The organism is Mesorhizobium sp. IMUNJ 23033, assembly GCF_044778005.1.
Taxonomy (GTDB): domain Bacteria; phylum Pseudomonadota; class Alphaproteobacteria; order Rhizobiales; family Rhizobiaceae; genus Mesorhizobium; species Mesorhizobium amorphae_A.
Genome location: NZ_JBJACT010000012.1, coordinates 1 through 109,013, shown reverse-complemented (window position 1 = coordinate 109,013; position 109,013 = coordinate 1). Strand labels below are relative to the sequence as shown.

Sequence of the window (109,013 nt, the reverse complement as noted above, 5' to 3'; positions counted from 1 at the left end):
CGGTATCCAGACGGTGGTGGTGCATTCGACCGCCGACGCCGACGCCATGCATGTCAGGCTCGCCGACGAGAGCGTCTGCATCGGCCCGCCGCCGTCGCGCGACAGCTATCTCAACATCCACCAGATCGTCGCCGCCTGCGAGATCACCGGCGCCGACGCGGTGCATCCGGGCTATGGCTTCCTGTCGGAAAACGCCAAATTCGCGGACATCCTCGCTGCCCACAACATCACCTTCATCGGCCCGTCGGGCGATCATATCCGCATCATGGGCGACAAGATCGAAGCCAAGCGCACCGCCAAGCGCCTGGGCATTCCGGTCGTGCCCGGCTCGGACGGCGCGGTCACGGAAGAGAAGGAAGCCAAGCGCATTGCCGCCGGGATCGGCTATCCCGTGATCATCAAGGCCTCGGCCGGCGGCGGCGGGCGCGGCATGAAGGTGGCGCGCACGGAGGCCGATCTGGAAGTCGCGCTGCAGACGGCGCGCTCGGAAGCTGGCGCCGCCTTTGGCGACGACGCCGTCTACATCGAGAAATACCTGGAAAAGCCGCGCCATATCGAATTGCAGGTGTTCGGCGACGGCGCCGGCCGCGGCGTGCATTTCGGCGAGCGCGACTGTTCCTTGCAGCGCCGCCACCAGAAGGTCTGGGAAGAAGCCAACTCGCCGGCGCTCAATGCCGAGGAGCGCGCACGCATCGGCGGCATCTGCGCCAGCGCCGTCGCCGATCTCGGCTATTCCGGCGCCGGCACCATCGAATTCCTCTACGAGAACGGCGAATTCTACTTCATCGAGATGAACACCCGCCTGCAGGTCGAACATCCGGTGACCGAGGCGATCACCGGCATCGACCTTGTGCATGAGCAGATCCGCGTCGCCTCCGGCGGCGGGCTTTCGGTGCGCCAGGAGGACATCAAGTTCAACGGCCACGCCATCGAATGCCGCATCAATGCCGAGGACCCGCGCACCTTCACGCCCTCGCCCGGCACGATCACCCATTTCCACACGCCGGGTGGCCTCGGCATCCGTGTCGATTCCGGCGTCTACTCCGGCTACAAGATCCCGCCCTATTACGACAGCCTGATCGGCAAGCTGATCGTGCACGGCCGCAACCGCGTCGAATGCATGATGCGGTTGCGCCGCGCGCTCGACGAATTCGTCGTCGACGGCATCAAGACGACACTGCCGCTGTTCCGCGATCTGGTCGGCAATGCCGATATCGCCAATGGCGACTACGACATCCATTGGCTGGAGAAATACCTGGCCAAGGGTGATGAGGTCGCGAACTCGTAAAGCTATAATGCTGCGATGACCCGCCCCTACGCGCCCGGCTATCGCATCCCGACCGACCTTCTGCTGAAGGCCTATGCGTCCGGCGTGTTTCCGATGGCCGAAAGCGCCAGCGACCCCGAAGTGTTCTGGGTGCGGCCGGAGACGCGCGGCATCATTCCGCTCGACGGCTTCCACACGCCGAAGAGCCTGAAGAAGACGATCCGCAAGCACCCGTTCGACATCCGCTTCGACTTCGATTTCGAGGCGACGATCGACGGCTGCGCCGAAAAGCGGGAGGAACGCCGCTCGACCTGGATCAACGCACCGATCCGTGAAGCCTATGTCGCGTTGCATCGGCTGGGCCATTGCCATTCGGTCGAGGCATGGCGCGAGGAGCGGCTGGTCGGCGGCCTCTACGGCGTCTCGCTGGGCCGCGTGTTCTTCGGCGAGAGCATGTTCGCCCGGGAGACGGACGCGTCCAAGACCTGCCTTTTCTATCTCGTCGAGCGGTTGAAGGCGCGCGGTTTCGCGCTGCTCGACACGCAATTCACCACCGAGCACCTCAAGCGCTTCGGCGCCGTCGACGTGCCGCGCGGCAAGTATGAAAAGATGCTGGCCGACGCACTGAAGGGCGAGGCGATCTTTTTTCCGTAACGGGCTGTTTCGTCAGCCTTTCGCAGGTTCCATCGGAGTCTGCGAATGGAACATCATCTTCCAGCCATCGCTGCGATGCACGTAGCCGGTGCTGACCAGTGCCGCATAGGCTTCACCGTTCTCCCTTGTGGCGTGGGCCTCATAGGTCAGCATGACGATATCGCTGCCCGGCTCGACCATGCCCTTCACGTCGATGTCGAGATCGCGCCAGCGGTTTGGCTTGCTGGCGGTTTTGGCGAGATCGGCGTTGCTGATCGCCTGCGCCATCTCAGGAAAGGCCACGAGGCATTCGGTATCGGCATTGGCGGCATAGTAGTCCGCGTCGCCGGTCCAAAACCCCTTTTCAAGGTCGAGCAATTCCTTCTTGCTGGCCGTCATCTGCTTGATTGCTGACATCGCAAGATCCTCCATGCGCAATGTTGCGCGGTCGCTCGTTGCCAACGTGTGGCAGGCGAAGCGGTTCCTCCCGGATCAATTGGTATTGGGGGGATCAGTTGGTGCTGTCGGCGTCCGGCTCGGTCGGCGCCGGAGCGGCGGCGGCCTTGGGCTTGGCCGTATCGACCTGTGGTGCACCGCTCTTGGCCGCGTCGGGTGGCGGTACGTCCGACTTCTGCTTGCAGGCCTTCAGCCAGACGTCATAGACGGCGTGCTCCACGGCGTTCAGGCCGGGGCTTTCGGCGAACATCCAGCCGGTGAAGATGCGGCGGATCTTGCGGTCGAGCGTGATCTCGTCGACCTCGACGAAGGAATCGGTCTTCGGCTCTTCGGTCTCCGGCCGCGAATAGCAGATGCGCGGCGTCACCTGCAGAGCGCCGAACTGCACCGTCTCGTCGATATAGACGTCGAAGGTGATGATGCGGCCGGTGATCTTGTCGATGCCGGCGAATTCGGCGACCGGATTGGTGATGCGCTCGGCCACGGCCGGCGCTGCAGGCGCTGCCGGCGTCTGCGCCGAGGCAAACGTCGTCGTGCAGGCGACAAGAGCGGCTGCCGTCAGTCCGGCCATCGAAATTCGGCTGAAGATGCTCATGCAGGGATACCGGAGGTTGCGCCCGGGTGATTCTTTCAATCGCCAAGGCTAGTCGCCTTTTTCAGATCAGCAAGCAGCTAAACGTCAATTGTGGCGACAAAGGACCGATCGGCGCGGTGATGGCCGATTACGAACCGGGCGTCCAGGCGTCGTAGTCGCCGGTCACTTGCGGGCGATGCTGGTTGGTCAGCACCGAACCCTTCGGCCTGTAGGCCGCGGCACTTCCGGTGAGGTTCGGCTGATGCGGCTTCTGCCACTCGCGCGGCCGGTACTCCTCGCTCGGCGGCGCGGTATCGACGCGGTGGTGGATCCAGCCGTGCCAGCCTGGCGGGATGGCCGAAGCTTCCGAATAGTCGCGATAGATGACCCAGCGGCGGGTGCGGCCTTCCGAATCGACACCGCCCTCGTAATAGACGTTGCCGGCCTCGTCCTGGCCGACCTGCTTGCCGTGACGCCAGGTGTGGAAGCGGGTTCCCAGTGTCTGGCTGTTCCACCAGGTGAAAAACTGCAGAAGGAAAGTTTTCATCCAGATCCTCGCGGCGGCAGCGGCGGCGCCTGTTTCCTGCTTATGGCGTCAGGCCTTCGCGAAGGCAAGGGTTTTGCCGCGCGGGCGACGCAAATGGTCCGTGCGCTAAATCGATGCAGCAGCGCGGTTGGCGGAAGCCGGCTTGCCAAGCACTGCTTGTCTTTCTAAAGCTCGGCTCGCCCGGCAGCGGGCGTCCGGCCCGGTGCCGGCTGAGGGAGGTGAGGATTGGCCCCAGAAATGTCCGCCGATGTCCGGATCGGCCCTGACGACATTCGCCGCCGCAAGGGCGGCGTGCCGATCGTCTGCCTGACGGCCTATACCTACCCGGTAGCCCGCCTGCTCGACGACCATGTCGACCTGCTCCTGGTCGGCGACAGCGTCGCCATGGTGCTGCATGGCCACAAGACGACGCTCGGCGCCTCATTGGGAATGATGATCGCTCATGGGCAAGCCGTGATGCGCGGCTCGGCCAAAGCCTGCGTCGTCGTCGACATGCCGGCCGGCAGCTATGAGACCTCCACCGCCCAGGCCTTGGCCTCGGCACGACAGGTCGTCGACGAGACCGGCTGCCAGGCGGTCAAGCTGGAAGGCGGCATCGATGTCGCCGAACAGATCGCGGCAATTGTCGCGGCCGGCATTCCTGTCATGGGCCACATCGGCCTGCAGCCGCAATCGGTGGAAAAGGATGGCGGCTACAAGATCAAGGGTCGGACCGAGGAGAATGTGGCCGCGTTGTTTCGCGACGCCGAGGCGGTGGAAAGAGCCGGCGCGTTCTCTGTCGTCATCGAGGGCACGGTCGAGACCGTCGCCGCCGAACTCACACGGCGCCTCTCCATTCCAACCATCGGCATCGGCGCCAGCGCCGACTGCGACGGCCAGATCCTGGTCATCGACGACATGGTCGGGATGACCGTCGATCGGGTGCCGAAATTCGTCAAGGAATATGCCGCACTGCGCGGCGTGATCTCCGATGCGGCGGCACGCTATGCCGCCGAGGTGCGCAGCCGCACATTTCCCGGCCCCGACCACGTTTTTCCAGCTACGCCAAGCAAGGACAAGGCATGAGCCGACCAATCGTCGTCGACAGCGTTGCCACCTTGCGCGCGCAAATCCGCGCCTGGCGGCAGGACGGCCTGCGCATCGCCATGGTGCCGACCATGGGCGCGCTGCATGACGGCCATATCTCGCTGGTCAGGATCGCGCTCAAAAAGGCCGATCGTTGCCTCGTCTCGATCTTCGTCAATCCGACGCAGTTCGCCCCTACCGAAGACCTCGAAAAGTATCCGCGCCAGTTGGCCCACGATCTCGAGCGGCTGGCGGAAGCCGGTGCGCATCTGGCATTTACGCCTCATGTTATGGAGATGTACCCAGCCGGCTTCGCTACAAAAATCTCGGTCGGCGGCCCCTCCGCCGGTCTCGAATCGGACTTCAGGCCGACCTTCTTCGACGGCGTCGCCACGGTCGTGGCCAAGCTCTTCCTGCAAACCCTGCCCGACTATGCGATCTTCGGCGAAAAGGACTACCAGCAGCTTTGCGTCGTCAGGCAGCTTTGCCGCGACCTTGACCTGCCGGTCGAAATCATCGGTGCGCCGACGGTGCGCGACGCGCACGGTCTCGCCATGTCGTCGCGCAACGCCTATCTCGGCGAAGCCGAACTCGAGGTAGCGCGAAAACTCAACGCGATCCTGCGCCGGACAGCGAGTGCGCTGACGGGCAGCGCCGATGAAGCCGGCGCGACCGATGCGGCCGCCCGCGCCCTTGTCGAAGCGGGCTTCCAGCGGGTCGACTATGTCGCCGCGCGCGAAAGCCTGACGCTCGCTCCCTGGCGGCGCGGCCGCGATGGCCGCCTGCTCGCCGCCGCCTGGCTCGGCAAGACCAGGCTGATCGACAATGTGGAGATTCCCTCCGCGTAGTCCTGGAGCCTTCGCAATCAGCGCTTGCGGCCGTCCGTGCACCGTCGCGAAGCGCCTTGTTCCTCGCTCGGCACGTGCAGGCCGCAGGCGGACTATCCGATCGTCTTCTCGAAGATCAATGCCGGCAACCCCGACCGGCCGCCGCAATCGGCAGTCTTGCCGGTCGGCAAGAAACCATTCGAGCGGTAGAAGGCGATAGCCACAGTGTTAGCTTCCTCCACCTCGAGGCGCAGCGTATGCGCTTCGGGGAAGCTGACCTCGACCTCTTCCAGCAATGCCCGGCCGATCCCCTGCCGCTGGCAGGATGGATGCACGTAGAGCTGGTTCAGCAGGATGATCTTCGGCTCCGTGGTGGCAGCGGCGAAGGCCATGCCGCCGAGACGCTTGCCGTCATCGGCGACCAGGAATTCGGAGTTCGGCCGCGTCAGCCGCGTCCGGAGCGAAGCGATCGAGTGCCAATCGTCGGTGATTTCGGTGACCCGCTCGACGCCATAGATGGCGTCGTAGGTGGCATGCCAGGTTTCGACCAGCAAGGCCCGCACCGAGGCAAGATCGCGCTCGCTGGCGGTACGGACGAACATCGCCCTATTCGATTCCGAGCTTGGCCTTGACGAGGTCGTTGACGGCCTGCGGATTGGCCTTGCCACCGGTCGCCTTCATCACCTGGCCGACGAACCAGCCGGCCATGGTCGGCTTGGCCCGTGCCTGCTCGACCTTGTCCGGGTTGGCGGCGATGACGTCGTCCACGGCCTTCTCGATTGCGCCGGCGTCGGTCACCTGTTTCATGCCGCGGCTTTCGACCAGTTGGCGCGGATCGCCGCCCTCGTTCCAGACGATCTCGAACAGGTCCTTGGCGATCTTGCCGGAAATGGTGCCTTCCTTGATGAGATCGATGACCGCACCCAGCTGATCGGGCGAAACCGGAGCATTTTCAATATCTTTTCCGGCCTTGTTGAGAGCGCCGAGCAGGTCGTTGATGACCCAGTTGGCGGCGAGCTTGCCGTCGCGCCCCGAGGCCACCTTCTCGAAATAGTCGGCAATCGGCTTTTCCGACACCAGGATCGAGGCGTCGTAGGTCGATAGCCCCAGCGATGCGATCAGCCGCGCCTTTTTGTCGTCGGGCAGTTCCGGCAGGTCTTTCGCCAAGGCGTCGACATAGGCCTGGTCGAATTCCAGCGGCAAAAGGTCGGGATCCGGAAAATAGCGGTAGTCATGCGCTTCTTCCTTGGAGCGCATCGAGCGCGTCTCGCCCTTGTTGGGGTCGAACAGCCGCGTCTCCTGGTCGATCTTGCCGCCATCCTCGAGGATGGCGATCTGCCGGCGCGCCTCGTAGTCGATGGCCTGGCCGATGAACCGGATCGAGTTGACGTTCTTGATCTCGCAGCGCGTGCCGAATTCGCCGCCCGGCTTGCGCACCGAGACGTTGACGTCGGCGCGCATCGAACCCTCGTCCATGTTGCCGTCGCAGGTGCCGAGATAGCGCACGATGGTGCGCAGCTTGGTGACATAGGCTTTGGCCTCGTCGGCGGAGCGCATGTCAGGTTTGGAGACGATCTCCATAAGCGCCACGCCCGAGCGGTTGAGGTCGACATAGGACATGGTTGGATGCTGGTCATGCATCGACTTGCCGGCATCCTGCTCCAGATGCAGCCGCTCGATGCCGACCTCGATGTCCTCGAACTCGCCCTGCCGATCCGGACCGACCGAGACGATCACCTTGCCCTCACCGACGATCGGCTGCTTGAACTGCGAGATCTGGTAGCCCTGCGGCAGGTCCGGATAGAAGTAATTCTTCCGGTCGAAGACCGATTTGTGATTGATCTCGGCCTTCAGCCCAAGCCCGGTACGGATCGCCTGCTTGACGCATTCCTCGTTGATGACCGGCAGCATGCCCGGCATCGCCGCGTCGACCAGGCTGACATTGGCGTTGGGCGCCGCGCCGAACGCCGTCGAGGCGCCGGAAAACAGTTTTGCTTCCGAGGTCACCTGCGCATGCACCTCGAGGCCGATGATGATTTCCCAGTCGCCGGTGGCGCCGGGGATCAGGCGTTTGGCGTCGGGCGTGCGGGTATCGATGATGGTCATGGGAGCCTGCAATTGGAACTATGGAATATGCGCAAACGCATATTTTGATGTGCAACTTCGCTAGTGCAAACCGCCAAAAGAGACAAGCGCAAAGCCCGCAGGCTGGCCTTTTCAGCCGCTTTCGCCTATAGGCCACTCATCCCAATGGAGAGTGGATGTCCACTTACGCTCAGTCCCGGTAAGGCCCTGACCTCGTAGCGAGGCAGGGCAGAAAAACTGAAACCCCGTGCCGCGACATGCTCGCGGCGGCGGCTTTTTTGTTTTCCCGGGAACTCTCCGCATGGACATTTCGCGCAGCGCATGACCCCGAAAATCGGAAATCGATTTTCGGAAAGGATCATGCGCCAAATCAAAAGTGCCACAGCGTCCTTTGCGCGTCCAAGAGGACGCGCGGCGCTGTGGGACAGCGCATCCTGCACCTGCTCGCGCAGGGCGGGCGCATCGAAATCGAAAAGAACGAAAAGAAGCGGATCGCCTCCGTCAAATGCCTGACCCGCGACGGTTGGCATTATCCGGGCGTCGGTCTCGACCTGTTTCGAAAACTGAAACGGAAGAAGGCGGTTTCCTCGTCGGGCGGCGGCCCCTACCGCATCACTCGGCGCGGGCTCGAACTCGTCCGCGCCGAACTCGACAACAGGTAGCATAGGGCTCCGCCGGTCGGCTTCCGGCCGGCGGTTTCCCTTCACAGCTCAGGCGGTGGCGATATAGGCCCTGATTTCCTCGGCCTCGCGCTCGACATCCTCGATGCGCCGCTTGACCACGTCGCCGATCGACACGATGCCGTAGAGCAGGCCGTCTCTTTCCACCGGCAGATGACGGAAGCGGCCCTTGGTCATGATTTCCATGACCTCGTTGACGGTGTGGTTCTCGTTGCAGATCTTCACCTTGGGCGTCATCGCCGAGCGCACCGGGATTTCAAGTGCTGCCGCTCCTTCCCTGGCGATCACCCGTACGATGTCGCGTTCAGAAAGAATGCCGACGATCTTGTGATCGCCATTGGTGATGACCAGCGCGCCAATCCTGTGTTCGGTCAGGATACGAATAGCTTCGCTCAGCTTTTCGTTCGGCCCGAGCGTCAACACGTCATGGCCTTTCTTCTCGAGAATTGCCTTAACAGTCATGGCGTCCTCCTCAGCTTTTGCTTGCCGGTTCCTGCCCTGACCGGCATTCACGTTCCGGTGAACATCGTGCGCCGTGATTGGTTGCATTTCAAGTGCGGCGGTCATTGCTCGTCTGCGTGGACGTCCTGCTGGCGCCGATCGAAAAGGTGCACGCCGAAGAAGCCGGCGACAAAGCCGCCAGTATGGGCTTCCCAGGCGATCTGGCTGTCAACACCGGGTGCAAAGCCGATAAGGCCGGTGACGAGATTGATCACCATCCAGACGCCGAGAAAGGTCATGACGCCGCGCGAGCGCAGCACCTCCGCGATCGGCAGCGGCGCACCGGCAAAGGCGGCCTTGCCCGAAGAGCGGTCGATGCGGAACCCAAAGCGCGCCGCCGCCCCCATCATGCCTGAAATGGCGCCCGAAGCGCCGACCAGCGGCGCCTGGCCGAGCGGATGCACGGCCCAGAACAGCACCACCGCCGCCAGTCCGGTCGCGGCGAAGAACAGCGAGAACCAGAACGTGCCGAACCGGTTCGCCAGCGGCGAGCCGAAAGCCGCGAGCCACACCATGTTGATGGCCAGATGCGCGAAGCCGCCATGCAGGAAGGCATAGGTGAAGGGGCTGGTGAACGCGTAGACATCGAGATCGAACTGGCCGGAGTAGCGGATCGGCACGAAGGCGGTCCGCACCAGCAGGGCAAAATCCTGGTCGTCGGTGAGCCCGTAGACGCGGATCAGGTGGACGGCGACGCAGATGCCGATCACCGCCAGCACTACCGGCGGCAGGTTGAACACCGGCTCGCGGCGCGGCTCCGGGGCCTCATCCTGCTGTTCGGTTTCGGAAGGACTTGCCGGTTCACTCATTCACATTTGTTCCAGGGATTCGGATGTTGAGCATTTAGAGCAAAGCGGGTCTGAGCGGGAATTTTTCTCTCCGCCTCCGCCGGACGAGCGCTCCCTCTGGCGAGCGCCACGGGAACCCCCACTTCGCCATATGGCCGCGGGCAGCTTGTTTTCACGGCAGGCTTGAGCACCGCCAGGTTGCTCGATTGGCGACTACAATTGGCGCGATTTCGCCGCGTGTTCAAAAGAGGCTACCTGGAGCCCTAGCGCAACTCTCGCTTGACCGGTTTCGGCAAGATGTCGTCGACGACATTCGGCAATACTGTCTTGACCTCGGCGCTCTCGAGCATGGCGCCTATGGCGTCGGGATCTCCGCTCACGGATGCGGAGTTGGCCGAAGGACGGACCTTTCCCAATGTCACCGCGCCAGGCTTTCCGACGCTTTTTTCGGCCTGCTCGATCACGCGCGAAACGGTCTCGGGCAATGCTGCGCCGGCGACGTCGTCGTTGAAGAAAACCTGCGCACTCACCGGCTTGCCGGAGCGCGCCTGGCGCTCAAGCTCGTCTTTGATGGCCGCCGGGCTCCATTCCTGAGATGTCTTTTCATCGGCCATGTCGCAAGCCTCCGGTTTCCCTGCGGCAATATATAGGCCCGATCTTGCAAATGACAGGCGGCAGGTTTCGGCTTCGACGGCCTGGGTCCGAAATTCGCAGCCCTTTCGGGATGATGCGAATTTCGGATGCCACACTGCAGCACCGCGCATCCATTTGGGACGCGCAAAGGACTAGATTCTGGCAGCAGCAACTTTCTTGCCCGTCGATTTGGTCGCGCGTCTGGTGACCGGCTTTGCTTTCGAGACCTTCCGCCGCGAAGCCACTGCGACTGCCGGGCCTTTCACTGGCAAAGGCGAACCCGTCAGCAACTGGAAGGCGCGCCGCACGTCGGGCAGCCCGCGGTTGCCGCGTGCCTTCAGCATGCCCGCCGGCAATGTGCAGGAGCCGATGATCGCCTGCTCGATCTGGTCGATGCTCGCTGCCGGCTTTGCCTGCTTGAGCAGCACCGCCAGCCCCGCGACATGCGGCGTCGCCATGGACGTGCCGTCCATTTCGGCAAACTTTCCGCCTGGGATGCAGGAGAGGATCCCGACCCCAGGCGCCACCAGATCGGGCACCAGCGGATCCGCCGGCCGGTCGAATTTCTGACCGCTCGAGAACGACGCCACCGCGTCCGCCTGATCCATCGCCCCGACGGAAAGGACATTTTCATAATTGCCCGGGGAACGGCTGGTCAGCGGCCCTTCATTGCCGACCGCGAAAACCGGCAGCACGCCGCCAGCACGCAGCGCATTGATGATCTGCTGGAATGCGGGCGTAAAGCCCCGCAAGCCCAGCGACATGCTGAGAATGGGACACTTCTTTTCGATAATCCAATCCATCCCGGACAAAATCCGGTCGATCACCTGGCCGCCTTCGATCACCATGGCGCTGGCGATCTGCGCTCCCGGCGCAACGCCGAAGGCACCCTTCTCTCCCGCCCGTCCGACTATGGTGCCGGCCGTGTGGGTGCCGTGCTCGTCGCTGTCATGCGGCTTGGCGTCGGGGACCTTGTCGCCTGCCAGGTCGAACTCGGCGAAATCGAAGATGGCGCCCTTGAGCGATGGATGGTCGCCGTCGATGCCCGTATCGAGATGGCCAACGACGACACCCTTGCCGTCGAACCCGGCATTCCACATATCCTCCACGCCCAGCCGGCGCAGCCCCCAGCTCACCGTTTTCCTGGGCCGTGCCGGCCTGATGCTCGTCGGCCGGATGAGGCTCAATTCCGGCGCCTTGACGATGCTTCCCGCAGTCGGACTCGTCTCGAGGGCAGCCATGCCGGCTGCATCGACAAAGCCCGTGGCGAAGCCCAGATGAGGATAGACGCGCATGCGGCGCGTCGCCGGATCCACGGCCCGCCGGAAACTGCGGCTGGCGGAAGCTCGGGCGTCGAGCGCCAGGCTTTCCTGCTGTGCTTCGCTGGGGACGATAAAGTGATCCTGCAATTGCGCTTCAGCGTCGCGAGACGCTGAACTGTCGACGCCGCCTCGCGCCGCCGCAGCAAGACCGGCCCCGAGCCCAACCGGGGTCAGCGTTACGATGACCTTCGCGTAGCCGACCGACGCGATGGTTTCTGCGATGTCCTGATTGGCCATGATGTCCTCCCGTCTATGGTTTCAAGCTGCGTTGCACTGCTGCCCATGCGCCGACGCCATCCATGGCGGACCGGGTCGAAACCGGCCGCCCTGCCGAAGCAGATGCCGGGGACCGTGGTCGACGATTGTTTTGTGGAGGCGCCCACTTATTTCGATTTTGAAAATTCGGCGGCATTGCAAACATATTCGATGCTTGTCTTGCTTCGATGCTTGTCCTGCGCCATCGGCCATCTTAGTTTGTCGATCCCTCATGCTATGTGAAATTACTCACTTAGGAAAATATTTATCGAAGCAACGGTGACCCCACTTGTACATCAATGCTTTGGGGACATAACGTCGGGCAAATAATTCATCGGCCATGTTTGAGGGAGGCGATCATGCAGTACATGCGTAAGAACGTCTGGGAACTCGGCAATGACTGGGCCGCGCCGATCCTGTGGTACGCACGAGGCGTTGCAGCGATGAAGTCGCGAGCGCTCGCCAAGCGACGAGCTGGCGTTTCTATGGTGCCATCCACGGGATCGACCGGTCGCTCTGGAAACAGCTCGGTTATCTGAGTTCGTCCGACCCGCTGCCCAGCAGCGCCAACATCAAGCGTTTCTGGCAGCAGTGCCAGCACGGCAGCTGGTATTTCCTGCCATGGCATCGCGGCTATGCCGCAAGCTGGATGGTTGCGGGCGCCGTGCTGCTGTCCTTGGCCTTCGCGGTGCGGCTGACCGCTCCGGCATCTTGGCTGCCGCTCACGGCAGCGGCAATGCTCGCCCTTGTTTGGCAGATTTCACCCGCCAAGCAGATTTGTCTCAATCGATGCCACGTCCGGCCGGAGCTGGCCGCGTTCGGGCCGGCGGCCGATCTCGACGCGATCCATTTCGGCGCGACGCACGGCGCCCTTGCTGGTTCCGTATGGGCATATCGCCGCCATGGCCGCGGTCGCGCTGTGGCTTTTCGCCGAGCGTCTCGACCGGCCGATGACAGCGCGCTGGAGCTGGCGCGGCCCGGGCAAGGCCATCCGCATTGCGGTTGCGCAAATGGGGATGCGACCGCCGCGCAGCTAGAGCAATTCCAGGAAAGTGCGTAGCGGTTTTCCGTCCGGAATTGCATCAAAACAAAAGGATAGAGCGGTTCTGCGTTTCCGTGAAACGGTGAATCGCTCTAGCAGATCGCACGGCGGCGAATCGCCGGAACGAATCATCCGGCGCGAATCAAAAAAGAAGCCGTTCAAGGTCCCCCCTTGAACGGCTGGTCGAGTCCCCTGCTCCCCTGAACTCTTGACTGAAGTGCTGCCGATCGTTGCGAAACGACCGTTTTTGGAGTGGTTTTGGTGTGCCACAGCCGCCGCCGGACAGCAATGTAAACCACTTGTTAACCTTAACGTCCCCGACCCGTGAACAAGTGTTAACGATGCTGGCACGCATCCTGCAACGCAACGCATGTAGTCATCGGAGGGCGCCCTGTCTGTTCGCCGATGGGACATGAAAAGACAGATTGCGCGGAAGAGCACAAAATGAACCAGAACGGATCGATCACGCTGTTCCATTATTGGAACCGGCTGCGTGATGGGCGCTCCGCCCCGAAGCGTTCGGAAGTGGAGCCCGCCGATATCAAATCGCTGCTTGCCGACACGTTCATCCTCGAAAGGGATACGCGCGGCGAAGCGGTGTTCCGGCTTGCCGGCACCAGGCTTTGCGCCGGATATGGCCGTGAACTCAAGGGGTTCTCCTTTCCCTCCCTGTGGCGCGAGAAGGACCAGCGGCTCGTCGCGCGGCTGGTTCACGGCGTCTTCGACCAGAAGTCGGTGGTGCTCATCACCTATGAGGGTTTTAGCCGCAACGGCCGTTCCAACAAATTCGAACTGCTTGCCCTGCCGCTCGACGGCGGCGTCGAGAATCCGCGCTGCCTGGGCGTCATCAGCGCCGCCGAAAGGCCGTTCTGGCTAGGTGCCGATCCGATCACCGATGCGCTGATCGATTCGATCCGCGTCGTCGATCCGGACAAGGAGCCGATGTTCCTGAAGAACCGGCCGGCGATCAGCGTTCCCTCGCTTGTCCCCTCCGAATACGACCCGCCCGAAACGATTTCGGCGCTCGGCCGCGCGCGTCGCATCCGCCATCTCGTGGTGTTCGACGGCGGGCGTGGGGAATAGTTCAAATCTGAAGTCTTATCTTAAGGCTGACGGCGGACTTTTCTTCTTTGTTAACCTGCATGGCTGTACTTTTCCGGGTGAAATTCCTCGCATCGACGCGCGGGAATGCCAACGGGGTGTAGGCAGTCATGAGGTCAGCGGCGGTCGACTACGCGCCGTCCCGCGCCGAAAGGCGTAACTTTCAGCGCGTCCGGGTCAAGATCTATGGGCGCTTCATGCTGGAAGACCGCACCGAGCACCCGTGCCAGGTGATCGACATGTCGCCTGGTAATGTCGCGTTGCGTACCGAGCGCATCGGCATGCCCGGCGAAAAAGTCATCGCCTATATCGACCACATCGGCCGCATCGAAGGCGTCGTCACCCGCACCTCGCAGGACGGCTTCGCCATGACCGTCATTGCCTCGGAGCGCAAGAAGGACAAGCTCGCCGCGCAGCTGACCTGGCTCGCTAACAAGCATGAGCTCGACCTTCCGGAAGACCGCCGCCACGAGCGCGTCGCGCCGCGCAATCCGATGAGCGTGCTCCAGCTTACCGACGGACGCCAGTACCAGTGCCGCATCATCGACCTGTCGCTGTCGGGCGCGGCGATCGAGATCGACGTCAAGCCGGCCATCGGCATCCAGGTCATGCTGGGCACGATGCGCGGCCAGGTGGTGCGTCACTTCGAGGATGGCGTCGCCGTCGAATTCGCCGTCATCCAGCGCCCGGAAACCCTGGACTCCGAATTCAACGCGCCGCGCTCCTGACGAGCGGTAATCCGCCAGACGATTGAACCGGCCCATTGCGGCCGGTTTTTTTGTTGTTCTCACTGACGCCCGCGACCAAAATGACCCACGCTGAGACACGGGTTGCATACCGCCAAAAACCGGCTCCGAAGAAGGTCCAAGCAATTTTAGATCAAACTAATTCAAATTTTATGTTTATTCTATTGGCGTTTTACTCAATGTCTACTTCGCGTTTTTGCGTCAAATAAATCCGCCTGTGACAAGGTCTCCTCAAACGGGGAGACTAAAACAATGAAGAAGACGAGGGGCGAGCTGTTGCTCATGGCAATGGCGATGCAGCTTTCCGCTTTGGCTACAGCCTATGCAGGGCCGGTTTTCATGCACACGGGCGGCCGCACCACCCAGCCGGTCGGCCACTACGAATTCTGCCAGAAGCTTCAAGGAGAATGCACCGAAAGGACGCCGAAGCAGGCACCGATCGAACTGACCCGCAAGCTCTGGGCGAAGATCGTCAGCATCAACAATTCGGTCAACACCAGGATCACGCCGCGCACCGACATGGAAATGTGGGGCAAGGAAGAGGTCTGGTCCTATCCCGACAGCGGCTTTGGCGATTGCGAGGACTATGCGCTGGAAAAGCGCCGCGAGCTGATGAACATCGGCGTCCCGGCCGGCGACCTCCTGATGACGGTGGCGCGCCAGCCGAACGGCGACGGCCACGCGGTGCTCACCGTGCGCACCAGCCTCGGCGAGTTCATCCTCGACAATCTGCAGCTCAAGGTGCTGGCCTGGACCGACACCGACTACACCTACCTGAAGCGCCAATCGACGGAGAATTCGGGCGTTTGGGTGACGATCAACGATGGCCGCGAGGACGCGGTCGCCAGCGTCCGCTGAGGACGCCAATGCATGTCGCCCAAAAGTGCGCAGCGGTTTTGGGATAACGACAAGCATAGAGCAAGAGGTTAAGCGCATCGCATGAATGCGACGCGCCTAGGGAGAAAACCCGGTCGAGTCCCCACCCTCCCCGTCCCCAACGACCGGGTTTTAGGAGCCGGCCCCGTCCCCGGGCCGGCTCCGCCATTTCTGGAGTAAGCTGTTGAAATTCTGACCGAAGATACGGTTTCAATAGCTCAGATTTCTGTTTGCGGCCCGCCTCTGCTACAACAGCAAGTAGCGCGAACCGGGTCCGGCCGTGGTTTCTCCGGCCAGAGTTCGAAATCCGAGAGTGCGCCAGCCGCGAGAAGTCCTGCATGCCGACCGAACCCCGATCACCGCGCTTGGCGGTGCTTATCGACGCTGATAACGCTTCCGCCAAGATTGTCGACGGCCTGTTCGAGGAGATCGCCAAGATCGGCGAGGCCAGCGTCCGCCGCATCTATGGTGACTTCGCAAATGCCCGGTCGAAGGGATGGGCTGACGTTTTGTCGAAGCACGCGATCATTCCGCAGCAGCAGTTTGCTTACACCACTGGGAAGAACGCTTCCGATATCACACTCGTGATCGACGCGATGGACCTGCTTCACAGTGGTCGCTTCGACGGCTTCTGTCTGGTCTCTTCCGACAGTGACTTCACCCGGCTTGCCGCCCGCATACGTGAACAAGGCGTTGATGTGTTCGGGTTTGGGGAGCAGAAAACCCCGGAGAGTTTCCGGCAGGCATGTCGCCGTTTCGTCTATACCGAAAACCTTCTCCGCAGCGCTGAGGATAGTCAGGATGCTGCGCCGGCTAGAAAGCCACTTGAGGTGCCGAGCGCCGCGACGCCCATACTGCGGAAGGTCATCGGCCAGATGGAAAGCGAAGATGGCTGGGTGCTTCTAGGCACCTTCGGCAAGCAGCTTTTAAACCTCTTCTCCGACTTCGACCCTCGCACCTACGGCTTCAGCAAACTTAGCGACCTGGTGAGGAATACAGCCGCATTCGATATTGAAAATCCCAAAGGTGGGGCCATGCGAATACGGATCAAAGCTGCAGCGAAAAAAGGGAAAAGCAAATCCGAGTGACGCCGTCATGCTGGAAATCCCGGAAGACCGATGCGAGCGCCACAGGCTGTTCAAGGCCATCGACGATGCCTTCAAGGCCGGTGACTTCGAGGGCCTTGGCAAGGCCCTCGGCGGCTCGTCGCGCTGGTACGACGAGGCGATGCCATTCGAGCTCGGCCTCGGCCATCCGCTGGAATATGCGATCTACTGGAGCTCATCTCCCTTCATCTCGACCTTGCTCGATGCGGGTTCGAATCCGAACTACGGGGACCACGCCGGATTTCCTTCGATCATCGCGGCACTGTCCACCGAGCGGACGGACAAGCTCGAAATCATCCGCATCCTGATCGACCACGGCGCGGATCCTGATATGCGGGGCGTCAACGACTGGACACCGCTCCACTATGCGGTGGCCATTCGCGACGCCGAAGCGATCCGCCTGCTTCTGGCGGCGGGCGCCGATCCGTCGCTCAAAACCCGCATCGATGACTATACGACAGCCCTAGCGGAAGCCGATGCGGCCGGCTTCGAAGCCGGCGCTTCATTGCTGCGTGATCCGATGCGCAGGCGCGGTTCCGATTGATGCTCGATCGTGGTGCGCAACCATAGTGGAAGAGCCGAAGACCTATCCGGATTTTACCTCAGGCCTTCTTCAGCCCTGCCTTGAACCGCTTGCCGTTGGCGACATAGTGTGCGGCCGAGCCGCGCAACCTGGCGATCGCTGCTTCGTCCAGTTCCCTCACCACTTTCGCGGGCGAGCCGACGATCAGCGAATTGTCGGGGAACTCCTTGCCTTCTGTCACCAGGGCGCCGGCGCCGACCAGCGAATTCCTGCCGACCCTCGCGCCATTGAGCACGATTGCGCCCATGCCGATCAGGCTGTTGTCGCCGATCGTGCAGCCATGCAGCAGCGCGCGGTGGCCGATCGTGCAGCCCTCGCCGATGGTCAGCGGAAAGCCCGGATCGGTGTGCATTACCGTATGTTCCTGCACATTGGTCTCGGCGCCTATGACGATCGGCTCATTGTCGCCCCGGATGACGACGCCGAACCAGAAGCCGGCGTTGCGGCCGACCTTGATGTCGCCGATCAGCGTCGCGTCCGGCGCGATCCAGTTGCTGTCGGCGTCCTCGAAGCTGGGGGCTTTGCCATCGATCGCATAGGCCGGCATCTCGTCTCCGATTCGTCTCAAGCCACGTAGTCGATCGAGACTAGAGCAATTCCAGGAAAAGTGCCTAGCGGGCCAGCCCACGACGCAATGGCGATCAGCACGACGCCCAGCGCCAACGCCCAGGCGACGGCCGTGCAGCCGCAGGAGATCAGCGCCAAGGTCGAGATGCGGCCTTGCCTGCGGGCGTTCAAAGCATCGTTGACGAGCATGAACGGCCCGGCGCAAGCCGTCGCGGCCAGCGAGCGCAGGACATGCGTCGGTGAGACATAGGGTTCGGCAAAGGCAAGCCGGCGACCCGACATCAGCTCCATCGCCGATCCGGCCAGGCCGCATGCGGTCAGGCCGACCGCAAAAGCAAACAGAACGAGCTCCACGGGGCCCATCTTTACCTCCCGTTTACCATGAAACCGCACAGTCGGTTTCGAAACGGGCGCTGCAAGAGCCATGCCGCGCCATGTGTGCCGCCCCAGGACACCTGCGGGAGTTACGGGCGACGACATCGGGGATTGCGATGAAGCAGGCAGCGGCCGCTAACGGTCCGGAATTCGACATCGTCGATTCCACGCTGATGAAGCGGGTGTTCTATATCTTCGCGGCGCTGGCGCTGGTGTCGGTGGTGATCAGCCTGGGCGGCAAATGGCTTGGCCGCTCGATCGCCATGGCCGGCTACACCGACGACACGACGATCCATGAGGTGGTGATCGGCAACAATGTCATCGCCGTGCCGGCAAACATGATCCGGTTCGAGCAGGCGCGGCGCGACGGCATCGCTTCGCGGCTCGACCTCTATCTGCGTTATCCCGAGATGGACGGCTACAGCGCCGCCGCCCGCGACGACTTCAATCACACCGGATCGAGCAGGGACATCGTCTTCCTGTCGTTCGAGCAACAGATGATGTCGCGCGACATGAGCGGCCGCTTCACCCCGATCTACAGCGCCTTGATCGCCCAGCCGGGCATAGCAGGACCAGGCGGCACGACGCTTTATCGCTTCACCGAAAAATCAGGCTACCTCAACGAGCTGCTTGCGGTCGCCAACCGCCCAGGCAAGGACCCGTTCGTCGCGCGTTGCCTGAGCGGACCGACTGCCGAGGAATCGCTGGCGCCCTGCGAGCGCGACATCCATGTCGGCGACGGCCTCAGCCTCACCTATCGCTTTCCGCGGGAGTTTCTCGGCGACTGGCAGGCGCTTGATGCCGCGATTGCCGCCCAGACCGCGCATGCGCTGAAGACAGTGCGCTAAAGCCCTTCGTTGCCTATTCACAAATGCAAACGGCTGTCCGGGCCGCATCGCTGCAGCACCGGCCAGCCGCGAATTCAGGCTCAGGCCAGATCGATGTCGAGGATCGCCATCGAGAAATTGTAGTCGCCGTCATCCTCGTCCTTGAAGACGATGCCGAGGAATTCGTCGCCGACATAGACCTCGGCCGAATCCTCCTTGCGCGGACGTGCCTTCACCTGGAGCTTGGGATTTTGGAAGACACGCTTGAAATAGGCGTCCAGTTTTCTGATTTCGTCCGGCTTCAAAAGTCTTCTCCGAAATGTCGGGCTTGTTCGTTGGAACGCGCTTCTGACACGCAGACGATGGCGATGTAAAGGCAAGCCGTAGGGATATGACGCGGGAACTGAGCGGCCGAAGCAGGCACCCGGAATCCGGCTGCCCACTCGGACGCGAAAATCAGATGTCGAAGCTGACGACGTGGTCCATCGTCTGCGACGGCAGAAGCTGGTCCATCTGCCGCGAAGGCTGGTCGCAACCGGTCTCGCCGACGACGCGCGCCGGCACGCCGGCAACCGTCTTGTTGTGCGGCACTGGCGACAGCACCACCGAACCGGCCGCGATCTTCGAGCAATGGCCGACTTCGATGTTGCCGAGAATCTTGGCGCCGGCGCCGATGAGCACGCCACGGCGGATCTTCGGATGACGGTCGCCGCCGGCCTTGCCGGTACCGCCGAGCGTCACGCCGTGCAGGATCGACACGTCGTCCTCGATCACCGCGGTCTCGCCGACGACGAGGCCTGTGGCATGATCGATGAAGATGCCCTTGCCGATGCGGGCGGCCGGATTGATGTCGGTCTGGAACACCGAGGACGAGCGGCTCTGCAGATAGAGCGCGAAATCCCTGCGGCCCTGGTTCCACAGCCAATGCGCCAGCCTATGGGTCTGGATGGCATGAAAACCCTTGAAATAGAGCACCGGCATGATGAAGCGGTCGCAGGCCGGATCGCGATCGTAATAGGCCTGGATGTCGACGCGCACCGTCGTCGGCCAGTCCTTGTCGTCGGCCAGCATCGATTTGAAGGTCTGGCGAATGAGGTCTGAGCCGACGTCCTGATGGTCGAGGCGCTCGGCCAACCGGTGGATGACCGCTTCCTCCAGGCTTTCCTGATTGAGGATGGTGGAATAGAGGAACGCCGCCAGCAGCGGATCGCGGTTGACCGCTTCCATCGCCTCATCGCGGATCGAGCGCCAGATCGGATCGACCGGCTGCACCACACTGGGACGGGCAATTGTAATGCTGTTCATCGACGGTCTCCGGCCTGCCGGCTATTCTCCGGCCGCACATATAAGCCAGATCGTAGCAGGATTGAACTCAATTTTCCTTAGTGCTCTGTCAAATGGATTTGGTTCATGGAAAATCAAGCAGCCATGGAAAACGAACCCTTGATCGACGAGCCGTTGAAACGCGCGCTTTCCGCGCTCTATCAGGCGCTGGATCGGCACTACCACAACCTCGCCCATATCGAGGCGATGCTGGCGCTGGCCAGGCACTATCGCGCTTCGCTGCACGACCCTGGGGCCGTCGAAGCAGCGATCTGGTTCCACGACGCAATCTATGACAGCCGGACCAAGGACAACGAGGCCAGGAGTGCAGCGCTTGCCGAGGAAAAACTCGCCGGCCGCACCGATCCGGAACGTCTTGGCCGTGTCGCCACGATGATCGTCGCGACCGCCACGCACGAACTGCCCAGCCTTCAAAGGCTTGGCGACGAGCACTCCATCCGCGACGCGGCGTTGTTCCTCGACATGGACCTTTCGATCCTCGGTGCCGCACCGGAGGCGTTCGACGCCTATGAACAGGCGGTCCGCCGCGAATATGGCTGGGTCGAGGAACCGATGTGGCGAGCCGGTCGCAGCGCGATGCTGAAGACGTTCCTCGCCCGCCCGCATGTCTATCACAGCGAGGAATTCCGGCAGCGGTTCGAACCGCAAGCCCGGCGCAACATTGCGCGATCGATCGCGGCGCTCGAACCCTAATCCGGAAACGTCTCCATGCGTTGCGCATAGGGTTTGAAGCCGGCGCGCCTGTACACCTCTTGCGCTCCGGGATGGTCGTAAGTGTCGGTGTGCAGCCACAGCCTTTCGGGCCGATGCGACCAGGCGGCGCGAAGCGATCGGTCGAGCAGGAACGGACCGAGTTTGCGGCCTTGAAATCTGGGGATGAGCCCGAAATAGGTCAGCTCGACGTCCGCCTGGCCGACGCCGTTGAATTCGCACAGACCGGCGGCCTCGCCATCCACACGCAGGATATGCGTCGATGCAAGCGCGAGCAGTCGCTCGAGCTCGCCTGAACCCATGCGCAGCCGCTGGTCCCACTGCACGGGCTCACCGACGGCGCGGTAGAGGCTGACATAGCCGTCGATATCGAGCGTTTCGTGCGCGACCATCGCACCCGGCGCGGGAGCCGCAAAGGCGTCGCCGGACGGCGGCACGATCATCTCCATATAGGTGACGAGAAGGTCGACCATGGCAATTCGGGTTCGAGGCTGAAGGGTACGGCACCGGATGACATCGGGGCCGCCGCTGCTTCAAAGGGGGTTTTCGGCGTAAAACTCCAGCACGCGCTGTTTGAAGCTCTTGTCGCCGACCGCCAGCATATGGTCGCGGGCCTCGATGTGAAAAGCCCTGGCGTTCGGCATCAGCGCCGCCAGTTCGTCCGGTGAACCGCCAATGTCGTCCTTCGTTCCGACGGCGACCAGGGTCGGCTGGGCAATGCGCGCCATGTCGTCCTCGCTGAGCAATTCGCGTGACGTGGCGATGCAGGCGGCCAGTGCGCGGCGGTCGCTGCGCGTCTGGTCGGCGAAGGCGCGGAACGAGCGGCCACGCGGATGGGTCGTGGCATCGGGATCGTCCGCAAGCAATGCTGCGGCGATCGGATCCCAGTCGCCGACGCCGTCGACCATGCCGATGCCGAGCCCCCCGAACACCAGCGTCGCCACCTTGTCCGGCTCGGACAAGGCGAGGAAAGCCGAAATGCGCGCGCCCATCGAATAGCCCATCACATGCGCGCGCTCGATGCCGAGATGGTCGAGCAGCGCTGCCCCGTCCGAGGCCATTTTTGCGGGCGTATAATCGGCCTCGTTGTAGCTCTTCGACGACGAACCGTGACCGCGATTGTCGAAAGCGATGGCGCGGTAGCCGGCATCGTTCAGCGTCTTGAACCAGCCGGGCGACACCCAGTTGACATAATGGCTGGAGGCAAAGCCGTGGACCATCAGCACCGGATCGCCATGGCCCGACGCCGGCTGGCGATCGAGGAACGCAAGATCGAGGCCGTCATGGGAAAGAAACTGCATCGGCAATCCGAAATGCTCAGTTGGAATCGATGTTCGGCGTGTCGCCCTTGTCCGCCGGCGGCATCGCGGACCCGGGTTCGGTGCCGATTGCCGGGTGGCGCAGCAGGTCGCCATACGCGATGCCGTCCTTGGCGGCGGTGCCCGCCTTGAGTTCGAGCACGAAGCGCACCGGCAGACCGGACGAGATGACCGCCTCGGATTCCGGTTCGCCTCGCTTGATCGAGCGGACCTTGCCGTCCTGGCCGACAAAGATCAGGTCAAGCGGCATCGGTGTGTTCTTCATCCAGAAGGTCAGCGGCCCCGAACTCTCGAACACGAACAGCATGCCGTGGTCGTCGGCCATGTCCTTGCGGAACATCAGGCCGGCCTCGCGCTCGTCGGACGCATCGGCGATTTCAATGGAAAAGGAACGCTCGCCCGACTTCGTCACCGCGACCAGCGGCGTCGGATCGACGGGCAGGATCATTGCCTGGCCGTCCGCCGCAGTCGGCTGCTGCGAATAGAAATAAGCACTCGCTGCCGCGGCGAAAGCCAAGGCGGCGCACATCGCGCACGCTGTCAGCCAGTTCCTGGGAGCCATACATTTTCCTCGGCCGGAATTCGTCCCGGGCCATAATCCAGAACTTCGGTTCGGAAAAGGTGATGGTCAAGTAAAAGATAGACCCCCATCCCGATTCAACCGAGATGGATCAGGCTCCAAGGTGTGTTGAGATTCAGGTCAGGCCGAGCAGCCATTTGCAGGCCGGCTGAATATCAACACGCCTCAGTGCGAGACCGGCAACGTGCCCACATCGGGGTGGATTTCGGCGGCCATAAGGCCCTTGTCGCCGCGGCCGAAGCGGACCAGAACGACCTGACCGGGCCTGAGCTCGGTAATGCCGTAGCGGCGCAACGTCTCCATATGGACGAAAATGTCCTCAGTACCCTCGCCGCGGGTCAGGAAGCCGAATCCCTTGGTGCGGTTGAACCACTTCACCAGCGCCCGTTCGAGGCCGCTTTCGGGCGTCACCGTGATGTGGGTGCGCTGCTCCTGCATCTCCGCAGGATGGACGGCCGTGCTGGCATCCATGGACAGCACCCGGAAAGCCTGCAGGCCGCGCTCGCCCTGCTTGACGAGGCAGACGACGCGCGCGCCTTCCAGAGCGGTCTGGAACCCGTCCTTTCGAAGGCATGTCACATGGAGGAGGATGTCGCCGGATACACCATCGTCCGGAAGAATGAACCCGTAGCCCTTGGCCACGTCAAACCACTTGATGGCACCGGCGATTTCGACAAGATCGGCGGTGTCGCCGCCGCTGTCTCGCGTCAAGGCGTCGTCAAGGCTTCCGTCCCGCCCCGTGAAAGAGGCCTTTTCCCCCATAAGAACGCCCCCTTTTTTCAAGAACACCACAACTGATTCTTGACATCAGATTAACACCGGGGATTCCGGTCTGTGCAAGGCCTGACGTGCCTTTTTTCACGGTTCAATACAGGAAAACCGGATTTGTCGTTTGCCGGCGCGTCCGGATGCGGCAATTGCCCTTTGGCCGGGCGGCCCCTATGTTGCGCCGCACCCCAACATATCGAGGAAATCACATGCGCTATCTGCACACCATGGTTCGCGTCGCCGACGTCGATGCATCGCTCGATTTCTACTGCAACAAGCTCGGCATGAAGGAAGTGCGCCGCCACGAAAATGAGCAGGGGCGTTTCACGCTGATCTTCCTTGCCGCGTCCGAGGACGAGCAGAGCGGCATCGCAGACAAGGCGCCGCTGGTCGAACTGACCTACAATTGGGATCCGGAAGACTACAAGGGCGGCCGCAATTTCGGCCATCTCGCCTATGAGGTCGACGACATCTATGCCACCTGCCAGCATCTGATGGACAATGGCGTCACCATCAACCGGCCGCCGCGCGACGGCAACATGGCCTTCATCCGCTCGCCGGACGGCATCTCGATCGAGCTCCTGCAGAAAGGCCCGGCCAAGGCCAAGGCCGAGCCCTGGGCTTCGATGCCGAACACCGGAAGCTGGTAGCCGATCAATTTATCTTGAGCGGGTACCGCCGGACGGAGACGCCCGGCGTCCTTTGCCGTTTCGCACGACGGCACCTATGTACCCGGCTGTCGCGCCAGCTTAGCAAGGCTGGCACCCTGTCAAGCCATGGGCGCCTGCCCTCCCCCGGAGAACTCATACATGCCGACCAGCCGCGCCGACGTCGCCACCGAACATGCCAGCCGTTACCTGCAGCAGCTTTGCAAGCATTGGGCGCACAAATTCCCAGTCGAGTTCGACCCGACCCACGGCACCATCGACCTCTCTATGGGCCGCACCGTCATGGACGCCGATGCAACCGCCCTCCACATCGCGGTGACATCGGATGAGGCCGGTTCGCTCGAGCGCCTGGAAGCAGTCGTCGCCGACCACATCAAGCGCTTCGCCTTCCGCGAGGAACTGACCTTCGACTGGAAACAGGCTCCGGCGACCTAGGCTGCGCGTCAGCCGGAGCTGCCCGCCCCGCCGGCCAGTTCCAGCAGTGCCAGCACCGAACGCCAGTTGCGTGCGGTACCGGGCACTTTGAGGGTGCGTGGGATCAGTCCGGCAAACACCGATTTGCCGAGCCCGTCCGGTGCATGCAGGTAAAGCACGTCGCCCTTGACCTCGAAGCTTTCCGGGCCGGTGCATTTTTCAGCAAGCCGCGCGATCTCCTCGGCGGTCGGCTCGCGCTCCAGCACATAGGCATGGAGCTTGGTCGGGTCGCCGGCGACCTGCGGATAGGGGTTTTCCTTCACCAGCCGCTCGAACCGGCCGAGGTCGCGCACCATGATGCGCGAGTAAAAGCCCCATTTCTTCTCGAAGGCTGCTTCCAGCTGTTTGGTCAGGCTGGCCGCGTCGCTCTTCTTCGCCCGGAAGACGGCGTTGCCGCTCTGCACATAGGTGGCAACACCGGAAAAGCCGAGTTCCTCGAAGAAGGCTCGCAACTCCGCCATCTTGACGATGCGGTTGCCGCCGACATTGATGCCGGAAAACAGCGCGACGAACACCGTCTCTTTTTCGCTCATTCTGGCCCGCTCATATGATGAACCCGGCAAGCGTCTCGTTGTCGGTGATGTCCTGGTACTGGACGCCCTCGGCGTCGAAATTGGCCTTCAGCAAATCGAAATTGCGGCGGTCCTTGGTTTCGATGCCGATCAGCACCGAACCGAAATTGCGCGCCGATTTCTTCAGATATTCGAAGCGGGCGATGTCGTCGTCAGGCCCGAGCATTTCGAGGAAGTCGCGCAACGCGCCGGGCCGCTGCGGAAAGCGGATGATGAAGTACTTCTTCAGTCCTTCGAAGCGCAGCGCCCGCTCTTTCACATCGGGCAGCCGCTCGAAGTCGAAGTTGCCGCCCGACACCACCGCGACGATGGTCTTGCCCCTTATCTCCTTCTTCGAAAAATCCTTCAGCGCGTCGATCGCCAGCGCGCCGGCCGGCTCTAGCACCACGCCTTCGACGTTGAGCATCTCGATCATGGTCGCGCAGAGCCGGTTTTCCGGGATCAGCCGCACGGCATCGGCGGCAAACTCCTTGAGGTGGCGCAGTGGTTCGCGGCCGATCTCGGCGACCGCGGCACCGTCGACGAAATTGTCGACCTTGGCGAGCTTGATCCGCTTTCCGGTGGACAGGCTTTCGCTCAGGCTCGGCGCTCCGGCCGGCTCGCAGAACACGAAGCGCGTGTCGCGGTTCTGGTCGGCGAAGTAATGCGTCACGCCAGCGGCCAGGCCGCCGCCGCCGACCGGCAGCATGATGACGTCGGGCATGCGCGCGCCAGGCATCTGGTCGGCGATCTCATAGGCGACGGTCGCTTGCCCCTCTATGATGTCCTTGTGATCGAAAGGCGGCACCATATGCGCGCCCGCACTTTCGGTGAATTCGAAGGCGGCGCGGTAGCAATCGTCAAAGAAGTCGCCGACCAGCCTGATCTCGACGAAGTCACCGCCGAACAGACGCGTCTTGTCGATCTTCTGCTGCGGTGTCGTCACCGGCATGAACACGACACCCTTCTTGCCGAAATGGCGGCAGACGAAGGCAAAGCCCTGCGCATGATTGCCGGCCGAGGCGCAGACGAAAAGCTCGGCATCGTTGCCGGCGGCGAGGGCCTTGCGGAAAAAGGTGAAGGCGCCGCGGATCTTGTAGGAGCGCACCGGGGTCAGGTCCTCGCGCTTCAAGAGCACCCGCGCCCCGGTCTTCTTCGACAGATAGTCGTTTTCCTGCAGCGGCGTTTCCGGAAAGATCTGGCGGATCGCAGTGGCGGCGGCGGCGACGCGGGAGGAGAAACTGTTCATGGCGCCGTCACCTCTGGATCGAATGGTTCGAACGCGAAGCCTATTGCACAAATCGCTGTTTGCGGCCACCGATGCCGTGCGGCCGTCTTAACACGCCAGCAGAAATCCATTGGAGCCATCCATGTCCGTTTCGGCCGTCGCTTTAAAGACCATGTCATTGCCGGAATTCGGCGAGCCGACGGTGATGCCGCTCGTCCCACGAACCACCTACGAGGCACGCATCGAAGCACTGGCGGCGCGCGGCTCAAGGGCAGGCTTCGATGCCTTCGTCGTCTATGGCGACCGCGAGCATGCCGCCAATGTCGCCTATCTCTCAGGCTACGATCCCCGTTTCGAGGAGACGCTGCTGGTCATCCTTCCCGGCAGAGCGCCGAAGCTGCTGGTCGGCAATGAGGGCTGGGGCTACGCCGAGATCTGCGACGGGCCCTATGAACGTGTCCTCTACCAGACCTTCTCGCTGCCGGCGCAGCCGCGCGACCGCTCCGACGCGCTGCCCGACATCCTTGCCGGTTGCGGCCTGAAAGCCGGCCAGCGCATCGGCGCCATCGGCTGGAAACCATTCGGCGCCGGCGATGCCGGCTTCGGCGAGACGACACTCGACCTGCCCTCCTTCATCGCCGACACGCTGCGCGCGCTTTTCGGCGACAAGGGCGCGGTGTTGAACGCGGCGGATCTGCTGATGAACCCGGCGGACGGCCTGCGGGCGATCAACGAGGCCGACCAGCTGGCCGCCTTCGAATTCGCCGCGACCTTTTCCTCGCAAGGCCTGCGCAACGTCCTCAGGGGCATCGAACCCGGCATGAGCGAATTGCAGGCGACGCGGCTGATGGGCATCAACGGCCTGCCCCTGTGCTGCCATCCGATGCTGTCAGCCGGCAAGCGGGCGCCCTATGGCCTGCCGAGCCCCCGCCTCGACGTCATCAAGCGCGGTGACCCGATCACCATGGCCTATGGCATCCAGGGCTCGCTCAATGCCCGTGCCGGCTTTCTGGCCGAAAGCGCGGCCGATCTGCCGCCAGCCATCCGCGACTATGTCGAAAAAGTGGTCGCGCCGTATTTTTCCGCCGTCGTCGACTGGTACGACACGGTCGGCATCGGCGTTCCCGGCGGCGCCTTGTGGAAGGCGGTGCATGACCGCATCGGCGATCCGTTCTTCGGTGTCTCGCTCAATCCGGGCCATCTCGTCCATATCGACGAATGGATGCATTCGCCGGTGTTTTCCGGTTCGCAGGTCAAGCTGCAATCGGGCATGGCGCTGCAGATCGACATCATCCCGGCGACCGGGACGGACTATTTCACCACCAACATCGAGGACGGCATCGCGCTCGCCGACGAGGCGCTGCGCGAGGAGATCGCGGCGCGCTACCCGGAAGCCTGGCGCCGCATCGAGGCGCGCCGCGCCTTCATGGTGGATGTGCTCGGCATCCGGCTGAAGCCCGAGATACTGCCCTTCTCCAACATTCCGGCCTTCCTGCCGCCTTATTGGCTTTCGCGCAACACTGCGATGGCCGTCGCCCGGCGCTGACAACATTTCGGCTGGACACGACTTACTTCTGCCGCACTTCGCCTGTCCGGGAGGTGTCGCGGAGGTTGGGCCGGAGTGGAATTTCAAAAAGTGCGTTTGAAGACGATTTGCATCTTTGCCCTTGCCTTGCTGATTGCTGGCTGTGGCGGCCGCAAGACCGAGGAAATTCTCGGCAGCGCCGTCGTGTCCACGCCGGTGACGGAAATCGCCGGCAACCACTCGATCTTCATCGCCACCACCCGCAAGAAGTCCGACGACCCCAACAAGGTGTTCGACGGCGAGCGTTCGGCGACGCTGAACTATGCCCGCGTCAACGTCACCGTTCCGGGAATCCACGAGACCGGCCAGATCGAGCGGCGCTCACGCGGCAAGTCTAACGACCCGGCCAAATATTTCATGGCCTCCGAGGTTGTGGGCTACGACACCCAGCCAAAATTCTCCAGCGCGCTGAGCGCCGACATCGCCGCACGCGGCGGCCGCGTCATGGTCTTCGTCCATGGCTACAACACCGGCTTCGACGACGCCGTCTACCGGCTGACCCAGATCGTCCACGATTCCGGCTATCCGGGCACGCCGGTGCTGTTTTCCTGGGCGTCGGGTGCCAAGACCACCGACTATGTCTACGACAAGGAAAGCGCCAGTGCGGCCCGCGACCAGCTGGAAGTGACGCTGCGGATGCTGGCGCAGACCGGCGCCCGGCGCATCGATATCGTCGCGCATTCGCTCGGAACCTGGGTCACCATGGAGACATTGCGGCAGCTCGCCATCACCGGCGACCGTGATCTCGGCGGTAAGCTGGGCGATGTCGTGCTGGCCTCGCCCGATATCGACGTCGACGTGTTCAAGAGCCAGATGCGCCGCTACGGCAAGCCGGACAAGCCGTTCATCCTGCTGCTATCCGACGACGACCGGGCGCTAAGGCTGTCCGGCCTGATCGCCGGTGCGCGGCCACGCGTCGGCGATTACAAGGACGCTGCCGAACTCGCCACCTACGGCGTGACGGTCGTCGATCTCTCCAGCGTCAAGGGATCGGACAGGTTCAACCACACCAAATTCGCCGACAATCCCGAACTGGTGAAGATGATCGGGCAGCGGCTGCGCGCCGATGACGGCTTCGCCAGCGACCAGGAAGTGACCGACCGCATCAACCTGCTCGGGCAATGAGGTGGTTCTTCGGCTGCCGCCCCTTTAGCTCACTTTGAACTGGACCGGGCTGCACTCTGCCTTTATCGAATGGGCACAGACGTCGTGAGCATGGCGTCACCAGCGGGAGCCGGCGTGTGACCGTGCGTTCGAAGAGCTTCCTTGTCGTGGCGTTCGCGCTCGCTCTCGCAGGCTGCGCCGGCCCGAACACGCACGATTTGCTCAACAAGACGACGGTCGCCGCGCCTGCGTCCGACATTGCGGCCACGCATGAGATCTTCGTCGCCACCACCCGCCAGCAAGCCACCAAGGACCCGCAGCAGGTGTTCGACGGCGATCGCTCGCTGACCACCAGCTATGCCCGCGTCGACGTCACCGTCCCCAAGGTCCATCAGGTCGGCGCCATCGAACGGGCCAAGGGCTCCGCCAACAGCAACCCGGCCAAACAATTCACGGCGACCGGCGTCGTCCACTACGAGGACGCGTCGCAATTCGGCAAGGCGGTCGGCGCCGACATCGCCATGCGCGGCGACCGCGCCCTGGTTTTCGTGCACGGCTTCAACAACGGCTTCGACGACGGCATCTACCGGCTGACGCAGATCGCGCACGACACCAAATATCCGGGCACGCCGGTGCTGTTCTCATGGGCGTCGAGCGGCAAGACCACCGGCTATATCTACGACAAGGAAAGCGCCAACGCCGCGCGCGACGACCTCGAAGCGACGCTGCGTATGCTGGCGAAAACACGCGTCAAGAGCATCGACATCATCGCCCACTCGATGGGAACCTGGGTGACGATGGAGGCGCTGCGCCAGCTAGCCATCACCGACGACCGCGACCTCGACGGCAAGCTGGGCTATGTCATCCTGGCCTCGCCCGATATCGACGTCGACGTGTTCAAGAAGCAGATGATCCGCTACGGCAAACCTGACAAGCCTTTCGCCATCCTGCTTTCCGCCGACGACCGCGCGTTAAAACTGTCTTCCATCATTTCCGGCGACAAGCCGCGCGTCGGCGACTATGGCAATGCGGCCGACCTCGCCAGCTACGGCGTGTCCGTCGTCGACCTCAGCCAGACCAAGGGCGGCGACCGTCTGAACCACGCCAAATTCGCCGACAATCCGATGCTGGTGCAACTGCTGGGCGACCGGCTGCGCACGCCGGCCGGCCTGGCCTCGGACGAACCCGACCCAACGCAGCTCAACAATCTCGGCCAGGGCCTCGGCAAGGCCGTCGGATCGGTCGCCGAAATCGTCATCACCACACCGTTCAAGGTGCTGACTATCGCCACCGGCGGATAAAGCACGCCGCCTGGTTCTCAGATAAAAAGGTCGACCTTCTGGAAGGTCGTGACATCGACCAAGCCGACATCGGAGATTCTGAGTTCGGGGATCACCACCAGCGCCAGCAGCGAGTGCTGCATATAGGCGTTGTTCAGCGAACAGCCCATCTTGCGCATCGCCTCGGTGAGTTTCTCCGCCTTGGCCGCGACGATCTCCGCCCGCTCATCCGACATCAGGCCGGCGATCGGCATTTCGACCAGCGCCAGTTCCTTGCCCTTTGAGAACAATACGACGCCGCCGCCGACCTCGCCCAGCCGGTTTACGGCAAGCGCCATGTCTTGCTTGTTGGTGCCGACGACGATGATGTGGTGGCTGTCATGCGCGACGCTGGAGGCCATGGCGCAGTCACCCATATAGCCGAAACCGGAGACGAAGGCGTTGGTGACGCCGCCGGTGCCCCTGTGGCGCTCGACCAGCGCGATCTGGCAGACATCGTTGCGCCGGTCCATGGCAACGAGCCCGTCCTCGACCGGCAGATCGGCCTCCAGCGCGCGCGTCGGCGCCTGGTTCTCGATGACGCCGATGACCCGCACCCGCACCTCGTTGGCGCCCTTGGGAGCTGCGATGTCGAAATCCCTCGCCTTGAGCTTCTTGCCGAGCTTCACCGTGTTCTTCGCCGTCTTCGGATAGTCGTAGGCCGGGATATCGATATCGAGCTTGCCGCCCTTTGCCAGCCGAACGCCGCGGCCATAGACCTCGTCGATGGTCATCGCGGCAAGATCCGAGACGATCAGCAGGTCGGCGAGCCGTCCCGGTGCGATCGAGCCGATCTCGCGCTCCAATTTGAAATGCTGGGCGGTGTTGAGCGTCGCCATCTGGATCGCTGTCACCGGCTTCAACCCTTGCTGGATGGCGTGCCGCACCACGCGGTCCATATGGCCTTCCTGGACCAGCGTGCCGGAATGGCTGTCGTCGGTGCATAGGATGAAATTGCGCGGATCGATCCCGCTCTCCGTCACCGCCTTGATCTGCGAGGCGACGTCATACCAGGCAGAGCCCAGCCGCAGCATCGCCTTCATGCCCTGGCGCACGCGAGCGATGGCGTCCTCGGCGCGCGTGCCCTCGTGGTCGTCCTCCGGGCCGCCGGCGACATAGCCATGGAACGGCAGACCGAGGTCGCGCGAGGCATAGTGCCCGCCAACCGTCTTGCCCGCCTTCACCGTCGCCGCGATCTCGCCCGACATCACCGGATTATTGGCGGCGACGCCGGGAAAATTCATCACCTCGCCGAGTCCGATGATGTTTTCCCATGTCATGGCTTCAGCGACATCGGCGACCGTCAGTTCGGCGCCGGCATGCTCCAGCCCCGGCGCCGAGGGGACGCAGGACGGCATCTGCACATGCACGTTGATCGGCATGGCGACGGCCTCGTCATGCATCAGACGGACACCGGGAAGGCCGAGCACATTGGCGATCTCATGCGGATCGATGAACATCGAGGTGGTGCCGTGCGGGATCACGGCGCGGCAGAATTCCGTCACCGTCACCATGCCGCTCTCGACATGCATATGCGCGTCGCAAAGGCCGGGCACCAGATAGCGCCCGCTGGCGTCCACCACCTTGGTGCCCTGCCCGATGGCGTGGCCGGCGTTCGGCCCGCAATAGGCGAAGCGGCCGCCGGCAATGGCGATATCTGTGCCGGCGATGATCTCGCCGGAATGGACATTCACCCAGCGCCCGTTGCGGATGACGAGATCGGCCGGCTTGCGCCCCATGGCGACATCGACCAGATGCGTCGCCATCTCGGTCCAGGGCTTTGGTTTCGTGGTGTTCGCACTGCTCGCCATTGGGGACTCCTGTTTACCCACTGTGCCAATCCGGCGCGGTTTTGACCAGTTGGCAAAGCCAGATTGTGCTTGATGCAGGACCGTTTCATGATCCGCTCTTCCGGCAAGGCGAAATGCTCTAAATTAGGCTCACATCTGGCGACTGGGCGGATTGGCGAGGAAGATGGCACAGACGATCCGATTTGCAGTTTTCGTGCTGTCGGCATGCTTGGCCGGCCTCGCCTTCTTCACCCTGCATCCGTTCTGGAGGTGGCTGGCGCCGATCCTGATCTTCGTCGCCGGCTCCATGCTGGCCGAATACGCCTTCAACCGGCTGGCATCGCCTCTGGAGAAACAGCGCGACCTGGAGGATCGGACGCGCAACCCGCCGATATGAGCCGTTGCCAAGGCCGTTGGCGGCACTCGCCGCGCAGGCCCGAGCTTGTTGACTAATCTGGCTAAAACGCGATGCTGACCCGGACCGAACCGTAAGAGGGAACCATGACCCGTGTCTGGAAAGCGTTCGCCATCGTCATCCTGTTTACTGCGTCAACCGCTTTTGCAGCCGCCGAGGAACGCTGGCAAACCTTGCCGGAACCGGCGGCCATGCCCAAGCCTGATCAGAGCGGGTATGCGCCGGTCAATGGCATCCAGATGTACTACGCCGTTTTCGGTGCGGGCGACCCGGTGCTGCTGATCCATGGCGGCCTCGGCCACGCCGACATCTGGGCCAGCCAGGTGGCGACACTTTCCAAAACCCACAAGGTGATCATCGCCGACAGCCGTGGCCACGGCCGCTCGACCCGTACCGAACAGCCTTATGGCTACGATTTGATGGCGTCGGATTATCTGGCGCTGCTCGACTATCTGAAGATCGACAAGACCGCGCTTGTCGGCTGGAGCGATGGCGGCATCATCGGTATCGACATCGCGCTGCATCATCCGGAACGGCTGACGAGGCTATTTGCGCAAGCCGCCAACGTCACCACCGATGGCGTCGATCCGGGCGTCATGACCAACAAGACCTTTGCCGCCTACATCGACCGCTCCGGCCGCGACTACAAGAAGATGTCCAAGACCCCGGACCAGTATGACGCCTTCGTGGCGCAGATCAGCCACATGTGGGAGACGGAACCGGCGTGGACCAAGGAACAGCTCGGCAAGATAACCACGCCGACGGCGATCGTCGCCGGCGATCATGACGAGGCTATAAAGCGCGAACACACCGAATACATGGCCTCCGCCATTCCGGGCGCCAAGCTCATCATCGTGCCCAACGCCAGTCATTTCGCCATGCTGCAGGCGCCGGAATACAGCCAGGCGGCGCTGGATTTCATCGACGCCAAATAGGGCACTCTTGCGCCGCGACAGGCGGATTCGATTGTTGAGCAAGGGGATTCCGTTTTGCGGCGAATAGGGCTACCCTGCAACCTAGGGATTTTCTGAACCGCCATTTCGGAGAACTCGATGCGTCGTCTGACGCTTGCCAGTGCCGGCTTTCTTGCCCTCCTGTGCGGGTCGGCTTTCGCCGCGGACCTGGGCGCCGAACTGCCGATGACCGCGCCAGGCTTCGACTGGACGGGCTACTATGCCGGTCTGCAGGCCGGCTATGGCTGGGGCAGCTCCGACATATCTGGAACGGAAGGCGAGCCATTTAGCGCCTCGCCCGACCTCGGCGGCGGCTTCATTGGCGGTCATGTCGCCGGCCTCTGGCAGTTCGACCAGGCCGTGGTCGGCGCCGTGGCCGAACTCAACTACGCCTCCATTGACGGCTCGACTGAACTCGGCCCTGGAAACACATTCGGCACCGACATCAAGTGGCTCGGATCGGTGAACGCCAAGGCCGGCTTCGCCATGGACCGCTTCCTGCTCTACGGCATTGGCGGCATCGCCTTCGCCGGCATCGAAACGTCGCAGAACGCAGGCACGTCATTCGCCACGACGCGCACGAGTGTCGGCTGGACCGTTGGCGCCGGCGTCGACTACGCGCTGACCGACCAATTCGTCGTCGGCGCCCAGTATCGCTACTACGATTTCCGCTCCGAGCACTTTGACGCGCCGGACGCCTTTGTCGATCGCGACCAGAATGTGAAGCTGAACACGGTCGGCATCAACTTGAGCTACAAGTTCTGAGCATCCACCATCGCGAAAGATCTGACCTTGTGCCAGCTTTTCCTCGTCGCTGGGCGCGAGTAACGACCAATCTGATTGAGTGCTGCCTGAGCTGCGAAGTACGACAGCAGCGGCCCGACAGCCCGTTGGGGTGAGATTGACTGGCTGCCGGGCCTGACCGGCCTGGGGGGCAAGCCGGCTGGACCAAGCCTAATATTAGCAACTGCGCAACAAAACCCCGACGTGGCGTTTTCCCCTTGTTATGCGCGACTAGCCGCCAGGAATTGGTGCGGACGACGGGAATCGAACCCGTACGATCAGAGATCGAGGGATTTTAAGTCCCTTGCGTCTACCAATTCCGCCACGTCCGCAGGCCGCGATATCAAGCACTTAAGCGAACACAGGTCCAGCCAGGAGAGCCCAATTGACACCCAAAGGCCGGATTACTGTTCTGCGGCCGTTCTCATCGCAGCTTCGATCGCCGCCGCCGCGGGGGCGGCTCAACTGCCTGTGTGCCCGAACCACTACCGATCAACGCTGATGAATCGCGGGCAGCCGGTCACGGCATAGCTTGGCGTCGTGTACGTCCCTATTCCCGTGAAATAGTGGCAGGTGGATGCGCCCGTTGGGCTCTTTTCCTCGTGGTAGAGAACGCCTGTCGACGTCGCGAGCAGTGCACCAAGCGAAAGAACGATCAGCACAGGCCGGAGAGCGCTTTCAGCATTTCCTTATTCTTTCGGCCAGCCGCTCGTGTCGATCGGCATTAGGAACTCGAAGTTGTTGAGATCGTCCTCACAGTCGAGCCGATAGACGACAGCATCCTTTCCAACCCGGACAATCAGAGGCTGGAAATCTTCGGAGTGGATCGCCCACCAATAGCCCTCATGGACCGTAGCCGGATCGACCGCATAATCCGGATCGAGCAATTCCTCTTCCGTTAGCTTCCCCTTCTGCGGCCAGCCGCTGGTATCTACATGCTGGAGCATGTCGAATTCGCCGATATGGTAGGGCCAGTCGTCGCCCATACGTGCGGCCTCTTGGCCATGTACATCGATGATTTCGGGCAGGCCGTCGTCTTCTTGGTGAAGGCTGATCGCCCACCAGTATCCATTCTGCCTTTGCATTTCCCGCTGAACCTGCATGACTTCTCCATATCGTTTGGGACCGCACGCTCACCGCAGACGTGCATGAGCGTTCCGCGAGCCAGTTGATGTTCAAGGAGTTGTGTTGGGCAGCCGTGCTGCTCGTTGTCTACGACGTAAGGGCTCCCCCATCGTCGGTTATCATGCGGCGTTATTCAGAGGTTACCGGGCGCCGCTTTTCTCAAGGCACGCTGCAAAAGTATCTGAGCCGTTTGGGCAGTCAAGAAGGAATGGCTTGCAAACCATGTCCGGCAAAAGCCACAAGCAGCGCCAGAGCGCGCCAGACGCATCGGCGGTGTAGGACAGCGGCCGGCAGAAACGCGCGCTGGCAGGGCTCTCTGGTCACGCGCGCGGTTACCTCTGTCCCGGTTCGGGACCAAACTGCTGGCATCGGTTTTGCACTGAAGAAATTGCCGGTACTCCTCCACCGGTCCCGATCGGGGGTCGGGTTGTCAATCTCGCCGGGCCATGGGCTTGGGGTTTCATGCCCGGCGAGTTTTCTTTCAACGGTCCAACGATGCTGAAGCTCCGCCGAAAGCCGCAGAACAACTATCCGAACGCCGATCGCTTCGGCGATGATGGCCTGCGCCTCTATAGCGCCTACGAAGCGGCGAAGGTTCGACAACGATTGCAACAAGGTGGGATCAAGCGCATCCGGGTTGCCGCGATCGTCCTGGCTTCCATCGCTGCTGTGCTGCTCGTGATCGCCGCGCGGTAGCGTAGCCAAGGCCGATTCCAGCGGCCCGGCGGCCAAGGGCGGGGGGCTCGGGGTTTGACCGCCGGGCCTAACCGGCAAACGGGGTAGGTTGCCGGCTGGCAAATTATAGGCCGTTCATTGGAATATTCAATTTTGCTAAAATGCCTAGGAGCTAAAATTAGGCGCCACGAACACGGCGGCGACATACAGGACGAGCCGCACGACGACGACACCGACCGCGAGCCGTTCCTAGGAATGGGGCAACGCCACAGGACAGACCGGCGTTGGCGTCGAAGGCTGGACCGACACCGACAACGAGCAGGGCTCCGTCGTCCCGAGCCATCGCTGAAGGTGATCACGATCGTTGGGCCGTTCCCCGGTTTCGGGTTCGGTCGCTGAAAGAGGAAAACTTTTCCGCTTTGGCCCGCAGCCTCACGGTTGCGGGCCTTTTCATTGCTCAGCCCCTGCGTCTCGACGCCGATCTGCGGAACGCATACGTCGTGATGTCGTCACGGGAAATCCCGATGTCGCTGAGCATGTCGTCTGGTGCGTCACTCAGTTCGTCCATTGCCTTCAACTGCGCCTTCTGATCGGCTCGGCGATCGAGCCAATCGACAAGGGGACCAACTGCGACAAGAGGAAGATTCACAAGCATAGGAAGGTTCACAAGCATCGGAGCACTCCCTTCACCGCTGCAGGAAACTGCACGTAGCCTAGGCCGATACGTCGATGCGTCTGTGACAAACCTCACAGATCCCTACGGGCAAAACTGCCCGGCTGCCGATGGTGGCGGGCTTTCTCTATCTTGTGGCAGAAAAGTCACGCAGCTTGAATATGCAGAGCTTCAACCGGCGCGAGCTTATTATCCAACTAAGCGAGGCGTACCGTAGTTTCACGGGCAAAGGGGGACGCCCGACAACACTCCTCCCGAACTAGCGCCCGCTGCTTCTCCCTGGGTGGCGGGCCTTTTTTCATTGTCCCGGCTACCCCTACGGCCACCCAGACTCAGTTTTGCCAGGGTATCCAGTAAGTCAATAGAATGCAGATTATCGTTTGATTTCAACGTGGTGCGGACGACGGGAATCGAACCCGTACGATCAGAGATCGAGGGATTTTAAGTCCCTTGCGTCTACCAATTCCGCCACGTCCGCGCCCGTTGCTTTTCGGGGCTTCGCGCCAAAACGTCAACCGCCTCTGTGCAGGCACAAGAATGCGTCACCCCCTCAACATGGGCTCCGGAGGTTGCAACAGGCTGTGCGCGAGCCTCGGCATCCGAGAACCGAGCTGCCTCAAGCGCTCGATGTCTCGCGCACGCGGGCGCTGAAACAGGCAGTCGTTTCAGGCCGGAATTGGGTGTAATTTCAGGTGCTGGATGAGGATGATCGTCTTGGCGTCGATGATGCGGCCGTCGGCAATACCGGCCAGCGCGTCATCAAGGGTCATTTCCAGGACTTCGATGTCCTCGCCTTCCTCCGGTGCGCCGCCGCCGGCCGAAATGCGGTCGGCGGGCGAGTAGCGGGCGATGAAGAACCAGAGCCGTTCGGTCACGCTGCCGGGGCTCATATAGGGGGCAAACAGCCGCTCGACGTTCTTCAGACGATAGCCGAGTTCCTCCTCGGCTTCCTTGCGGATACAGGTTTCCGGGTCGTTTTCGTCGAGCAGGCCTGCGCAGGCCTCGATCAGCGGCTCGCGATGGCCGGTGACATAGGCCGGATAGCGGAACTGCCGCACAAGCAGCACCGTCGAGCGCTCGGGATCGAACGGCAGGATCACCGCGCCGTCGCCGCGATCGTAGGTCTGGCGGATCTGGGTCTCCCACTGCCCGTCACGGCGGCGATAGTCGAGCACGGTCTTCTTCAGGACCGCCCAGTCATCGGAAAGCACTTCCTCCGAACGGATGCGAATGCGATCTTCCATGATGAACTCCGATAACCTGCGTGCTCGCGCATGAGGCGTAGCCGTGAACCGCCATTCATGCAATCGGGCCAGCCATTGGTCCAGGACGGTCAATCACTGCCCCGTGTCTGGCGCCGGCCGCATCGCCTGACTAAATAGCGGATTGCGCCCTCCAGGAGCTTTCGATGACCACATCGCTTTTCCAGCCGATCACGCTTGGCGGCCTCAACTTTCCGAACCGCATCGCGGTGGCGCCGATGTGCCAGTATTCCGCCGAGGACGGCTCGGCCAGCGACTGGCACCTCCACCACTGGATGAACCTTGCAATGTCCGGCGCCGGCATGGTCACCGTCGAGATGACTGACATCGAACGGCGCGGCCGCATCTCGCATGGCTGCCTCGGGCTTTATTCCGACGACAACGAGGCCGCGGCCAGGCGCACGCTCGATGCGGCCAGGCGCGTCGCCCCACCCGGCACGAAATTCGGCACCCAGCTTGCCCACGCCGGCCGCAAGGCCTCCAACAGGAGGCCATGGGAAGGCGGCGGACCGCTCGCGGCCGACCAGGACCCCTGGCCGGTCGTCTCCGCCTCGGCCATCGCCTACGACACAGGCTGGCAAGTGCCGCATGCCCTGGAGGACGGAGAGATCCTGCAGCTCATCGAGCGTTTCGCCGAAGCGGCAAGGCGGGCCGAACGGGCCGGCTTCGATTTCATCGAACTGCACGCCGCGCACGGCTATCTGATCTTCCAGTTCCTGTCGCCGCTGTCCGCACCGACCGTTGGGGCGGCTCGCTGGAAAACCGCATGCGCTTTGTCGTCGAGATCGCCAAGGCGGTGCGGAAGGCCGTGCCCGAGCTGATGCTCGGCGCGCGCCTGTCGGTGAAGGAATGGGTCGATGGCGGCTTCGATGTCGAGGACGCGATCGAAGTGGCCAAGGCGCTGAAGGCTGAGGGCATCGCCTATCTCTGCTGTTCGAGCGGCGGCAATTCGCCATTGCAGCAGCTGCCGTCAGGCCCCGGCTATCAGGTGCATCTGGCGGAAGCCGTGCGCAAGGGAGCCGACATCCCGACGCGCGCCGTCGGCCTGATCGACGATCCGCAGCAGGCCGAGATGATCATCGCCGACGGCCGCGCCGATATGGTGGCGCTGGCGCGCGCCTTCCTTGCCGACCCGCGCTGGGGCTGGCGCGCGGCGGCCACCTTCGGCGAGGAAATCCACCCGGCGCCGCAGCTTGCCCGCTCGGTGACAACGATGCGGCATTGGATGAAGGCGGCGGGTTGATCACACCGGATTGTGGCTGCTGAGACGTTTGGGCGCACGCTGGCAGACACGATTGCAACCAAATTGGCTGCTTTGCGTTGGCGGCCATGATGGACAGCAAACCTTTTGAAACGCCGGTGGTGGTCGAACTCGGCCATGTCGGCAAATATCGCCAGATCCGCAGCACCCGGGAAGCCGCGGAGTGCCTGATGACAGTGTGGCCGCTCAACCGCGGCCCTCGGCATCGTGATGCGCTCGACACTTGCCTCAAAGTGCTGGAAGGGTATCGTTCGACCGCGGACGCGCGCCGGGCATTGATCGAAGCGGCCAAGGAATCGGAAGTGCTGGTTCCCAACGACAGGCTGCTCGACAGCAAGCGGCATTGAGCAACGAGCCTTTCACCAGGAGGACTTCATGGCGAAGCTGACTTACAAGATCGTCGAGCATGATGGCGGCTGGGCCTACAAGGTCGGCTCGACCTTCTCGGAAACGTTCCCCAGCCATCAGGATGCGCTGCGCGCCGCCGAGATCGCTTCGGCCGAGCAGCAGATTGCCGGCACCACGGACGGCATCCAGTACGAGGACGCCGACGGCAAATGGCATGACGAACTGGCCGATGGCCGGGATCGGCCGCAAACCGAAGTTTCCGATTAGCCCAGTGTTGGTGACTGCGGCGGCTGCGGATGCCCCCCGAGAGCATCCTGCCAGCCACTCGCAAGTGCGGTTGATTACTTGCCGCAGTAATGATCGTTGACGCTCAGCCCGGCATTGGCGTCGGGTCCAGCCGTGTTCGAGGCACAAGGGCCGACCGGACCGGAATTGCCCAGCGTGTTCAGGCCTGATGCATCGCTACCCGCGGCTATGCTGCCGGTGGTGTTTCGATCGACAGACCTCGTGTCCTCATTGCCGAATAGCCAATTGTGATGACTGTCGGACGTTGACTCGGCTGACTGGGCCAGTGCCGATGTAGCGAGGCCGATGGTCAAGGCCGACGCGGCAAGAATTTTCATGATCATTGATGTTTACTCCGTGTCTCTGCCGCAAAGGTGCGGCGCGGGTACAACCGGTAGTCAGCCCAAAGGTTCAGTGAAATTGTTGTGAGGCTGTGTTGATGTTCGGCCCGTGAACGCCCGCTCGGCAATGCGCTTGATGAAAGCGATGACGCGTTCCGGCTCGACGAATTGCGGCATATGTCCAAGCCCGTCGACAGCCTCGAAATCGAGCCCTTTGATCCTGTCCCGCATCGGCTCGCCATGGACAGCGATGCCAATGACGCGGTCGGCCGTGCCGAACAGGATGCCGGCCGGCATGGCGATCTCGCCATAGCGCTGCTCGATGCGGCCGAGATCCTGTTCCACCGCCACGACATCGGTCGAAGTCGCATGATAGTGGGCGGGCCGCAGTCCGAGCCAGCCACCGCCTGCGATCATGTAGTCGCCGGCAACTGGCTGCGGCGCGAAGATGAATTTCATCGTCGGCTCCGCGTATTTCAAGCTTACCGGTATCGCCACCGTATAGGCCATGATCCAGCGCAACAGGCGTGAAGGAACATAGAGCAGGTCGAATTTTTGGCGCACCCTGGTTTCCAGATGCGTCAACGGCGCGAGCAAGGCGATGCCCGAAATCGTCTCGGGATGTTCCACCGCCAAGGTCAGCACGATAGCGCCGCCAAGCGAATGGCCGACGACCAAAGGACGTTCCAGCCCAAGCGCCTCGATGAAGCGCCGCACCAGTTGCGCCTGCTCCGGCAGCCGGCCAGTCGCTCCGCTTGCCCGGAGCGAATGGCCCGAGCCCGGGCGGTCGAGCGCGATCAGTTGGTAGCCGGGGCCGAAACGGTCGAACAGCGTATGCCGGAAATGGTGAAGCTGCGCGCCAAGCCCATGCAGGAACACGATCGGCCTGCCCTCGCCGGTCTCGACGTAATGGATGCGGTTGCCGTCGATTTCGATGAACTTTCCGTTCGCCGGCACCAGCCTTTCGGCCTTCGCGGCGATCCACCATGTCGCCAGAACCAGGCCGGCGACCACGATCACCGCCAGCAGCAGCAGGCCGCCGAACAGCCACGACAACACGGACAGAAGCATTTTTCACCCGAAGCGAACGCCCCGCACCATACCTGCCGCCGGTGCCACCGCAAGGCCATCGACGCGCGATCCGTGGCGCATTGCCGCCGGCCGCCCGCCGCGCTATCTCAGGCGACCCAGTCTTCCCAAGGCGACATGTTGCCGGAGCCCCTCATGCCTGAAATCGTCACCGCCGCCATGCTTGTCATCGGCGACGAGATCCTGTCCGGCCGCACCAAGGACAGGAACATCGGCCACCTCGCCGACATCATGACGGCGATCGGCATCGACCTGAAGGAAGTGCGCATCGTTCCCGACGAGGAGGACGAGATCGTCGCCGCGGTGAATGCCGTGCGTGCCCGCTACACCTACGTCTTCACCACCGGCGGCATCGGCCCCACGCATGACGACATAACGGCGGATTCGATCTCCAAGGCCTTCGGCGTGCCGTGCGAGTACGACGCCAAGGCCTATGCCATGCTGGAAGCGAGCTACGCCGCGCGCGGCATCGAATACACCGAAGCACGCAAGCGCATGGCGCGCATGCCGCGCGGGGCCGACCATATCGACAATCCCGTCTCGATCGCGCCCGGCTTTCGCATCGGCAACGTCCATGTCATGGCCGGTGTGCCGTCGATCTTCCAGGCCATGCTCGACAATGTCGTGCCGACGCTGAAGGCGGGCACCAAAATGCTCTCGGCGACCGTGCATTGCCCGTTCGGCGAAGGCATGGTCGGCGGGCCGCTGGGCGACATCCAGAAAGCCCATCCGAACACGATAATCGGCTCCTATCCGAAATATGGCGACGGCAAGTTCTGGACCGAGCTCGTCGTCCGCGCCCGCAGCGAAGAGGCGTTGGAGGCGGCGCGCAAGGATGTCGAAGCCATGGTGGCCGGCATCGCCGCCGGCGCAACTGATCCGTGATCCCCGGGCCGCGAGCGGCCCGGAACCAAGCATGGCGTTCTGACGTTTCCCCCGGGCGCACCCAGCGCCAGCAGATTTTGAGGGATTCCCATGCGCTTCAAGACCATCGTCGCGATATTGCAGAACGAACAGGATGCCGAGCGCGTGCTCGACTGCGCCATCCCACTCGCCGAGCGCTTCCAGAGCCATCTCGTCGGCATCCATGCCGAGGCGCTTCCCGTCCCCTACACCTCCGCGACGGGCTTTCCCGACACAGAGTTCCTGCAGGTCTCCGCCGAAATGAACAAGGAGCGGGCCGAGAAATTGCAGGCGCTCTTCCTCAAGCGCATCGAGGAGTCCGGCCTGTCCTTCGAATGGCGCAGCCTCGAGAGTTTTTCCGGCGATAGCGCGCTGACCGGCATCTCCAACGTCCGCGCCGCCGATCTGGTCATCGCCGCGCAGCGCGACACCGGCGGCGACCCGAGCGCCGACGTCGACACGCTGGTCTACGATGCCGGGCGGCCCGTGCTCGTCGTGCCGCATGCCGGCCCTCTTGTCACCACCTTCAAGCACGTGCTGCTGGCCTGGAACGGCAGCAAGGAGGCAGCCCGCGCGGCCTTCGACGCCCTGCCCTTCATCATAGAGGCCGAGAAGACGGACATACTGGTCATCGATCCGCCGGAGACGCTGGACGATAGCCCGGACGCCGCCGGCGCCGAAATCGCCGCTGCACTTTCCAGGCATGGCGCGACCGTCAGCGTCTCGGTGCAGCAGTCGGGCGGCATCTCGGTCGATGACCTCATCCAGACCAGGATCACTGAGACCGGCGCCGACCTTTTGGTGCTCGGCGCCTACAGCCACTCCTGGCTGCGCCAGCTTCTGTTCGGCGGCGTGACGCGCACGGTGCTGCGCTCAGTGCAGGTTGCGGCCTTCCTCTCAAGGTAATGCATGTCGCCCAAAAGTGTGCGACGCGCTTCAAGTCCACAGGCATCGCTTGCCGCCACCTTGCCAAGACCAGCGCTTTCCGGCTAATTCCGCCCGCATTCCATCGTGACTGCGCGCGGCCAGCGCGCCTGCGGAGTGCGCGACCATGTCTCTTCCCGAAAAAGCCTTCCCGGTCTCCTGGGACCAGTTCCACCGCGACGCCCGCGCGCTTGCCTGGCGGCTTGCCGGCGCCAATAAAGGACAATGGAAGGCGATCGTCTGCATCACCCGCGGCGGTCTCGTGCCGGCCGCCATCATCTCGCGCGAACTCGGCATCCGGGTCATCGAGACCGTCTGCGTCGCCTCCTATCACGACTACACCTCGCAAGGGCAGTTGCAGGTGCTGAAGGAGATCACACCGGCGCTGCTCGCCGACGACGGCGCCGGCGTGCTGATCATCGACGACCTCACCGACACCGGCAAGACGGCGGGCATCGTGCGCGCGATGATGCCGAAGGCGCATTTCGCCACCGTCTACGCCAAGCCGAAAGGCCGCCCGCTGGTCGACACCTTCGTCACCGAGGTCAGCCAGGACACCTGGATCTATTTTCCGTGGGACATGGGTTTTACCTATCAGAAGCCGATCGCCGACGACCACGCCGGCTGATTCGTCGGAAAGCCATTTTTCTGTCTAGCCTGCCTCGGCGAGCACCCTTTGCTTCACAAGGAGGATTGCCGGGCACGATATTTCGTGGAACCGGCCCGCCTTGGTGGAATTTAACCAATCCGAGTGAAGTTTTTTACTTTTAATGCCCAAGATACGTCGTAAGATTCATCAGGCGGCAAATGATTCTGGAGGCTGGGGCAGCTTCTCCGATGTTGACGAGGCCAACGACGCACAATCACCTGGTCGAAAGAGTCCGGCGACTCTTCGGCACCGCGCCGTACCGCCTGCAGGTTGCCGCCCTGCCCTGGCGAGAGGCCGGGCAGGGCGTCGAAATCATGCTGATCACCAGCCGCGACACCGGCCGCTGGGTGCTGCCCAAGGGCTGGCCAGAGGCCAGGGAGCCGCTTTGCGAGGCGGCGGCGCGTGAGGCCGGCGAGGAAGCCGGATTGCGCGGCACGGTCTCGCATTTCGAGGCCGGTCGCTATTTCTACGCCAAGGCGCTGGCTTCCGGCGAGGAAGTGCCGTGCGAGGTGCTGGTCTTTCCGCTGCAGGTCGACCGCGTCGCCGAGCGCTGGAAGGAAAAGCGCGCGCGGACCCGCAAATGGGTAAGCTCGGCAGAGGCCGTGCGCATGATCAACGAGCCGGACCTCTGCCAGATCATCGCCCATTTCTGCGTCGATCCGCACGGATACGCCTGATCTGGAGCTGACCGGCCGAGGGGCGCCAGCCCGGCCAGACGTCGCCGGGCGCCGGGGACGAATGCTTTGCTATTGCGGCTATTGCGTCTAGAGTCGATTGGACTGCTCTGGCGTTTTACCGATGACGAACACTGCACGACCACTCGAAGAGAATTCCGGCGAACACAAACGCGCGCATCGCCAGCGTGTGCTCAAGGGCGGCACGATCATCACCGGCATCCAGAATTCCGAGGTCAGTTGCACCTTGCGCAATCAGCATGCTGGCGGCGCCGAGTTGAAGGTTGCCCCCGACTCGCGGGTTCCCGACAATTTCCTGCTCTATGTGCCGGTCGATGGAATTGCCTATCGCGCGGAAGTCCGCTGGCGCCGCACTGACCGCGTCGGCGTCCGCTTCACCGGCACCGCGCCGAAGCCGAAGCTGCATTACGGCTGACGCCATTCCATCGAAGGCACCCGGACCATTCGATCCGGGTGCTCTTTATCCGGGTGTCAGGATCCGGGTGTCAGGCGAAATCAGACCACCAGTCCTTTGGTCAGCTCGAGCGCCTGACGCTCGAACAGCCGGCGGTAGATGCCGCCGTTCAGCCGGATCAGCTCGTCATGCGAGCCCTCTTCGGTGATGCGGCCGCGATCGAACACCAGCAGCCTGTCCAGCGCCCGCACCGTCGACAGCCGGTGCGCGATGACCAGCGTCGTGCGGCCGACCATCAGCCGCTCCATCGCCTCCTGGATGAGCACTTCCGATTCCGAGTCGAGGCTCGACGTGGCCTCGTCGAGGATCAGGATGCGCGCATCGGCAAGGAACGCACGCGCGATCGCCACCCGCTGGCGCTCGCCGCCCGACAGCTTCACGCCGCGCTCGCCGACCAGCGTCCCGTAGCCCTTCGGCAGGTTGGCGATGAAGTCGTGCGCGCTGGCCAGCCGGGCCGCATGCTCGATCTCGGCCTGGCTGGCGTTCGGGCGGGCATAGGCGATGTTTTCCGCCAGCGACCGGTGGAACAGGATCGGCTCCTGCTGGACGATTGCGATCTGCCCGCGCAGCGACGCCTGCGCAACCTCGGAAATATCCTGGCCGTCGATCAGGATCCTTCCGGCGCTTACATCATAGAGGCGCTGGATCAGCTTGACGAAGGTCGTCTTGCCCGAGCCGGAATGACCGACCAGGCCGACGCGTTCGCCGGGCGCGATCTCCACCGAGAAGTCGCGATAAAGCGGCAGCCGATGGTTGCCATAATGGAAGGTGACCTTGTCGAAGGTGATGCGGCCGTCACCGATGCGGATCGGCCCGGCGCCGGGTCCGTCCTCGATGCCGAGCGGTTCGGACTGGAAATCGACCAGTTCCTCCATGTCGTTGATCGAGCGCTGCAGATTGCGGATATGCGTGCCGATGTCGCGCAGATAACCCTGCAGCACGAAGAACGAGGTCAGCACGAAGGCGACATCACCGGCGCTGGCCTCACCCCAAGCCCACAGCATCAGCGCCAGCCCGATCACCGCCGTCCTGAGCAGCAAAAGCATCGTGCCTTGCGTCGTGCCGTTGACGGTGCCGCGCACCCAGGTGCGGCGCGTACGCGCTCGCCACTTGGCGACCACCCTCGCGAGCCGCGTTTCCTCGCGCGCCTCGGCGCCAAATCCCTTGACCACGGCGTTGCAGCTCACCGCGTCGGCCAGCGAGCCGCCGAGGCGCGTGTCCCATGTGTTGGCGAGCCTTGCCGCTGGCGCGACATAGCCGAGCGACAGCATCGCCGTGACAGCGATGAACAGCACCGATCCGGCGGCGACCACCGCGCCCATCAGCGGCCAGAACCAGCCGAGCAGCAGCGTCGAGCCGACGAGCATGACGACCGACGGCAGCAACGCAATCAGGATCGTGTCGTTGAGCAGGTCAAGCGCCCACATGCCGCGCGTGACCTTGCGCACCGTCGATCCGGCAAAGCTGTTGGCGTGCCAGTCGGTGGAAAAGCGCTGGACGCGGTGGAAGGCATCGGCGGCGATATCCGCCATCATCTTCAGCGTCAGCTCGACGATGGCCATGAAAGCGGCGTTGCGCAGCACGACGCCGGCCAGCGCCAGCGCCACCAGCATCGAAAAGGCCGCGATGGCCGCATTCCAGGCGGCGTCGTCCGCAGCGGCGCTGCTGGCCACCGCGTCGACCAGCCGTCCCGAATAGAGCGGCGTCAGCACGTCGGCCAGCGTCGACAAAAGGAAGGCGCCCATGATCAGCGAAAGCCGCCACGGCTGGCGCCGCCAATGGATGAGCGTGAAGCCGAGAACGCTGCGGAAGGCGTCGGCGCGCAGGTCGAGTCGAAAACGAGCCATGATGTCATCCGGGCGCAAACGAGCCCGGTCCCGGTAAGGTCAAAATTGAAAAAACCGCGCTGGCGCCATTGGCGCCCGGAAATGCGGAGGTTCGGCATATTTGGCGGCTCGCCCATACAAGGGGCGGCGACCTGCAGCGGCAAATGCCTGTTCTCGGATCAGCTCTCGTCGCGAAGGCGAACCCTCGCGGCGTGCTGACCAGGACCTAGGCTTCGCGGCCTCGCATAACGATGTCAAATCGTGGCATTCGGTTCCTCCTGAAGGGGAAGCGCGGAGGAGTTCTTATAGAGATGCCCCGGCGCATCGCCAAGGCGGGCCGTGACCGAAAGCGCAACTGGTCCAAGCAGTGAGACGATTTTGCAACAACGGTCGGTTGCGCGCCGTTGCTGTTCGGGCTGCACCCAAGCCGGGATGACGATCTATCCGCGATCCCTGAATCTGTTGGTAATCGGATAGCGGCGATCGCGGCCGAAGTTCTTGCTAGTGATCTTCACGCCAGGTGCTGCCTGCCGGCGCTTGTACTCGGCGATGTAGAGCAGGTGCTCGATCCGCGTCACCGTCGCCCGCTCATGGCCGCGCGCGACGATCTCGTCGACGCCCATCTCGTGTTCGACCAGGCATTCCAGGATGTCATCCAGCACCGGATAGGGCGGCAGCGAATCCTGGTCGGTCTGGTTCTCGCGCAATTCCGCCGACGGCGCCTTGTCGATGATGTTCTTCGGGATCACCTCGCCGGAAGGTCCGAGAGCGCCCGGCGGCACATGGCTGTTGCGCCAGCGCGACAGCGCATAGACCTGCATCTTGTAGAGGTCCTTGATCGGATTGAAGCCGCCATTCATGTCGCCATAGAGCGTGGCGTAGCCGACCGACATCTCGCTCTTGTTGCCGGTGGTGACCACCATCGAGCCGAACTTGTTGGAGATCGCCATCAGGATCGTGCCGCGCGCGCGGCTCTGCAAATTCTCCTCGGTGATGCCTTCCTTGGTGCCTTCGAACATCTGCGTCAGCGCGTGCAGAAAACCTTCGACCGGCTCGAAGATCGGCACGATGTCGTAGCGGCAGCCGAGTGCGCGGGCGCAGTCCTCGGCGTCCTTCAGCGAATCCTTCGACGTGTAGCGGTAAGGCATCATCACCGCGCGCAGCCGTTCCTCGCCGAGCGCATCGACGGCAAGTGCCGCGCAGATCGCCGAATCGATGCCGCCGGAAAGGCCGAGCACGACGTTCTTGAAGCCGTTCTTGTTGACGTAGTCGCGCAGGCCGAGCATGCAGGCGCGGTAGTCCGCCTCCTCCCGTTCGGGAATCTTCGACATCGGCCCTTCGGAGCAGATCCAGCCGTCCGAAGTCCTTTTCCAGGTGCTGACGTCGACCGCCTCCTCGAACTGGCTCATCTGGAAGGCCAGCGTCTTGTCCGCGCCGATGGCGAACGATGCGCCGTCGAAGATCAGCTCGTCCTGGCCGCCAAGCTGGTTGGCATAGATCATCGGCAGGCCGCATTCGATGACCTGGCGGATGACGACCTGGTGGCGAACGTCCATCTTGGCGCGATAGTAGGGCGAGCCGTTTGGCACCAGCAGGATTTCGGCTCCGCTTTCGGCCAGCGTCTCGCAGACGGCAACCTCGCCCCAGATGTCCTCGCAGATCGGGATTCCGATGCGCACGCCGCGGAAATTGACCGGTCCCTGCAGCTCCGGCCCGGCCTGGAAGACGCGCTTCTCGTCGAACTCGCCGTAGTTTGGCAGGTCGAGCTTGTAGCGTTCGGCCAGGATCTTGCCGCCATCGGCGACGATGATCGAATTGTGCGTGCCGCTCTTGCGCTTCAGCGGCGTGCCGATAATGACGCCCGGCCCGCCATCGGCGGTGTCCTTGGCGAACTCTTCCGCCGCCCGTTCGCAGGACTTCAGGAACGCCGGCTTCAGCACCAGGTCCTCCGGCGGATACCCGGCGAGGAACAGCTCGGTGTAGAGCACGAGATCGGCGCCCTGGCGGGCGGCGTCCGCCCTCGCCTCGCGCGCCTTGGCGAGATTGCCGGCGACGTCGCCGACCGTCGGGTTAAGCTGGGCAACGGCGATGCGCAGTATGTCGGGCTTCTTGGTCATGTCTGAGGGTTTAGCGTGGCGGAATTGCCCGGGCAATGGCGTTCCTTTGGACCAAACCGGGCTGATCGATTGGGCGATTGCTGGATGTCGATCCTGTCGGGCCGATGCCAATCGTGTCGGACCGATCGTCGATCGTGTCCCTATTCGCCCATATATTCGCGCAGTGCTTCCGGCGAATGGTTCTCGCCGATCGACATCGCCAGGATGCGCGAAATGTGCCGACGCGGCAGGCCGGTTTGCGCGGCCCAGGCATTGATCTGAGCCTGGATCTTGTCGAGATCCCGCTTCGAGGTCGGGCTTTCGGCGATGTCGAGACCGGCGTCGCGCAATGCGGCTGCCATGTCAGCCGAAACGATAAAGGCGTCCCATTCCAGCCAGCGCAGGAAGTACTGGCCGGTATTGCCGCCGAGCCGGCTGCCATGCTTGCCGAGATAGGCCATCAGGCCGACCTGGTCGTCGGCCGGCCACTCGGCGAGGAACTTGCCGAAGCCGCCATGTTCCTTCGACACCCGCTCGACGAAAGCGGCGTTGTCGCGCACGGATTTGATCTTCTGCGGATTGCGCACGATGCGTTTGTCGGACGCCAGCTCGTGCCAGAAATCGTCGGGCTGGAACAACAGCCGCTTCGGCTCGAAGCCGAGGAACGCTTCCTCGAAACCAGGCCACTTCTGCTCGATGACTACCAATGAGTCAATTAAACATGATGTTGCGGCACGATGGACGCAGTTGCGACGAGCCGCTGGACGCCTTCTCAGCTAGGCTCTGCGGCGCTTAGAAAGAGCCCGCAACAGGTCCGCTTCATCCATGATCCCGCTTCGGAAAACCCCGACGATTTCCTCAGCGAGGTCTTCCCTCTGTTCCTTGTCTTTTTGCGCTAGACGGCGCTCGACACACAGTTGGTCGAACACCCGCTGGAGCAAGTCCAGATCGGCGGGATCAAACACACCGCTATAGCGATGCCATGGCATTTGCCGGCCCTCAAACACGGCCAATGCAGGATTGTCTCACAAAACGGGTTTGGTGCGAAGGCCCGATGCGGCAGCGGACTTTAATGTCACCTATCTCGCCACGACAGAATCAAACTTGAATTTATAGAACGGCCTGATTATCGCCGCTTCCTCCAACAGGTTAGTATCTACAATCCCGCCGTCATCCGTCGGGTAAAAATGCCCCGAAAAAACAATCGTTTGGCCAACTTCCAATCCCAATAGGGTTTGGTACAAAGTTGAACCGGTATCAACGAGACTCCCCTCCTCCGATTTTACCCTATCCGACGACCCGAGTGTTTCTGCGGTCTGGTTCAGAATACCGTCCACCATCAACTCTGGATTATCCAACAGGCCCCCTGAGCCAATTCTTATTTCGTCCCCAACCTCAACGGAAAGCGACGCCCAATGACCGCCTATCCGGTCAACTTTATACACCTTCCCAACCCAGTTCGAGACTGAACCGTCTTGGCTGAACGATTGGAGCTTTTTGCCCCTTTCCTGCACAAGTGTGGATTTTAGCAGGTCGTTCTGTGACCCTTTGTACCGTTCTCTGAACTCGCTATTGATTGCGACAAACCTTGCTTCTTGATCCGGAACAGCTGGGCCAGATTGTAGATTTTCAGTCGGGCTGGATTGGACGTTGGCAGGAGCGCTACCTTCGCTGTCGCCGGCTTTGACAACGATCCCGTTCCCCGCTGCAACCTTCGTGGAACTGCCATCAGGATTCTCATTGATAACGAAATGGAGCAGATACAGCCCGCCAATTACAACCACGAGCCGGACAAAAAATTTCCTGCCAAATTTGCCTTCAGCTACATTTGCGTTCGAACTCTTCGAATTCGACGGAAACAGCAACGCCGACACGGCCTTCTCAAATTCCTTCTTGGTCAGGGTTTTGTTTGACAGCAGCCCATACAGCTTGTCGATTTCCTCGGCGATTTTGAGGTGGTTGCCGCTAACGAGTTGCGACTTCGCACTTTCATACCCTTTGGCCGAGATGACCCCCCTCTCTCTCAGGGCCGAAAGGCGAGTCAATTCGTCCGCAATTTCTGCGCTCATTCTAATCACCCCACCCATCCTTCGCCCCTAAATCAATAGCCAAGACTGGGTTAGTATTCAACGAAGAACCCGTAATTTATTACGGGTTATAGACGACTTAGCCGGACATTGTTCGGTTCACGGTTTGACGCTGGCAGCGCAATGCTGCCCTATGTCAGCAACTAAAAATTTCGGCATGATTCTGAGGGAACTCCGCAAGTTGCGAGAGCTTACGCAGGACGATTTGGCGCTCCGGACGGACAGGTCAGTTGACGCCGTCTCCCAATGGGAAAGAGGGCTGAACTGGCCAAATTTTGAAACCCTTGTGCGCCTCGGCAAGGCTCTGGATGTCCCCGTGAGAGTTTTCTTTCAGGAGGGCGATCTGGCCCAATCAGAGCAACGAGCCATGCTTGAAATCCAAGCCGGCGTGATACTCTCTGGGCTGACTGACAGCGATTTGAAGGTTGCCATTGAGCAGCTAAAAGCTCTGGCAAAAAGAAACGTATCGGCGCTATGAGTGTGGCACTAGCGTGTCAGTTACCTCCAGACCAACTCTTTCGTTAATGCTGCACAGACCGCCGTGTCAGCGAGCACCAGCCGGCTGATGGTCCTAAGCAATGCAACTTATGGGCAATCTAAACCACCGACTCCCGCCTTAATGCAATTGCTTATTTCTGCTATAGTCCTAGTTTCCCTCCATTTCGAAGCACGGATATAGACTTCCTTGAATTGTGCATAAATTTTTTGTTGCATATTTTTATCAAAACCCAACACAGAAAACAAATTTTTGAATCGATTAGTCGTCGTGTCGGCTATCGTGGGGCTGTTTAGACTTCGACTCATAGCACTCGTTAATTCGAAATCTGCAACAAAGCACGCCATTATATTCCTCATTTGACCTGAATTCTTAGCAATAGCATAACATCGATCCAAAAACTTTGCTATTTTTGTGGGACCGCCTCGTTCATATGTCCTCTTATCGAAAATTAAGGCGTTGCCGGAAACAATACCGATACGGCCAAAAAATTCAGTGTCATTCGTCTGCTCCTTATCGCCCACAACTTCTAACAGTTGTCGCAACACAGGCACATCTTCGAAGGCGTGACTGCCGGCGGCAAATGCATGATGGCTGACCATTGTTATCGCAATCAAACCAGCAAACGCCGTCTGTGCCTTCATCTTAATCCCCCTTTCCCCGGCTTGGAGTGTATTTGCAACGACAAGCTCCGCAAGGGGCGCTGAAGGGGCGCTGAAATCGTCCAAGCTGACCGAACTGGTAGCCCGGCCCGCCCCAATAGACCCTGCTCTCGTGGGAAAGACCCTAGCGGTTTGATTCCGTCCCACAAGAGTTCCATTGACATTTTGAGAAAATTGTCCCACTATATCTTAGACTCATGTGGGACATTGACATGCTTGTTGCATACCGCCGCACTTCTCGCTTGGAACAGGTCGCCGGCTACGAGGCGCAGCTTCGGGACTTGCAGTCCCATGGTTGCGAGAAGGTATTCAGCGAACAGGTTTCTTCCATCAATGCACATCGCACGGAACTTGAACGGGCCATCGAGTTCGTGCGTGAAGGCGACATCCTTGTCGTAACCCGACTGGATCGCCTCGCCCGTTCGGTGGCCGACCTCTGCCAGATAGTCGCCCGGCTTGAAGCCAAGAAGGTCGGATTGAAAATCCTAGACATGGCAATAGACACGACCACACCGACCGGTCGCCTATTGCTGAACTTGGTCGGGTCAATCGCCCAGTTCGAACGTGAAATCATGCTGGCACGCCAGAGAGAGGGCATCGCCAAGGCCAAGGCTGAACGCAAGTTCAAGGGTCGGGCACCAACTGCCCGCCGAAAGTCGGATGCTATCTGGTCAATGCATCTGGCAGGCAAGAATCCAACCGAGATTGCCGTGGCGCTCGGCCTTGGCCGCTCGTCTGTGTATCGGATTTTGGCCAACGCTGCTTGATAGCAGGAGGCAGAATATGGCCGAAAGAGCGATTGATTCACTTTTGGAGCGGTTGCCAGACGACGCTAGGGCGTGGATCGGCCATCTATCCCCATCCGCTCGTACGGAGATCGATAGGCTGCTGAAAGAGACCGGAGTTGAAAACTTCAGCGACCACTGGCGAGAGCACAAGGCCTACCTTGAAGAATTGGAGAATAGCTTCGCCACCAAACTCTGACGCCGCTCAGCGCTGTTTCCGCAAGCGGTTCAATGTCGAAGGACTGCTCTTCGAATTCTCAGCGACAAACGGCGGTCCTGTCAGTTTCCGGGCAATTGGGGGCGCTACATCTTTAAAGGCCTTCACGGTCGACCACTGGGGCGTTTGGGATGACGAAATTCAGTTCACCGCAGGCGACTACTTTCGAAACGGATTTCCCGTTCTTCGCAATGTGCTGTCACTAATGAATGAGTGGATCGTGCGGGAAAAGCCTTACAGTTTCGATTTTGAGGCTACCGACGACAGAAAACAACGGATTTATGAATACCTCGTCGCACGGTACGGCAGGTCGATAGCTCACCGGTATACATATTATAGGAACGGCAGCCTGTTCTGCTTCGTGCGTAGGTCCGATCCATAGTTTCTGCCCTCAATCCGGGCAGCGGAACTTTATTGGCATTTGAAATCGTACTTACGCAGCCTATTCGGAAATGGCGGAATATTATTCCTGTTCTATGGATCAAAAAGCAATATTATTTCGCACAGAAATACCGAAATCTTTGCCTACATATGTTTAGCATAATGTAATACGTTTCAATATTCTTTTAATTCGCCAAGCGAATTTTCAGTTCGTATTCCATTTTGCTGTGTCGCCAAGCGATTTATTATGAAGATTTTTGAAAGGCATTGGGCCACCAACGTTATAATTGTATCTATTAGAAAGGAAAAAGATGGATATAGACGACCTACTCCAATCAATGGACAGAGAGAAGGCACCAAAATCAATACAGGCCATAATCGACAATTTTCGAGAAGATTATCGAGAAATATATATGGAATTTAGGACTTCAATTAGCGACGATAGATACCAAATTGCAAACTTCCAGCTATCGCAGCTCTTAGTCGAGATGAACCTCTCGATCCTATTTATCCTGCAATCTGCAAATCTGGACCCGAAACGTTATGTTTAGCGTCCGTCTCGATCAGCCAACACACGACGCTCTGGGCATCCTCGCAAAGCGATCCTCGCTCGATGCCAGTGCATTCGTTCGGCAGATCATCAACGACTACTTTGCTAAGAACGCCACGAAGGTAGCTAAGGAGTTAATCCTAAACGAGGTGCAAAAGCACGATCTGACCCAGTTCGTGACCGTTCCTTTTGTGCAGGCAAGCGATCCGGAGGCCGCATATCGACGGCTGTCCGGAAAGACCAAAAATGCCATCACGCCGGCAAAGCCATTTGCCCTTTTTGAAAGGGATCGCCCCACAGGAGAGCGACTGGTGAAAGCCTATTTCTCGGCTATGCGTAGGAAGTTTGGCTCAAAGGGAAATCTGCCCGCATTGGGTGTTTATGAGACGATAAAAAAGAACGGCATAGATGCCACCTTCTTGCACTATCACTGCTTGCTGGCCATCCCAGAGCCCGAGGAAGGCCATTTCGCCGAGGCGACCTCCGATTTCTGGACAAGCGTAGGAAACCGCCACTTTGGCGCTCCCATCGTATGCAAAGTTGAACGAGCGAATTCAAAGGAAGCCGTCGCTCGATATGCGTTGAAAAATGTCGATGACGATTATCCAATCGATTCCATCATCATGGTGGGCTTCGACCGGGCACCCGGCTAGTCTTTGCCGACATTTGGATGCCGTTGAAGCCCCCCACTTCTGTCGGAATGCCACAATTTGGCCGGCAATGCGGGGGCGGAAGCCACTTAAGCCATCATCGGCCCGACTTCCCTCGCCGGCAATCTGGTAGGTTTTAAGCGGAGACCAATTCGGCTATGTCGGTCAATGGACCAAGATTGAGGAAAACCGGGGTCGAAGGGCGAGTTGTTTTCGGAATCAGGGTAGCCCGAAACTCTCGCTGATAAGCGTATCGGAAATGTTTGAGAAAATGTATCTCGTTGGCGGTTTCGACATCAGCCAGTTTGCACGGGTCATAATATACAACAGGGGAAAAAACAGCTCTGGCAATCACGTCGTTTTCATTGTCTGAATTATGTTTATATATGCTCTGGACAACACGCCTTTTAAATTCAGAAGCATCTCGAATTACTAAACAGCTATCCGCATTGAACTCGGCATACATCCGCAATTCATAGACGCAGGAGAACGAACACACCCAAAATTCAGAATCGAGTTCGTAATAGCCTCCATTGCTGACATGGACTTGGTTTTCATTGTCAAACTGAGCAGGAAGAAGGGCGCCGTCGGCATACGCCAGCGAGGGACTGAAGCGAAGTTTACCACTATGTAGAAGCGAGCTGTTGAATTCCTTGGCAGAGAATCTGAATATTGTTTCCGGATTTCGATAGGCAGTAGAGAAGACTTTGTTTGATGTACGAAACTCTGGCCTGATAGCCCACATCTGGTCAATAAGAGTCTTCTCCGCATCGATCAATTTCCGCTTATTATTCGCTTTTGCTATCTCCTTACCCCTAAGTTCCCCTTCATATGCTACCTCTATCATCATTCTGAGAAAATCAAGATGAGGTAGAGAGTAATATATACCTTCATCTATGGTTACGCTCGGTTTGTATTTCCACGTATCCCAGTCAAGAACCATAATGTTGTCGAAAATATCAGACATCCTATTTTCGAGATAATCTACAGATTTCGTAGTTAAGTAGCGATTATTTAGATATTCACGCCGCCAAAACTGAGGCATTTCGGTGTTCAGTGACAAAGGCTTTGGAAATCGATGAATTTCTTGGGCGCCCGGATTAGAGGCCGATCCACGGGCGTCGTCGTGATCCTTCATATCGCTCTCACCGGGGATTGGTCCCTTTCGCCAATTCGCTGTCTCGTTTAGCAGCCATTTAGAGCCCGTATCTTGCTGATCAGGGTCTTGCCGTACTTGTACGTCGTCTGCACTTCTGCCTTGCCATTGCAGGCCGATCCGTCAGCTCGGGAATACGTGTAAGCGACGGCAACCTTATCCGCACCACGCCGTGCAACGGATTCAAGTTGCAACGGAGCGGAAAGCCCTCCGAAATATGAATGAATGGAAGCTTCGTTGAACGGACCGATACCACGTTTTTCCGGAATCACCAGTGCCGCAGCAGCAACACCATCCGCATTGGACAGCGCATTGTAGAAGGCGGCGGCGACCCTCATTGGGTCATATGGCTCGGGTGCAATTTGTGTCTCAACAGTGTTGGAGGGCACAGCGTTCGTTTGGTAGGAGGCGAACTGCAAACCCAACTCACTGGCCTTCGCTCCTGAGAGCCAAGCCATCCCTTCGGGCGGCGCAGAAGTGACAAAGACAATCGTGCTCTGGGAGAGGCCGAGTTGGTTCAAGTACGCCCCTATCAAGGCGTTGCCGACACCGGTCTCGCTGGCAGTCCCGTTGTTGACCACATACGATGCGTGGAAGCCGATATTTGCACTTTGGCCCGCTAGTCGTGGTGTGCCGGCGAGCCATGTCAGAGCACAGGCAGAGGCGCAGAGAGTGTCACTCGCCACGGCGGTAGCGAAACCCTTCAACCTAATTGCCCGGCCTATTTCGAGGGCAGGCAAGACCGATCCACCCTCGCTATTCAGCAGAACGACCGCTTGCCCGGTCGTCGCAGCGACTTGATTGAATTGGGTGTCGTCGTTGGGCTCGATGATGCCCGTTATTACGATCAGGTCCGGCGAACCACCAGCCTGAGGTATCTTTTCGAACGTCGCTGCGTCAGCGGCACCAGTGAATAGAAACACTCCCGCTAACCATACCGATTTGCGCATTTGCACCCCCCTACCAAAGCCCATTCTGCCTCCGAACTCCTAGCATCGCTGCTTGGCTCGTTTACCCAATTCGCTGTCTATCAATGCGATGTGGAAGTCGTCAGGCCTAAGCCCAACGTCAAGGAAGGTTTGTCGTGCATGCACCAAGCTGCCAGTGCTCTCTTCGCCACGATTGTCCATGCAGCGAATTTCAGCCTCTAGGCCGACAAGACGACCGGATGCATCAACAAATTTCTTCGGTTTCGAAGGCAGCTCTTCAAGTAAGGGCTGCTTGAAGACTGCGACAAGGCCCCCAACCAGAAGGGCGGCGGCGAGGATAAGGAACCCGGTCGTCGTTTCGATTCCTGCCAGTCGGAAAATGAAGAAGAATAGCAGGGCGATGGCCCCTATTGCGGAATAGCCACCCAATCCTCGCCGGAAAGCTGAAGCACCGAAAAGAAGAATGAGCACGGTGACTATGAGAAAGAATTCCATGAGGCCCCCGCCGCCGGATTCAAGAGGTTTCATAAGGCCACTGCCTGCCAACAATGACAAGCGGCGGCTTCCTAAGACGACACGAGCGAGGTGGGGCCATACCGCACATCCATCCCGTCTGTTGGGTCCCTGCGGCCCTTGTAGAGGGCTTTGGGCGATGGTCCGACCATAGCGAAATGGGTTTTGCACGACAGCGCATTCGAACTTCGCATGCCACTGCCGGCCTAGGGGCAAAAACTTCCCAATGGCCGAGGAGGCGGGCGGACATTGACCGGGTTAACGCATTCTTGCCAAGGACGTGCTTGCTTCGCTAGAGTAGCGTCCCGTGGTTATAGAAACGTGGGTCGTCTAATCTAAGATACCAACGTTTTTCGTTCTGCATCACCGATGTCATGAGCCAAGGAAATTCGACAATTATAGTACCCGAAAATCCGGAAGGGGACACCATTAGAGTCCCTGTTCTGAAAATATTTGACGGTGACGGATTTCTAACAAGAATTAAGGCCAGCGAACTCACGGGCGACCCAAGCGATCAATCAGAGTTTCACGTCGCAGTCCGATTTGCGTTCATCGACGCACCTGAATTGGAACAGCCCGGAGGGCGTGAGGCCAAAGATTTTCTTGCAACTTTGATTGGTGATAGATGGGTGGAACTCGAAGTTCGAATGAAGATGGATACGGGTCAGGTAGTGGACAGACATAAACGTATTGTCTGCGTGCCGTTTCTGACGCAGTAATACCTAGGTGCCGAATTCAGAACACCGTCTAACCACACCCATAACGCTGCGACATTTGGGGGATCGCTGCTCGTCACTAGGAACATTGAGCTAGAGATGGTTTTGAATGGATGGGCATGGGTTCTCGAACGATATGGACCCGGCGAACGGTATTTAGAGGCGTTGGACGATGCGCAACGTCACAAAAGAGGAATATGGGGCGCCACAGAGACCAACATTCCGCCATGGGAGTTTAAGAGACAGCAATACAGCGAAATGCGCCTCGCCAAGACAAGCACAAAATGTCCCGGATGTGGTGGCGATTTGGTTAAACGTAGTAGTAAGTTTGGGGCGTTCTTTGGTTGTTCAAATTTCCCTGACTGCAAATACAAATGCCGTGCTGCGGTCTGAAAATTCGCCCTACTGTACCACCAAGCTATACGTCTGAAAGTGAAAGTGCTGTCCTCCCCACCAAGAAGCTCCTCATTCTGCCAGAGCCGCTGCTTAGGGCAAGACAAGGGATAGGGGATTTGAGAAGTGGTCAGCGAAGCTATGGCAGTCTAGCCGCCTTCGGTATCTTCACCGCTATGCTTTTGCATTTCCACATGTAGAAACAGCAACTCGCCAAGCAGCTTGCCCAATTTGTCTTGATCAGGCGGCTTTCCGGCTGATTGCTTAAACAGCCACCATAGTTGCGCACGAACGGCATTAGTGGCGATTTGAAGCTGTGCCTTGGTTCTGATCATGTACCATCACCAGAAAACCAGCCAAAGCCCGAGTTTTGCGAGCTGATACAAGCCGGTAACAATCACAAAGAACACAGGAACGGCTACAAACCCGAAAAACGCTCTCATCCATGACATTGGAACATTCTGGCTTTCATCCGGCTTCTTGGGATCGTACTGAAAAATTTCAGACGCCATTTGGTCATACCATGGCGTTTGCGACCACAGGAAATAGCTGAGTGTGAAGGCGAAAAAGAAGCTGTAGACCAATCCAAGCACGATGAACGCTACAAGCGTGTAAATGGTTGGATGCTGTTGGATGAAAACACCAATAGCAATGTCCACATTCTCGGAACCGGTATGAGCCATCAGCGGTTCCGGCATCTTATCCCAAACACGGGTTTTCAGAGCCGCAAAGACCCACATTCCCATGCCAAGAATGAAGTTATCCTTGGTGGTTTCAGCAATCGTTGTGACCATAGAAAGCCCCTATTCCGGCTGAACCTGAACGACTGCTTTTCGTGCAGCTAGAAGCTTGTGTTCCTTCGCATATTTTGCGGCCATCGTCTCGATAACATCGAACCGTTCCGCATCTTCCCTTTGCAACCAATTCAACAACGCCAGATTACGACCGTGTTCCGTGTCACCTGTCCACTTTGCATAGTAGGTGGGAAAGAACTTTTGCGTGGTTCCGACAAAGGCCACCGCAATCCAAAACAGGACGCCACCAAGCCCTATACCCGCCACCAGAAGGAAACCAATGAAGGGATAGTTTCGGAAAAATTTGCCTGCGCCGGTCAACGGTTCGGCATCGTCAGTTTGTTGCGACCTAGTTGCTATCGGGTCTTGACCTACCGAGACTTGAATCCGTCCGTCACCAACCATCCCATAGCTGTAGGAGTAGCCATCAGATATCCCAAAAACTCGGATGCTCTCCCCCGGAACAATCGTGTAATCCTTGCCCTGATGATCGAATAGGACTTCCGTTTTTCCACCTTGCTCCAAAACAACTTTTTTGAATCCATCCGGTTTGATGTTCAGATTTGGATAGATTTTTGCGCCGTAGTTGCTGATGGTGAACTTTTGCACGATGTAGCCGGACGAATTTTTGGAATTCCCGTCATCAAGCAAGCTGCTACCAGCATCCAATGGAATGTCCAAGGTGGTCTGGTATACGTCAATGGATGGTGTCTCAGGACCAGTCGTGAGGAACAGGTAGCCGAACACGGCCACAATGATTCCGGAAGCAACGGAACTGATGATCACCAGCAAGAAGTTTTTCATTTCGAATCCCCGAACGCCATTTGTGGCCAATATATACCGAAACGCACTGCCTCGATGCGAGGGCGAAGCCAGTGGTGGGGCTATTTGGTCGACATCCCCACTGTTCACGGGTTCAAGATTTTTTCGGAGAGGGAAGTCATCCGCATTTCGCCACTCCGGATTTCCGATTCGAGAGCAGTCTCCATCTGCCCATGATCCCCAAAACAAAAAGGGCTAGCGCTTTGCTAGCCCTTCACAGAATCCCTAGCGGGGGTAGTGTTAGGCAGCAAGCACCTTCTGCACCGTGGCCTTAGAGAACCCCACCAACGCCGCTGTCTGTCTCACTGAAAGGCCATAGGCACGTGCCTGCTTGATCTGTGCCCGGACAGCATCAGTGACCATCGGTGGCCTTCCACCGGACCTGCCATCGGCCTTGGCTTTGGCTTGCCTTCCATCTGGCGTTCCTTGCGCACAGACTCATGTGGCGTTCTTCGTCAAAGAACGTGGCACCGATGGTGTGAACTGGCGCAATGTGTTCACTGGGCACCGTGGGGCATAGCCTATCAAGAGCTAATCTCTCCACCGCCAATCATTGCGATCTTGGAATCGGTAAATCTGTTCGGCTAAATGATGGACGCCGACATCAACAGATTTAGAACCTTTCCTTACGGCCATTGCCCGCACTGCCTGACGGGCTACTCTCCCGTCTTCGCTGCAATCTTCATAAAGTCTCTCTTTGATTCGTTCGATAACAACCCGCTTTGGCTCCTGCCAAATCCCGAAATCCATCATCAGGATATCAAACGAAGCATCCATGAACCGTATCGCTTCTTTGTCCGTCTTCTTTGCCATGATCCCAATCACCTTTCAGCACGTGCCTTGGCGAATTCCTCTGCCGTTCTGGTGGCCTTGGGCAGCTTGCTTGGGTCAGCTCCTTCAAACCCCAAGTTCAGCACAAAGAAGGCCTCCTTGCCCTCTTGGTCTCGATTGTCAGGGTAGATCGTGCGTGTGGCTCCGCCTTTGAATTTGATGATGTAGCGGGAATCGAAAGCCTCCTTCTTCGGTGCGCAACGTCTGGCTGCATCCAACCAAGTCTGCCTTGCAAGTTCGTTGTCGGCTTCCATGGCGGCTTTACGATACACTTTGCCCCAATGCTTCCTGTCCAGTTCGATGGACTCCACAATTGTCCTGATGTGGTCAGCCGCCTTTGCCCGTAGCTGGTACAGTTCTTCAATGTTCACTTGCCCTTTGCCGGTTCCTACCTTGGGAAAGCGAAACCTATTGCCGTCTATGGCTGCCTCACGTTCTAACTGGACTTTGTTCCGCTCGATCTCCAATGCCCCTATCTGTTCGTTGATCGCCTTGATCCGAGTGGCGTTCTTGACCATGGCCTCTCTCAACGAGTCTCGAAGGATTTCATCGGCTTCAATCATTTTCAAATGCCCCTGTTGGGATTTGAACAGCCCTAGCCGCTCACCTTCCAACTGCTGAATTTTTTGGGTGATGGTCTCTTGGACGGATGACGCTGTGCCGCCGTGGATGATTTCCTGTAGATCGAGTTCAGCGGCAAACGACAAAAACGACCCTTCGAAACGTTCATAGTTCCATGGAGCCGCTTCATGACATTTCCCGGTCAGTGAGCCTTTGCAATAAAACTGTATGGCCCTGCCCGGCTTAGGGTTCCTGATGGTCATGGGCTCTTTGCAGAACACACACTTGGCGATGCCACCAAACAGGTTGGAATAGGTCTTTCCCTTCCTTCCTTTGCCGGTGCGCTGCCGTTGTGCCATGCCTGCCTGTGCCCGGTTGTACTCTTCTATTGTGATGGCCGGTGGGAAGATCATGCACGGGTCGGACTTCGGCGGGTGATAAAGCCCATAGGTAGCCTTTGATTTCAGGATGTAATGGACGTTCGCAATCGTCCAATATTCTGCCCTGCCCTTCCTCCGCTTATCTATGGCGAATGGTCTGATACCATTCGCATTCAGGGTCTTGGCGATCATGGGCAAGCCACACCCGTTCAAGCACATGTCAAATATCCGTCTGACAATCTCCGCCTTGTCTTCGTTCAACTTCGCTTTGCCTGTCTCTGGGTCTTTGTAGAGCCATCCCGGTAGGTTGCCCGACACCACTTCGCCTGTCTTTTGGGCACGGGCATTGCGCTTGATATAGCTGTCTTTGACTCGCTTGCCCTTCGTGGCCGACTCTTCCTTTGCCCGCATGGCCACCAACACGATTGTCAATGCGTCCATGTCGTTGCAGTCGGGATGGTAGGCCTTGCCGTCCGAGAGTGTGACGATGACGATTCCAGCCTTCCAAAGCTCTTGGACGATGGCAGCAGTGGCGAACATGCCTTGACGGGATAGCCGGTCAATCGACTCCACCAAAAGGTAAGAGCCCCGGTTGATTTTGCCTGCCTCTGCGGCTTTCAGGAACGCACCAAGGGCACCGCTTTCGATGTTCCTGCCCTTGAATGCAGACACCCCGGCATCCGTCATTACCCGGTCATCGGCGAGCGGGATGGCGTTTTCAATGCTCCACTTTTCAGCCAAGGAATATTGTCGCCTATAGCTATCGCCTTGACCTTGAATAGCGGTGGACCAACGAATGTATGAGTACGCCACGGGTCCGGTGTAGGGCACCAGTGCCGTCTCGGTGGTCAACGCCTTCTCTAAACTTTCACCGCCTGCCTTTGTGGAATCAAAGTTCAGAGATTTGGCCACGATAGAATCAAAGTTTTGATCAGTGGCCACTATAGATTTGTCATTTGTTTTCATAGGGTTAGCTCCTTCTGGGCACCATATGGGGATGCCCAAAACGGTTACAAGAGCCTACCCAATGTCCAAACGTTTAGGACGTGACGCGCCAGACGAAACCGGCGGCAAAGACGCGCTCGGCCATGGTCGACAGGATGCGATCGTCTGTGATCTTCGCCACGGCAGCATTGTCGGGCATAGGCCCAAGCAGCGACGCCAAAGCCGCCTCACCGCCTTTGCGTTTTACCGCACGGGCGCGGATTTTCTGGAAATCGGCCATTTGGTCCCTCACAGGTCGCGTCAATCTACCACTTCCCGTTCGAACCGGCAGCCTCTACGTCTATCACAGACGCTGACGGAGGCGAGACATGAACAAGACTGTCGAAGATCTGGCAAGCCGCTGGCTGAAGCGAAGGCCGGATGCCTTGAGCAAACTTGAAAGCCGGGTACTGCAAGCGACGCTCGAACGCACCACCATATCCAAGGACACCAACAAGGCCGTCGCCTTCCATCAGACGCTCGGCGACCGCGTCGCCGACACCATCGCCCGCATCGGCGGCTCGTGGTCCTTCATACTCGGTTTCATCGCCTTTCTGATCCTGTGGACCGCAGGCAATGTCTGGCTGCTGACGCGCGATGCCTTCGACCCCTACCCCTTCATCTTCCTCAACCTGGTCCTCTCGATGGTCGCGGCGCTGCAGGCGCCGGTCATCATGATGTCGCAGAACCGCCAGACCGAGCGCGACCGTATCGACGCCGCCCACGACTATGAGGTCAATCTCAAGGCCGAGATCGAGATCATGGCGCTGCACGAGAAGCTGGACGAGCTGCGCCATAGCGAGATCATCGGCTTGCGCGACGAGATCCTGCGTCTGGCCGAGCAGGTCAAACGGATCGACGAGAAACTGTCGGCGCGGCAAGCCTCCTGATGACAGAGGCGATCCATCATCTCATCGAGCAGTATGGGCTGATCGCGGTTTTCCTGGGCTGCGTGGCCGAAGGCGAAAGTGCCGCCATCCTCGGCGGCTTCTTCGCCCACCAGCACGTTTTCGTCCTTTGGCAGGCCTTCCTGGTGGCCGCCTTCGGCGCCTTTGTCGGCGACACCTTCTTCTTCATCCTCGGCCGAAGCTTTGACGATCATCCCTATGTTCTCAAACTGAAGGCAAGGCCGGGTTTCAGCCACGCCTTTCGCCTCGTCTCCGCGCATCCCAACATCTTCGTGCTGTCGAACCGCTACATATACGGCATGCGCCTGGTCGGCGGCATCGCCGCCGGTTTTGCCAGCATCACGGCAACGCGTTTCGTCATCCTCAACGCCGTCTCGTCGCTGGTCTGGGCGGCATTGTTCGGCACTGTCGGCTATGTCTTCGGGCTTGGAGCCGAGCGCATCGTTGGCCAGGCGCTGCATCGCCACGAGCGGTTGCTGGTCGCCCTGTCCATTGGCGTCATCGTCGTCGTCCTGGCCTGGTTCGTCGCCCATTCCGTGGCCAAGAAGGAACGCGCCAAGGATGCCGGGGAAACGTGAACGTCAGTCGGGATCCAGCGCGCGATCACCCCGGTCGAGGATCAGGGGAATGATCAGGTCCTCTTCATCGGCCAGATGCCTTGTCAGCATGGCAATCAGCCGGCTGTTCTCGTCGGCATAGGCATCGGCGGCAAAGCGCTGCCTGTCCTCGCTCTCCTCCAGCGCCCGGATGAAGGCGTTCGCCGCCTCGGCGTTGCGCTCCAGCCCTTCGTGGATCGTGTGGTGATCGGCGTCGAGGATCTCGAAGCCGCGCTTCAGCCGCGTCTCTGCCTTGGCGAAGACCGGGAAATAGTGATGGTCCTCGACATTGTGGTGGCCGTCGAGATGCCCAAGAAAATGGTTGAGGCGCGGCGCGAACCAGCGCGCGAAATCCGGCGCCGTCAGCCTGCCCTCGCGATAGTCGCCAATGCCGCTGGTCAGCATGCCGCCGAGTTCGCGGAACATGTCGTGCCGCTCAAGCCACATGTTCGCCATGCCGTGGATGTTGGCGTGGCCCTGCCACATCTCGCGCGGATATTTTTCGACCAGCCAGCGCAAATCGTCCGGCAGCCCTGTCCGTTCAAGCAGCAGAAAATTGGCAACATCCGACATGGCGGTCTCCTGGACCATGATCCCGAAAAGTGGATACCGGTTTTCGGATCAGATCATGGTCGGGATCAGGTTGGGGTAACCGCCATGTAGTGTTGGCAAGATCAGATCGGTAGCCCCGTGAGGCGCTCGATGATGGCGATGCCCCAGACGCCGGCGACGATCACCACCGAAATCAGCACCGCCAGCGAGCCGCAATCCTTGGCCAGCTGGATGTCGACGTTGAATTCGCGGCTGAAGGCATCGCACGCCGCCTCGATGCCGGTGTTGAGCACTTCGACCATGATCAGCAGCAGCACCGCGCCGATCAGCAGTGCGTAGCCACGCCACGACGTCGACACGAACCAGCCGAGCGGCAAGGCCAGCACCAGCAGCATCAGCTCCTGCTGAAACGCCTTCTCGCTGGCGGCCAGCTTGCGAAACGCCCGCACCGAATTATAGAAAGCATCGATCAGCCGCTGCATGCCCAACGTCCCTTTCCGAGTCACCGGCAGGGGATATCGCAACCGCAGGATCAAGGGAATAAGGCAGAGCCTGCAAAAATCATTCGTCCGCGACCCTGAGCGTCGGCGTCGATTTCTCGAATTGCGGCAGCCCGTCGTCGATCGTGTAGTAGTCGCCCTTGTCGCCGACGAAGATGTGACTCTCACCTTGAAGCCCGGTCGGCGCATCGAACGATCCGGCCATGACCGAAACATAGGCATCCTGGTGAGGCTTCCAGAACAGCACCGAGCCGCATGTCTTGCAGAAGCCGCGCCTGGCAAACGACGACGCTTCGTACCAGCTGATGTTCTCGGCGCCCTCTATCGTGATGTTTTCGTCAGGGACATTGGTTGCGGCGTAGTAGTGGCCACTCTGATTGCGGCATTGCGAACAATGGCAGTAGATCACGCCGCGCAAGGCCCCCCGCGTCCTGAAGCGCACCGCCCCGCACAGGCATGATCCGCTGTGATCGTCGCTCATCTCGGCCTCCGTTTGATTTCGCTGCCAGATTCATTTCACCGGCAGGATTCCAGTTTTGCGCCGGCCAGGCACAGACAAAAGCGACACCGCAAGGACGCGTTCCGAAATCCTCGTCGCCTGGTCACTAAGAACCTCTTGCATCCTGAGGTAGAGGAAAATGCGTTGCAATGCAGCGCATTAAGGAAACTTTAGCGCGCCCGCATCTATTGTTCCTGCAAGCGGAGGTCGTGATTTGGGGACGCATCTCTTCGCATGTCTGGAATTTCGGTCGCACTCCCCGCATCGGCGACGTCCGGCACTCGCAGGTCTGCGGTGGCTCTTAGGGGTAGAGTGAACAGAACATGCAGCCGGCAGCCGCCCCGACCGACAGGAACACCGACATTGCTAGCACCGTCGTGGCAACCATGCGCCAGCTTGGCGTGCTGGGCCTGCCGCGCAACTACGAGATCTTCTACGAGGCGCTGAGCGGCAGCAACCATGAGCTCAGCCTCGCCGTGGTCTCGCTGAGCAACCGGCCGACGCAGGAAGATCTCGACCGCATCGGGCGCACCTTCTTTGCCCAGCATCACGGTCCGGGCATCGTCGAGCACGCCCGGGACGTCATCGCCAAGGAACTCGAGGACATCGCCTCACTGCTCAGAAGCGAACGCACCCATATCGAAAAATACGGCAGGATCCTCAACGAGACGTCGAGCGGACTGAGCAACCGCAGCCTGCTTTCCCAGGATTTGCTGCAGAAGATCGTCGGCGCCATGTCGGCGGCCACCAACTCGACGATCGACCATGGCAGGCAGGTGGCGAGCACGCTCAGCGACAAGACCGCCGAACTCGAGAGCGTCAAGTCGAAGCTCGAGGAGTACAAGCGCCTCGCCGACACCGATCCCCTGACCCATATCTGGAACCGCCGCGCCTTCGACAAGGAAATCACCAAGATCTACAACAGCAACAAGGGCATCCTGTTCAATGCCCTGATCCTTGCCGATATCGACCGCTTCAAGGACATCAACGACCGCTACGGACACCCGGTCGGCGACAGGATCATCCAGATCATCGCCGAGATCCTCCAGACCAGCCTCCGCGGCGACATGTTCGTGGCCCGCACCGGCGGCGAGGAGTTCGCGCTGATCGTCGAAGGCGCCAGCGAGGACACCACCTACGAGATCGCCGAGCGCATACGCTTGCTGATCGAGCAGACGCCGTTCACCAGCAGCCAGACCGGCACCAATTATGGCACCGTGACGGTGTCGATGGGCATCTGCATGGCATCCGAGGCTGAAAGCCCTGAGGATCTCTATACCAAAGCCGACCGGGCGCTCTATCGCTCGAAAGTAAGTGGGCGCAACCGCGTGACCCGCCATTCGGCGGTGGCCGGTCGCGCCGGCAAGAGCTGGCTGCTCTACAAGAAGGACTGAGGCGCCGCGGGCAGAAAAATTGTTGCCGCCACCTTTCCATGTGAATTTTTGTGACCTATGTTTTCCATAGAAATGGAAATACGCCCATGATACAGCCTCAAATCGCTGCTGGCGCAGCCGAGAACGCGGTCCTGACCAAGGCCACGCTGCGCGCCGCTGAATTGCTCGACGTCACCGCCAGGATACTGGCGTCGATCATCGGCGTCTCGGAAGCCACGGTTTCCCGCATGCGCAAACAGGAATTCCTGCTGGAGCGCGGCACCAAGCCATTCGAGCTTGCGGTGCTGTTCGTCCGCCTGTTCCGTTCGCTCGACGCCATTGTCGGCGGTGACGAGACGATCGCCCGGGCATGGCTGAAGAATGCCAACACGGCCTTCGACGGCGCGCCAGTCGAGAAAATCCAGACAATTTCAGGGCTCGTCGATGTCATCGCCTACCTGGACTCCCGCCGCGCTCTCGTCTGAGGCCATTCCACTCGACGGCAAGTACTGGCGCATGGTCGAGGCGCAGCACCGCGTCTCGACCTTGAAGGTCGTCGACACGCTTGACGAACAGACCCTGCTCGAGGACCTGATCGAGGAGACCAAGCCGCAGATCCCGCTGGAATGCCGGCATCTCCATTATCTGCTGGCGACGCCTTTCCGCTACGGTTCGGTCTACCCGCACGGCTCGCGCTTCCGCCGCTCCGGCAGGACCCTGGGCGTCTACTATGCCGCCGAGACGATGCTGACGGCGGTCGCCGAAATGGCGTTCTACCGGTTGCTGTTCTTCGCCGAATCCCCTGATACACCCTGGCCGCGCGACGCCGCCGACTACACCGCCTTCGCCGCCGCCATCAAATGTGCCAACGCCATCGACCTGACACGACCGCCGCTCGATCGCGACCAGGCCGTATGGACGCATCCGACCGACTACAGCGCTTGCCAGGCAATCGCCGATGTCGCGCGCGAGGCCGGGCTGCAGGCGATTCGCTACCGCTCGGCGCGCGACCCGAAAGGCGCCAACATCGCGCTTTTGACGTGCAAGGGTTTTGCCAAGGCAAAGCCGCTGGAGCCGCAGACCTGGCGCATCCGCCTCGGCGCCTTCGGCGTGCAGGCGATCTGCGAATTCCCGGAAAAGCGGATCGAGTTCTCCAGTACGGCTTTTTCCGACCCGAGGCTTGCCGGCCTGCGCTGGGAACGCGGAAGGCGCTAAGCCAGTATGTTGACGGCCCGCGCGGCGACCAGCGCGATCGTCAGCAGCGAGATCATCGCCTCCGCCATCATCAACAGCTTGGCACGCTGGGACAGCGGCAAAGTGTCGGTCGGCGAGAACGCCGTCGCATTGGTGAATGCCAGGAACACATAGTCGACGAAGCCGGGCAGCCAGCCACGGATTTCACGATCGGTCAGCGTCATTTGCGGAAACAGGAAGTCGGCCTGCGCGCGCTTGACCAGGCCGCAGGTCGGCGGACCGCCTCGGTCGGTGCTCCAGAACCACAGCGCAAAGACGATGACGTTGGTGACCCAGATGTTCAGCGCATCGACAAGCAGCGTCGTTCCGGAGCCGGCATGGCCTGCCAGCAGCGCGCGCACCAGGAAAACCAGCGCTCCGCAATTCATGATGCTGATGACGCCGGTCATGACCAGGGCCGTCCGGCGGATGAAAAGCCGAAACCGGCCGATCGTGTACCAGTGATCGTGCTCGACAGCCCTCTGGGTTGCCATTTGCGTCCAGGCCGTCGCGATCGAGAGAGGCACGAGGAGCGTCCCTTCGATCGAGGGCGCCAGCCACCGCGGGCCGAACGAAAGATCGTTGATGACCAGAAGCTGCAGACAGATGATGACGAGGACCGCGGCGCGCGCCGACCAGAAGTCGAGTGCGCGGTGGTGAATGATGGCATGCTCGTGGCGCATGGTGCTGGATCGCATCGAGAGGGCTCGGAGTTTGCCGTGCGTTCCGCCTCAATCTTGGTTTTGCGATGGTCGTGTGAGAACACATTTTCGTAAGCGCTGATGTGATCGCGGCCCGTCATACATCGCCGCGAAACAAAAAAGCGCCGGATTTCTCCAGCGCTTTTGATCAACCAACTCAGGTCGGAAATGGTTCAGCCGTTGGCGGCCTGCTTGTGCTGGACCGGATGGCTCTTCTTGAGCAGGTCCGAGACCAGGAAAGCCAACTCGATCGCTTGGTCGGCGTTGAGGCGCGGGTCGCAATGGGTGTGGTAGCGATCCTGCAATTCCTCGGCGGTGATGGCGCGGGCGCCACCCGTGCATTCGGTGACGTTCTTGCCGGTCATCTCGACATGGATGCCGCCCGGATGCGTGCCCTCGGCGCGGTGCACCTCGAAGAAAGTCTGCACCTCCTTGAGAATGCGGTCGAACGGCCGCGTCTTGTAGCCGGCGGCCTCGATGGTGTTGCCGTGCATCGGATCCGACGACCACACCACGCTGCGGCCTTCCTTCTGCACCGCCCGCACCAGCTTCGGCAGATGGTCGGCAACCTTGTCCGAGCCGAAGCGCGCGATCAGCGTCAGCCGGCCCGGCTCGTTCTCCGGATTGAGCAGGTCGATCAGTTCCAGCAATCCGTCCGGCGTCAACGACGGGCCGCATTTGAGGCCGAGCGGGTTCTTGATGCCGCGGCAGTATTCGACATGCGCATGGTCGGGCTGGCGGGTGCGGTCGCCGATCCAGATCATGTGGCCCGACGTGGCGTACCAGTCGCCCGAGGTCGAATCGACGCGGGTCAGCGCCTCCTCATAGCCGAGCAGCAGCGCCTCGTGGCTGGTGTAGAAATCCGTCTCGCGCAGCGCGAAATTGGTTTCGGAGGTGATGCCAACCGCGCGCATGAAATCCATCGTCTCGGTGATGCGGTTCGCCAGCGACTCGTACTTTTCGCCTTGCGGGCTGTCGGAGACGAAGCCCAGCATCCAGCTATGCACGTTCTCCAGGCTGGCATAGCCGCCCTGCGCGAAGGCGCGCAAAAGGTTGAGCGTCGCCGCCGACTGGCGGTACGCCATCTCCTGGCGAGCGGGATCGGGAATGCGCGACTTGGCGTCGAACTCGATGCCATTGATGATGTCGCCGCGGTAGCTGGGCAGCGTCACCTCGCCCTTGGTCTCGTTGTCGGACGAGCGCGGCTTGGCGAACTGGCCGGCAACGCGGCCGACCTTCACCACCGGCTGCGCGCCGGCGAAGGTCAGCACCACCGACATTTGCAGGAAGACACGGAAGAAGTCGCGGATATTGTCCGCGCCATGCTCGGCAAAACTCTCGGCGCAGTCGCCGCCCTGGAGAAGGAATGCGTCACCGGCTGCGACAGCTGCAAGCTGCTTCTTCAGCTTGCGCGCCTCACCGGCAAAAACCAGCGGCGGAAAGGTGGCGAGCTGGGCTTCCGTGTTCTTCAGCGCGGCAAGGTCCGGATAAGCAGGAACCTGCTTGATCGGCTTTGCCCTCCACGAATTCGGCGACCATTTCGTCATCGTTGCACCCAAACGCTCTTTCCAGCCGGCATCCTCGCCGCTCTTCCAGCCCCATAAGGGGGTGGCGGCTCCATACACGAAGCCGATTTCGTATTCTAGACTGGAATTTCAGCGCTGGCGAATGCGCCAGACGCCCCGAGCAGCCTTGCTACGCTGCCACCAGCCGCGCCAGCTGCGTCATCACCACCGCTGACCCGGCCAGCCGCTTTTCGGCGTTCGGCCAGTCGCGGATGAAGACGACGCTGTGGTCGGGCCGGATTTTGGCCAGCGAGCCCTGCTCGCCGATGAACTTGACCAATCCGACCGGGTTGGGGAATTCGCGCTTGCGGAAGTGAATGACGACGCCCTTGGGGCCCGCATCGAGCTTCTCGACATTGGCCTTGCGGCAGAGCGCCTTGATGAAGACGATCTTCAGGAGATGCTTCACCTCCTCGGGCAGCGGTCCGAAGCGGTCGATCAGTTCGGCGCCGAAGGCGCCGATCTCCTCGGTGTTTTCGAGGTCGCCGAGGCGGCGATAGAGCGCCAGCCTGAGCTGCAGGTCCGGCACATAGCCCTCCGGGATCATCACCGCCGTGCCGACGGCGATCTGCGGCGACCAGCCGCCATCCTGCACCTCGCCGGAATCCTTCACTTCGGCGACAGCCTCTTCCAGCATCTGCTGGTAGAGCTCGAAGCCGACCTCCTTGATGTGGCCGGATTGCTCTTCGCCGAGCAGATTGCCGGCGCCCCTGATATCGAGGTCGTGGCTGGCGAGCTGGAAACCGGCGCCCAGCGTATCCAGCGACTGCAGCACCTTCAGCCGGCGCTCGGCGGTGTCGGTCAGCTTGCGGTTGGCCGGCAGCGTGAACAGCGCGTAGGCGCGCACCTTGGAGCGGCCGACGCGGCCGCGCAGCTGGTAGAGCTGCGACAGGCCGAACATGTCGGCGCGATGGATGATCAGCGTGTTCGCGGTCGGGATGTCCAGACCGGACTCGATGATGGTGGTCGACAAAAGCACATCGTACTGGCCGTCGTAGAAGGCGTTCATGATGTCGTCGAGCTCGCCCGGCGGCATCTGGCCATGGGCCACCGCGACCTTCAGCTCGGGCACAGATTCACGCAGGAAATCATGGATTTCGGCGAGATCGCTGATGCGCGGAACAACATAGAAGGAATGGCCGCCGCGGTAGCGCTCGCGCAGCAGCGTCTCGCGGATGACCAGCGGGTCGAAAGGCGAGATGAAGGTGCGCACCGCCATGCGGTCGACCGGCGGCGTCGCGATCAGCGACAGTTCGCGCACGCCGGTCAGCGCCAATTGCAGCGTGCGCGGGATTGGCGTCGCCGACAGCGTCAGCACGTGCACATCGGTCTTGAGATCCTTCAGCCGCTCCTTGTGCTTGACGCCGAAGTGCTGCTCCTCGTCGATGATCAGCAGGCCGAGATTCTTGAACGAGATCGCGGACCCGAGCAGCGCATGCGTGCCGACGACGATATCGACCGTGCCCTCGGCGATACCCTTCTTGGTTTCGGCAAGTTCCTTGGCCACGACCAGCCGAGAGGCCTGGGCGACGCGGATCGGCAGGCCGGAGAAGCGCTGCGAGAAAGTTTTGAAATGCTGGCGTGATAGCAGCGTCGTCGGCACCACGACCGCGACCTGAAAACCCTCCATAGCCGCGATGAAGGCGGCGCGCAGCGCCACTTCCGTCTTGCCGAAACCGACATCGCCGCAGATCAGCCGGTCCATCGGCTTGCCGGCGCCGAGATCGTCCATGACGGAATCGATCGCCGTCTGCTGGTCGTCGGTTTCCTCATAGGGAAAGCGCGCGGAGAACTCGCCATAGAGGCCATCCGCCGGCACCAGCGACGGCGCCGAGCGCATCTGCCGCTCGGCGGCGATGCGGATCAACTGCCCGGCCATATCGAGCAGCCGCCGCTTCAGCCGCGCCTTGCGCGACTGCCAGGCGCCGCCACCGAGCTTGTCCAGCGTCGCCTCAGTCGAATCCGAGCCGTAGCGCGACAGAAGCTCGATGTTCTCCACTGGCAGGAACAGCCGGTCGTCGCCGGCATAGTGGATTTCGAGGCAGTCATGCGGCGCGCCGACGGCCTCGATGGTGCGCAGGCCGATGAAACGGCCAATGCCGTGATCGGTGTGGACGACGATGTCGCCGGCAGACAAGGACGAGGCCTCGGCGATGAAGTCGGAAGCACGCTTCTTGCGCTTCGAGCGCCGGATCAGGCGGTCGCCCAGAATGTCCTGCTCGGCGACGACGACCAGTTTTTCCGTCTCGAAGCCGGATTCCAGCGGCAGCACGGCAAGTGCTGCCTGCCCCGGCTCGAGCTTGTCCGCTTCGGCAAGCGTCGCCACCGGCACGAGACTGCCGAGATGATGTTCGGCCAGGATCTGGCCAAGCCGGTCGAGCGAGCCTTCGGTCCAGCCGGCAATGACGACGCGGCGGCGTGCGGCGCGCTCGTCGGCGATATGCTTCACGACGACGTCGAAGACATTGACGTTGGGGTCGGCGCGCTCCTCGACGAAGCTGCGGCCATGGCGCGAGCCGGCGTGGAAGACCTTTCTGGCCCCCGCATCCGGCGCGTCGAAGGCGGTGAAGTCGATGGCTTCGCGCGGACCCAGCGAGGCGACGAGGTTTTCCGGCGAGAGATAGAGCAGGTCCGGCGCCACCGGCTTGTAGGGCACGGCGTCCTTCAGCGCGCCGTCGGCCTGTTTCCTACGCGCCTCGTAATGGTCGAGGATCAGCGTGTGGCGTTCGGCGAGTGCCTCATGCGCCAGATGGTCGAAGACGATGGGAGTATCCGGCAGATAGTCGAACACCGTCTCCAGCCGCTCATAGAACAACGGCAGCCAATGTTCCATGCCGGCGAAGCGCCGGCCCTCGCTGACCGCCGCATAGAGCCCGTCATCGCGCTGCGGCGCGCCAAAGGCCTCGATATAGGCGCGTCGGAAACGGCTGATGGTCTCGGGCGTCAGCGCCACTTCGCTCATCGCCTGCAGCGCCATCGACTTGCGCTGGCCGGTGGTGCGCTGCGTGGCGGCGTCGAAGACGCGGATCGATTCCAGCGTGTCGCCGAAGAAATCGAGCCGCAGCGCTTCCGTCCAGCCGGGCGCGAAAAGGTCGAGAATGCCGCCGCGCACCGCGAACTCGCCGACGCCGCGCACCGTCGGCACCCGCTCGAAACCCGATGTCTCCAGCCGCGCGATCAGCGCGTTCATATCGATCTGGTTGCCCGGCTTGGCATGGAAGGTCTGCGCCTCGACCAGATCAGCCGGCGGAATGCGCTGCAGCAGCGCGTTGGCGGTGGTGAGAATGACAGCGCGGTGCGGTTGCCTCGCCAGCGCGATCATTGCCGTCAGCGCGTCGAGCCGCTTGGCGGCGGCATCGGAACCCGGCGAGACGCGGTCGTAAGGCAAACAATCCCAAGCCGGCAATTCCAGCACCGGCAGGCCGGGCGCGGCAAAGGCCAGCGCCTCGATGATCGCCGGCAGGCGCTGACCGTCGCGCGCCACGAACAGCACCGGCTTGTCGGGCGCGATCTCGTGCACTGTCTGCACCAGCGCGAAGGCCTCGTAGCCGTCGGCGACGCCGTCGACGATGAACTGGCCGGCGCGGCCTTTCGGCAGGCCGATTGTGGGAATGAGGCTCATGAAATCACGTCGTTCAGAATGTCATGGTCCGGCGCGACGCCAGGATCTTTTGCAGCACGGCACAATCGATATCGGGCGGAACCGCGCGTTCGCCGGTAATCAGAGGCAGGAATTCGGTGTCGGGGATGTCGAGGAGCCTCTCATATTGGTCGATTTCGTCGCCGGTCAAGGCGCCGATTTCGGCATCGGCGAAGGTGCCGAGGATAAGATCCATCTCGCGCATGCCGCGATGCCAGGAGCGGAACAGAAGCTTGCGGCGGCGGGCATCGAGCCCCTCGCTTGATCGTTTCGTTCCGGTCATCGTGCCGCATCCCTGTCTGAAGCGGCGCATATAGCGTGGATAGAGGGCGGTGTCAGCCTTGCGCAATGGCCGTCGCGACATAAGCTGACATCATGCGTCCTTCCCTCCTCGATCCGCTGTTCGTCCCAATCACCTCGCTTGCCGGTGTTGGGCCGAAAGTCGGCACACTGATCGAGAAGGTGGTCACTGCCGATCTCGGCGACCGCGCCGCCCGCGCCGGCGACCTCTTGTTCGTCTTGCCCCACACGGTGATCGACCGCCGCAACCGGCCGGGCATTGCGCTCGCACCGGCAGGCGCCATCGTCACGCTCGAAGTGCGCATCGACCGCCACCAGCCGCCACAGCGCGGCAACAGGTCGGTGCCCTACCGGGTCTATGCCCATGACGAGACCGGCGAAATCGGCCTGACGTTCTTCCATGCCCATGCCGCCTATCTCGAAAAGGCCATGCCCGTGGGCGAGCATGTCGTCGTCTCCGGCCGCATGGAATGGTTCAACGGCCGCCCGACCATGGTTCACCCCGATCATATCGCGCTCGCCAGTGACGCCGAAGCCCTGCCCCTGGTCGAGCCTGTCTATCCGTTGACCGCCGGCCTGTCGGGAAAGGTGCTGCGCCGCGCGATCGGCCAGGCTCTCGGCCGGCTGCCGGAGCTGCCGGAATGGCAGGACGGCGCCTTCATGCGCCGCCAGACTTTTCCGGCCTTCGGCGATGCGCTCACCCGCATCCACAATCCGGCCGACCCGATCGACGTCGCCATCGAGGGGGCAGCGTGGCGGCGGCTTGCCTATGATGAACTGCTGGCCGGCCAGGTGTCGCTGGCGCTGGTGCGGGCAAAGGTGCGCCGCCTGTCCGGCCGCCCGCTGATTGGCGACGGCCGTATCGTCGAAAAACTGCGCGCGGCCCTGCCCTATTCACTGACTGGTAGCCAAGAATTCGCGCTCGCCGAAATCAACGCCGATCTCGCCGACCCAGAACGCATGCTGCGTCTGCTGCAAGGCGACGTCGGCTCCGGCAAGACGGTGGTCGCGCTGCTCGCCATGGCGCGCGCCGTCGAGGCCGGCGGCCAGGCGGCGCTGATGGCGCCGACCGAAATCCTGGCCCGCCAGCATCTTGCGACGATCACGCCTTTGGCGGAAAAGGCCGGCCTACGCATCGCCATCCTCACCGGCCGCGAAAAGGGCCGCGAGCGCACCGACACGCTCGCCGGTCTTGCAAACGGAGAAATCGACATCGTTGTCGGCACCCATGCGCTGTTCCAGGAAACCGTGACTTTCCATGACCTCGTCTTCGCCGTGGTCGACGAGCAGCACCGTTTCGGTGTCCACCAGCGGCTTGCCATCACCGCCAAGGGCGATGCGCCCGACATGCTGGTGATGACGGCGACGCCGATCCCGCGCACTTTGGTGCTGACCGCCTTCGGCGACATGGATGTCTCGAAACTGACCGAAAAGCCGGTCGGCCGCCAGCCGATCCGCACCGTGACCTTGCCGCTCGAAAGGCTGGACGAACTGGTTGGCCGTATGCTCGATGCCGTCACCGACGGTCAGAAAATCTACTGGATCTGTCCGCTGGTCGAGGAATCCGAAGAGATCAAGCTGATGTCGGCCGAGGATCGTTTCGCTTCGCTGAAGCCGCTATTCGGCGACAGGATCGGGCTGGTGCACGGACGTATGAAGGGCACAGAGAAGGACGAGGCGATGCGTGCCTTCAAGCAGGGCGAGACGCGCATCCTGATCGCCACCACAGTCATCGAGGTCGGCGTCGACGTGCCGGACGCGACGATCATGGTCATCGAGCATGCCGAGCGCTTCGGCCTTGCGCAACTGCACCAGCTGCGCGGCCGGGTCGGGCGCGGCGGCAAGCCGTCATCCTGCGTGCTGCTCTACAAGGATCCGCTGGGCGAGACGGCAAAACGCCGGCTGTCGGTGATGCGCGAGACCGAGGACGGGTTCCGCATCGCAGAGGAGGATCTGAAGCTGCGCGGCGAAGGCGAGTTGCTGGGCACCCGCCAGTCCGGCACGCCGGGCTTCCAGGTGGCGCGCATCGAGGCGCATGCCGATCTGCTCGAAGCCGCACGCGACGACGCAAGGCTGGTCCTGTCGCGCGATCCGGAATTGCAGTCCGAGCGCGGTTCGGCGCTTCGGCTATTGCTCTATCTGTTCGGCCGCGACGAGGCCGTGCGTCTGCTCCGCGCCGGCTGAGGCCCGGCGCCGACAGGCGGATTGGCAAGCGGGCCATCGATCCGCTCTCCATTGACGGTCACGATCTTGGCCTTCACCTCAGGTGCCACAAGCCCGGCCGACACGATCAGCTTGGCGCCGTCTTCGATCGTCATGTCGAGCAGCACGATGTCGGATTTCAGCACATACATCAGGAAGCCGGTGGTCGGGTTCGGCGTGCACGGCATGAACACCGCGATCAGCGGGTCGCCTTCCTGGTCGAGCTTCTGGTTGATCTCGGTTTCCTTCTCGCTGGCGACGAACACCAGCGACCAGACCCCCTTGCGCGGATATTCGACCAGCCCGACCTGGTGGAACATGTCGCCCTTGTTCGACAGCACCGTTTGGAAAATCTGCTTCAGCGAACCGTAGATGCCGCGCACCAGGGGCATGCGACCGAGCAAGCGCTCGCCGAAGTTGACGATGGCGCGGCCGACGATGTTGGCCGTCATGAAGCCGATCAGCGTGATCAGGATCAAGGCAACGATCAGGCCAAAGCCCGGAACCGGGACCGGCAGATAGGTGTCCGGGCTGTAGCGTGCCGGAATATAGGGTTTCACCCAGGAATCGACCCAGCCGATGAACGACCAGGCGATATAGGCGGTGATGGCCAGAGGTGCGCAGACGATGAAGCCGGTCAGGAAATAATTCCGCAGCCGGGTCATGCCTGAGGTCTTGGGAGCGTTCATGGGTTCACCGCAGCGCGCTGATTGCAACGCGACATTAGTGAACCGCAAGGCGGTTTGGAATTGCGAAGTTTTTAAAAGGCTGTTTACGCAGCTGCGTCCAGAGGCGCGATCTTCTCAAGCTCCGGCGCGAGTTTTTTCGCCTCGGTTTCAAGTTCATAGGCCTGCTGAAAATTCATCCAGAATTCGGGCGTGGTGTTGAAGAATCTGGCAAGGCGAAGCGCCGAATCGGGAGTCAGGCCAACCTCCTCCTTGACGATACGCTCGATGCGGGTGCGGGGAAGGTTGAGCCTCCTCGCGAGCGCACCGGGACTCATGCCGAGCGGGACGAGATATTCCTCGCGCAGATATTCTCCCGGATGAATCGGACGTGCAAACTTGAGCATAGTTCAAGGACCTCCAGGGTCGGGGCAAGCGCCCACTCAATGGTAGTCAACGATCTCCACATCTTCAGCCCCGGCGGCCGTCCACCTGAAGCAGATGCGCCATTGATCGTTGATGCGAATAGAATGTTGCCCGGTCCTGCTTCCTTTCAGGGCTTCGAGATGATTTCCAGGTGGCGATCGAAGGTCATTCAGTTGAGCTGCATTGTCGATTGCCCTGAGGCGGCGTTCACCACGAGCAACCAAATCTGGTGGAAAGCCTTTCGGCGCCTTGCCTTCGGCAACAGCCTCGACCGCTTTGCCCCTAAACGAAACGATCAATGCCATCCCCCAAGATTTGTATCATAGATTGATACAATGCACCATGCAAGGGGAAACGTATCAACAACTGATACAAACCAAGCTGTTTGGGACCATTCGGGCGGCAGTCAAGACTTGACCCCGGCCTATTCCACCGTCACCGATTTCGCCAGATTGCGCGGCTGGTCGACGTCGGTACCCATGAACACGGCGGTGAAGTAGGCGAGCATCTGGATCGGCAGCGCGTAGATGATCGGCGAGATGATTTCCGGCACGTCGGGCAGGATGATCGTCTCCATCGTCTTAACGCTGGCCTGCGCCGCGCCCTTGCTGTCGGTGATCAGGATGATCTTGCCGCCGCGCGCCGCCACTTCCTGCATGTTCGACACGGTCTTTTCGAAGATGCGGTCATGCGGCGCGATGACGATGACCGGCATGTTCTCGTCGATCAGCGCGATCGGCCCATGCTTCAGCTCGCCGGCGGCATAGCCCTCGGCGTGGATATAGGAGATTTCCTTGAGCTTCAGCGCGCCTTCCATAGCCAGCGGAAAATTGGTGTCGCGGCCGAGATAAAGCACGTCCTTGTAGCGCGAGAGTTCGCGCGCGATTCGTTCGATCTGCCCGTCGAGCTTCAGCACCTGGTTGGCGTAGCGCGGCGCTTCCGACAGCTCGCGCACCAGCGTCTTTTCCTGCTCACGCGAAATCGTTCCGCGCGCCACGCCGGCGCGTACCGCAAGTGAAGCCAGCACCGAAAGCTGGCAAGTGAACGCCTTGGTCGAGGCGACGCCAATCTCGGGGCCGGCCAGCGTCGGCAGCACCACGTCGGATTCGCGCGCCATGGTCGATTCGCGCACATTGACGACAGCACCGATCTTCATGCCGGCCTTGCGGCAGTAGCGCAGCGACGCCAGCGTGTCGGCGGTCTCGCCCGACTGCGAGATGAAGAAAGCGGCGTCGTTGGCCGACAGCGGCATCTCGCGGTAGCGGAATTCCGAGGCGACATCGATGTCGACCGGCAGCCGCGCATAACGCTCGAACCAGTATTTGCTGATCAAGCCGGCGAGATAGGCGGTGCCGCAGGCCGAGATCGCCAGCCGGCCGATCTTGGCGAAATCGAAGGGCAGCTCGAGCGGCTTGGAGACGCCGGAGACGAAATCCACATAATGCGCCAGCGTGTGCGAGATCACTTCCGGCTGCTCATGGATTTCCTTTTCCATGAAGTGCCGGCGGTTGCCCTTGTCGACCATGAAGCTGGTCGACAGCGACTGCTGGCGCTTGCGGTCGACCTTGTTGCCGTCCATGTCGAAAATGGCGACCTCATTGCGGCGCACGACAGCCCAGTCGCCGTCTTCCAGATAGGTGATCGAATTGGTGAAGGGCGCCAGCGCGATGGCGTCGGAGCCCAAAAACATCTCGCCGTCGCCATGGCCGACGGCCAAGGGCGGGCCGTTGCGGGCGCCGACGATGAGGTCCTCGTCACCCCTGAACATGATCGCCAGCGCGAAGGCGCCGTCCAGCCGCTTCAGCGCCTGGTGCGCGGCCTCGACCGGCTTCAGCCCCTTGGCCAGTTCGCGCGCCACCAGGTGCGCGACGACCTCGGTGTCGGTCTGCGACGAGAAAGAATAGCCGTCGCGGATCAGTTCGTCGCGCAATTCGGCGAAGTTCTCGATGATGCCGTTGTGGACGATGGCGACGCCGTCGGAAAAATGCGGATGCGCGTTGGTCTCATTCGGCACGCCATGCGTCGCCCAGCGCGTGTGGCCGATGCCGATCGTACCGTCGAGCGGCTCGCTCTTCAGCAGGCGTTCGAGATTGACCAGCTTGCCTTCGGCGCGCCTGCGGCCAAGCTCGCCATGTTCGATGGTGGCGACGCCGGCCGAGTCATAGCCGCGGTATTCGAGCCGTTTCAGCGCATCGACGATGAGCGGCGCGACCTGCTGTTGGCCGACAATTCCGACGATACCGCACATGGCGCTTGCCCCCGATTCCTTGCAGAAACCCAGCGCTATCTAGGGATTGCCGGCCTGCCGTAAAAGTCACTTTGCGTTTCGTTCCGTGTCAGCGGAACGGTCCTGCTCGCAATGCACCATGCCAGACCGCTCTTGCAATCCGGTTACTGCAATCGTTCGGTTTTTCAGGCGCTTGGCCTGCCAATATTCACTTTTTCTTCGCCGCAGCCGCCGAAGCAAAACGCTCGCGCAATTCCTTGCCCTTGCCTGGAATCGTTTTCTGACGGGCGCGGCCGAAGGCCAGCGCGTCATCCGGCACGCTTTCGGTAATCACACTGCCCGAGGCGATGTAGCCGCCGTTGCCGATCGTGACCGGCGCCACCAGCGAGGAGTTCGAACCGATGAAGGCGCCCTCGCCGATGTCGGTGAAGAATTTCGAATAGCCGTCATAATTGCAGGTGATGGTGCCGGCGCCGATATTGGCGCCCGCTCCAACCCTCGCATCGCCGATATAGGTCAGATGGTTGACCTTGGCGCCCTCCTCGATGACAGCCTGCTTGACCTCGCAGAAATTGCCGACCTTGGCCTTCTGCTTGAGATCGGCACCCGGCCGCAGCCGCGCGAACGGCCCGACATCGCAGTTCGAGGCGACGGTGGCGCCCTCGATATGGCTGAAGGCATGGATCTTGGCGCCCGTGGCGATCTTCACGCCTAGCCCGAACCAGACATTGGGTTCGACGACCGTGTCGGCGCCGATCTCGGTATCGTGCGAGAAGAAAACTGTCTCGGGCGATATCAGCGTCACTCCCGACAGCATCGTCTCGCGCCGCCGGCGCCGCTGCCAGATGCCTTCGGCTTCGGCAAGTTCGGCGCGGTTGTTGATGCCGAGCGCGTTCTCGAAACTGGCCTCAGTGGCGATGACATCGAGCCCTTGGCCGCTGGCGATCTCGACGATATCGGTCAGGTAGTATTCGCCCTTGGCGTTCTTGTTGCCAACCGCTTCGAGCAGCTTCAGCGCCTGGCTGCCGGCCACCGCCATCAGCCCGCCATTGCAGAAGGTAATCTTTTTCTCCTCGTCGGAGCAGTCCTTCTCCTCGCGGATTGCGACCAGCTTGCCGCCCTTTTCGATCAGGCGGCCATAGCCGGTCGGGTTGGCCGTGCGGAAACCGATCACAACGACGCCAGCACCTTCGGCCAGTTTCAACCGTCCCACGGTGAGCGCGTCCGGATCGATCAACGGCGTGTCGCCGAACATTACGAGGACATCGTCGTAACCCCTTGATATCGCGTCGCGCGCAGCCAGCACGGCATGCGCGGTGCCCAAGCGCTTTTCCTGCACAAAAGTCTCTGCCTTCGGCGCAAACTTGGTCGCCGCCTTCCGCATCTCGTCCGCGCCATGGCCGATCACCAGCGCCTGATCCCCAGCGCCGGCGGCTTCGGCCGCCTTCACCACATGGGCAACCATCGGCAGGCCGGCGATCTGATGCAGCACCTTCGGCAGCGCGCTCTTCATGCGCGTGCCTTCGCCGGCGGCGAGGATGACGGACAGGCAGGATCTCTGGCTCATGAATGGGCAACCGTATGAAAAGGGATCAGGAATCGAAACTATCTAGCATTGGCGCCATGCTGCACCAATGCGGTTAAATTCCGGTGAGATGGCGGAGCAGCTGACTCTTAATCAGCGGGCCTAAAGTTCTGTACGACAGCCCGGGCTTGTATCGGGACGCCTATCCCAATTGCCCCAGGGCTGGGAAGTTCTCCAGGAGCCAATACGACGCGCTCTGTACCCCGCCGGTCAGGAAAAACACCCCCGCGACAACCAGTAGTGCGCCGATCGCCTTTTCGACGCGGCCGAGATGGACGCGGAATTTGCCAAGGAAGCGCATGAAGGCCGAGGAAAACAGGGCTGCGATCAGGAACGGGATGCCCAGCCCGAGCGAATAGGCAGCGAGCAGCAGCGCGCCCTCACCGACCGTCTCGCGGCCGCCGGCCAGCGTCAGGATCGGTCCCAGCACCGGACCGATGCAGGGTGTCCAGCCGAAAGCGAAGGCCAGCCCCATGACATAGGCGGCAATCAGGCTGGCCGGCTTGCCTTGCGACTGGAAGCGCGCCTCGCGCGACAGAAGCGGGATGCGCAATATGCCGAGGAAATTCAGCCCCATCAGGATGATCAGCACGCCGGCGGCCATCGCCAGCTGCTCCTGCCAGATGCGTAGCCAATGACCGATGGTCGAGGCGCCGGCGCCGAGCGCGACGAACACGGTGGAGAAGCCGAGCACGAAGGCGATCGAGGACGCAATCAACGCACCACGCGCGCCGGCCCTGGCCGTGGCGCCGGCATCGCCGCGAAAGTCGTCGACCGACACGCCGGCCATGTAGCAGAGATAGGGCGGCACCAGCGGCAGCACGCAAGGCGACAGGAACGAGATCGCCCCCGCCCCAACCGCGCTGACATAGCCGATGTCCAATGCCATTCCGTAGCTCCAACAATGCTGGCGCGCATATAGCGACGCACCGCCTTGTCCACCAATCACCATTTTGTGGCAAGCCGCACTGCCTGCAGCGACAGACGGGGAAGAAACGGGCAGCCGGACACGTTGAACAGACAAGGCCGCGATTTCCCGCGCGCCTTTTCGGATCACTCAGGGAGATTTCCATGAAAACGATCACAGCCGGGCTGGCCGCGCTTTTGCTCAGCACCGCCGCATCCTTCGCTGCCGAGGCGTGGAAGGAAGCCGATGTCGGTGGCACCAAGATCTACACCGATGCCAACGGCATGACGCTTTATACCTACGACAAGGACGAGAAGGGCAAGACCAACTGCTACGACAAATGCGCCACCAACTGGCCGCCGCTGAAGGCCGAGGCCGACGCGAAAGCCGACGGTGAATGGACAGTCGTCGACCGCACCGACGGCACCAAGATGTGGGCCTATGAGGGCAAGCCGGTCTACACCTTCATCAAGGACAAGAAAGCCGGCGACATGACCGGTGACGGCGTCGGCGAAGTCTGGCACGTCGTCAAGGCCGACTGACGTTCCCAATGCAGCGTCCTGCCTGCTGGCGGACAGTGTGCTGCCGCTAGCGGGACGTCGACTGGTCGCCGGGCACCCTCCATTCGCCTGGCGGCCGGTTTCACAATGCAGGCCATTGCGCCTGCTCAGATGCGGCACTGGGCCGGATTTGCATGGTCGCTGGCGACGTATCTCCGAGTCGTTTCGGGTCGCTCGAAGCATGAACGGCCTTCCCCGAAATTCTGTGATGTTCCCCATACACTCTAAGAGTGTATTGCTGCGGACGTCCTCGCAATTTGGCCACTTCCCCTTGACCGATTGCAAAAGCGCGGCCATGTGAGCGACGAAAAGAACGCGTCGCGCAGCGGAATTCTTCTGCCGCCCCACAGCTGATATGAGACCTCATGGACGTCGTCGTCGTCGAATCGCCGGCCAAGGCAAAGACAATCAACAAATACCTCGGCAAGAACTACAAGGTTCTGGCCTCGTTCGGCCATGTCCGCGATCTGCCGGCCAAGGACGGCTCGGTGCGCCCGGACGAGGATTTCGCCATGTCCTGGGCCGTCGATACCGCATCGGGCAAGCGCTTGGCCGACATCGCCAAGGCGGTCAAGGATGCCGACGGCCTGATCCTCGCCACCGACCCGGACCGCGAAGGCGAAGCGATCTCCTGGCATGTGCTGGAAGTGCTGAAGCAGAAGCGCGCGCTGAAGGACAAGCCGGTCAGCCGCGTCGTCTTCAACGCCATCACCAAGTCCTCGGTGCTGGAAGCCATGGCCAATCCGCGCCAGATCGACGCGCCACTGGTCGATGCCTATCTCGCCCGCCGGGCGCTGGACTATCTCGTCGGCTTCACGCTGTCGCCGGTGCTGTGGCGCAAGCTGCCCGGCGCCCGCTCGGCCGGCCGCGTCCAGTCGGTGGCGCTGCGCCTGGTCTGCGACCGCGAATCCGAGATCGAGCGCTTCATCCGCGAGGAATACTGGCAGATCGCCGCCATTCTCGGCACGCCGCGCAACGAGAATTTCGAAGCACGGCTCACCGCCTTCGAGCGCAAGAAGCTGCAAAAACTCGACATCGCCAACAAGGCGCAGGCCGACGACATCAAGGCGATGCTCGAAGGCGCTGCCTTCAAGGCGGTATCGGTCGAGGCAAAGCCGACCAAGCGCAATCCGGGCCCGCCCTTCACCACCTCGACGCTGCAGCAGGCGGCCTCCTCTGGCCTCGGCTTTTCCGCCAGCCGCACCATGCAGGTGGCGCAGCGCCTCTATGAAGGCATGGACATCGGCGGCGAGGCCGCCGGCCTGATCACCTATATGCGAACCGACGGCGTGCAGATGGCGCCGGAGGCGATCGACGCCGCGCGCGATGCGATCGCCAAGGAATTCGGCGCAAAATACCTGCCGGAAAAGCCGCGCTTTTACACGACCAAGGCCAAGAACGCCCAGGAAGCGCACGAGGCGATCCGACCGACCGATTTCATGCGCACGCCGGCTTCGGTCCGGCAGTATCTCGATGCCGACCAGGCGCGGCTCTACGAGCTGATCTGGAAGCGCGCCATCGCCAGCCAGATGCAGCCGGCCGAGATCGAGCGCACCACGGTCGAGATCGAAGCGGTCAACGGCGCTCGCACCGCCGAGCTTCGCGCCGTCGGTTCGGTCGTTCGCTTCGACGGTTTCATCGCCGCCTACACCGACCAGAAGGACGAGGACGCGGAGGACGAGGAAAGCCGCCGCCTGCCCGAGATCCGTGCCGGCGAACAGCTTGCGCGCCAGGCGATCAACGCCACCCAGCACACCACCGAGCCGCCGCCGCGCTATTCGGAAGCCTCACTGATCAAGAAGCTGGAAGAGCTCGGCATCGGCCGCCCGTCCACCTACACGGCGATCCTGAAGACGCTCGAGGACCGCGATTACGTCGAGATCGACAAGCGCAAGCTGGTGCCGCAGGCCAAGGGCCGGCTGTTGTCGGCCTTCCTCGAAAGCTTCTTCGAGCGCTATGTCGAATATGATTTCACCGCCTCGCTCGAGGAAAAGCTCGACGAGATCTCCGACGGCAAGCTCGCCTGGAAGGATGTGCTGCGCGACTTCTGGAAGGATTTTTCCGGCGCCGTCGCCGACATCAAGGAACTGCGCGTCACTGATGTTCTCGATGCGCTGAACGAAGAGCTGGCGCCACTGGTGTTCCCGGCGCGGGAAGACGGCTCGAACCCCCGCATCTGCCCGAAATGCGGCACCGGCAATCTGTCGCTCAAGCTCGGCAAATTCGGCGCCTTCGTCGGCTGCTCGAACTATCCGGAATGCTCGTTCACCCGCCAGCTCGGCGACGCCGCCAACCCCAATGGCGAGAACGGCAATGGCGACGACGGCACCAAGGTGCTGGGCAAGGACCCCTACACGGCTGAGGAGATCACGCTGCGTAGCGGTCGCTTCGGCCCCTACATCCAGCGCGGCGATGGCAAGGAAGCCAAGCGCTCCAGCCTGCCCAAGGGCTGGACGGTCGATACAATCGACCACGAAAAGGCGCTCGCCCTCTTGGCGCTGCCGCGCGACGTCGGCAAGCATCCGGAGAGCGGCAAGATGATTTCGGCAGGGCTCGGCCGCTACGGACCGTTCGTGCTGCATGACGGCACCTACGCCAATCTCGAAAGCATCGAGGACGTGTTCTCGATCGGCCTCAACCGCGCCGTGTCGGTGATCGCCGAGAAGCAGCTGAAGGGCAAGAACGGCCGCAATGGCGGCACCCCCGCCGCGCTGAAGGAGCTTGGCGATCACCCCGATGGCGGCGGCAAGATCGTCGTGCGCGACGGCAAATACGGGCCCTACGTCAATTTCGGCAAGGTCAACGCGACGCTGCCCAAGGGCAAGGACCCGCAATCGGTGACCATCGAGGACGCGCTGGCGCTGATTGCCGAGAAGGAAGCCAAGGGCGGCGGCGGCAAGAAGCCGTTCCGCAAGGCGGCGGGGGCGAAGCCCGCGGCCGCCAAAAAGCCGGCGGCGAAGAAAAAGGGATAGCAGGCCGTGGCGCGCAGGATCTCCGGACGAAGCCACGGCGATCCGCGCACCGCCGATACCCGCGCCAAGGTGAAGGACGACTACCGCCCCTCACGCGACGAGATCCTGCGCTACATCGCCGAAAACCCGGACCGCGCCGGCAAGCGCGACATCGCCAAGGCGTTCGCGCTGCGCGGCGAGGACCGCATCTGGCTGAAGGACATGCTGCGCGACCTGCAGGACGAAGGCATCCTGACCAAGGAGCGCAAGCGGCTCGCCCGCGTCGGCGCCCTGCCCCATGTCGCGGTGCTCGACATTTTTGGCCGCGATGGCGACGGCGTGCTGCTGGCGCACCCGGCCGAGCCTATCGGCAACGGCGAGCCGCCGGTCGTCTCGATCCGCGTCTCGCGCGGCGGCAATGGTCCGGCGCCGGGCATCGGTGACCGCGTGCTGGCCAAGACCTTCCCCACCGACGATGCGACAGGCCCCGCCTATACCGGCCGGGTGATGAAGATCTTCGAGAAACGCACGGATGCCGTGCTCGGCGTTTTTCGTGTGCTGAAGGACGGAACCTTCCGGATCGAGCCGGTGGAACGGCGCCAGCCCGAACTGGTCGTCGACAAGGAATTCCAGAACGGCGCCAAGAACGGCGACCTGGTCGAGGTCGAGCCGGCGCGCGCCTCCCGCTACGGGCTGCCGCGCGCGAAAGTCCTGACGGTGCTGGGCTCGCTGACCAGCGAGAAGGCGGTCTCGATGATCGCCATCCATGCCCACGATATTCCGCATATCTTTCCGGCCGACGTAATCGCCGAATCCGAGGCCGTGAAGCCGGCGACGCTTGATCACCGCGAGGACTGGCGCGACCTGCCGCTTGTCACCATCGATCCGGCCGACGCCAAGGACCATGACGATGCGGTGTTCGCCACGCCCGACACCGACGACAAGAACCCCGGCGGCGTGGTCGTCACCGTGGCGATCGCCGATGTCGCGGCTTACGTCCGCTATGGCACCGCGCTCGACCGCGAGGCGCTGAAGCGCGGCAATTCGGTCTATTTCCCCGACCGCGTCGTGCCGATGCTGCCCGAACGCATCTCCAACGACCTTTGCTCGCTGCGCGAGGGCCAGGATCGCCCGGCGCTTGCGGTGCGCATGACCTTTTCCGCCGACGGCCGCAAAGTCAGGCATTCCTTCCACCGTGTCATGATGAAGTCGGCGGCGAAACTCGCCTACCCGCAGGCGCAGGCGGCCATCGACGGCATGCCTGACGACAAGACCGGCCCGATCCTCGACGCGGTGCTGAAGCCGCTATGGGACGCTTATGCCATCCTCAAGCGCGGTCGCGATTCCCGCCAGCCGTTGGAACTCGACCTGCCGGAGCGCAAGATCCTGCTGAAGGAGGACGGCACCGTCGACCGCGTCGTCGTGCCGGAGCGGCTCGACGCCCACAGGCTCATCGAAGAGTTCATGATCCAGGCCAATGTCGCGGCCGCCGAAACGCTGGAGGCCAAGCGCCAGGCGCTGGTCTACCGCATCCACGATGCGCCTTCGCTGGCCAAGCAGGAATCGCTGCGCGAATTCCTGCAGACGCTCGGCCTGTCGCTGGCGCGCGGCACCCAGATGCGCCCGGCCCAGTTCAACGGCATCCTCGAGCGCGTCAGCGGCGCCGACAATGAGGGGCTGGTCAACGAAGTGGTGCTGCGCTCGCAGAGCCAGGCCGAATATTCGCCGAAGAATATCGGCCATTTCGGCCTTAACCTGAAACGCTACGCGCATTTCACCTCGCCGATCCGCCGCTATGCCGACCTGATCGTGCATCGCGGGCTGATTGCCGCACTCGACCTCGGCGCGGGCGGCCTGACACAGAATGAGGCAGACCGGCTGGAAGATGTTTCCGTGCTGATCTCCGGCACCGAGCGCCGCGCCATGGCGGCCGAACGCGACACGGTCGACCGGCTGGTCGCGGCCTATCTGGCCGAACGCATCGACGACCGCTTCGACGCGCGCATCTCCGGCGTCACCAAATCGGGACTATTTGTCCAATTGCCGCAGTACGGCGCGGATGGCTTTATCCCGGTGTCAAGTCTGGACGGCGATTACTATATCTACGACGAAACCGCTCGATCGCTGTTCGGAGAGCGCACCGGCAAGGGTTATCAGCTTGCCGACCGCGTCGAGGTTCGCCTGGTCGAGGTGGCGCCGATGGCCGGCGCGATGCGTTTCGAGATGCTGACCGACCCGAAGCCGCTGCCCGGTTCCAAACGGTCGTTCCACAAGGCCAAGGGCCGCGCCCGCGCGTCGCAATCGCGTCCGGGCACGCGCGGCAGGAGACGATGATGGCAAGACAGTTGCAGATGGAAGACCAGGTTTTCGGCGGCGAACTTCATTCGGGCCGGGTCGCACGACCGCTGTGGACAGCGATGAAGCGCGGCCTGCTCGGCCGCTGCCCGCATTGCGGCGAAGGCAAGCTGTTTCGCGGCTTCACCAAGTCCGTCGACAAATGCGACCATTGCGGCGAGGAACTGCATCACCACCGTGCCGACGACCTGCCCGCCTATCTGGTGATCGTCATCGTCGGCCATATCGTGCTTGGCGCCTTCATGGGCGTCGAGGCAACCTCCACCCTCTCCACCTGGCAGCACATCGCCATCTGGGTGCCGCTGACCATCCTGCTCGCGGTGGTGCTCTTACAGCCGGTCAAGGGCGCCGTCATCGGCCTGCAATGGGCGCTCTATATGCACGGCTTCGGCGGCGAAAAGGATGTCATCGAGTCTCACCCCGAGGCTTGAAGTCGCGGCTGGTGCAATCGGCGATGGCTGAACGCCACTTTCGCACAAGACAAGTTTCCGCTAAAGCGCGTCGCGTATGAACGGGTTCACGCGACACGCTTCAGATCTTATTTCCGTGCAGGTCGTTGGTCCCCGAACCTTCTGGACGACATGCATCAGGTCGAGCGTATGGACGGGATGACCAAGGCCGACATCGACAAGGTTGAGCGGAGTGTTGCATTGCCACAGGCCCGGGCGTTGCGTCCGCGCGACGCCGCGACGCTGATTCTGCTCGACCGCAAGGGCGATGACATCCAGGTGCTGATGGGCCGCCGCCATGCCGGTCATGCCTTCATGCCCGGGAAATTCGTCTTTCCCGGCGGCCGCACGGATCCAGCCGACAGCCGCATTCCCGTCGCAGCAGGGCTCCACTCGGAGGAACAAGCCAATTTGACCACCGGCCTTGGCCGCACGAGCGTGGCACGCGCCCGCGCCATTGCGCTGTCGGCGATCCGCGAGACCTACGAGGAAGCCGGCCTGCTCATCGGCCGCAAAGGCACCTTCGCGACGACCAGTCGTGATTGGCAAGGCTTTGCCAAACACGGTGTGATGCCCTCGCTGGAGCCGCTGCGTTTCATCGCGCGGGCGATCACGCCGCCAAACCGGGTACGCCGTTTCGACACCCGCTTCTTCAGCGCCTGGCGCGGCAACGTGGCGGTTGAGCTTCCGGGCGGCGGTCCGACCAATGAGTTGGAGGAGCTGGTCTGGCTGCCGCTGGCCAAGGCCAGGCAGGCAGACATACCCGACATCACCCGCATGATCCTGGAGGAGCTGGAAAGGCGGCTCGCCGACGATCCGCTGCTGCGTCCGGGCGGCTCCGTGCCCCTCTACCGGCTTGTCCGCAACCGCTTCATCCGCGAAATTCTATAGGTAATTCAGGCATCACATGACGGTCGATACCCAGCAACAGGGAGACGAACGCGTACACTGGCTGCCGATGGTCGCTGCGATCTCCTCGATCAGCGTTGTCGGCATCGCCATCGGCCTCGGCATGCCGCTGCTCAGCGTCATCCTGGAGACGCGCGGCCACTCGGCCTCGATGATCGGCCTTAACACCGCCGTCGCCGGCCTGGCCTCGATCGCCGGTGCGCCGCTCGCCACGCCGCTTGCCATGCGCTTCGGTGTCGCCTGGACCATGTTAGCCATGATTGCCGCCGGCGCGCTCGCCTTCGTCGGCTTCCATTTCGCGCCGGACTTCTGGATGTGGTTCCCGCTGCGCGTCGTGCTGCATATCGCGCTGACAGTGCTGTTCATCCTGTCGGAATTCTGGATCAGCACCTCGGCACCGCCGCACCGGCGCGGCCTGGTGCTGGGCATCTATGCCACCGTACTGTCGCTCGGTTTCGCTGCCGGGCCGTGGCTGTTTTCCCATCTCGGCAGCTCCGGCTTCCGGCCCTTCGGCGTCATCATCGGGTTGGTGACACTGGCCGCAATACCGGTGCTGGCGGCACGCAACGAGAGCCCGACGATCGTGGCGGACGGCGAGACCAGCAATTTCCTGCGCTACATCTGGCTGGTGCCGACCGCCACCTTCGCGGTGCTGGTGTTCGGCGCCGTCGAGACCGGCGGCTTCGCACTGTTCCCGATCTATGGCAGCCGCATCGGCTACTCCGAAGCCGACGCCGCCCTGCTGCTGACCATGATCGGCCTCGGCAACGTGCTTCTGCAGATCCCGATCGGCATGATCAGCGACCGCGTCTCGGACCGCCGCCATCTGCTCCTGGCTTGCGCCACCGTCGGCCTCGCCGGCACCGTCTTCATGCCGCACTTCGCCGCGAATTGGCACCTGATGGCAGCGCTTCTGTTCGTCTGGGGTGGCGTGGTCGCCGCGCTCTATACGATCGGCCTTGCCCATCTCGGCTCCCAGCTCTCCGGCCATGAGTTGGCCTCCGCCAACGCCGCCTTCGTGCTTTGCTATGGCGTCGGCATGGTGCTCGGGCCGCAGGCGATCGGCATCGGTATGGACATCTTCGGCCCCTCCGGCTTCGGCTGGTCGCTCGGTGTTTTCTTCGCCGCCTATATCGCTTTGGTCGGCATCAGGCTCGTCCGGAAAATCCTGTAGAGCGGCTCGATCAGGCGCCTCGGCGCACGAGGCTGCTGACATCACCGTGTCAGCAGCACCCCTGCTATATCGACGCTCCACAAGCAGGGAGATATCAGATGATCGACAGTGGATTTGAAACCAGATCGGTGCGGATGGAGTTGCTGCTGCTTGTCAGCTTCCAGGCACCGCCCGCCGATGTCGACCGCATCATGGAAGCGGTGGTGGCGATCAACCCGCTCGGCATGGGCAATTATGACAGCAACGCCTTCCAGTCGGCTGGCGGCGTCGAGCGCTACCGGCCGCTCGAAGGTGCTGCCGCCGGCGCCGAGACGATCTTGCGTGAGCGGCCAGGCACGGTCGAGGTGTCGTTCGAACTGCCCGACGACCAGACGCTGGCCGCCCGAATCGTTGAGGCGATCTACCAGGCGCATTCCTATCAGGAGCCGGTGATCCGCATCCAGCCGCTGCTCGCCAGCAGCTCGAAAGGTCTCGACGACCGCGCCAACCCCAATCGCTGGTGGAACACCACGGGCGACTGGAAGAAGGCCGCTTCACCGGTCAGGGAGGACGCCTGAAGCTGCCGACGTCGCTGCCGTCGGCACGCTCCTTGCCTGCGGCAACATGGGCATTGGGCGCGGCAGAGGCCCGGCCGGGCTTGACTTTCCGGGCACGTTCTTTATGTGTCGCGCCAAGTTTCCCGCGTCCGGGTGTTTTCCCCGTGCTCCAGCGGCCAAAACTCCACGAACATTAACGGACGAACATCATGGCCAAAGCCGCAAACATCAAGATCAAGCTTCTGTCGACCGCCGACACCGGTTTCTTCTACGTGACCAGCAAGAACAGCCGTACCAAGACCGACAAGCTGTCGTTCCGCAAGTACGATCCGGTCGCCAAGAAGCACGTCGAATTCAAGGAAACCAAGATCAAGTAATCGGTTTCCTCCGAGTATGCCGAAGCGCCGCCCACCGGGCGGCGTTTTTCGTTTGGGTGGACTGATCGCCAGCCCGCGCCGAAAACGCAGATCTTCCGCCGCTCGGCGCGGAATCCTGATGTCGTTTTTTGGGAGAAAGGGGGCCGGTCGGCGTTTGGCAGCGGTACGAGGAGGCCACTATGTGCCAGCGCCGGCCGGCCGACCCCACGGACCCAGGAGATGCGGCGGACCTGAGCATCATGGGGTATTTTTCGGATCGAACCGGCAAATCCATCCTCGTGCCGGTCGTCTTGGTCTATGGCTTCACATTTGCGCAAGACCTTATAAAAATCAACAGTTTCTTAACCAAGCCTCGCGAATCGCTTGGATTAAGGTAAATTCCTAACCTTGTTGGCTTGACCGGGAAATCGGGCGCCGGCGCCAGAGCATGATCCCCCAAAAGTGGTATCCGGCTTCGGAAAAGATCATGCTCGAACAAAAAAGATAGAGCCCCGTCCCGGCTCCATCGGGAGGGAACAGGTTCTATGCAGCCTTGGCGACGACGCGGTTGCGGCCACCGCTCTTGGCCTCGTAAAGCGCAAGGTCGGCGCGTTTCATCAGCGCCGCGACCGTATCGGTCCCCTTCAGCACAGACGATACGCCGACGCTTACGGTGACCTCGATCGTCTTGCCCTCATGGCCGATCGCAAAGGGCATCTGGGCGATCTCGGCACGGATGCGTTCGGCGACCTTTTCGGCCACCGCGCCGTCCGTGTCGGGCATGACCACGACGAACTCCTCGCCGCCGAAGCGGCAGGCAAGGTCGATGCCGCGCACGTTCTTGCGCAACCGCCGCGCGAATTCGCGCAGCACGTCATCGCCGCCATCATGGCCGTGCAGATCGTTGATGGCCTTGAAGCGGTCGAGGTCGGTGATCATCACCGATAGCGGCCGCCGCCGCGCCACGGAGCGGTCGAACAGCGTTTGCAGATGGCTGTCGAGGTAACGGCGGTTGTGCAGCCCGGTCAGCCCGTCGGTCACCGCCATCTCGATGGTCTGGGTGACACTGGCGCGGAGTTGGTCGTTGTAGCGCTTGCGGCGCACCTGCGTGCGCAGCCGCGCGGTCAGCTCCTGCTGGTCGATCGGCCGCATCAGGAAATCGTTGATGCCGAGTTCGAGGCCGCGAATGATGCGCCCCTCCTCGCCCTCGTCGGCCAGAAGGATGATCGGCAGGAAGCGCGTGCGATCGAGCGAGCGCAGCTGCGAGCACAGCCGCAGCGGATCGAAATCGGCGAACGCCGTCGAGATCAGCACGCATTCATAGGCTGTCTCGGCCGCCTGGAAGAAACCGGCATGCGGATCGCTGGCGATGTCGAGATCGGCCCTGCCGCGCAGCATCTTCTGGATACGCTCGTAGGACGATTTGCGCTCGTCGATCAAAAGAACCTTCGGCGTGGTGTCGGCCGCGGTGAAGTTGCGGCTCAAAAGCTCCTCGATGCCGATGTTGCGGGTTGTCGAGGCGCGCAGCCGCAACTCGTCGGTCAGCGACTTCAGCCTGACCAGGCTCTTGACGCGCGTCATCAGCTGCAGGTCGTTGACCGGCTTGGTCAGGAAATCGTCGGCGCCGGCCTCGAGGCCGCGCACCCGGTCCGAAACCTGGTCGAGCGCGGTGATCATGACGACTGGGATGTGCGCGGTCGCCGGATCGCTTTTCAGCCGCTTGCAGACCTCGAAGCCGTCCATGTCGGGCATCATCACGTCGAGCAGCACGACATCGACCTTGCCGTTCTCGCAGGTCTCGATGGCGTCCGGCCCGTTGGACGCAGTCAGCACCTCGAAATATTCGGCAAGCAGCCGAACCTCGAGCAGCCTCACATTGGCAGGGACGTCGTCGACGACGAGGATCCGCGCGGTCATGTCACAAGGCTCCGGCTTGGCTGGACATCAGGCATCGCCCAGATAGGATTTGATGGTCTCGATGAAGCGCGGCACCGAGATCGGCTTGGAAATATAGGCCTCGCAGCCGCCCTGGCGGATGCGTTCCTCGTCGCCTTTCATGGCGAAGGCGGTGACGGCAATGACCGGAATCGAGTGGAGGTCGTCATCCTCCTTCAGCCATTTGGTCACTTCCAGCCCCGAAACCTCCGGCAGCTGGATGTCCATCAGGATCAGGTCCGGCCGATGCCGGCGCGCCAGATCCAGCGCTTCCAGGCCATTGCGTGTGCGAACCGTCTCGTAACCGCTGGCTTCGATGAGGTCCCGAAAGAGCTTCATATTGAGCTCGTTGTCCTCGACGATCATGACCTTCTTAGGCATCGATTTCCCGTCCCGACGGCCTTCTGCGTGAAGACCATCGTCATGCGTCCTTGCCGGATCGCACCCCAACCCTTCGCCACTCTACGCCAATTTGATTGACGAAACGGAAACCGGCCGCCTCAAAAGCTGTCCGGATTCCAACGCGGAGACGGTGATGGCTTGCCGCAAGGGACACTTGCCATTACTGCGGAAAGAGACTCATTCCGCATTCAGAAGGTAATGATGGCAAACGCAGCGTCAATGCGCGAGGAAGCGGAGACCATTGCCGTCAAGGCATTGGGCTTCGTCGCGGCCGATCCGGAGCTTCTGCCGCGCTTCCTGGCGATCACCGGCATCGAGGCGCAGTCGATCCGGCGCGCGGCAGGCGAGCCGGGTTTCCTGGCCGGCGTGCTGCAGTTCATCCTGGCCCACGAACCGACCTTGCTGCGCTTCGCCGAGGAGACCGGAACCCCGCCGGCTGCCGTCGGCAATGCCTTGCGCGCGCTGCCGCTCGGCGACGACGATCACGAGCGTTCGATATGAGCGACGATCCCGAGACAGCACGGCAGATCGAAGAGCTTGCCGCGGACGACCGGCCGCTGCTGGTGCTCGACGTCGACGATGTCGTGCTAGAATTTATCCGGCCCTTCCCGCATTTTCTCAAATCGCGCGGCTTCGGCCTGACGCTCGCGTCCTTCCGCCTCACCGGCAACATCGCCGAAACGGCGAGCGGCCGCCTGATCGAACAGGAAGAGGTGACGGCGCTTCTGGGTGAATTCTTCGACGCCCAGGCCGAATGGCAAAGCATCACCGACGGCGCGGCGGAAGCCCTAGGCACGCTCGGCGGCAGCGCCGAGATCGTCCTGCTGACCGCCATGCCGCACAGGCACCGTGCCGTGCGCCGCGCCCATCTCGACACGCTCGGGCTGCCCTACCCGCTTCTGACCACCGAAATGGCCAAGGGACCGGCGGTGGCCAAATTGCGCGGCAAGAAGGGCCGGCCGGTGGTTTTCGTCGACGACCAGCCGTCGAACCTGGCGTCGGTGAAAAGTTCGGTCGCCGACGCGCATCTCTTCCATTTGATGGCCGATAATTCGCTGCGAGCCTTCCTGCCGCCCGCGCCGGACGGCGTCACCGTCGTCGAGGACTGGCGCGACGCCGCGCCGAAGATCGCGGCGGCGCTCGGGCTTTAGCTCCTGAACATTCAGGGTTTCAGCTTCGCTCCTGCTCCGCCGCTATTGCCCTCGCCAGGACTCGCATCCTGATCGGTGCTGTCATCCGTGACCGGATCGGGCTGTTTCAGCACGGCGCCATTGACGATGACCGAACCATCCGGCTTGGCGTTGATGGCCCATTCGATGCGGCCGTCCGGCAGCGTCTTGCCAAATCCCTTGATGGCCAAGGCGATGGGAAAATACTGCGCCGCCTCGGGCTCGGTCTTGGCCGCCTCCTGCAGGCTCGCCACGATCTTGTCATAGCCCGCGACATCGAATGTCACATTTGCATCGGGCTTCTTGCCGGGGAAGGTCATCTCGCCTTCCAGCGCGATCTCGATATTGCCGTTCTTCACCGTGCTATGCCCGATGACGAACTTGGGCGTCTTGGCCAGGAAATCGGCGGAAATCTGATCGCCGAAATCAGCCGGCAGCGGCGGATTCTTGTTGAGGTCAAAGGTTTCGATGGCTTTCTTCGCCATGCTGTCGAGATCGATGTTGGCGCCGCCGAAGTTGAGGTCGATATCGGTGGGCAACAAAGCCACGCTCCATCTGGGCAGGAGCTGCGCGGGTATCGTCAGCCCCGATGCCTTGATCGCATAGTTGATCTTTCCGTCCTGGGCGATGCCGTCCATTCCGAACGCCGTGCCCAGCTGCGCAGCGCCGAATTTGCCGACCGGACTTTCGACCGCGAAATCCTTGAACCCGTAGGTTCCGTCGAGCCTTTCCCACAAGGGCAGCGCCGCCAGAAGAAGCGACTTGAGCTGCGCCTGGTTTGCTTTCAGCGCGGCCTCGTCTTCATTGGCCACGGCAAATGCCAGCAGATCGAGCAGCGGCCTTGTCCGCATTCCCTTGCCGGTTGCATCCACCGACAGTTCCGGCGACTTCACGGTGACCGGAAATTTCGTCCCACTCTCAGGATCGTCGAACTTGATCGCTTCCACGAAGCTCGACATCTTCTGCGTCATTGTCACGTCGACGCCGCCATTCGCGGACTTGGTCGCTGCAAAGTTTGCCGTGCTGGCGCCGGCGCTGATGTCCATGTGCTGCTTGGCATCCTTGGACGTCATCGTCATGCCGGCCATCGTGCTGGCGCCGCTGGTGAACGCTGCCAGATCGGGATTGTAAACGCCGTTGCCTTTGCCGTCCTTGATCGTGAACTGCGTGCTTTGCAAACCTTCCGGCCCGTTGACCTCGAAGGACCCGGTCTGCGAGAACTCCATCGAGACGTCCCAGGATCCGTCACTACGCGGTTTCACCATCATCGCGTAGGGCGCAAAGTCGAATTTCACGAGTTTCTGTTCCGGCAAGGCGTTGACCAGCGCCTTGAGATCAAACGTGATCCTGTAAGCGTCGCCTTCAACCGAAACCTTGAGCACGCCTTTCTCGATCGCCTGTTTGCCGACATAGCGGGACAGATCTTCGGAAAGCTGCTTCGCGCCCTGGCTGTCGACGGTCTGGGCGAAGGCAGGCGCGCTGAGCGCGAGAACGAAAACAAATGGCAAAATACGCTTCACGTCGCTTCTCCCTTTGGCCTTTGCAGGCAAAAATCACGTCTTGCTTCTGTTAGGGAAATACCATCACAGCCGCAAGACGAAGACCAGTACACGAGGCCGTCGCTTTCCTAAAGCACCAGCCGCATCAGCGGCCGCCCCGGCTTGCGTTCGACAAGCCGTTCGAAACCGGCCTTCTCGAACACCCGCGACGAGCCGACGAACAGACCGATCGAACGCGAATCGCGCGACAGGTCGATCGGGCAGGCCTCGACCAGCCGCGCGCCGTTTTCCCGGGCAAACGCGATGCCGCCGTCGACAAGGCGATGGCTGATGCCCCTGCCGCGCGCCTTGACGCGGATGAAGAAGCACGAGATCGCCCAGACGCCCGGGTCGGCGGCGTCGGCCGGATCGACGGGAGCCGAGCCCCTGCCCTGATTGTTCCATTCGGGCACGTCGGCGCGCGGGCCGATCTGCATCCAGCCGACCGCCTTGCCGTCCTCGAACGCCAGCAGCCCGGGCGGCGGTCCGGCTTCGATCCGCGCTTTGATGTGGTCCTTGTTGCGCTCCCGGTCGCTCGCGCGGCGCACCGCCGGCGCCAGCCGGAAATGCGTACACCAGCAGCCGTAACAGGCGCCCTGCTTGCCGAAAAGATCCTCGAAATCCGCCCACAGTTCGGGCGCCAGTGGCGCGATGGTCGTGCTCATAAACTCTCTCCCGGCTAACCGCTTGTGGCGGCTTCCGTCCTGACGTACCATTGCATCTGTTCTCTTTATGTTCGCAGCGATGGCGGCTCCTGTCAACAATCCCGATCACGGTTTTTGCCGCGACTGCCTGACCTTTCAGCGCGGCGAGACGCGCCGCTGCGAGCGCTGCGGCAGTCCACGGCTTGCCCGCCATCCCGAGCTTTACCGGCTGCATCTTGCCCATATCGATTGCGATGCGTTCTACGCGGCCATCGAGAAGCGCGACAACCCGGCGCTGAAGGACCAGCCGGTGATCGTCGGCGGCGGCAAGCGCGGCGTCGTCTCCACCGCCTGCTACATCGCCCGCATCCACGGCGTGCGCTCGGCGATGCCGATGTTCAAGGCGCTCGAGGCCTGCCCAGAAGCAGTGGTAATCCCTCCGGACATGGAGAAATACGTCCGCGTTGGCCGCGAGGTCCGTGCCTTAATGCAGGCGCTGACGCCGCTGGTCGAACCGCTCTCCATCGACGAGGCGTTTCTCGACCTTTCCGGCACCGAGCGCCTGCATGGCATGCCGCCTGCCGTCGTTTTGGCGCGCTTCGCGCTGACGGTGGAAAAGGAACTCGGCATCACGGTTTCGTCCGGCCTCTCCTATTGCAAGTTCCTCGCCAAGGTGGCGTCCGATTTCCGCAAGCCGCGCGGCCTGTCGGTGATCGGCGAGGTCGAGGCGCTCGGCTTCCTGGCCGAACAGCCGGTGACGCTGATCTGGGGCGTCGGCAAAGCCTTCGCCGCAAGCCTGGAGCGTGACGGCATTCGCACAGTCGGCCAGCTGCAGCGCATGGAGCGCGGCGACCTGATGCGCCGCTATGGCGTGATGGGCGACCGGCTCTACCACCTGTCGCGCGGCGAGGACGACCGCCGCGTCCACCCCGACAGCGACGCCAAGAGCGTGTCGGCGGAAACCACCTTCGACACCGACATTTCAGCCATGGCCGAGCTTGTCCCGGTGCTGCGGGCGCTGTCGGAAAAGGTCTCGGCGCGGCTGAAGAAGTCGGGCATTGCCGGCCGTACCGTGGTGCTGAAGCTGAAGACGCAGGATTTCAAGCTCCGCACCCGCAACCGCCAGCTCGGCGATCCCACCCGGCTGGCCGACCGCATCTTCCAAACCGGGCTCGACCTGTTGCGCCGGGAAGCGGACGGGACAAAGTACCGGCTGCTCGGCATCGGCGTCAGCGATCTCTCGGACGACGAAAAGGCCGATCCGCCCGATCTGGTCGACATCCAGTCGCGCAAGCGCGCGCTTGCAGAAGGCGCCATCGACACGCTGCGCGGCAAGTTCGGCAAGAAGGCCGTGGAAACCGGCTACACCTTCGGCAAGGGCCGCAGTGCCAACCCGCCCGAACCGATAGAAGACTAAGACCGGCCGCCTGCATCGCGTTCAAGTGCGTTGCAGATCGATGCGGCTGGTCACCACGGTCTTGCCGGTTTTGGGATCGACGTCGGTCACCGTCAGCCGCATGCCGTTGCCGCCGGTTTTCTCGACCGTCAGCCGCGCCTTGCGGTCGCCATTGACCTCCTTCGCCCAGCGGATGCCGAGATTGATCGCATTGCCGGACCGTTTGCCGGCGAGCTGCGCCGGCCCGGTGCGGGACCCGACATAGACGCCCGTGTAGCCGGCGCCGCTCGATTTCAGATCGGCGCTGATGGCGCGCGTCACCACGACGAGACCGCGGCATTTGCCATCGAGCGACAGCGATGTCGCGGTCGCGCCGGAGCTGAAGGTGCAGGAAACATTCACCGTCGGCGCCTCGGTTGTCACCTTGACGGTCCCTTTGCCGGCGAAGCTGCCCTGGAACGAACGCAGGAAGTCGGCATCGTCGGCACGGGCGTCGGCCGCGGCCATCAGGCTGCCGGCAAGGACAAGGCATGCAAGTGGTTTCATGGAACTCTCCCCCGAGAAAGTTTATCGGAAATGCGGTGCATCCAGCGAAGCTGGCAATACGCAGACTCAAGGAACGCCTGCCAAGACGGCAGGTTCCGCCTTCAACATGACTGTTTTTTAACGCCCGGATTCCGGCGGCTGGCCCAGTCGAATGCAGTTGCTAGCGGTTGCGATGGCAGGCGTAGCTTGCGACATAGCGCGCATGGCACCCGCTCCCTCGATCCCCAAGGCCGCATTCTGGATGGCGCTGTCGATTGCGTCGTTCCTGGCGATGTCGGTCGCCGGCCGCGCCACGACCGCCGAGCTCAACGTCTTTCAGGTGGTTGAGCTGCGCTCGGTGATCGGCTTCTTCATCCTGCTGCCGCTGGTGATGACGAATGGCGGCTTTGCCGCGATGCGAACCGAGCGGCCGCTGGCCCATCTTGCCCGCAACGTGGTCCACTATGCCGGCCAGGCCGCGTGGCTCTATGCGCTGACGCTGATCCCGCTGGCTGTCCTGATTTCGATCGAATTCACCACGCCGATCTGGACAGCGATCCTGGCCGTCAGCTTCCTGGGCGAAAAACTGTCGCGGCCAAGGCTCGCGGCAATCGTGCTGGGGCTGGTCGGTGTGGTGATCATAGTTCGCCCGGGCGTCGGTTCCGTCGACCCCGGACATCTTGTCGTGCTGGGCGCGGCGGTCTGCTTCGGCATCTCGGTGGTCATGGTCAAGTCGCTGACGCGCACGGACAGCGTCGTGCGCATCATCTTCTGGATGCTGATCATCCAGTCGGTGCTCGGCCTCATCCCGGCGCTCTATGTGTGGCGCAACCCGCCGGTCGAACTCTGGCCATGGATCCTGCTCGTCGCCTTCACCGGCATGTCGTCGCATTTCTGCATGGCCCGCGCGCTTGCCCATGCCGATGCCACCGTCATCTCGCCGATGGATTTTTTGCGCGTGCCGCTGTCGGCGCTGATCGGCTGGCTGCTCTACCAAGAGCAGATCGACGCCTTCACCGCCGGCGGCGCCTTGCTGATTCTGTTGGGCAATCTGCTCAATCTGCAGCGCAAGGCGCCGCAACCGGCCGAGGTCGCCACGTCGTAGCCCTACCCTGTCAGTTCCCCTCGTCCGGTATGTTCAGCAGATGGCCGCAGGCCTTGCAGTGGACGGCATCCGGCTCGTGCCGCTGCAGTCCGCATTGCGGGCAGGGAAAGAATACCTTGGTTGGACGGAAGATCGCCTGCGCCAGCCTCACGAACAGCGATATGCCGATGATCATGGTGACGATCGCCGTCAGCTTGCCTGCTATCCCCGGCAGCACGATGTCGCCGAAGCCGGTCGTCGTCACCGTCGCGACCGTGAAATAGAGCGCATCGATATAGCCTTCGAGACCTGCCTGGCTGCGGAAGAAGAAGGTGTAGACGAAGCCGGTAACGACGAAGAGAAAGGTCAAAAGGTTGATCACCGCCTGGCTTGCCTCGCGCCACGGCTTCAGCCCACGCATCTCGAAATGCCGCCAGAGCGAGCCACTGCGCGACAGAGACCACAGCCTCAGGATGCGCAGGAAGGCGAGATTGGCGAAGGCCGTGGGCATCAGCAGCGTCAGAAGAATGAAGCCATCGACCCAGGAGGTCGGCTGCCTGATCAGCCGCAGCATGTCGTTGGAGGCAAGCAGCCGGGCGATCATGTCGGCGGCGACAAGGGCTGCCACCGAATAGTCGAGCCAGAGGAATGACGGTTTGTCCTGCAGGACCGGCGTGGCGATGAAAAAGGCGATAATGGCAAGATCGACGATCACCGCCGCCAGTTGGAAGCGGAAGGCCGCCGGGGTCCGCCCGTGATAGAGCCTGCGCAGCACATCGCGAAGCGGCGCCAAGGCTGAAATGTCCCGCGATCCGTTCTTGTCTGCCGCCATCATGGCGGACATGGCCGAAATCGGCAGGGTGCGCGACCAGCGGGAACGATCACACCAACTCCACTTCCACCACGCCCTGCACCGCGCGCATGGCGGATGCGATTTGTGGCGAGACGCGATATCCACCTGGTAGAGCGATCTCGACCTCGCCCTGCGCCTCTCCCTTGAGGACAATGATGCTGACCTGGCTGTCGCCACGCTGTTTGAGCTGCGATTGAATGATCGACGCTGGCCCATCGTCCCTGACAAAAACGCGCAGCGCCTTCTGGATGCGGCTGGCCTCGTCTTCCAGCGATTGCACCGAGTTGATGCGAAGGTTGACGCCTTCAGGCCTGTCTTCGGCCGAAACGGTGATCACCACCGAACGGCCGGGCTCCAGGAGGTCGCGATACTGCGCCAGCCCCTCGGAGAACAGCACCGCCTCGTACTGGCCCGACGTGTCGGAAAAGGCCACGACGCCCATCTTGTTGCCGGTGCGCGTCTTGCGCTCCTGCTTGGTGGTGACGGTGCCGGCAAGCCGGCCGGCGGCGGCACCACGTTTGACGGCGGCCGAAAACTCGCCCCAGTTCTGCACCCGCATCTTCTGCAGCGCCGCCTTGTATTCATCGAGCGGATGCGCCGAGAGATAGAAGCCGACCACCTGGAATTCGCGGTGCAGCCGGTCGGCGGCCAGCCACGGCTCGGTCGCCGGCAGGTTGAGCGCCTGCGACTGGGCGCCGAGCGAAGCGCCGAAAATGTCGGCCTGGCCGGAGACGGCATTCTGCTGCGCCAGCGACGCCAGCCCCATCATCCGCTCTACGCCGGCCATCATGGCGGCACGGTCGTGGCCGAAGCAATCGAGTGCGCCGGCCATGACCAGGCTTTCGAAGACGCGCTTGCCGACGATCTTCGGATCGACGCGTTCGCAGAAATCGGCAAGGTTCTTGAACGGCTTTTCGCCGCGCATGGCGACTATGTGCTCGACCGCCGCGTCGCCGACACCTTTCAGCGCCGCCAGCGAATAGAAGATCTTGTTCTCGCCGACCTCGAAGTCGCGGAAACTGGTCATCACCGACGGCGCCAGCACCTGGATGCCGAGACGCAGCGCATCCTGGCGGAAATCGGCGAGCTTGTCGGTGTTGCCCATGTCGAGCGTCATCGACGCCGCCAGGAACTCCACCGGATAGTGCGCCTTGAGATAGGCCGTCTGATAGGACACCACGGCATAGGCCGCTGCGTGCGACTTGTTGAAACCGTAGTCGGCAAATTTTGCCAGCAGGTCGAAAATGAAGTCGGCCTGCGGCTTGCCGACGCCGCGCTCGACGGCGCCCGAGACGAACCGCTCGCGCTGCTTGTCCATCTCGGCGCGGATCTTCTTGCCCATGGCGCGGCGCAAAAGGTCGGCTTCGCCGAGCGAATAGCCGGACAGTTCCTGCGCGATCTGCATGACCTGTTCCTGGTAGACGATGACGCCTTGCGTCTCCTTCACCAGATGGTCGATCTTGGGGTGGATCGAGGCGATCTCCTCCTCGCCATGCTTTCTGGCGTTGTAGGTCGGGATGTTCTCCATCGGGCCGGGACGGTAGAGCGCGACCAGGGCGATGATGTCCTCGATGCAGTCGGGCCGCATGCCGATCAGCGCCTTGCGCATGCCGGCACTTTCCACCTGGAACACGCCGACCACTTCGCCGCGCGACAGCATGGCATAGGTGTCGGGATCGTCGAGCGGAATGCGGGCGAGATCGATCTCGATGCCGCGGCGGCGGATCAGCTTGACCGCCGTTTCCAGCACCGTCAGCGTCTTCAGGCCGAGGAAGTCGAACTTCACCAGCCCGGCCTGCTCGACATATTTCATGTTGAACTGGGTGACCGGCATGTCCGAGCGCGGATCGCGGTACATCGGCACCAGCTCCGACAGAGGTCTGTCGCCGATGACGATGCCGGCGGCATGCGTCGAGGCGTGGCGATAAAGCCCTTCCAGCTTCTGCGCCATGTCGAGCAGCGTCTGGACGATCGGCTCCTTTTCCGCCTCTTCGGCAAAGCGCGGCTCGTTGGCGATGGCATCCGCCAGCTTGACCGGATTGGCCGGATTCTGCGGCACCATCTTGGAGAGCTTGTCGACTTGGCCGTAGGGCATCTGCAGCACGCGGCCGACGTCACGCAGCACGGCGCGCGCCTGCAGCGTTCCGAAGGTGATGATCTGTCCGACCTGGTCGCGGCCGTATTTCTGCTGGACGTAGCGGATGACCTCCTCGCGCCGATCCTGGCAGAAGTCGATGTCGAAGTCGGGCATCGACACACGGTCGGGGTTGAGGAAGCGCTCGAACAGCAAGGAGAAACGCAACGGGTCGATGTCGGTGATGGTCGTCGAATAGGCGACCAGCGAACCGGCGCCCGACCCGCGGCCCGGTCCGACGGGAATGCCTTGCGCCTTCGCCCATTTGATGAAGTCGGCGACGATCAGGAAGTAACCGGGAAACTTCATCTTCTCGATGATGCCGAGCTCGAAATCGAGCCGCTCGCGATACTGCTCGGCTGTATAGCCGACGGTGGGTCCATGCGCCGCCAGCCGCGCATCAAGCCCTTCATGGGCCTGGCGGCGCAGCTCGTCGGCTTCTGCCTTCAGCGCCGTTTCATTGTCGGCGCCATCGCCACCGGTAAAGCGCGGCAGGATCGGGTTGCGGTTCTTCGGGTAGTAGGAGCAGCGCAACGCGATCTCGACGGTGTTGTCGATCGCTTCCGGCAGGTCCGAAAACAACCTGGCCATATCGGCCTGGCTGCGCAGGAAATTGTCAGGCGACAGCCGGCGGCGGTTGTCGGCCGCGACCACGGAGCCCTCGGCAATGGCAATCAGCGCGTCATGCGCCTCGTAGTCGTCGCGGGCGGAGAAGAACGCCTCATTGGTGGCGACCAGCGGCAGGTCGTGGCTGTAGGCAAGATCGACCGTCGATTTCTCGATTGTCCGGTCATAGCCGGAAACCCGCTCCAGTTCGACATAGAGCCGGTCGCCGAACAGCGCTTTCAGGGTCAGCAGCCTTGCCTCGGCGAGATCACGGCGATCTTCCTTCAAGGCGTTGCCGATAGGGCCGCGCGGCCCGCCGGTCAGGCAAATCAGGCCATCGCATTGTCCCTGAAGCATGTCGGTCGTCAGGTGTACAGGCTCGCCGGGCGGCGTGTGGAGATAAACCCGACTGACGAGCCGGACCAGATTGGCATAGCCGGCCTCGGTCGCGGCAATCAGCACCACGGCGCGCATCTCCGGTCCCTGCCGCCGGCGGTCGCGCTGGCCGTCGCTGTTTTCACCGGAAAAGGCGAGATCGATCTGACAGCCGATGATCGGCTGGATGCCGTCCTTGACCGCCTTCTGCGCGAACTCCAGCGCCCCGAACAAATTGTTGGTGTCGGTGACGGCGATCGCCGGACATTCGTCCTTGACCGCGTGGCCGACGACGGTGCCGAGCTGCAAGGCACCTTCCAGCAGCGAATAGGCCGAATGCACGCGCAGATGAATGAAGGGCCGCGCCGGCGCCTCCGGCCTCGACGCCCTCTCATAGGCTTCACGCAGCAACGGATCGCGCGTCATTTTCTCGTCTGCCACCCGGCCTGCCTTTGATCTGATCCGCGAATCTTGGTTCGTCGCCCTAATCTAGGCGCCGCGGCAACGAGCCGCCAGCGTTCCCAGTCCCAGCGTCGACCGATCCCCTGAAACTTGCCGATTCGAGCGGAAAAGCCCCACTGTCCCTCTCGTTGCGGCTCCGTGTGAAGCACTTCATGGTTGATCCGCAACAGCTGCCACAAACTGCCGGATGTAGAGGAAGTTTTTTTACGAGGAGAATTTCCATGGCTAGTCGTTTTGTCGTCGATCTATCCGGACTCAAACTCTCCAAGAGCATGGACGAGAAGCTGGCAAAGACCATCCAGCAGGCGGTGCTGGCGTCGATTGCCGAAACCCGCGCGCAACCGGACGTCGTCCTGCGCTTCCCGAAGGAATGGCTCGGCCTGGTTGCGCATATCGACCAGCTCAAGCTGCCCGCCGTCGAGAAAGAGATCGGCGGGTTGATCCGCTGACGCCATGTCGCTCGCTCCGGCAGACGGCAAAAAGGGCGCGGCGAACCCGAAGATCGCCGATCACGGCGAAAAGTCGTGTCCAAGCGCCCACGCCGAACCCGGAGCGCTTTTGATCGGTGTCGTCGGGGCCGACGGCATCGTGCAGCCGATCCCGACCCGGCTCGAAATCGACGCGGACTTCGTCGAGCGGGCAAGCAAATCGGGCGTGCCCGAAGCGCGTTTCCGCTTTGGCGGACGTTGCGTCGAGGGCAAGTGCAAGCAATGGACCGGCAATTCCTGCGACGTCATCGAAAAGGTTCTGACAGGCATGGCCGACCAGAACATCGCGCCTGCCGAAAACCTGCCGCGCTGCGTCATCCGTGGCACATGCCGCTGGTACAGCCAGCGCGGCGCGGACGCCTGCCGCGCTTGCGTCTACGTCGTCACCGATCAGAGCGCGCTGGTGGCACACGCCTGATGTGACCTCACGGGGGGCGGGCCTTTCGGGCCTGCCCTCCTTCAGCCTGTGACGAAAGTCATGCGAATTCCATGATCACCGCATCGACGGCGAGACTGTCGCCGGGCCTGGCGTTGAGCTTCGACACGGTGAGGTCGCGCTCGGCGCGCAGCACATTTTCCATCTTCATCGCCTCGACCACGGCCAGCGTCTCGCCGGCCTTGACCTCCTGCCCCTCGGCAACGGCGATCGACACGACAAGGCCGGGCATCGGGCAAAGCAGCATCCTGGAGGTATCCGGTGGCACCTTCTCCGGCATCAGCCTTTCAAGCTCCGCGATGCGCGGCAGCATGGCTCGAGCCGTCACCGACATGCCCTTCCAGGCGATGCGCAGACCATTCGGCACCGGCCTGATCTGTGCCGCAATCCTGCGGCCGTCCACCGTACCGCGCCAGATCAGATCGCCGGGCCGCCAGTCGGAGGCCACGGTCAGCGCCTTGCCGCCGTCGATCGACAGGTCGAGTTCCATCGGGATCGAGATCATGCCCTCGATGATGGCGGCCGAAAGATAGTCGGCGCCGATCTTGACCACCCAGTCCCGCTTCAGGATGCCGGAATGTGGTGCCAGCCGCCCGCCCAGCCGGTCGAGCCGGTCGCGGCGCAGCAATTCGACGGCGGTCGCGATCGACGCCAGGACCGCCTTCTCGTCCTTGTCCGGCACGATCGGTGCAAAGCCATCGGGATATTCTTCAGCGATGAAGCCGGTCGACAACCGCCCTTCCCGCCAGCGCGGATGCTGCATGAGTGCGGCCAGGAACGGAATGTTGTGCTCGATGCCGTCGACGACAAAGCTGTCCAGCGCCTCCGACATGGCGTCGATGGCCTTGAGCCGCGTCGGCGCCCAGGTGCAGAGTTTCGCCACCATCGGGTCATAGAACATCGAAATCTCCGAGCCTTCGGTGACGCCGGTGTCGTTGCGGATGACGATATCGCCGAATGTTCCCTCCTCCGGCGGCCGGTATCTGGTCAGCCGGCCGATCGACGGCAGGAAATTGCGGTACGGGTCCTCGGCATAGAGCCGGCTCTCCACCGCCCAGCCGTTCAGCTTCACGTCACTCTGCTTGATCGCGAGCTTTTCGCCGGCCGCCACGCGAATCATCTGCTCGACCAGATCGATGCCGGTGACGAGTTCCGTCACCGGATGCTCGACCTGCAATCGCGTATTCATTTCAAGGAAATAGAAGTTCTTTTCGCTATCGACGATGAACTCGACCGTGCCCGCGCTCTGGTAATCGACCGCCTTGGCCAGCGCCACCGACTGCTCGCCCATGGCTTTCCTGGTCTTGGCGTCGAGAAACGGCGACGGCGCCTCCTCGGCCACCTTCTGATTGCGCCGCTGAATCGAGCATTCGCGCTCGCCGAGATAGAGCGCGTTGCCATGCGCATCGGCCAGCACCTGGATCTCGATATGGCGCGGATCCACCACGAATTTTTCGATGAAGACGCGGTCGTCGCCGAACGAGCTTTTCGCCTCGGAACGTGCCCGGTCGAAGCCGTCGCGCACTTCCGATTGGTTCCAGGCGATGCGCATGCCCTTGCCGCCACCGCCGGCCGAGGCCTTGATCATCACGGGATAACCGATCTCGCCGGCGATCTGTTCGGCATGATCGGCATTTTCGATGACGCCGAGCCAGCCAGGCACGGTCGACACCTTGGCGGCGCTGGCGAACTTCTTCGATTCGATCTTGTCGCCCATCGCCTTGATGGCTTTCGGCTTCGGCCCGATGAAGACGATGCCCTCCTTCTCCAGCGCCTCGCAGAAGGAAGCCCGCTCCGACAGGAAGCCGTAGCCGGGATGCACGGCTTCGGCGCCGGTTTCCTTGCAGGCGGCGATGATCTTCTCGGCCACCAGATAGCTCTGCGAGGCCGGTGAAGGCCCTACACGCACCGCCTCGTCGGCCATCTCGACATGCACGGCATCGCGATCGGCATCGGAATAGACGGCGACCGTGGCGATGCCCATCTTGCGTGCCGTTTTGATGACACGGCAGGCGATCTCGCCGCGATTGGCGATCAGGATCTTCTTGAACATACTGATGTCATGTCCCTCCGGAGGAACCAGTTCTATGGACTCTCCGGCTATGTCTCAAGTGCCCCGGCAGTCCACCCAGCGCGTTCTGGCCGGTGCGCCGAAAAACGTCGCAAGGGAAGTTTGCCACCATCGCCGAACGCGATAAGGTGGCATGTGGGCTCACTGCGGAGGGCTGGCGGGCATTCGCCTCGTCAGGCAGGCTGAACAGGCCGGCCACAACCTGAAATTCTGTCGATTGCCTTGGGAGGAACTGCCTGATGAAAACCCGCGCCGCTGTCGCTGTCGCTGCCGGAAAGCCGCTGGAAATCATGGAGGTCGACCTCGACGGTCCGCGCGATGGCGAAGTGCTGGTCGAGATCAAGGCGACCGGCATCTGCCATACCGACGAGTTCACGCTGTCGGGCGCCGATCCCGAAGGCCTGTTTCCGGCCATTCTCGGCCATGAGGGCGCCGGCGTCGTCGTCGATGTCGGCAAGGGCGTCACGTCGGTCAAGAAGGGCGACCACGTCATCCCGCTCTATACGCCGGAATGCCGCCAGTGCCCGTCCTGCCTTTCGAGGAAGACCAACCTCTGCACCGCCATCCGTGCCACGCAGGGACAGGGCCTGATGCCCGACGGCTCGTCGCGCTTCTCGATCGGCAAGGACAAGCTCTTCCACTATATGGGCTGCTCGACCTTCTCCAACTTCACCGTGCTGCCGGAGATCGCGCTGGCCAAGGTCAACCCCGACGCCCCCTTCGACAAGATCTGCTACATCGGCTGTGGCGTCACCACCGGCATCG

Annotated in this window: 114 protein-coding genes, 2 tRNA genes and 3 pseudogenes (1 of these 119 running past the window's edge); 56 read left to right on the top strand and 63 right to left on the bottom strand. The window is 61.7% G+C overall.

Features of this window, described 5'->3' with window-relative positions; translation table 11 throughout:
* Both accC and aat read left to right on the top strand, forming a co-directional pair.
* Positions 1–1,288 carry the 3' portion of an acetyl-CoA carboxylase biotin carboxylase subunit gene (accC, locus tag ACFX5Q_RS15475; protein WP_120015180.1) on the top strand. It extends 71 nt beyond the left edge of the window, so 1,288 of the gene's 1,359 nt are visible here — the last part of the coding sequence; its start codon lies off the left edge, out of view; the stop codon is at positions 1,286–1,288.
* A gap of 15 nt (positions 1,289–1,303) precedes the next feature.
* Entirely contained in the window at positions 1,304–1,921 is a 618-nt protein-coding gene (gene aat, locus ACFX5Q_RS15470) for a leucyl/phenylalanyl-tRNA--protein transferase (RefSeq protein ID WP_404279269.1), read from the top strand.
* A gap of 12 nt (positions 1,922–1,933) precedes the next feature.
* Here the strand turns inward: aat and ACFX5Q_RS15465 are convergent, their stop codons facing one another.
* The 3 genes from ACFX5Q_RS15465 to ACFX5Q_RS15455 form a co-directional block, all read right to left on the bottom strand.
* A complete protein-coding gene (locus ACFX5Q_RS15465; protein WP_404279267.1) occupies positions 1,934–2,317 on the bottom strand; it encodes a hypothetical protein in 384 nt (127 codons plus the stop codon).
* Positions 2,318–2,411: 94 nt separating this feature from the next.
* Positions 2,412–2,951: a DUF2155 domain-containing protein gene (locus tag ACFX5Q_RS15460; protein WP_404279265.1), complete on the bottom strand. Its 540-nt coding sequence runs from the start codon at positions 2,949–2,951 to the stop codon at positions 2,412–2,414.
* A gap of 127 nt (positions 2,952–3,078) precedes the next feature.
* A complete protein-coding gene (locus tag ACFX5Q_RS15455; protein ID WP_006200827.1) occupies positions 3,079–3,477 on the bottom strand; it encodes an NADH:ubiquinone oxidoreductase subunit NDUFA12 in 399 nt (132 codons plus the stop codon).
* A gap of 237 nt (positions 3,478–3,714) precedes the next feature.
* Between ACFX5Q_RS15455 and panB the strand changes: the two genes are divergently transcribed.
* Together panB and panC are read left to right on the top strand one after the other, a co-directional pair.
* Positions 3,715–4,542, top strand: coding sequence for a 3-methyl-2-oxobutanoate hydroxymethyltransferase (gene panB, locus ACFX5Q_RS15450; protein ID WP_404279263.1), 828 nt, complete (start codon positions 3,715–3,717; stop codon positions 4,540–4,542).
* Positions 4,539–5,390 carry a pantoate--beta-alanine ligase gene (panC, locus tag ACFX5Q_RS15445; RefSeq protein WP_404279261.1) on the top strand — a complete coding sequence of 284 codons (852 nt, stop codon included), beginning with the start codon at positions 4,539–4,541 and terminating at the stop codon, positions 5,388–5,390. Before panB ends, panC begins: the two co-directional genes overlap by 4 nt.
* A 92-nt stretch (positions 5,391–5,482) precedes the next feature.
* On the opposite strand, the gene ACFX5Q_RS15440 is transcribed toward panC, so the two are convergent.
* Both ACFX5Q_RS15440 and gatB read right to left on the bottom strand, forming a co-directional pair.
* Positions 5,483–5,971, bottom strand: coding sequence for a GNAT family N-acetyltransferase (locus ACFX5Q_RS15440; RefSeq protein ID WP_404279259.1), 489 nt, complete (start codon positions 5,969–5,971; stop codon positions 5,483–5,485).
* A gap of 4 nt (positions 5,972–5,975) precedes the next feature.
* Entirely contained in the window at positions 5,976–7,475 is a 1,500-nt protein-coding gene (gene gatB / locus ACFX5Q_RS15435; protein ID WP_404279257.1) for an Asp-tRNA(Asn)/Glu-tRNA(Gln) amidotransferase subunit GatB, read from the bottom strand.
* 398 nt (positions 7,476–7,873) lie between these two features.
* Here gatB and ACFX5Q_RS15430 point away from each other — a divergent pair, with 398 nt between their 5' ends.
* On the top strand, positions 7,874–8,116 hold the full coding sequence (locus ACFX5Q_RS15430; RefSeq protein ID WP_404279396.1) for a YjhX family toxin: 243 nt from the start codon (positions 7,874–7,876) through the stop codon (positions 8,114–8,116).
* Positions 8,117–8,164: 48 nt separating this feature from the next.
* Here ACFX5Q_RS15430 and ACFX5Q_RS15425 read toward each other — a convergent pair whose 3' ends face one another.
* The 4 genes from ACFX5Q_RS15425 to ACFX5Q_RS15410 all read right to left on the bottom strand — a co-directional run bounded on the left by ACFX5Q_RS15425 (position 8,165) and on the right by ACFX5Q_RS15410 (position 11,615).
* Complete coding sequence (locus ACFX5Q_RS15425) at positions 8,165–8,596, bottom strand: CBS domain-containing protein (RefSeq protein WP_006200834.1); 432 nt, start codon at positions 8,594–8,596, stop codon at positions 8,165–8,167.
* Between the two features lie 101 nt (positions 8,597–8,697).
* Complete coding sequence (locus tag ACFX5Q_RS15420) at positions 8,698–9,444, bottom strand: rhomboid family intramembrane serine protease (protein ID WP_404279255.1); 747 nt, start codon at positions 9,442–9,444, stop codon at positions 8,698–8,700.
* Positions 9,445–9,686: 242 nt separating this feature from the next.
* A complete protein-coding gene (locus ACFX5Q_RS15415) occupies positions 9,687–10,037 on the bottom strand; it encodes a hypothetical protein (protein WP_404279253.1) in 351 nt (116 codons plus the stop codon).
* Between the two features lie 171 nt (positions 10,038–10,208).
* Entirely contained in the window at positions 10,209–11,615 is a 1,407-nt protein-coding gene (locus tag ACFX5Q_RS15410) for a S8 family peptidase (RefSeq protein ID WP_404279251.1), read from the bottom strand.
* A gap of 436 nt (positions 11,616–12,051) precedes the next feature.
* Here ACFX5Q_RS15410 and ACFX5Q_RS15405 point away from each other — a divergent pair, with 436 nt between their 5' ends.
* The 6 genes from ACFX5Q_RS15405 to ACFX5Q_RS15380 all read left to right on the top strand — a co-directional run bounded on the left by ACFX5Q_RS15405 (position 12,052) and on the right by ACFX5Q_RS15380 (position 17,048).
* Positions 12,052–12,693, top strand: coding sequence for a DUF2182 domain-containing protein (locus tag ACFX5Q_RS15405; RefSeq protein WP_404279249.1), 642 nt, complete (start codon positions 12,052–12,054; stop codon positions 12,691–12,693).
* A 426-nt stretch (positions 12,694–13,119) separates the two neighbouring features.
* On the top strand, positions 13,120–13,758 hold the full coding sequence (locus ACFX5Q_RS15400; RefSeq protein ID WP_404279247.1) for a PAS domain-containing protein: 639 nt from the start codon (positions 13,120–13,122) through the stop codon (positions 13,756–13,758).
* Positions 13,759–13,886: 128 nt separating this feature from the next.
* Positions 13,887–14,504: a PilZ domain-containing protein gene (locus tag ACFX5Q_RS15395; protein ID WP_006200844.1), complete on the top strand. Its 618-nt coding sequence runs from the start codon at positions 13,887–13,889 to the stop codon at positions 14,502–14,504.
* Positions 14,505–14,774: 270 nt separating this feature from the next.
* Positions 14,775–15,380, top strand: a complete 606-nt coding sequence (locus ACFX5Q_RS15390) for a transglutaminase-like cysteine peptidase (RefSeq protein ID WP_404279245.1) — start codon at positions 14,775–14,777, stop codon at positions 15,378–15,380.
* Positions 15,381–15,736: 356 nt separating this feature from the next.
* Positions 15,737–16,486 carry an NYN domain-containing protein gene (locus ACFX5Q_RS15385; RefSeq protein ID WP_404279243.1) on the top strand — a complete coding sequence of 250 codons (750 nt, stop codon included), beginning with the start codon at positions 15,737–15,739 and terminating at the stop codon, positions 16,484–16,486.
* 7 nt (positions 16,487–16,493) lie between these two features.
* Positions 16,494–17,048: an ankyrin repeat domain-containing protein gene (locus tag ACFX5Q_RS15380; RefSeq protein ID WP_404279241.1), complete on the top strand. Its 555-nt coding sequence runs from the start codon at positions 16,494–16,496 to the stop codon at positions 17,046–17,048.
* A gap of 58 nt (positions 17,049–17,106) precedes the next feature.
* Here the strand turns inward: ACFX5Q_RS15380 and ACFX5Q_RS15375 are convergent, their stop codons facing one another.
* Positions 17,107–17,634 carry a gamma carbonic anhydrase family protein gene (locus ACFX5Q_RS15375; RefSeq protein WP_404279239.1) on the bottom strand — a complete coding sequence of 176 codons (528 nt, stop codon included), beginning with the start codon at positions 17,632–17,634 and terminating at the stop codon, positions 17,107–17,109.
* Positions 17,635–17,651: 17 nt separating this feature from the next.
* Positions 17,652–18,017 (bottom strand): DUF6949 family protein, encoded by a 366-nt coding sequence (locus ACFX5Q_RS15370; RefSeq protein ID WP_404279237.1) that lies wholly within the window; start codon positions 18,015–18,017, stop codon positions 17,652–17,654.
* 128 nt (positions 18,018–18,145) lie between these two features.
* Between ACFX5Q_RS15370 and ACFX5Q_RS15365 the strand changes: the two genes are divergently transcribed.
* Positions 18,146–18,877: a hypothetical protein gene (locus tag ACFX5Q_RS15365; protein ID WP_404279235.1), complete on the top strand. Its 732-nt coding sequence runs from the start codon at positions 18,146–18,148 to the stop codon at positions 18,875–18,877.
* A gap of 80 nt (positions 18,878–18,957) precedes the next feature.
* On the opposite strand, the gene ACFX5Q_RS15360 is transcribed toward ACFX5Q_RS15365, so the two are convergent.
* Both ACFX5Q_RS15360 and cysE read right to left on the bottom strand, forming a co-directional pair.
* Positions 18,958–19,161: a DUF3126 family protein gene (locus tag ACFX5Q_RS15360; RefSeq protein WP_027166457.1), complete on the bottom strand. Its 204-nt coding sequence runs from the start codon at positions 19,159–19,161 to the stop codon at positions 18,958–18,960.
* A gap of 151 nt (positions 19,162–19,312) precedes the next feature.
* Positions 19,313–20,161: a serine O-acetyltransferase gene (gene cysE, locus ACFX5Q_RS15355; RefSeq protein WP_006200853.1), complete on the bottom strand. Its 849-nt coding sequence runs from the start codon at positions 20,159–20,161 to the stop codon at positions 19,313–19,315.
* Between the two features lie 123 nt (positions 20,162–20,284).
* Between cysE and ACFX5Q_RS15350 the strand changes: the two genes are divergently transcribed.
* Complete coding sequence (locus ACFX5Q_RS15350) at positions 20,285–20,893, top strand: hypothetical protein (protein ID WP_404279394.1); 609 nt, start codon at positions 20,285–20,287, stop codon at positions 20,891–20,893.
* On the opposite strand, the gene ACFX5Q_RS15345 is transcribed toward ACFX5Q_RS15350, so the two are convergent.
* The 4 genes from ACFX5Q_RS15345 to ACFX5Q_RS15330 all read right to left on the bottom strand — a co-directional run bounded on the left by ACFX5Q_RS15345 (position 20,890) and on the right by ACFX5Q_RS15330 (position 23,572).
* Entirely contained in the window at positions 20,890–21,384 is a 495-nt protein-coding gene (locus tag ACFX5Q_RS15345) for a GNAT family N-acetyltransferase (RefSeq protein WP_404279231.1), read from the bottom strand. The genes ACFX5Q_RS15350 and ACFX5Q_RS15345 overlap by 4 nt on opposite strands.
* A gap of 60 nt (positions 21,385–21,444) precedes the next feature.
* Positions 21,445–22,212 (bottom strand): alpha/beta fold hydrolase, encoded by a 768-nt coding sequence (locus ACFX5Q_RS15340; RefSeq protein ID WP_404279229.1) that lies wholly within the window; start codon positions 22,210–22,212, stop codon positions 21,445–21,447.
* 16 nt (positions 22,213–22,228) lie between these two features.
* On the bottom strand, positions 22,229–22,792 hold the full coding sequence (locus ACFX5Q_RS15335) for a DUF192 domain-containing protein (protein WP_404279227.1): 564 nt from the start codon (positions 22,790–22,792) through the stop codon (positions 22,229–22,231).
* Between the two features lie 183 nt (positions 22,793–22,975).
* Positions 22,976–23,572 (bottom strand): cold-shock protein, encoded by a 597-nt coding sequence (locus ACFX5Q_RS15330; RefSeq protein ID WP_006200859.1) that lies wholly within the window; start codon positions 23,570–23,572, stop codon positions 22,976–22,978.
* Positions 23,573–23,787: 215 nt separating this feature from the next.
* Between ACFX5Q_RS15330 and gloA the strand changes: the two genes are divergently transcribed.
* Positions 23,788–24,228 carry a lactoylglutathione lyase gene (gene gloA / locus ACFX5Q_RS15325; RefSeq protein ID WP_404279225.1) on the top strand — a complete coding sequence of 147 codons (441 nt, stop codon included), beginning with the start codon at positions 23,788–23,790 and terminating at the stop codon, positions 24,226–24,228.
* Between the two features lie 159 nt (positions 24,229–24,387).
* Positions 24,388–24,681, top strand: a complete 294-nt coding sequence (locus ACFX5Q_RS15320) for a DUF2218 domain-containing protein (RefSeq protein ID WP_404279223.1) — start codon at positions 24,388–24,390, stop codon at positions 24,679–24,681.
* A gap of 8 nt (positions 24,682–24,689) precedes the next feature.
* Here the strand turns inward: ACFX5Q_RS15320 and ACFX5Q_RS15315 are convergent, their stop codons facing one another.
* Together ACFX5Q_RS15315 and ilvA are read right to left on the bottom strand one after the other, a co-directional pair.
* Positions 24,690–25,253 carry a DUF1697 domain-containing protein gene (locus ACFX5Q_RS15315; RefSeq protein ID WP_404279221.1) on the bottom strand — a complete coding sequence of 188 codons (564 nt, stop codon included), beginning with the start codon at positions 25,251–25,253 and terminating at the stop codon, positions 24,690–24,692.
* Positions 25,254–25,263: 10 nt separating this feature from the next.
* Positions 25,264–26,520, bottom strand: coding sequence for a threonine ammonia-lyase IlvA (gene ilvA / locus ACFX5Q_RS15310; protein WP_404279219.1), 1,257 nt, complete (start codon positions 26,518–26,520; stop codon positions 25,264–25,266).
* Between the two features lie 121 nt (positions 26,521–26,641).
* Here ilvA and ACFX5Q_RS15305 point away from each other — a divergent pair, with 121 nt between their 5' ends.
* From ACFX5Q_RS15305 to ACFX5Q_RS15295, 3 genes are all read left to right on the top strand, one after another.
* Positions 26,642–28,045 carry an aminopeptidase P family N-terminal domain-containing protein gene (locus ACFX5Q_RS15305; protein ID WP_404279217.1) on the top strand — a complete coding sequence of 468 codons (1,404 nt, stop codon included), beginning with the start codon at positions 26,642–26,644 and terminating at the stop codon, positions 28,043–28,045.
* Between the two features lie 90 nt (positions 28,046–28,135).
* A complete protein-coding gene (locus ACFX5Q_RS15300) occupies positions 28,136–29,209 on the top strand; it encodes an alpha/beta hydrolase (RefSeq protein ID WP_404279215.1) in 1,074 nt (357 codons plus the stop codon).
* Positions 29,210–29,325: 116 nt separating this feature from the next.
* Positions 29,326–30,489: an alpha/beta hydrolase gene (locus ACFX5Q_RS15295; RefSeq protein ID WP_404279213.1), complete on the top strand. Its 1,164-nt coding sequence runs from the start codon at positions 29,326–29,328 to the stop codon at positions 30,487–30,489.
* Positions 30,490–30,506: 17 nt separating this feature from the next.
* On the opposite strand, the gene ade is transcribed toward ACFX5Q_RS15295, so the two are convergent.
* Positions 30,507–32,318, bottom strand: coding sequence for an adenine deaminase (gene ade / locus ACFX5Q_RS15290; RefSeq protein ID WP_404279212.1), 1,812 nt, complete (start codon positions 32,316–32,318; stop codon positions 30,507–30,509).
* A gap of 163 nt (positions 32,319–32,481) precedes the next feature.
* Between ade and ACFX5Q_RS15285 the strand changes: the two genes are divergently transcribed.
* From ACFX5Q_RS15285 to ACFX5Q_RS15275, 3 genes are all read left to right on the top strand, one after another.
* Positions 32,482–32,694, top strand: coding sequence for a hypothetical protein (locus ACFX5Q_RS15285; RefSeq protein ID WP_404279210.1), 213 nt, complete (start codon positions 32,482–32,484; stop codon positions 32,692–32,694).
* A 104-nt stretch (positions 32,695–32,798) separates the two neighbouring features.
* On the top strand, positions 32,799–33,647 hold the full coding sequence (locus ACFX5Q_RS15280) for an alpha/beta fold hydrolase (protein WP_404279208.1): 849 nt from the start codon (positions 32,799–32,801) through the stop codon (positions 33,645–33,647).
* Positions 33,648–33,764: 117 nt separating this feature from the next.
* A complete protein-coding gene (locus ACFX5Q_RS15275) occupies positions 33,765–34,430 on the top strand; it encodes an outer membrane protein (RefSeq protein ID WP_404279206.1) in 666 nt (221 codons plus the stop codon).
* Between the two features lie 264 nt (positions 34,431–34,694).
* Here the strand turns inward: ACFX5Q_RS15275 and ACFX5Q_RS15270 are convergent.
* Both ACFX5Q_RS15270 and ACFX5Q_RS15265 read right to left on the bottom strand, forming a co-directional pair.
* Positions 34,695–34,780 (bottom strand) — tRNA-Leu (locus tag ACFX5Q_RS15270).
* A 357-nt stretch (positions 34,781–35,137) separates the two neighbouring features.
* Positions 35,138–35,551 carry a hypothetical protein gene (locus ACFX5Q_RS15265; RefSeq protein WP_404279204.1) on the bottom strand — a complete coding sequence of 138 codons (414 nt, stop codon included), beginning with the start codon at positions 35,549–35,551 and terminating at the stop codon, positions 35,138–35,140.
* Positions 35,552–36,035: 484 nt separating this feature from the next.
* Here ACFX5Q_RS15265 and ACFX5Q_RS15260 point away from each other — a divergent pair, with 484 nt between their 5' ends.
* Positions 36,036–36,269, top strand: a complete 234-nt coding sequence (locus ACFX5Q_RS15260; protein ID WP_404279202.1) for a hypothetical protein — start codon at positions 36,036–36,038, stop codon at positions 36,267–36,269.
* A 436-nt stretch (positions 36,270–36,705) separates the two neighbouring features.
* On the opposite strand, the gene ACFX5Q_RS15255 is transcribed toward ACFX5Q_RS15260, so the two are convergent.
* The 3 genes from ACFX5Q_RS15255 to ACFX5Q_RS15245 all read right to left on the bottom strand — a co-directional run bounded on the left by ACFX5Q_RS15255 (position 36,706) and on the right by ACFX5Q_RS15245 (position 38,165).
* Complete coding sequence (locus ACFX5Q_RS15255; RefSeq protein ID WP_404279200.1) at positions 36,706–36,921, bottom strand: DUF1127 domain-containing protein; 216 nt, start codon at positions 36,919–36,921, stop codon at positions 36,706–36,708.
* Positions 36,922–37,313: 392 nt separating this feature from the next.
* Positions 37,314–37,399, bottom strand: a tRNA-Leu gene (locus ACFX5Q_RS15250).
* A 187-nt stretch (positions 37,400–37,586) separates the two neighbouring features.
* Positions 37,587–38,165 carry an NUDIX domain-containing protein gene (locus ACFX5Q_RS15245; RefSeq protein ID WP_404279198.1) on the bottom strand — a complete coding sequence of 193 codons (579 nt, stop codon included), beginning with the start codon at positions 38,163–38,165 and terminating at the stop codon, positions 37,587–37,589.
* A 164-nt stretch (positions 38,166–38,329) separates the two neighbouring features.
* Here ACFX5Q_RS15245 and ACFX5Q_RS15240 point away from each other — a divergent pair.
* The 3 genes and pseudogenes from ACFX5Q_RS15240 (at position 38,330) to ACFX5Q_RS15230 (ending at position 40,059) form a co-directional block, all read left to right on the top strand.
* Positions 38,330–39,426 (top strand): annotated as a pseudogene (locus tag ACFX5Q_RS15240) (NADH:flavin oxidoreductase/NADH oxidase).
* A gap of 86 nt (positions 39,427–39,512) precedes the next feature.
* Positions 39,513–39,791 (top strand): DUF982 domain-containing protein, encoded by a 279-nt coding sequence (locus tag ACFX5Q_RS15235; RefSeq protein WP_404279196.1) that lies wholly within the window; start codon positions 39,513–39,515, stop codon positions 39,789–39,791.
* 28 nt (positions 39,792–39,819) lie between these two features.
* Positions 39,820–40,059, top strand: a complete 240-nt coding sequence (locus ACFX5Q_RS15230; protein ID WP_120017345.1) for a DUF2188 domain-containing protein — start codon at positions 39,820–39,822, stop codon at positions 40,057–40,059.
* A gap of 74 nt (positions 40,060–40,133) precedes the next feature.
* On the opposite strand, the gene ACFX5Q_RS15225 is transcribed toward ACFX5Q_RS15230, so the two are convergent.
* Together ACFX5Q_RS15225 and ACFX5Q_RS15220 are read right to left on the bottom strand one after the other, a co-directional pair.
* Entirely contained in the window at positions 40,134–40,421 is a 288-nt protein-coding gene (locus ACFX5Q_RS15225; protein WP_404279194.1) for a hypothetical protein, read from the bottom strand.
* A gap of 54 nt (positions 40,422–40,475) precedes the next feature.
* Entirely contained in the window at positions 40,476–41,489 is a 1,014-nt protein-coding gene (locus ACFX5Q_RS15220; protein WP_404279192.1) for an alpha/beta fold hydrolase, read from the bottom strand.
* 153 nt (positions 41,490–41,642) lie between these two features.
* Here ACFX5Q_RS15220 and ACFX5Q_RS15215 point away from each other — a divergent pair, with 153 nt between their 5' ends.
* The 5 genes from ACFX5Q_RS15215 (at position 41,643) to ACFX5Q_RS15195 (ending at position 45,093) form a co-directional block, all read left to right on the top strand.
* Positions 41,643–42,392 (top strand): competence/damage-inducible protein A, encoded by a 750-nt coding sequence (locus tag ACFX5Q_RS15215; protein ID WP_404279190.1) that lies wholly within the window; start codon positions 41,643–41,645, stop codon positions 42,390–42,392.
* A gap of 90 nt (positions 42,393–42,482) precedes the next feature.
* Positions 42,483–43,316 (top strand): universal stress protein, encoded by an 834-nt coding sequence (locus ACFX5Q_RS15210; RefSeq protein ID WP_404279188.1) that lies wholly within the window; start codon positions 42,483–42,485, stop codon positions 43,314–43,316.
* 145 nt (positions 43,317–43,461) lie between these two features.
* On the top strand, positions 43,462–43,962 hold the full coding sequence (gpt, locus tag ACFX5Q_RS15205) for a xanthine phosphoribosyltransferase (RefSeq protein ID WP_006200882.1): 501 nt from the start codon (positions 43,462–43,464) through the stop codon (positions 43,960–43,962).
* A gap of 209 nt (positions 43,963–44,171) precedes the next feature.
* Positions 44,172–44,660: an NUDIX hydrolase gene (locus tag ACFX5Q_RS15200; RefSeq protein ID WP_404279185.1), complete on the top strand. Its 489-nt coding sequence runs from the start codon at positions 44,172–44,174 to the stop codon at positions 44,658–44,660.
* Between the two features lie 121 nt (positions 44,661–44,781).
* Positions 44,782–45,093: a PilZ domain-containing protein gene (locus ACFX5Q_RS15195; RefSeq protein ID WP_192177583.1), complete on the top strand. Its 312-nt coding sequence runs from the start codon at positions 44,782–44,784 to the stop codon at positions 45,091–45,093.
* Between the two features lie 80 nt (positions 45,094–45,173).
* Here the strand turns inward: ACFX5Q_RS15195 and ACFX5Q_RS15190 are convergent, their stop codons facing one another.
* The 5 genes and pseudogenes from ACFX5Q_RS15190 to ACFX5Q_RS15170 form a co-directional block, all read right to left on the bottom strand.
* Positions 45,174–46,979: an ABC transporter ATP-binding protein gene (locus ACFX5Q_RS15190; RefSeq protein WP_404279183.1), complete on the bottom strand. Its 1,806-nt coding sequence runs from the start codon at positions 46,977–46,979 to the stop codon at positions 45,174–45,176.
* Positions 46,980–47,398: 419 nt separating this feature from the next.
* Positions 47,399–49,075, bottom strand: coding sequence for an NAD+ synthase (locus ACFX5Q_RS15185; RefSeq protein ID WP_404279180.1), 1,677 nt, complete (start codon positions 49,073–49,075; stop codon positions 47,399–47,401).
* A gap of 140 nt (positions 49,076–49,215) precedes the next feature.
* Positions 49,216–49,755: pseudogene (locus ACFX5Q_RS15180) on the bottom strand (DNA-3-methyladenine glycosylase I); the annotation flags it as partial.
* Positions 49,756–49,830: 75 nt separating this feature from the next.
* The gene (locus ACFX5Q_RS15175; RefSeq protein WP_404279178.1) at positions 49,831–50,067 is read right to left on the bottom strand and encodes a hypothetical protein; all 237 of its coding nucleotides are present in this window, start codon (positions 50,065–50,067) and stop codon (positions 49,831–49,833) included.
* Positions 50,068–50,133: 66 nt separating this feature from the next.
* Positions 50,134–51,123 carry a hypothetical protein gene (locus ACFX5Q_RS15170; protein WP_404279176.1) on the bottom strand — a complete coding sequence of 330 codons (990 nt, stop codon included), beginning with the start codon at positions 51,121–51,123 and terminating at the stop codon, positions 50,134–50,136.
* A 124-nt stretch (positions 51,124–51,247) separates the two neighbouring features.
* Here ACFX5Q_RS15170 and ACFX5Q_RS15165 point away from each other — a divergent pair, with 124 nt between their 5' ends.
* The gene (locus tag ACFX5Q_RS15165; RefSeq protein ID WP_404279174.1) at positions 51,248–51,619 is read left to right on the top strand and encodes a helix-turn-helix domain-containing protein; all 372 of its coding nucleotides are present in this window, start codon (positions 51,248–51,250) and stop codon (positions 51,617–51,619) included.
* Positions 51,620–51,726: 107 nt separating this feature from the next.
* Here ACFX5Q_RS15165 and ACFX5Q_RS15160 read toward each other — a convergent pair whose 3' ends face one another.
* A complete protein-coding gene (locus ACFX5Q_RS15160) occupies positions 51,727–52,281 on the bottom strand; it encodes a hypothetical protein (protein ID WP_404279172.1) in 555 nt (184 codons plus the stop codon).
* 230 nt (positions 52,282–52,511) lie between these two features.
* Here ACFX5Q_RS15160 and ACFX5Q_RS15155 point away from each other — a divergent pair, with 230 nt between their 5' ends.
* The 3 genes from ACFX5Q_RS15155 to ACFX5Q_RS15145 all read left to right on the top strand — a co-directional run bounded on the left by ACFX5Q_RS15155 (position 52,512) and on the right by ACFX5Q_RS15145 (position 54,885).
* The gene (locus tag ACFX5Q_RS15155; RefSeq protein ID WP_404279170.1) at positions 52,512–53,066 is read left to right on the top strand and encodes a recombinase family protein; all 555 of its coding nucleotides are present in this window, start codon (positions 52,512–52,514) and stop codon (positions 53,064–53,066) included.
* A 16-nt stretch (positions 53,067–53,082) separates the two neighbouring features.
* Positions 53,083–53,283: a hypothetical protein gene (locus ACFX5Q_RS15150; protein WP_404279168.1), complete on the top strand. Its 201-nt coding sequence runs from the start codon at positions 53,083–53,085 to the stop codon at positions 53,281–53,283.
* Between the two features lie 942 nt (positions 53,284–54,225).
* Entirely contained in the window at positions 54,226–54,885 is a 660-nt protein-coding gene (locus tag ACFX5Q_RS15145) for a hypothetical protein (RefSeq protein WP_404279166.1), read from the top strand.
* 133 nt (positions 54,886–55,018) lie between these two features.
* Here the strand turns inward: ACFX5Q_RS15145 and ACFX5Q_RS15140 are convergent, their stop codons facing one another.
* The 3 genes from ACFX5Q_RS15140 to ACFX5Q_RS15130 are packed head-to-tail and all read right to left on the bottom strand — an operon-like array spanning position 55,019 to position 57,462.
* Complete coding sequence (locus ACFX5Q_RS15140; RefSeq protein ID WP_404279164.1) at positions 55,019–56,020, bottom strand: hypothetical protein; 1,002 nt, start codon at positions 56,018–56,020, stop codon at positions 55,019–55,021.
* A 47-nt stretch (positions 56,021–56,067) separates the two neighbouring features.
* Positions 56,068–56,988 (bottom strand): hypothetical protein, encoded by a 921-nt coding sequence (locus ACFX5Q_RS15135; protein WP_404279162.1) that lies wholly within the window; start codon positions 56,986–56,988, stop codon positions 56,068–56,070.
* 39 nt (positions 56,989–57,027) lie between these two features.
* Complete coding sequence (locus tag ACFX5Q_RS15130; protein ID WP_404279160.1) at positions 57,028–57,462, bottom strand: hypothetical protein; 435 nt, start codon at positions 57,460–57,462, stop codon at positions 57,028–57,030.
* Between the two features lie 803 nt (positions 57,463–58,265).
* Here ACFX5Q_RS15130 and ACFX5Q_RS15125 point away from each other — a divergent pair.
* Positions 58,266–58,589, top strand: coding sequence for a topoisomerase DNA-binding C4 zinc finger domain-containing protein (locus ACFX5Q_RS15125; RefSeq protein WP_404279392.1), 324 nt, complete (start codon positions 58,266–58,268; stop codon positions 58,587–58,589).
* 149 nt (positions 58,590–58,738) lie between these two features.
* Here ACFX5Q_RS15125 and ACFX5Q_RS15120 read toward each other — a convergent pair whose 3' ends face one another.
* The 6 genes and pseudogenes from ACFX5Q_RS15120 to ACFX5Q_RS15095 form a co-directional block, all read right to left on the bottom strand.
* Complete coding sequence (locus tag ACFX5Q_RS15120; protein ID WP_404279158.1) at positions 58,739–58,924, bottom strand: hypothetical protein; 186 nt, start codon at positions 58,922–58,924, stop codon at positions 58,739–58,741.
* 6 nt (positions 58,925–58,930) lie between these two features.
* Positions 58,931–59,383, bottom strand: coding sequence for a hypothetical protein (locus ACFX5Q_RS15115; RefSeq protein ID WP_404279156.1), 453 nt, complete (start codon positions 59,381–59,383; stop codon positions 58,931–58,933).
* A gap of 9 nt (positions 59,384–59,392) precedes the next feature.
* Positions 59,393–60,187, bottom strand: coding sequence for a hypothetical protein (locus ACFX5Q_RS15110; protein WP_404279154.1), 795 nt, complete (start codon positions 60,185–60,187; stop codon positions 59,393–59,395).
* Positions 60,188–60,736: 549 nt separating this feature from the next.
* Entirely contained in the window at positions 60,737–61,018 is a 282-nt protein-coding gene (locus tag ACFX5Q_RS15105) for a hypothetical protein (RefSeq protein ID WP_404279152.1), read from the bottom strand.
* 8 nt (positions 61,019–61,026) lie between these two features.
* On the bottom strand, positions 61,027–62,943 hold the full coding sequence (locus tag ACFX5Q_RS15100; protein ID WP_404279150.1) for a recombinase family protein: 1,917 nt from the start codon (positions 62,941–62,943) through the stop codon (positions 61,027–61,029).
* 82 nt (positions 62,944–63,025) lie between these two features.
* A pseudogene (locus ACFX5Q_RS15095) lies at positions 63,026–63,202 on the bottom strand (DNA-3-methyladenine glycosylase I); the annotation flags it as partial.
* 88 nt (positions 63,203–63,290) lie between these two features.
* Here ACFX5Q_RS15095 and ACFX5Q_RS15090 point away from each other — a divergent pair.
* Positions 63,291–63,851: a DUF1003 domain-containing protein gene (locus ACFX5Q_RS15090; protein WP_404279148.1), complete on the top strand. Its 561-nt coding sequence runs from the start codon at positions 63,291–63,293 to the stop codon at positions 63,849–63,851.
* Positions 63,851–64,447: a DedA family protein gene (locus ACFX5Q_RS15085; RefSeq protein ID WP_404279146.1), complete on the top strand. Its 597-nt coding sequence runs from the start codon at positions 63,851–63,853 to the stop codon at positions 64,445–64,447. Before ACFX5Q_RS15090 ends, ACFX5Q_RS15085 begins: the two co-directional genes overlap by 1 nt.
* A gap of 3 nt (positions 64,448–64,450) precedes the next feature.
* Here the strand turns inward: ACFX5Q_RS15085 and ACFX5Q_RS15080 are convergent, their stop codons facing one another.
* The 3 genes from ACFX5Q_RS15080 to ACFX5Q_RS15070 all read right to left on the bottom strand — a co-directional run bounded on the left by ACFX5Q_RS15080 (position 64,451) and on the right by ACFX5Q_RS15070 (position 65,998).
* The gene (locus ACFX5Q_RS15080; RefSeq protein WP_404279144.1) at positions 64,451–65,038 is read right to left on the bottom strand and encodes a hemerythrin domain-containing protein; all 588 of its coding nucleotides are present in this window, start codon (positions 65,036–65,038) and stop codon (positions 64,451–64,453) included.
* A gap of 101 nt (positions 65,039–65,139) precedes the next feature.
* Complete coding sequence (locus tag ACFX5Q_RS15075; RefSeq protein WP_404279142.1) at positions 65,140–65,499, bottom strand: diacylglycerol kinase; 360 nt, start codon at positions 65,497–65,499, stop codon at positions 65,140–65,142.
* A 79-nt stretch (positions 65,500–65,578) separates the two neighbouring features.
* Positions 65,579–65,998 (bottom strand): GFA family protein, encoded by a 420-nt coding sequence (locus ACFX5Q_RS15070; protein WP_404279140.1) that lies wholly within the window; start codon positions 65,996–65,998, stop codon positions 65,579–65,581.
* Positions 65,999–66,339: 341 nt separating this feature from the next.
* Here ACFX5Q_RS15070 and ACFX5Q_RS15065 point away from each other — a divergent pair, with 341 nt between their 5' ends.
* The 3 genes from ACFX5Q_RS15065 (at position 66,340) to ACFX5Q_RS15055 (ending at position 68,604) form a co-directional block, all read left to right on the top strand.
* The gene (locus ACFX5Q_RS15065; protein ID WP_404279138.1) at positions 66,340–67,410 is read left to right on the top strand and encodes a GGDEF domain-containing protein; all 1,071 of its coding nucleotides are present in this window, start codon (positions 66,340–66,342) and stop codon (positions 67,408–67,410) included.
* Positions 67,411–67,496: 86 nt separating this feature from the next.
* Positions 67,497–67,874 carry an antitoxin Xre/MbcA/ParS toxin-binding domain-containing protein gene (locus ACFX5Q_RS15060; RefSeq protein WP_404279135.1) on the top strand — a complete coding sequence of 126 codons (378 nt, stop codon included), beginning with the start codon at positions 67,497–67,499 and terminating at the stop codon, positions 67,872–67,874.
* The gene (locus tag ACFX5Q_RS15055; RefSeq protein WP_404279133.1) at positions 67,834–68,604 is read left to right on the top strand and encodes an RES family NAD+ phosphorylase; all 771 of its coding nucleotides are present in this window, start codon (positions 67,834–67,836) and stop codon (positions 68,602–68,604) included. The genes ACFX5Q_RS15060 and ACFX5Q_RS15055 overlap by 41 nt, the downstream gene beginning before the upstream one ends.
* Here ACFX5Q_RS15055 and ACFX5Q_RS15050 read toward each other — a convergent pair.
* The 4 genes from ACFX5Q_RS15050 to ACFX5Q_RS15035 all read right to left on the bottom strand — a co-directional run bounded on the left by ACFX5Q_RS15050 (position 68,601) and on the right by ACFX5Q_RS15035 (position 74,811).
* The gene (locus ACFX5Q_RS15050) at positions 68,601–69,305 is read right to left on the bottom strand and encodes a hypothetical protein (protein ID WP_404279390.1); all 705 of its coding nucleotides are present in this window, start codon (positions 69,303–69,305) and stop codon (positions 68,601–68,603) included. The genes ACFX5Q_RS15055 and ACFX5Q_RS15050 overlap by 4 nt on opposite strands.
* 191 nt (positions 69,306–69,496) lie before the next feature.
* Entirely contained in the window at positions 69,497–70,870 is a 1,374-nt protein-coding gene (locus tag ACFX5Q_RS15045) for a class II 3-deoxy-7-phosphoheptulonate synthase (RefSeq protein ID WP_065518317.1), read from the bottom strand.
* Between the two features lie 148 nt (positions 70,871–71,018).
* A complete protein-coding gene (gene mfd / locus ACFX5Q_RS15040) occupies positions 71,019–74,510 on the bottom strand; it encodes a transcription-repair coupling factor (protein ID WP_404279130.1) in 3,492 nt (1,163 codons plus the stop codon).
* Positions 74,511–74,523: 13 nt separating this feature from the next.
* Positions 74,524–74,811 (bottom strand): succinate dehydrogenase assembly factor 2, encoded by a 288-nt coding sequence (locus ACFX5Q_RS15035; protein WP_404279128.1) that lies wholly within the window; start codon positions 74,809–74,811, stop codon positions 74,524–74,526.
* Positions 74,812–74,903: 92 nt separating this feature from the next.
* On the opposite strand from ACFX5Q_RS15035, the gene recG reads away from it, so the two are divergent.
* Positions 74,904–77,012, top strand: coding sequence for an ATP-dependent DNA helicase RecG (gene recG, locus ACFX5Q_RS15030; RefSeq protein WP_404279125.1), 2,109 nt, complete (start codon positions 74,904–74,906; stop codon positions 77,010–77,012).
* Here the strand turns inward: recG and ACFX5Q_RS15025 are convergent.
* The 6 genes from ACFX5Q_RS15025 to ACFX5Q_RS15000 form a co-directional block, all read right to left on the bottom strand.
* A complete protein-coding gene (locus ACFX5Q_RS15025; protein WP_404279388.1) occupies positions 76,964–77,695 on the bottom strand; it encodes a DUF502 domain-containing protein in 732 nt (243 codons plus the stop codon). The genes recG and ACFX5Q_RS15025 overlap by 49 nt on opposite strands.
* A gap of 107 nt (positions 77,696–77,802) precedes the next feature.
* Entirely contained in the window at positions 77,803–78,102 is a 300-nt protein-coding gene (locus ACFX5Q_RS15020) for a HigA family addiction module antitoxin (protein ID WP_404279123.1), read from the bottom strand.
* Positions 78,103–78,138: 36 nt separating this feature from the next.
* On the bottom strand, positions 78,139–78,420 hold the full coding sequence (locus ACFX5Q_RS15015; protein ID WP_404279387.1) for a type II toxin-antitoxin system RelE/ParE family toxin: 282 nt from the start codon (positions 78,418–78,420) through the stop codon (positions 78,139–78,141).
* A 125-nt stretch (positions 78,421–78,545) separates the two neighbouring features.
* Positions 78,546–80,369 (bottom strand): glutamine--fructose-6-phosphate transaminase (isomerizing), encoded by a 1,824-nt coding sequence (gene glmS, locus ACFX5Q_RS15010; RefSeq protein ID WP_404279121.1) that lies wholly within the window; start codon positions 80,367–80,369, stop codon positions 78,546–78,548.
* Positions 80,370–80,556: 187 nt separating this feature from the next.
* Positions 80,557–81,915 (bottom strand): bifunctional UDP-N-acetylglucosamine diphosphorylase/glucosamine-1-phosphate N-acetyltransferase GlmU, encoded by a 1,359-nt coding sequence (glmU, locus tag ACFX5Q_RS15005; protein ID WP_404279119.1) that lies wholly within the window; start codon positions 81,913–81,915, stop codon positions 80,557–80,559.
* 160 nt (positions 81,916–82,075) lie between these two features.
* Positions 82,076–82,822, bottom strand: coding sequence for a cytochrome c biogenesis CcdA family protein (locus ACFX5Q_RS15000; RefSeq protein WP_404279117.1), 747 nt, complete (start codon positions 82,820–82,822; stop codon positions 82,076–82,078).
* 182 nt (positions 82,823–83,004) lie between these two features.
* Here ACFX5Q_RS15000 and ACFX5Q_RS14995 point away from each other — a divergent pair, with 182 nt between their 5' ends.
* The 8 genes from ACFX5Q_RS14995 (at position 83,005) to rpmG (ending at position 92,151) form a co-directional block, all read left to right on the top strand.
* Entirely contained in the window at positions 83,005–83,382 is a 378-nt protein-coding gene (locus ACFX5Q_RS14995; RefSeq protein WP_040582653.1) for a lipoprotein, read from the top strand.
* A 383-nt stretch (positions 83,383–83,765) separates the two neighbouring features.
* A complete protein-coding gene (gene topA, locus ACFX5Q_RS14990) occupies positions 83,766–86,372 on the top strand; it encodes a type I DNA topoisomerase (protein ID WP_404279115.1) in 2,607 nt (868 codons plus the stop codon).
* Positions 86,373–86,378: 6 nt separating this feature from the next.
* Positions 86,379–88,685 carry a ribonuclease R gene (gene rnr / locus ACFX5Q_RS14985; protein WP_404279113.1) on the top strand — a complete coding sequence of 769 codons (2,307 nt, stop codon included), beginning with the start codon at positions 86,379–86,381 and terminating at the stop codon, positions 88,683–88,685.
* Between the two features lie 17 nt (positions 88,686–88,702).
* Positions 88,703–89,137 (top strand): DUF983 domain-containing protein, encoded by a 435-nt coding sequence (locus tag ACFX5Q_RS14980; RefSeq protein ID WP_404279385.1) that lies wholly within the window; start codon positions 88,703–88,705, stop codon positions 89,135–89,137.
* 168 nt (positions 89,138–89,305) lie between these two features.
* Positions 89,306–90,046 carry an NUDIX hydrolase gene (locus ACFX5Q_RS14975; RefSeq protein ID WP_404279111.1) on the top strand — a complete coding sequence of 247 codons (741 nt, stop codon included), beginning with the start codon at positions 89,306–89,308 and terminating at the stop codon, positions 90,044–90,046.
* A 16-nt stretch (positions 90,047–90,062) separates the two neighbouring features.
* Positions 90,063–91,238 (top strand): MFS transporter, encoded by a 1,176-nt coding sequence (locus ACFX5Q_RS14970; RefSeq protein ID WP_404279109.1) that lies wholly within the window; start codon positions 90,063–90,065, stop codon positions 91,236–91,238.
* Positions 91,239–91,336: 98 nt separating this feature from the next.
* Positions 91,337–91,795 (top strand): hypothetical protein, encoded by a 459-nt coding sequence (locus tag ACFX5Q_RS14965; RefSeq protein WP_404279107.1) that lies wholly within the window; start codon positions 91,337–91,339, stop codon positions 91,793–91,795.
* Between the two features lie 188 nt (positions 91,796–91,983).
* Positions 91,984–92,151 carry a 50S ribosomal protein L33 gene (rpmG, locus tag ACFX5Q_RS14960; protein WP_006201775.1) on the top strand — a complete coding sequence of 56 codons (168 nt, stop codon included), beginning with the start codon at positions 91,984–91,986 and terminating at the stop codon, positions 92,149–92,151.
* A 522-nt stretch (positions 92,152–92,673) separates the two neighbouring features.
* Here the strand turns inward: rpmG and ACFX5Q_RS14955 are convergent.
* Positions 92,674–94,047 carry a PleD family two-component system response regulator gene (locus ACFX5Q_RS14955; RefSeq protein WP_404279095.1) on the bottom strand — a complete coding sequence of 458 codons (1,374 nt, stop codon included), beginning with the start codon at positions 94,045–94,047 and terminating at the stop codon, positions 92,674–92,676.
* A gap of 27 nt (positions 94,048–94,074) precedes the next feature.
* The gene (locus ACFX5Q_RS14950) at positions 94,075–94,446 is read right to left on the bottom strand and encodes a response regulator (RefSeq protein WP_006201772.1); all 372 of its coding nucleotides are present in this window, start codon (positions 94,444–94,446) and stop codon (positions 94,075–94,077) included.
* Positions 94,447–94,668: 222 nt separating this feature from the next.
* Between ACFX5Q_RS14950 and ACFX5Q_RS14945 the strand changes: the two genes are divergently transcribed.
* Together ACFX5Q_RS14945 and ACFX5Q_RS14940 are read left to right on the top strand one after the other, a co-directional pair.
* Positions 94,669–94,968: a DUF3572 domain-containing protein gene (locus ACFX5Q_RS14945; RefSeq protein ID WP_404279093.1), complete on the top strand. Its 300-nt coding sequence runs from the start codon at positions 94,669–94,671 to the stop codon at positions 94,966–94,968.
* A complete protein-coding gene (locus ACFX5Q_RS14940; RefSeq protein WP_404279091.1) occupies positions 94,965–95,618 on the top strand; it encodes a hypothetical protein in 654 nt (217 codons plus the stop codon). The genes ACFX5Q_RS14945 and ACFX5Q_RS14940 overlap by 4 nt, the downstream gene beginning before the upstream one ends.
* Before the next feature lie 11 nt (positions 95,619–95,629).
* On the opposite strand, the gene ACFX5Q_RS14935 is transcribed toward ACFX5Q_RS14940, so the two are convergent.
* Entirely contained in the window at positions 95,630–97,156 is a 1,527-nt protein-coding gene (locus ACFX5Q_RS14935; protein WP_404279089.1) for a hypothetical protein, read from the bottom strand.
* 107 nt (positions 97,157–97,263) lie between these two features.
* Positions 97,264–97,839 (bottom strand): GNAT family N-acetyltransferase, encoded by a 576-nt coding sequence (locus ACFX5Q_RS14930; RefSeq protein WP_404279087.1) that lies wholly within the window; start codon positions 97,837–97,839, stop codon positions 97,264–97,266.
* Between the two features lie 67 nt (positions 97,840–97,906).
* Here ACFX5Q_RS14930 and ACFX5Q_RS14925 point away from each other — a divergent pair, with 67 nt between their 5' ends.
* Positions 97,907–99,235, top strand: a complete 1,329-nt coding sequence (locus tag ACFX5Q_RS14925) for a DNA polymerase IV (protein ID WP_404279085.1) — start codon at positions 97,907–97,909, stop codon at positions 99,233–99,235.
* A gap of 21 nt (positions 99,236–99,256) precedes the next feature.
* On the opposite strand, the gene ACFX5Q_RS14920 is transcribed toward ACFX5Q_RS14925, so the two are convergent.
* The gene (locus ACFX5Q_RS14920) at positions 99,257–99,760 is read right to left on the bottom strand and encodes a hypothetical protein (RefSeq protein WP_404279083.1); all 504 of its coding nucleotides are present in this window, start codon (positions 99,758–99,760) and stop codon (positions 99,257–99,259) included.
* Positions 99,761–99,962: 202 nt separating this feature from the next.
* Between ACFX5Q_RS14920 and ACFX5Q_RS14915 the strand changes: the two genes are divergently transcribed.
* Complete coding sequence (locus tag ACFX5Q_RS14915) at positions 99,963–100,844, top strand: DMT family transporter (protein WP_404279081.1); 882 nt, start codon at positions 99,963–99,965, stop codon at positions 100,842–100,844.
* Positions 100,845–100,854: 10 nt separating this feature from the next.
* Here ACFX5Q_RS14915 and ACFX5Q_RS14910 read toward each other — a convergent pair whose 3' ends face one another.
* Positions 100,855–101,658, bottom strand: coding sequence for a potassium channel family protein (locus tag ACFX5Q_RS14910; protein ID WP_404279383.1), 804 nt, complete (start codon positions 101,656–101,658; stop codon positions 100,855–100,857).
* 46 nt (positions 101,659–101,704) lie between these two features.
* Positions 101,705–105,232, bottom strand: coding sequence for a DNA polymerase III subunit alpha (gene dnaE / locus ACFX5Q_RS14905; protein ID WP_404279079.1), 3,528 nt, complete (start codon positions 105,230–105,232; stop codon positions 101,705–101,707).
* 242 nt (positions 105,233–105,474) lie between these two features.
* Here dnaE and ACFX5Q_RS14900 point away from each other — a divergent pair, with 242 nt between their 5' ends.
* Complete coding sequence (locus ACFX5Q_RS14900; RefSeq protein WP_404279077.1) at positions 105,475–105,702, top strand: hypothetical protein; 228 nt, start codon at positions 105,475–105,477, stop codon at positions 105,700–105,702.
* Between the two features lie 4 nt (positions 105,703–105,706).
* The gene (locus ACFX5Q_RS14895) at positions 105,707–106,159 is read left to right on the top strand and encodes a hypothetical protein (protein ID WP_404279075.1); all 453 of its coding nucleotides are present in this window, start codon (positions 105,707–105,709) and stop codon (positions 106,157–106,159) included.
* 58 nt (positions 106,160–106,217) lie between these two features.
* Here ACFX5Q_RS14895 and ACFX5Q_RS14890 read toward each other — a convergent pair whose 3' ends face one another.
* Entirely contained in the window at positions 106,218–108,230 is a 2,013-nt protein-coding gene (locus tag ACFX5Q_RS14890; protein ID WP_404279073.1) for an acetyl-CoA carboxylase biotin carboxylase subunit, read from the bottom strand.
* Between the two features lie 257 nt (positions 108,231–108,487).
* Here ACFX5Q_RS14890 and ACFX5Q_RS14885 point away from each other — a divergent pair.
* A partial coding sequence (locus ACFX5Q_RS14885) for an alcohol dehydrogenase catalytic domain-containing protein (protein ID WP_404279071.1) occupies positions 108,488–109,013 on the top strand: 526 nt, incomplete at its 3' end.

What these genes read in the sequence shown, in the direction of transcription:
- aat (WP_404279269.1), top strand. Translation starts at nt 1,304, where the DNA reads ATGACCCGCCCCTACGCGCCCGGCTATCGCATCCCGACCGACCTTCTG.
- ACFX5Q_RS15465 (WP_404279267.1), bottom strand. Translation starts at nt 2,317, where the DNA reads ATGTCAGCAATCAAGCAGATGACGGCCAGCAAGAAGGAATTGCTCGAC.
- ACFX5Q_RS15460 (WP_404279265.1), bottom strand. Translation starts at nt 2,951, where the DNA reads ATGAGCATCTTCAGCCGAATTTCGATGGCCGGACTGACGGCAGCCGCT.
- ACFX5Q_RS15455 (WP_006200827.1), bottom strand. Translation starts at nt 3,477, where the DNA reads ATGAAAACTTTCCTTCTGCAGTTTTTCACCTGGTGGAACAGCCAGACA.
- panB (WP_404279263.1), top strand. Translation starts at nt 3,715, where the DNA reads ATGTCCGCCGATGTCCGGATCGGCCCTGACGACATTCGCCGCCGCAAG.
- panC (WP_404279261.1), top strand. Translation starts at nt 4,539, where the DNA reads ATGAGCCGACCAATCGTCGTCGACAGCGTTGCCACCTTGCGCGCGCAA.
- ACFX5Q_RS15440 (WP_404279259.1), bottom strand. Translation starts at nt 5,971, where the DNA reads ATGTTCGTCCGTACCGCCAGCGAGCGCGATCTTGCCTCGGTGCGGGCC.
- gatB (WP_404279257.1), bottom strand. Translation starts at nt 7,475, where the DNA reads ATGACCATCATCGATACCCGCACGCCCGACGCCAAACGCCTGATCCCC.
- ACFX5Q_RS15425 (WP_006200834.1), bottom strand. Translation starts at nt 8,596, where the DNA reads ATGACTGTTAAGGCAATTCTCGAGAAGAAAGGCCATGACGTGTTGACG.
- ACFX5Q_RS15420 (WP_404279255.1), bottom strand. Translation starts at nt 9,444, where the DNA reads ATGAGTGAACCGGCAAGTCCTTCCGAAACCGAACAGCAGGATGAGGCC.
- ACFX5Q_RS15415 (WP_404279253.1), bottom strand. Translation starts at nt 10,037, where the DNA reads ATGGCCGATGAAAAGACATCTCAGGAATGGAGCCCGGCGGCCATCAAA.
- ACFX5Q_RS15410 (WP_404279251.1), bottom strand. Translation starts at nt 11,615, where the DNA reads ATGGCCAATCAGGACATCGCAGAAACCATCGCGTCGGTCGGCTACGCG.
- ACFX5Q_RS15400 (WP_404279247.1), top strand. Translation starts at nt 13,120, where the DNA reads ATGAACCAGAACGGATCGATCACGCTGTTCCATTATTGGAACCGGCTG.
- ACFX5Q_RS15395 (WP_006200844.1), top strand. Translation starts at nt 13,887, where the DNA reads ATGAGGTCAGCGGCGGTCGACTACGCGCCGTCCCGCGCCGAAAGGCGT.
- ACFX5Q_RS15390 (WP_404279245.1), top strand. Translation starts at nt 14,775, where the DNA reads ATGAAGAAGACGAGGGGCGAGCTGTTGCTCATGGCAATGGCGATGCAG.
- ACFX5Q_RS15385 (WP_404279243.1), top strand. Translation starts at nt 15,737, where the DNA reads ATGCCGACCGAACCCCGATCACCGCGCTTGGCGGTGCTTATCGACGCT.
- ACFX5Q_RS15380 (WP_404279241.1), top strand. Translation starts at nt 16,494, where the DNA reads ATGCTGGAAATCCCGGAAGACCGATGCGAGCGCCACAGGCTGTTCAAG.
- ACFX5Q_RS15375 (WP_404279239.1), bottom strand. Translation starts at nt 17,634, where the DNA reads ATGCCGGCCTATGCGATCGATGGCAAAGCCCCCAGCTTCGAGGACGCC.
- ACFX5Q_RS15370 (WP_404279237.1), bottom strand. Translation starts at nt 18,017, where the DNA reads ATGGGCCCCGTGGAGCTCGTTCTGTTTGCTTTTGCGGTCGGCCTGACC.
- ACFX5Q_RS15365 (WP_404279235.1), top strand. Translation starts at nt 18,146, where the DNA reads ATGAAGCAGGCAGCGGCCGCTAACGGTCCGGAATTCGACATCGTCGAT.
- cysE (WP_006200853.1), bottom strand. Translation starts at nt 20,161, where the DNA reads ATGAACAGCATTACAATTGCCCGTCCCAGTGTGGTGCAGCCGGTCGAT.
- ACFX5Q_RS15350 (WP_404279394.1), top strand. Translation starts at nt 20,285, where the DNA reads ATGGAAAACGAACCCTTGATCGACGAGCCGTTGAAACGCGCGCTTTCC.
- ACFX5Q_RS15345 (WP_404279231.1), bottom strand. Translation starts at nt 21,384, where the DNA reads ATGGTCGACCTTCTCGTCACCTATATGGAGATGATCGTGCCGCCGTCC.
- ACFX5Q_RS15340 (WP_404279229.1), bottom strand. Translation starts at nt 22,212, where the DNA reads ATGCAGTTTCTTTCCCATGACGGCCTCGATCTTGCGTTCCTCGATCGC.
- ACFX5Q_RS15335 (WP_404279227.1), bottom strand. Translation starts at nt 22,792, where the DNA reads ATGGCTCCCAGGAACTGGCTGACAGCGTGCGCGATGTGCGCCGCCTTG.
- ACFX5Q_RS15330 (WP_006200859.1), bottom strand. Translation starts at nt 23,572, where the DNA reads ATGGGGGAAAAGGCCTCTTTCACGGGGCGGGACGGAAGCCTTGACGAC.
- gloA (WP_404279225.1), top strand. Translation starts at nt 23,788, where the DNA reads ATGCGCTATCTGCACACCATGGTTCGCGTCGCCGACGTCGATGCATCG.
- ACFX5Q_RS15320 (WP_404279223.1), top strand. Translation starts at nt 24,388, where the DNA reads ATGCCGACCAGCCGCGCCGACGTCGCCACCGAACATGCCAGCCGTTAC.
- ACFX5Q_RS15315 (WP_404279221.1), bottom strand. Translation starts at nt 25,253, where the DNA reads ATGAGCGAAAAAGAGACGGTGTTCGTCGCGCTGTTTTCCGGCATCAAT.
- ilvA (WP_404279219.1), bottom strand. Translation starts at nt 26,520, where the DNA reads ATGAACAGTTTCTCCTCCCGCGTCGCCGCCGCCGCCACTGCGATCCGC.
- ACFX5Q_RS15305 (WP_404279217.1), top strand. Translation starts at nt 26,642, where the DNA reads ATGTCCGTTTCGGCCGTCGCTTTAAAGACCATGTCATTGCCGGAATTC.
- ade (WP_404279212.1), bottom strand. Translation starts at nt 32,318, where the DNA reads ATGGCGAGCAGTGCGAACACCACGAAACCAAAGCCCTGGACCGAGATG.
- ACFX5Q_RS15285 (WP_404279210.1), top strand. Translation starts at nt 32,482, where the DNA reads ATGGCACAGACGATCCGATTTGCAGTTTTCGTGCTGTCGGCATGCTTG.
- ACFX5Q_RS15280 (WP_404279208.1), top strand. Translation starts at nt 32,799, where the DNA reads ATGACCCGTGTCTGGAAAGCGTTCGCCATCGTCATCCTGTTTACTGCG.
- ACFX5Q_RS15275 (WP_404279206.1), top strand. Translation starts at nt 33,765, where the DNA reads ATGCGTCGTCTGACGCTTGCCAGTGCCGGCTTTCTTGCCCTCCTGTGC.
- ACFX5Q_RS15265 (WP_404279204.1), bottom strand. Translation starts at nt 35,551, where the DNA reads ATGCAGGTTCAGCGGGAAATGCAAAGGCAGAATGGATACTGGTGGGCG.
- ACFX5Q_RS15260 (WP_404279202.1), top strand. Translation starts at nt 36,036, where the DNA reads ATGCCCGGCGAGTTTTCTTTCAACGGTCCAACGATGCTGAAGCTCCGC.
- ACFX5Q_RS15255 (WP_404279200.1), bottom strand. Translation starts at nt 36,921, where the DNA reads ATGCTTGTGAACCTTCCTATGCTTGTGAATCTTCCTCTTGTCGCAGTT.
- ACFX5Q_RS15245 (WP_404279198.1), bottom strand. Translation starts at nt 38,165, where the DNA reads ATGGAAGATCGCATTCGCATCCGTTCGGAGGAAGTGCTTTCCGATGAC.
- ACFX5Q_RS15235 (WP_404279196.1), top strand. Translation starts at nt 39,513, where the DNA reads ATGATGGACAGCAAACCTTTTGAAACGCCGGTGGTGGTCGAACTCGGC.
- ACFX5Q_RS15230 (WP_120017345.1), top strand. Translation starts at nt 39,820, where the DNA reads ATGGCGAAGCTGACTTACAAGATCGTCGAGCATGATGGCGGCTGGGCC.
- ACFX5Q_RS15225 (WP_404279194.1), bottom strand. Translation starts at nt 40,421, where the DNA reads ATGATCATGAAAATTCTTGCCGCGTCGGCCTTGACCATCGGCCTCGCT.
- ACFX5Q_RS15220 (WP_404279192.1), bottom strand. Translation starts at nt 41,489, where the DNA reads ATGCTTCTGTCCGTGTTGTCGTGGCTGTTCGGCGGCCTGCTGCTGCTG.
- ACFX5Q_RS15215 (WP_404279190.1), top strand. Translation starts at nt 41,643, where the DNA reads ATGCCTGAAATCGTCACCGCCGCCATGCTTGTCATCGGCGACGAGATC.
- ACFX5Q_RS15210 (WP_404279188.1), top strand. Translation starts at nt 42,483, where the DNA reads ATGCGCTTCAAGACCATCGTCGCGATATTGCAGAACGAACAGGATGCC.
- gpt (WP_006200882.1), top strand. Translation starts at nt 43,462, where the DNA reads ATGTCTCTTCCCGAAAAAGCCTTCCCGGTCTCCTGGGACCAGTTCCAC.
- ACFX5Q_RS15200 (WP_404279185.1), top strand. Translation starts at nt 44,172, where the DNA reads ATGTTGACGAGGCCAACGACGCACAATCACCTGGTCGAAAGAGTCCGG.
- ACFX5Q_RS15195 (WP_192177583.1), top strand. Translation starts at nt 44,782, where the DNA reads ATGACGAACACTGCACGACCACTCGAAGAGAATTCCGGCGAACACAAA.
- ACFX5Q_RS15190 (WP_404279183.1), bottom strand. Translation starts at nt 46,979, where the DNA reads ATGGCTCGTTTTCGACTCGACCTGCGCGCCGACGCCTTCCGCAGCGTT.
- ACFX5Q_RS15185 (WP_404279180.1), bottom strand. Translation starts at nt 49,075, where the DNA reads ATGACCAAGAAGCCCGACATACTGCGCATCGCCGTTGCCCAGCTTAAC.
- ACFX5Q_RS15170 (WP_404279176.1), bottom strand. Translation starts at nt 51,123, where the DNA reads ATGAGCGCAGAAATTGCGGACGAATTGACTCGCCTTTCGGCCCTGAGA.
- ACFX5Q_RS15160 (WP_404279172.1), bottom strand. Translation starts at nt 52,281, where the DNA reads ATGAAGGCACAGACGGCGTTTGCTGGTTTGATTGCGATAACAATGGTC.
- ACFX5Q_RS15155 (WP_404279170.1), top strand. Translation starts at nt 52,512, where the DNA reads ATGCTTGTTGCATACCGCCGCACTTCTCGCTTGGAACAGGTCGCCGGC.
- ACFX5Q_RS15150 (WP_404279168.1), top strand. Translation starts at nt 53,083, where the DNA reads ATGGCCGAAAGAGCGATTGATTCACTTTTGGAGCGGTTGCCAGACGAC.
- ACFX5Q_RS15145 (WP_404279166.1), top strand. Translation starts at nt 54,226, where the DNA reads ATGTTTAGCGTCCGTCTCGATCAGCCAACACACGACGCTCTGGGCATC.
- ACFX5Q_RS15140 (WP_404279164.1), bottom strand. Translation starts at nt 56,020, where the DNA reads ATGAAGGATCACGACGACGCCCGTGGATCGGCCTCTAATCCGGGCGCC.
- ACFX5Q_RS15135 (WP_404279162.1), bottom strand. Translation starts at nt 56,988, where the DNA reads ATGCGCAAATCGGTATGGTTAGCGGGAGTGTTTCTATTCACTGGTGCC.
- ACFX5Q_RS15130 (WP_404279160.1), bottom strand. Translation starts at nt 57,462, where the DNA reads ATGGAATTCTTTCTCATAGTCACCGTGCTCATTCTTCTTTTCGGTGCT.
- ACFX5Q_RS15120 (WP_404279158.1), bottom strand. Translation starts at nt 58,924, where the DNA reads ATGATCAGAACCAAGGCACAGCTTCAAATCGCCACTAATGCCGTTCGT.
- ACFX5Q_RS15115 (WP_404279156.1), bottom strand. Translation starts at nt 59,383, where the DNA reads ATGGTCACAACGATTGCTGAAACCACCAAGGATAACTTCATTCTTGGC.
- ACFX5Q_RS15110 (WP_404279154.1), bottom strand. Translation starts at nt 60,187, where the DNA reads ATGAAAAACTTCTTGCTGGTGATCATCAGTTCCGTTGCTTCCGGAATC.
- ACFX5Q_RS15105 (WP_404279152.1), bottom strand. Translation starts at nt 61,018, where the DNA reads ATGGCAAAGAAGACGGACAAAGAAGCGATACGGTTCATGGATGCTTCG.
- ACFX5Q_RS15100 (WP_404279150.1), bottom strand. Translation starts at nt 62,943, where the DNA reads ATGAAAACAAATGACAAATCTATAGTGGCCACTGATCAAAACTTTGAT.
- ACFX5Q_RS15090 (WP_404279148.1), top strand. Translation starts at nt 63,291, where the DNA reads ATGAACAAGACTGTCGAAGATCTGGCAAGCCGCTGGCTGAAGCGAAGG.
- ACFX5Q_RS15085 (WP_404279146.1), top strand. Translation starts at nt 63,851, where the DNA reads ATGACAGAGGCGATCCATCATCTCATCGAGCAGTATGGGCTGATCGCG.
- ACFX5Q_RS15080 (WP_404279144.1), bottom strand. Translation starts at nt 65,038, where the DNA reads ATGTCGGATGTTGCCAATTTTCTGCTGCTTGAACGGACAGGGCTGCCG.
- ACFX5Q_RS15075 (WP_404279142.1), bottom strand. Translation starts at nt 65,499, where the DNA reads ATGCAGCGGCTGATCGATGCTTTCTATAATTCGGTGCGGGCGTTTCGC.
- ACFX5Q_RS15070 (WP_404279140.1), bottom strand. Translation starts at nt 65,998, where the DNA reads ATGAGCGACGATCACAGCGGATCATGCCTGTGCGGGGCGGTGCGCTTC.
- ACFX5Q_RS15065 (WP_404279138.1), top strand. Translation starts at nt 66,340, where the DNA reads ATGCAGCCGGCAGCCGCCCCGACCGACAGGAACACCGACATTGCTAGC.
- ACFX5Q_RS15060 (WP_404279135.1), top strand. Translation starts at nt 67,497, where the DNA reads ATGATACAGCCTCAAATCGCTGCTGGCGCAGCCGAGAACGCGGTCCTG.
- ACFX5Q_RS15055 (WP_404279133.1), top strand. Translation starts at nt 67,834, where the DNA reads ATGTCATCGCCTACCTGGACTCCCGCCGCGCTCTCGTCTGAGGCCATT.
- ACFX5Q_RS15050 (WP_404279390.1), bottom strand. Translation starts at nt 69,305, where the DNA reads ATGCGCCACGAGCATGCCATCATTCACCACCGCGCACTCGACTTCTGG.
- ACFX5Q_RS15045 (WP_065518317.1), bottom strand. Translation starts at nt 70,870, where the DNA reads ATGACGAAATGGTCGCCGAATTCGTGGAGGGCAAAGCCGATCAAGCAG.
- mfd (WP_404279130.1), bottom strand. Translation starts at nt 74,510, where the DNA reads ATGAGCCTCATTCCCACAATCGGCCTGCCGAAAGGCCGCGCCGGCCAG.
- ACFX5Q_RS15035 (WP_404279128.1), bottom strand. Translation starts at nt 74,811, where the DNA reads ATGACCGGAACGAAACGATCAAGCGAGGGGCTCGATGCCCGCCGCCGC.
- recG (WP_404279125.1), top strand. Translation starts at nt 74,904, where the DNA reads ATGCGTCCTTCCCTCCTCGATCCGCTGTTCGTCCCAATCACCTCGCTT.
- ACFX5Q_RS15025 (WP_404279388.1), bottom strand. Translation starts at nt 77,695, where the DNA reads ATGACCCGGCTGCGGAATTATTTCCTGACCGGCTTCATCGTCTGCGCA.
- ACFX5Q_RS15020 (WP_404279123.1), bottom strand. Translation starts at nt 78,102, where the DNA reads ATGCTCAAGTTTGCACGTCCGATTCATCCGGGAGAATATCTGCGCGAG.
- glmS (WP_404279121.1), bottom strand. Translation starts at nt 80,369, where the DNA reads ATGTGCGGTATCGTCGGAATTGTCGGCCAACAGCAGGTCGCGCCGCTC.
- glmU (WP_404279119.1), bottom strand. Translation starts at nt 81,915, where the DNA reads ATGAGCCAGAGATCCTGCCTGTCCGTCATCCTCGCCGCCGGCGAAGGC.
- ACFX5Q_RS15000 (WP_404279117.1), bottom strand. Translation starts at nt 82,822, where the DNA reads ATGGCATTGGACATCGGCTATGTCAGCGCGGTTGGGGCGGGGGCGATC.
- ACFX5Q_RS14995 (WP_040582653.1), top strand. Translation starts at nt 83,005, where the DNA reads ATGAAAACGATCACAGCCGGGCTGGCCGCGCTTTTGCTCAGCACCGCC.
- topA (WP_404279115.1), top strand. Translation starts at nt 83,766, where the DNA reads ATGGACGTCGTCGTCGTCGAATCGCCGGCCAAGGCAAAGACAATCAAC.
- ACFX5Q_RS14980 (WP_404279385.1), top strand. Translation starts at nt 88,703, where the DNA reads ATGGAAGACCAGGTTTTCGGCGGCGAACTTCATTCGGGCCGGGTCGCA.
- ACFX5Q_RS14975 (WP_404279111.1), top strand. Translation starts at nt 89,306, where the DNA reads ATGGACGGGATGACCAAGGCCGACATCGACAAGGTTGAGCGGAGTGTT.
- ACFX5Q_RS14970 (WP_404279109.1), top strand. Translation starts at nt 90,063, where the DNA reads ATGACGGTCGATACCCAGCAACAGGGAGACGAACGCGTACACTGGCTG.
- ACFX5Q_RS14965 (WP_404279107.1), top strand. Translation starts at nt 91,337, where the DNA reads ATGATCGACAGTGGATTTGAAACCAGATCGGTGCGGATGGAGTTGCTG.
- rpmG (WP_006201775.1), top strand. Translation starts at nt 91,984, where the DNA reads ATGGCCAAAGCCGCAAACATCAAGATCAAGCTTCTGTCGACCGCCGAC.
- ACFX5Q_RS14955 (WP_404279095.1), bottom strand. Translation starts at nt 94,047, where the DNA reads ATGACCGCGCGGATCCTCGTCGTCGACGACGTCCCTGCCAATGTGAGG.
- ACFX5Q_RS14950 (WP_006201772.1), bottom strand. Translation starts at nt 94,446, where the DNA reads ATGCCTAAGAAGGTCATGATCGTCGAGGACAACGAGCTCAATATGAAG.
- ACFX5Q_RS14945 (WP_404279093.1), top strand. Translation starts at nt 94,669, where the DNA reads ATGGCAAACGCAGCGTCAATGCGCGAGGAAGCGGAGACCATTGCCGTC.
- ACFX5Q_RS14940 (WP_404279091.1), top strand. Translation starts at nt 94,965, where the DNA reads ATGAGCGACGATCCCGAGACAGCACGGCAGATCGAAGAGCTTGCCGCG.
- ACFX5Q_RS14930 (WP_404279087.1), bottom strand. Translation starts at nt 97,839, where the DNA reads ATGAGCACGACCATCGCGCCACTGGCGCCCGAACTGTGGGCGGATTTC.
- ACFX5Q_RS14925 (WP_404279085.1), top strand. Translation starts at nt 97,907, where the DNA reads ATGTTCGCAGCGATGGCGGCTCCTGTCAACAATCCCGATCACGGTTTT.
- ACFX5Q_RS14920 (WP_404279083.1), bottom strand. Translation starts at nt 99,760, where the DNA reads ATGAAACCACTTGCATGCCTTGTCCTTGCCGGCAGCCTGATGGCCGCG.
- ACFX5Q_RS14915 (WP_404279081.1), top strand. Translation starts at nt 99,963, where the DNA reads ATGGCACCCGCTCCCTCGATCCCCAAGGCCGCATTCTGGATGGCGCTG.
- ACFX5Q_RS14910 (WP_404279383.1), bottom strand. Translation starts at nt 101,658, where the DNA reads ATGATGGCGGCAGACAAGAACGGATCGCGGGACATTTCAGCCTTGGCG.
- ACFX5Q_RS14900 (WP_404279077.1), top strand. Translation starts at nt 105,475, where the DNA reads ATGGCTAGTCGTTTTGTCGTCGATCTATCCGGACTCAAACTCTCCAAG.
- ACFX5Q_RS14895 (WP_404279075.1), top strand. Translation starts at nt 105,707, where the DNA reads ATGTCGCTCGCTCCGGCAGACGGCAAAAAGGGCGCGGCGAACCCGAAG.
- ACFX5Q_RS14890 (WP_404279073.1), bottom strand. Translation starts at nt 108,230, where the DNA reads ATGTTCAAGAAGATCCTGATCGCCAATCGCGGCGAGATCGCCTGCCGT.